General features: G+C 50.5%; 95 protein-coding genes and 3 pseudogenes (1 of these 98 running past the window's edge). 42 read left to right on the top strand and 56 right to left on the bottom strand.

Annotated elements, in window-relative coordinates:
* The 3 genes from IQ256_RS03040 to clpB form a co-directional block, all read right to left on the bottom strand.
* A protein-coding gene (locus IQ256_RS03040) for an FG-GAP repeat protein (protein WP_193854076.1) crosses the window boundary here: on the bottom strand, positions 1-1,190 show its 5' portion. 829 nt of this gene lie to the left of the window's left edge; only the first 1,190 of its 2,019 coding nucleotides appear in the window; the start codon lies at positions 1,188-1,190; the stop codon falls past the left edge of the window.
* An 85-nt stretch (positions 1,191-1,275) separates the two neighbouring features.
* A complete protein-coding gene (locus tag IQ256_RS03035; protein ID WP_193854075.1) occupies positions 1,276-2,394 on the bottom strand; it encodes a TIGR03032 family protein in 1,119 nt (372 codons plus the stop codon).
* Between the two features lie 418 nt (positions 2,395-2,812).
* On the bottom strand, positions 2,813-5,428 hold the full coding sequence (clpB, locus tag IQ256_RS03030) for an ATP-dependent chaperone ClpB (RefSeq protein ID WP_193854074.1): 2,616 nt from the start codon (positions 5,426-5,428) through the stop codon (positions 2,813-2,815).
* 517 nt (positions 5,429-5,945) lie between these two features.
* Between clpB and IQ256_RS03025 the strand changes: the two genes are divergently transcribed.
* A complete protein-coding gene (locus IQ256_RS03025) occupies positions 5,946-6,965 on the top strand; it encodes a YihY/virulence factor BrkB family protein (RefSeq protein ID WP_370623333.1) in 1,020 nt (339 codons plus the stop codon).
* On the opposite strand, the gene IQ256_RS03020 is transcribed toward IQ256_RS03025, so the two are convergent.
* The gene (locus IQ256_RS03020; RefSeq protein ID WP_193854073.1) at positions 6,906-7,091 is read right to left on the bottom strand and encodes a hypothetical protein; all 186 of its coding nucleotides are present in this window, start codon (positions 7,089-7,091) and stop codon (positions 6,906-6,908) included. The genes IQ256_RS03025 and IQ256_RS03020 overlap by 60 nt on opposite strands.
* Positions 7,092-7,510: 419 nt before the next feature.
* Between IQ256_RS03020 and IQ256_RS03015 the strand changes: the two genes are divergently transcribed.
* From IQ256_RS03015 to IQ256_RS02995, 5 genes are all read left to right on the top strand, one after another.
* Positions 7,511-8,068 (top strand): SRPBCC family protein, encoded by a 558-nt coding sequence (locus tag IQ256_RS03015; protein ID WP_193854072.1) that lies wholly within the window; start codon positions 7,511-7,513, stop codon positions 8,066-8,068.
* Between the two features lie 41 nt (positions 8,069-8,109).
* The gene (locus IQ256_RS03010; RefSeq protein ID WP_193854071.1) at positions 8,110-8,781 is read left to right on the top strand and encodes a class I SAM-dependent methyltransferase; all 672 of its coding nucleotides are present in this window, start codon (positions 8,110-8,112) and stop codon (positions 8,779-8,781) included.
* Positions 8,782-8,800: 19 nt separating this feature from the next.
* Positions 8,801-9,073, top strand: a complete 273-nt coding sequence (locus tag IQ256_RS30270; RefSeq protein ID WP_228024518.1) for a DUF4258 domain-containing protein — start codon at positions 8,801-8,803, stop codon at positions 9,071-9,073.
* Positions 9,074-9,094: 21 nt separating this feature from the next.
* Positions 9,095-9,319 carry a type II toxin-antitoxin system MqsA family antitoxin gene (locus tag IQ256_RS03000; RefSeq protein WP_193854070.1) on the top strand — a complete coding sequence of 75 codons (225 nt, stop codon included), beginning with the start codon at positions 9,095-9,097 and terminating at the stop codon, positions 9,317-9,319.
* A gap of 130 nt (positions 9,320-9,449) precedes the next feature.
* Positions 9,450-9,743 carry a prevent-host-death protein gene (locus IQ256_RS02995; RefSeq protein WP_193854069.1) on the top strand — a complete coding sequence of 98 codons (294 nt, stop codon included), beginning with the start codon at positions 9,450-9,452 and terminating at the stop codon, positions 9,741-9,743.
* A 5-nt stretch (positions 9,744-9,748) separates the two neighbouring features.
* Here IQ256_RS02995 and IQ256_RS02990 read toward each other — a convergent pair whose 3' ends face one another.
* Together IQ256_RS02990 and IQ256_RS02985 are read right to left on the bottom strand one after the other, a co-directional pair.
* Complete coding sequence (locus IQ256_RS02990) at positions 9,749-10,666, bottom strand: rhodanese-related sulfurtransferase (protein ID WP_228024517.1); 918 nt, start codon at positions 10,664-10,666, stop codon at positions 9,749-9,751.
* A 56-nt stretch (positions 10,667-10,722) separates the two neighbouring features.
* Positions 10,723-11,637, bottom strand: a complete 915-nt coding sequence (locus IQ256_RS02985) for a histone deacetylase (protein ID WP_370623332.1) — start codon at positions 11,635-11,637, stop codon at positions 10,723-10,725.
* A 151-nt stretch (positions 11,638-11,788) separates the two neighbouring features.
* Between IQ256_RS02985 and IQ256_RS02980 the strand changes: the two genes are divergently transcribed.
* The gene (locus IQ256_RS02980; RefSeq protein WP_193854068.1) at positions 11,789-12,424 is read left to right on the top strand and encodes a restriction endonuclease subunit R; all 636 of its coding nucleotides are present in this window, start codon (positions 11,789-11,791) and stop codon (positions 12,422-12,424) included.
* Here the strand turns inward: IQ256_RS02980 and IQ256_RS02975 are convergent.
* The gene (locus IQ256_RS02975) at positions 12,421-13,491 is read right to left on the bottom strand and encodes a TrkA family potassium uptake protein (protein ID WP_193854067.1); all 1,071 of its coding nucleotides are present in this window, start codon (positions 13,489-13,491) and stop codon (positions 12,421-12,423) included. The two genes, IQ256_RS02980 and IQ256_RS02975, sit on opposite strands and share 4 nt — an antisense overlap.
* Positions 13,492-13,777: 286 nt before the next feature.
* On the opposite strand from IQ256_RS02975, the gene IQ256_RS02970 reads away from it, so the two are divergent.
* From IQ256_RS02970 to IQ256_RS02955, 4 genes are all read left to right on the top strand, one after another.
* Entirely contained in the window at positions 13,778-14,905 is a 1,128-nt protein-coding gene (locus IQ256_RS02970) for a transposase (RefSeq protein WP_228024516.1), read from the top strand.
* 148 nt (positions 14,906-15,053) lie between these two features.
* On the top strand, positions 15,054-16,370 hold the full coding sequence (locus tag IQ256_RS02965; protein WP_193854066.1) for an AAA family ATPase: 1,317 nt from the start codon (positions 15,054-15,056) through the stop codon (positions 16,368-16,370).
* 10 nt (positions 16,371-16,380) lie between these two features.
* Positions 16,381-21,777 carry a WD40 repeat domain-containing protein gene (locus IQ256_RS02960; protein ID WP_193854065.1) on the top strand — a complete coding sequence of 1,799 codons (5,397 nt, stop codon included), beginning with the start codon at positions 16,381-16,383 and terminating at the stop codon, positions 21,775-21,777.
* Positions 21,778-22,032: 255 nt separating this feature from the next.
* The gene (locus IQ256_RS02955) at positions 22,033-22,716 is read left to right on the top strand and encodes a methyltransferase (protein WP_193854064.1); all 684 of its coding nucleotides are present in this window, start codon (positions 22,033-22,035) and stop codon (positions 22,714-22,716) included.
* Between the two features lie 66 nt (positions 22,717-22,782).
* Here the strand turns inward: IQ256_RS02955 and IQ256_RS02950 are convergent, their stop codons facing one another.
* Together IQ256_RS02950 and IQ256_RS02945 are read right to left on the bottom strand one after the other, a co-directional pair.
* Entirely contained in the window at positions 22,783-23,730 is a 948-nt protein-coding gene (locus tag IQ256_RS02950) for a CPBP family intramembrane glutamic endopeptidase (protein WP_193854063.1), read from the bottom strand.
* Positions 23,731-24,063: 333 nt separating this feature from the next.
* Positions 24,064-25,977 (bottom strand): ABC transporter ATP-binding protein, encoded by a 1,914-nt coding sequence (locus IQ256_RS02945; protein WP_193854062.1) that lies wholly within the window; start codon positions 25,975-25,977, stop codon positions 24,064-24,066.
* A 228-nt stretch (positions 25,978-26,205) separates the two neighbouring features.
* Here IQ256_RS02945 and IQ256_RS02940 point away from each other — a divergent pair, with 228 nt between their 5' ends.
* From IQ256_RS02940 to IQ256_RS02930, 3 genes are all read left to right on the top strand, one after another.
* A complete protein-coding gene (locus tag IQ256_RS02940; protein WP_193854061.1) occupies positions 26,206-27,288 on the top strand; it encodes a hemolysin family protein in 1,083 nt (360 codons plus the stop codon).
* 65 nt (positions 27,289-27,353) lie between these two features.
* Positions 27,354-29,063 (top strand): glycosyltransferase family 39 protein, encoded by a 1,710-nt coding sequence (locus IQ256_RS02935; protein WP_193854060.1) that lies wholly within the window; start codon positions 27,354-27,356, stop codon positions 29,061-29,063.
* Positions 29,064-29,106: 43 nt separating this feature from the next.
* Positions 29,107-30,642, top strand: coding sequence for a glycosyltransferase (locus IQ256_RS02930; protein WP_370623331.1), 1,536 nt, complete (start codon positions 29,107-29,109; stop codon positions 30,640-30,642).
* Between the two features lie 35 nt (positions 30,643-30,677).
* Here IQ256_RS02930 and IQ256_RS02925 read toward each other — a convergent pair whose 3' ends face one another.
* The 4 genes from IQ256_RS02925 to IQ256_RS02910 all read right to left on the bottom strand — a co-directional run bounded on the left by IQ256_RS02925 (position 30,678) and on the right by IQ256_RS02910 (position 33,112).
* Positions 30,678-31,613, bottom strand: coding sequence for an Rpn family recombination-promoting nuclease/putative transposase (locus tag IQ256_RS02925; RefSeq protein WP_193854059.1), 936 nt, complete (start codon positions 31,611-31,613; stop codon positions 30,678-30,680).
* 147 nt (positions 31,614-31,760) lie between these two features.
* Positions 31,761-32,285, bottom strand: a complete 525-nt coding sequence (locus IQ256_RS02920; protein ID WP_193854058.1) for a GNAT family N-acetyltransferase — start codon at positions 32,283-32,285, stop codon at positions 31,761-31,763.
* A gap of 51 nt (positions 32,286-32,336) precedes the next feature.
* On the bottom strand, positions 32,337-32,651 hold the full coding sequence (locus tag IQ256_RS02915; RefSeq protein ID WP_193854057.1) for a DUF1778 domain-containing protein: 315 nt from the start codon (positions 32,649-32,651) through the stop codon (positions 32,337-32,339).
* Between the two features lie 146 nt (positions 32,652-32,797).
* Positions 32,798-33,112: a hypothetical protein gene (locus IQ256_RS02910; RefSeq protein ID WP_228024515.1), complete on the bottom strand. Its 315-nt coding sequence runs from the start codon at positions 33,110-33,112 to the stop codon at positions 32,798-32,800.
* A gap of 402 nt (positions 33,113-33,514) precedes the next feature.
* On the opposite strand from IQ256_RS02910, the gene IQ256_RS02905 reads away from it, so the two are divergent.
* Genes IQ256_RS02905 through IQ256_RS02885 form a run of 5 tightly spaced genes read left to right on the top strand, consistent with a single transcriptional unit; the run spans position 33,515 to position 35,020 of the window.
* Positions 33,515-33,769 carry a UPF0175 family protein gene (locus tag IQ256_RS02905; RefSeq protein WP_193854056.1) on the top strand — a complete coding sequence of 85 codons (255 nt, stop codon included), beginning with the start codon at positions 33,515-33,517 and terminating at the stop codon, positions 33,767-33,769.
* Positions 33,759-33,944, top strand: a complete 186-nt coding sequence (locus IQ256_RS02900; RefSeq protein WP_193854055.1) for a hypothetical protein — start codon at positions 33,759-33,761, stop codon at positions 33,942-33,944. The genes IQ256_RS02905 and IQ256_RS02900 overlap by 11 nt, the downstream gene beginning before the upstream one ends.
* A gap of 32 nt (positions 33,945-33,976) precedes the next feature.
* On the top strand, positions 33,977-34,216 hold the full coding sequence (locus IQ256_RS02895; RefSeq protein ID WP_193854092.1) for a hypothetical protein: 240 nt from the start codon (positions 33,977-33,979) through the stop codon (positions 34,214-34,216).
* A 14-nt stretch (positions 34,217-34,230) separates the two neighbouring features.
* The gene (locus tag IQ256_RS02890) at positions 34,231-34,578 is read left to right on the top strand and encodes a type II toxin-antitoxin system PemK/MazF family toxin (RefSeq protein WP_193854054.1); all 348 of its coding nucleotides are present in this window, start codon (positions 34,231-34,233) and stop codon (positions 34,576-34,578) included.
* A 43-nt stretch (positions 34,579-34,621) separates the two neighbouring features.
* A complete protein-coding gene (locus IQ256_RS02885; protein WP_193854053.1) occupies positions 34,622-35,020 on the top strand; it encodes a DUF2281 domain-containing protein in 399 nt (132 codons plus the stop codon).
* Between the two features lie 211 nt (positions 35,021-35,231).
* On the opposite strand, the gene psb29 is transcribed toward IQ256_RS02885, so the two are convergent.
* Positions 35,232-36,011, bottom strand: coding sequence for a photosystem II biogenesis protein Psp29 (gene psb29 / locus IQ256_RS02880; RefSeq protein ID WP_193854052.1), 780 nt, complete (start codon positions 36,009-36,011; stop codon positions 35,232-35,234).
* An 82-nt stretch (positions 36,012-36,093) separates the two neighbouring features.
* Between psb29 and IQ256_RS02875 the strand changes: the two genes are divergently transcribed.
* Positions 36,094-36,714, top strand: a complete 621-nt coding sequence (locus IQ256_RS02875) for a chromophore lyase CpcT/CpeT (protein ID WP_193854051.1) — start codon at positions 36,094-36,096, stop codon at positions 36,712-36,714.
* A 56-nt stretch (positions 36,715-36,770) separates the two neighbouring features.
* Here the strand turns inward: IQ256_RS02875 and IQ256_RS02870 are convergent, their stop codons facing one another.
* Positions 36,771-37,130: an STAS domain-containing protein gene (locus IQ256_RS02870; RefSeq protein ID WP_193854050.1), complete on the bottom strand. Its 360-nt coding sequence runs from the start codon at positions 37,128-37,130 to the stop codon at positions 36,771-36,773.
* 112 nt (positions 37,131-37,242) lie between these two features.
* A complete protein-coding gene (gene hemF, locus IQ256_RS02865; RefSeq protein WP_193854049.1) occupies positions 37,243-38,298 on the bottom strand; it encodes an oxygen-dependent coproporphyrinogen oxidase in 1,056 nt (351 codons plus the stop codon).
* 242 nt (positions 38,299-38,540) lie between these two features.
* On the opposite strand from hemF, the gene IQ256_RS02860 reads away from it, so the two are divergent.
* The 4 genes from IQ256_RS02860 to IQ256_RS02845 all read left to right on the top strand — a co-directional run bounded on the left by IQ256_RS02860 (position 38,541) and on the right by IQ256_RS02845 (position 42,672).
* On the top strand, positions 38,541-39,002 hold the full coding sequence (locus IQ256_RS02860) for an SRPBCC family protein (RefSeq protein WP_193854048.1): 462 nt from the start codon (positions 38,541-38,543) through the stop codon (positions 39,000-39,002).
* Positions 39,003-39,198: 196 nt separating this feature from the next.
* Positions 39,199-40,269 (top strand): Mrp/NBP35 family ATP-binding protein, encoded by a 1,071-nt coding sequence (locus tag IQ256_RS02855; RefSeq protein WP_193854047.1) that lies wholly within the window; start codon positions 39,199-39,201, stop codon positions 40,267-40,269.
* Positions 40,270-40,297: 28 nt separating this feature from the next.
* Entirely contained in the window at positions 40,298-41,590 is a 1,293-nt protein-coding gene (rodA, locus tag IQ256_RS02850) for a rod shape-determining protein RodA (protein WP_193854046.1), read from the top strand.
* Between the two features lie 113 nt (positions 41,591-41,703).
* On the top strand, positions 41,704-42,672 hold the full coding sequence (locus IQ256_RS02845; protein ID WP_193854045.1) for a HEAT repeat domain-containing protein: 969 nt from the start codon (positions 41,704-41,706) through the stop codon (positions 42,670-42,672).
* Between the two features lie 185 nt (positions 42,673-42,857).
* Here the strand turns inward: IQ256_RS02845 and IQ256_RS02840 are convergent, their stop codons facing one another.
* Positions 42,858-43,118 carry a hypothetical protein gene (locus IQ256_RS02840; protein ID WP_193854091.1) on the bottom strand — a complete coding sequence of 87 codons (261 nt, stop codon included), beginning with the start codon at positions 43,116-43,118 and terminating at the stop codon, positions 42,858-42,860.
* A gap of 892 nt (positions 43,119-44,010) precedes the next feature.
* Between IQ256_RS02840 and IQ256_RS02835 the strand changes: the two genes are divergently transcribed.
* On the top strand, positions 44,011-44,955 hold the full coding sequence (locus IQ256_RS02835; RefSeq protein WP_193854044.1) for a hypothetical protein: 945 nt from the start codon (positions 44,011-44,013) through the stop codon (positions 44,953-44,955).
* A 41-nt stretch (positions 44,956-44,996) separates the two neighbouring features.
* On the opposite strand, the gene IQ256_RS02830 is transcribed toward IQ256_RS02835, so the two are convergent.
* The 8 genes from IQ256_RS02830 to IQ256_RS02795 all read right to left on the bottom strand — a co-directional run bounded on the left by IQ256_RS02830 (position 44,997) and on the right by IQ256_RS02795 (position 50,999).
* The gene (locus IQ256_RS02830; protein ID WP_193854043.1) at positions 44,997-45,941 is read right to left on the bottom strand and encodes a hypothetical protein; all 945 of its coding nucleotides are present in this window, start codon (positions 45,939-45,941) and stop codon (positions 44,997-44,999) included.
* A gap of 138 nt (positions 45,942-46,079) precedes the next feature.
* Complete coding sequence (locus tag IQ256_RS02825; protein WP_193854042.1) at positions 46,080-46,298, bottom strand: hypothetical protein; 219 nt, start codon at positions 46,296-46,298, stop codon at positions 46,080-46,082.
* A gap of 36 nt (positions 46,299-46,334) precedes the next feature.
* A complete protein-coding gene (locus IQ256_RS02820; RefSeq protein WP_193854041.1) occupies positions 46,335-46,844 on the bottom strand; it encodes a thioredoxin domain-containing protein in 510 nt (169 codons plus the stop codon).
* Between the two features lie 31 nt (positions 46,845-46,875).
* Positions 46,876-47,538: a hypothetical protein gene (locus tag IQ256_RS02815; protein WP_193854040.1), complete on the bottom strand. Its 663-nt coding sequence runs from the start codon at positions 47,536-47,538 to the stop codon at positions 46,876-46,878.
* A 116-nt stretch (positions 47,539-47,654) separates the two neighbouring features.
* Complete coding sequence (locus IQ256_RS02810; RefSeq protein ID WP_193854039.1) at positions 47,655-48,320, bottom strand: DUF3365 domain-containing protein; 666 nt, start codon at positions 48,318-48,320, stop codon at positions 47,655-47,657.
* A 59-nt stretch (positions 48,321-48,379) separates the two neighbouring features.
* Positions 48,380-49,219 carry a cytochrome c3 family protein gene (locus IQ256_RS02805; RefSeq protein ID WP_193854038.1) on the bottom strand — a complete coding sequence of 280 codons (840 nt, stop codon included), beginning with the start codon at positions 49,217-49,219 and terminating at the stop codon, positions 48,380-48,382.
* Complete coding sequence (locus IQ256_RS02800; RefSeq protein ID WP_193854037.1) at positions 49,216-49,869, bottom strand: cytochrome c3 family protein; 654 nt, start codon at positions 49,867-49,869, stop codon at positions 49,216-49,218. Before IQ256_RS02800 ends, IQ256_RS02805 begins: the two co-directional genes overlap by 4 nt.
* Before the next feature lie 17 nt (positions 49,870-49,886).
* Positions 49,887-50,999, bottom strand: a complete 1,113-nt coding sequence (locus tag IQ256_RS02795) for a globin family protein (protein WP_193854036.1) — start codon at positions 50,997-50,999, stop codon at positions 49,887-49,889.
* A gap of 725 nt (positions 51,000-51,724) precedes the next feature.
* Between IQ256_RS02795 and IQ256_RS02790 the strand changes: the two genes are divergently transcribed.
* The 3 genes from IQ256_RS02790 to IQ256_RS02780 all read left to right on the top strand — a co-directional run bounded on the left by IQ256_RS02790 (position 51,725) and on the right by IQ256_RS02780 (position 56,025).
* Positions 51,725-53,611 (top strand): cytochrome c biogenesis protein ResB, encoded by a 1,887-nt coding sequence (locus IQ256_RS02790; protein ID WP_193854035.1) that lies wholly within the window; start codon positions 51,725-51,727, stop codon positions 53,609-53,611.
* Between the two features lie 8 nt (positions 53,612-53,619).
* On the top strand, positions 53,620-55,404 hold the full coding sequence (locus tag IQ256_RS02785) for a cytochrome c biogenesis protein (protein WP_228024513.1): 1,785 nt from the start codon (positions 53,620-53,622) through the stop codon (positions 55,402-55,404).
* A gap of 129 nt (positions 55,405-55,533) precedes the next feature.
* Positions 55,534-56,025 carry a ubiquinol-cytochrome c reductase iron-sulfur subunit gene (locus tag IQ256_RS02780; protein WP_193854034.1) on the top strand — a complete coding sequence of 164 codons (492 nt, stop codon included), beginning with the start codon at positions 55,534-55,536 and terminating at the stop codon, positions 56,023-56,025.
* Between the two features lie 190 nt (positions 56,026-56,215).
* Here the strand turns inward: IQ256_RS02780 and IQ256_RS02775 are convergent.
* Both IQ256_RS02775 and IQ256_RS02770 read right to left on the bottom strand, forming a co-directional pair.
* Positions 56,216-56,410 (bottom strand): annotated as a pseudogene (locus IQ256_RS02775) (PIN domain-containing protein); the annotation flags it as partial.
* A 68-nt stretch (positions 56,411-56,478) separates the two neighbouring features.
* Complete coding sequence (locus IQ256_RS02770; RefSeq protein ID WP_193854033.1) at positions 56,479-57,741, bottom strand: RNA-guided endonuclease TnpB family protein; 1,263 nt, start codon at positions 57,739-57,741, stop codon at positions 56,479-56,481.
* Positions 57,742-57,800: 59 nt separating this feature from the next.
* Between IQ256_RS02770 and tnpA the strand changes: the two genes are divergently transcribed.
* Positions 57,801-58,223: an IS200/IS605 family transposase gene (gene tnpA, locus IQ256_RS02765; protein WP_193854031.1), complete on the top strand. Its 423-nt coding sequence runs from the start codon at positions 57,801-57,803 to the stop codon at positions 58,221-58,223.
* Between the two features lie 54 nt (positions 58,224-58,277).
* Here tnpA and IQ256_RS02760 read toward each other — a convergent pair whose 3' ends face one another.
* From IQ256_RS02760 to IQ256_RS02715, 11 genes are all read right to left on the bottom strand, one after another.
* Positions 58,278-58,502 carry a hypothetical protein gene (locus tag IQ256_RS02760; RefSeq protein ID WP_193854029.1) on the bottom strand — a complete coding sequence of 75 codons (225 nt, stop codon included), beginning with the start codon at positions 58,500-58,502 and terminating at the stop codon, positions 58,278-58,280.
* Positions 58,489-58,701, bottom strand: a complete 213-nt coding sequence (locus IQ256_RS02755) for a type II toxin-antitoxin system VapB family antitoxin (protein WP_193854027.1) — start codon at positions 58,699-58,701, stop codon at positions 58,489-58,491. Before IQ256_RS02755 ends, IQ256_RS02760 begins: the two co-directional genes overlap by 14 nt.
* Before the next feature lie 73 nt (positions 58,702-58,774).
* Positions 58,775-59,020 (bottom strand): hypothetical protein, encoded by a 246-nt coding sequence (locus IQ256_RS02750; protein WP_193854025.1) that lies wholly within the window; start codon positions 59,018-59,020, stop codon positions 58,775-58,777.
* Positions 59,021-59,428 (bottom strand): GFA family protein, encoded by a 408-nt coding sequence (locus IQ256_RS02745; protein ID WP_193854023.1) that lies wholly within the window; start codon positions 59,426-59,428, stop codon positions 59,021-59,023.
* A 127-nt stretch (positions 59,429-59,555) separates the two neighbouring features.
* Positions 59,556-59,951: a hypothetical protein gene (locus IQ256_RS02740; protein ID WP_193854021.1), complete on the bottom strand. Its 396-nt coding sequence runs from the start codon at positions 59,949-59,951 to the stop codon at positions 59,556-59,558.
* Positions 59,929-61,455: a PIN domain-containing protein gene (locus tag IQ256_RS02735; protein WP_193854019.1), complete on the bottom strand. Its 1,527-nt coding sequence runs from the start codon at positions 61,453-61,455 to the stop codon at positions 59,929-59,931. Before IQ256_RS02735 ends, IQ256_RS02740 begins: the two co-directional genes overlap by 23 nt.
* Positions 61,456-61,468: 13 nt before the next feature.
* Positions 61,469-61,993, bottom strand: coding sequence for an ATP-binding protein (locus IQ256_RS02730; protein ID WP_193854017.1), 525 nt, complete (start codon positions 61,991-61,993; stop codon positions 61,469-61,471).
* 122 nt (positions 61,994-62,115) lie between these two features.
* Positions 62,116-62,268 (bottom strand): hypothetical protein, encoded by a 153-nt coding sequence (locus tag IQ256_RS29385; protein ID WP_228024511.1) that lies wholly within the window; start codon positions 62,266-62,268, stop codon positions 62,116-62,118.
* Positions 62,269-62,396: 128 nt separating this feature from the next.
* Complete coding sequence (locus IQ256_RS02725) at positions 62,397-62,714, bottom strand: DUF952 domain-containing protein (protein WP_193854016.1); 318 nt, start codon at positions 62,712-62,714, stop codon at positions 62,397-62,399.
* A 15-nt stretch (positions 62,715-62,729) separates the two neighbouring features.
* Positions 62,730-64,550, bottom strand: a complete 1,821-nt coding sequence (gene ggt, locus IQ256_RS02720; RefSeq protein ID WP_193854015.1) for a gamma-glutamyltransferase — start codon at positions 64,548-64,550, stop codon at positions 62,730-62,732.
* 148 nt (positions 64,551-64,698) lie between these two features.
* Positions 64,699-65,469 carry a class I SAM-dependent methyltransferase gene (locus IQ256_RS02715; RefSeq protein ID WP_193854014.1) on the bottom strand — a complete coding sequence of 257 codons (771 nt, stop codon included), beginning with the start codon at positions 65,467-65,469 and terminating at the stop codon, positions 64,699-64,701.
* Between the two features lie 106 nt (positions 65,470-65,575).
* On the opposite strand from IQ256_RS02715, the gene cutA reads away from it, so the two are divergent.
* Positions 65,576-65,893, top strand: a complete 318-nt coding sequence (cutA, locus tag IQ256_RS02710) for a divalent-cation tolerance protein CutA (protein ID WP_193854013.1) — start codon at positions 65,576-65,578, stop codon at positions 65,891-65,893.
* A 231-nt stretch (positions 65,894-66,124) separates the two neighbouring features.
* The gene (locus IQ256_RS02705; protein ID WP_193854012.1) at positions 66,125-68,014 is read left to right on the top strand and encodes an ABC transporter ATP-binding protein; all 1,890 of its coding nucleotides are present in this window, start codon (positions 66,125-66,127) and stop codon (positions 68,012-68,014) included.
* A gap of 304 nt (positions 68,015-68,318) precedes the next feature.
* On the opposite strand, the gene IQ256_RS02700 is transcribed toward IQ256_RS02705, so the two are convergent.
* Entirely contained in the window at positions 68,319-68,558 is a 240-nt protein-coding gene (locus IQ256_RS02700) for a hypothetical protein (protein WP_193854011.1), read from the bottom strand.
* 114 nt (positions 68,559-68,672) lie between these two features.
* On the bottom strand, positions 68,673-69,578 hold the full coding sequence (locus IQ256_RS02695; protein ID WP_228024510.1) for an SDR family oxidoreductase: 906 nt from the start codon (positions 69,576-69,578) through the stop codon (positions 68,673-68,675).
* A 231-nt stretch (positions 69,579-69,809) separates the two neighbouring features.
* Between IQ256_RS02695 and IQ256_RS02690 the strand changes: the two genes are divergently transcribed.
* Positions 69,810-71,228, top strand: a complete 1,419-nt coding sequence (locus tag IQ256_RS02690) for a SpoIID/LytB domain-containing protein (protein WP_193854010.1) — start codon at positions 69,810-69,812, stop codon at positions 71,226-71,228.
* Here IQ256_RS02690 and IQ256_RS02685 read toward each other — a convergent pair.
* On the bottom strand, positions 71,225-71,881 hold the full coding sequence (locus IQ256_RS02685) for a cyclase family protein (RefSeq protein WP_193854008.1): 657 nt from the start codon (positions 71,879-71,881) through the stop codon (positions 71,225-71,227). The genes IQ256_RS02690 and IQ256_RS02685 overlap by 4 nt on opposite strands.
* Positions 71,882-72,033: 152 nt before the next feature.
* Between IQ256_RS02685 and IQ256_RS02680 the strand changes: the two genes are divergently transcribed.
* Positions 72,034-72,579 (top strand): GNAT family N-acetyltransferase, encoded by a 546-nt coding sequence (locus IQ256_RS02680; protein WP_193854006.1) that lies wholly within the window; start codon positions 72,034-72,036, stop codon positions 72,577-72,579.
* A gap of 39 nt (positions 72,580-72,618) precedes the next feature.
* Here the strand turns inward: IQ256_RS02680 and IQ256_RS02675 are convergent, their stop codons facing one another.
* Positions 72,619-75,039 carry an S-layer homology domain-containing protein gene (locus IQ256_RS02675; RefSeq protein WP_193854004.1) on the bottom strand — a complete coding sequence of 807 codons (2,421 nt, stop codon included), beginning with the start codon at positions 75,037-75,039 and terminating at the stop codon, positions 72,619-72,621.
* A gap of 118 nt (positions 75,040-75,157) precedes the next feature.
* The gene (locus IQ256_RS02670; RefSeq protein WP_193854002.1) at positions 75,158-75,883 is read right to left on the bottom strand and encodes an exopolysaccharide biosynthesis protein; all 726 of its coding nucleotides are present in this window, start codon (positions 75,881-75,883) and stop codon (positions 75,158-75,160) included.
* A 201-nt stretch (positions 75,884-76,084) separates the two neighbouring features.
* Between IQ256_RS02670 and IQ256_RS02665 the strand changes: the two genes are divergently transcribed.
* The 3 genes from IQ256_RS02665 to IQ256_RS02655 all read left to right on the top strand — a co-directional run bounded on the left by IQ256_RS02665 (position 76,085) and on the right by IQ256_RS02655 (position 77,487).
* Positions 76,085-76,405 carry a hypothetical protein gene (locus IQ256_RS02665; RefSeq protein WP_193854000.1) on the top strand — a complete coding sequence of 107 codons (321 nt, stop codon included), beginning with the start codon at positions 76,085-76,087 and terminating at the stop codon, positions 76,403-76,405.
* On the top strand, positions 76,402-76,842 hold the full coding sequence (locus IQ256_RS02660) for a type II toxin-antitoxin system YhaV family toxin (RefSeq protein ID WP_193853998.1): 441 nt from the start codon (positions 76,402-76,404) through the stop codon (positions 76,840-76,842). Before IQ256_RS02665 ends, IQ256_RS02660 begins: the two co-directional genes overlap by 4 nt.
* A 345-nt stretch (positions 76,843-77,187) precedes the next feature.
* The gene (locus IQ256_RS02655; protein ID WP_193853996.1) at positions 77,188-77,487 is read left to right on the top strand and encodes a hypothetical protein; all 300 of its coding nucleotides are present in this window, start codon (positions 77,188-77,190) and stop codon (positions 77,485-77,487) included.
* A gap of 425 nt (positions 77,488-77,912) precedes the next feature.
* Here IQ256_RS02655 and IQ256_RS02650 read toward each other — a convergent pair whose 3' ends face one another.
* Genes IQ256_RS02650 through IQ256_RS02640 form a run of 3 tightly spaced genes read right to left on the bottom strand, consistent with a single transcriptional unit; the run spans position 77,913 to position 79,909 of the window.
* The gene (locus IQ256_RS02650) at positions 77,913-79,232 is read right to left on the bottom strand and encodes a hypothetical protein (RefSeq protein ID WP_193853994.1); all 1,320 of its coding nucleotides are present in this window, start codon (positions 79,230-79,232) and stop codon (positions 77,913-77,915) included.
* 4 nt (positions 79,233-79,236) lie between these two features.
* Entirely contained in the window at positions 79,237-79,410 is a 174-nt protein-coding gene (locus IQ256_RS02645) for a hypothetical protein (protein WP_193853992.1), read from the bottom strand.
* Between the two features lie 46 nt (positions 79,411-79,456).
* Positions 79,457-79,909 carry a CAAD domain-containing protein gene (locus IQ256_RS02640; protein WP_193853990.1) on the bottom strand — a complete coding sequence of 151 codons (453 nt, stop codon included), beginning with the start codon at positions 79,907-79,909 and terminating at the stop codon, positions 79,457-79,459.
* 420 nt (positions 79,910-80,329) lie between these two features.
* On the opposite strand from IQ256_RS02640, the gene hflX reads away from it, so the two are divergent.
* Positions 80,330-82,096 (top strand): GTPase HflX, encoded by a 1,767-nt coding sequence (gene hflX / locus IQ256_RS02635; RefSeq protein ID WP_370623330.1) that lies wholly within the window; start codon positions 80,330-80,332, stop codon positions 82,094-82,096.
* 32 nt (positions 82,097-82,128) lie between these two features.
* Here hflX and IQ256_RS02630 read toward each other — a convergent pair whose 3' ends face one another.
* Positions 82,129-82,545: a hypothetical protein gene (locus tag IQ256_RS02630; protein WP_193853988.1), complete on the bottom strand. Its 417-nt coding sequence runs from the start codon at positions 82,543-82,545 to the stop codon at positions 82,129-82,131.
* Between the two features lie 214 nt (positions 82,546-82,759).
* Here IQ256_RS02630 and IQ256_RS02625 point away from each other — a divergent pair, with 214 nt between their 5' ends.
* On the top strand, positions 82,760-83,968 hold the full coding sequence (locus IQ256_RS02625; RefSeq protein ID WP_193853986.1) for an HhoA/HhoB/HtrA family serine endopeptidase: 1,209 nt from the start codon (positions 82,760-82,762) through the stop codon (positions 83,966-83,968).
* A 169-nt stretch (positions 83,969-84,137) separates the two neighbouring features.
* On the opposite strand, the gene IQ256_RS02620 is transcribed toward IQ256_RS02625, so the two are convergent.
* The 5 genes and pseudogenes from IQ256_RS02620 to rpsT all read right to left on the bottom strand — a co-directional run bounded on the left by IQ256_RS02620 (position 84,138) and on the right by rpsT (position 95,599).
* A complete protein-coding gene (locus IQ256_RS02620) occupies positions 84,138-88,103 on the bottom strand; it encodes a DNA-directed RNA polymerase subunit beta' (RefSeq protein ID WP_193853984.1) in 3,966 nt (1,321 codons plus the stop codon).
* 176 nt (positions 88,104-88,279) lie between these two features.
* Positions 88,280-90,133: pseudogene (locus IQ256_RS02615) on the bottom strand (DNA-directed RNA polymerase subunit gamma); the annotation flags it as partial.
* A 145-nt stretch (positions 90,134-90,278) separates the two neighbouring features.
* Positions 90,279-93,731 (bottom strand): DNA-directed RNA polymerase subunit beta, encoded by a 3,453-nt coding sequence (rpoB, locus tag IQ256_RS02610; protein ID WP_193853980.1) that lies wholly within the window; start codon positions 93,729-93,731, stop codon positions 90,279-90,281.
* 615 nt (positions 93,732-94,346) lie between these two features.
* Entirely contained in the window at positions 94,347-95,144 is a 798-nt protein-coding gene (locus IQ256_RS02605; RefSeq protein ID WP_193853978.1) for a TatD family hydrolase, read from the bottom strand.
* A gap of 50 nt (positions 95,145-95,194) precedes the next feature.
* The gene (gene rpsT / locus IQ256_RS02600) at positions 95,195-95,599 is read right to left on the bottom strand and encodes a 30S ribosomal protein S20 (protein ID WP_193853976.1); all 405 of its coding nucleotides are present in this window, start codon (positions 95,597-95,599) and stop codon (positions 95,195-95,197) included.
* Positions 95,600-95,894: 295 nt separating this feature from the next.
* On the opposite strand from rpsT, the gene hisD reads away from it, so the two are divergent.
* Positions 95,895-97,193, top strand: coding sequence for a histidinol dehydrogenase (hisD, locus tag IQ256_RS02595; protein ID WP_193853973.1), 1,299 nt, complete (start codon positions 95,895-95,897; stop codon positions 97,191-97,193).
* 129 nt (positions 97,194-97,322) lie between these two features.
* Here hisD and IQ256_RS02590 read toward each other — a convergent pair whose 3' ends face one another.
* The 3 genes from IQ256_RS02590 to IQ256_RS02580 form a co-directional block, all read right to left on the bottom strand.
* Positions 97,323-97,616 (bottom strand): hypothetical protein, encoded by a 294-nt coding sequence (locus IQ256_RS02590; RefSeq protein ID WP_193853972.1) that lies wholly within the window; start codon positions 97,614-97,616, stop codon positions 97,323-97,325.
* Between the two features lie 428 nt (positions 97,617-98,044).
* Positions 98,045-102,526 carry a caspase family protein gene (locus IQ256_RS02585; protein ID WP_193853971.1) on the bottom strand — a complete coding sequence of 1,494 codons (4,482 nt, stop codon included), beginning with the start codon at positions 102,524-102,526 and terminating at the stop codon, positions 98,045-98,047.
* Between the two features lie 76 nt (positions 102,527-102,602).
* Entirely contained in the window at positions 102,603-106,448 is a 3,846-nt protein-coding gene (locus tag IQ256_RS02580; protein WP_193853970.1) for a caspase family protein, read from the bottom strand.
* 789 nt (positions 106,449-107,237) lie between these two features.
* Between IQ256_RS02580 and IQ256_RS02575 the strand changes: the two genes are divergently transcribed.
* The 3 genes from IQ256_RS02575 (at position 107,238) to IQ256_RS02565 (ending at position 115,069) form a co-directional block, all read left to right on the top strand.
* Positions 107,238-110,000, top strand: a complete 2,763-nt coding sequence (locus IQ256_RS02575; RefSeq protein WP_193853969.1) for a caspase family protein — start codon at positions 107,238-107,240, stop codon at positions 109,998-110,000.
* A gap of 148 nt (positions 110,001-110,148) precedes the next feature.
* On the top strand, positions 110,149-112,914 hold the full coding sequence (locus IQ256_RS02570; RefSeq protein ID WP_193853968.1) for an AAA family ATPase: 2,766 nt from the start codon (positions 110,149-110,151) through the stop codon (positions 112,912-112,914).
* Positions 112,915-113,278: 364 nt separating this feature from the next.
* The gene (locus tag IQ256_RS02565; RefSeq protein ID WP_193853967.1) at positions 113,279-115,069 is read left to right on the top strand and encodes a bifunctional diguanylate cyclase/phosphodiesterase; all 1,791 of its coding nucleotides are present in this window, start codon (positions 113,279-113,281) and stop codon (positions 115,067-115,069) included.
* Between the two features lie 90 nt (positions 115,070-115,159).
* Here the strand turns inward: IQ256_RS02565 and IQ256_RS02560 are convergent.
* A pseudogene (locus tag IQ256_RS02560) lies at positions 115,160-115,343 on the bottom strand (hypothetical protein); the annotation flags it as partial.

Raw genomic sequence — 115,343 nt, 5'->3', positions numbered from 1 at the left:
GAGCGGCCTCCAGGTGCGCCAACAATCAGGTCATCGAAACCATCACCGTTCACATCCCCCGCACCACTCACTGAACTGCCAGAGTAGTCATCGCTATCGTCGCCATTAATTACGAAGCCATTGCTGCCATCTAGACTAGAAAGTTCAAAGGTAGCGGGAAAGCCGGCATCAGTACCAAATACGACATAGCTTTCACCTGAACTTCTACCATTAGGGTCAGCTCTGTCTGCACCGATAATTAGATCATCGAAGCCATCGCCGTTCACATCACCAGCTCCGCTGACCGAACCACCGGAGTAGTCGCCACCACCGCTGCCAGTGATTGCAAAGCCGTCGCCGCCATCCAAACTAGAGGGATCGAGCTGAGCATCGAAGCCTGCATCAGTGCCAAATATTACGTAGCTTGCGCCTGCGTAGCCGGTATAGGGGCTAGAACTAACTGCGCCGATAATCACGTCATCAAAGCCGTCACCGTTGATATCGCCCGCACCGCTGACTGAATAGCCAGAGAAGTCAAAGTCACCACCTACGAACGTAAAGCCGTTACTACCATCCAAGCTTGAGAGATCGAGGGTAGCACCAAACCCTGCATCACTCCCAAACACTATGCTTGAATAACCGTTGGATTCATATTGACCAATAATTACGTCATCGAAGCCATCGCCGTTGATATCTCCTGCACTGCTTACCGAATAACCGGAGGCATCATCAAAAGAAAGGCCATTGAGCACAAAGCCATTGCTGCCGTCTAAGCTAGAGAGCTCGAAGGTAGCGTCAAAGCCCTTATCGCTACCAAACACCACGTAGCTTTGGCCAGAATATTCATCAGAACTGGGTGCCCCAATAATTACGTCGTCGAAGCCATCGCCGTTGACATCACCCGCACTGCTTACCGAATTAAAGGAGAAGTCACTTTCCTCAATGCCATTGAGCACAAAGCCATTGCTGCCATCTAAGTTAGAGAGCTCAAGGGCAGTATCAAAGCCTGCATCGCTGCCGAACACTACGTAGCTCTGGCCTGCCTGCGTGGCACCGCTCGCGAGGATGATCAGATCATCAAAGCCATCGCCGTTGACGTCTCCCGCATCGCTTACCGAACGACCAGAACGGTCACCTGCATCAACGCCATTGATTACGAAGCCATTGCTGCCATCAAGATCGGCCAAGTCAAGCTGTGCCGGAAAAGCCATTTTGCTATCATCCTATTTGTTTACAACTACAGCGGCCTGTTGACGCAAGCCGTTTTTCTCTATCTTCCATCACTGTTTTGACGGCTTATTCTGCCGCTACGCTTAGCACCCGTCGAATCTCATCGCTACGAGTTCCGATCGCCTGGGGTCGCCTTACCTGCGGTAGCACCACTACGTCATAGAGTTCTTCCACCACGCCTTCTATACGCAAGCTATGCACCACATCGCCACTACGCAAATCAATCACACTTAATCCGCAGCGCGGTGTTGCCTGCTTTGCCTGTAGCCGATCTTCTAGCGGCAGCTCTGAAAAGGTCTTGTTGCCGCGCGACTGTGATAGGCCAACGATGGCAAAGTCACCTGCAAACGCCAGCCCCCGCAAATAGCCTGGACAAAAAGCCACTGGCTCAAACCGCCCCGTCGCTAAGTCAATCTGACCAAACTCGCCTGTACCCGAGTTCAACAGCCATAGCTTGTCTCGATACCACCGAGGTGAGTGGGGCATTGATAGGCCAGTGGCGATAATCTCGTTGCTGCCTACATCAATCACGCAGCCACTGTGCGATCGCCTATCGCGCCAACCGTCAGCCACATCACTTTGACTAACCGCCGTCACATAGGCGGGCTGTCCGTCTTTGAGCGCCAAACCGTTGAGATGACAGCGGTCTTCCGCCGCTAGCTTGGATAGGAACGGCGGATGCCAAATCGGGCGAAAGCTATGGGTCTCACTAGGGGTGGCCAAGCAGCCAAACAGAGTATTGACAAAGACGATACCTGGCTTGCAAACTCGCTCTCCTAGCAATTTGGTACTCAGCGTGTAGTCTGTGGTGGTCATGGCCACATCGTGGATATCCAAGTCCCCGGTGATGTAGCTCATCTGCGGAACGTATAGCGCATCAAAGTCTCCAGATAGCTGTCCAGGCTCCAAAATATTTTCAAAGCGCCATAGCTGATAGAGCGAACTCAAAAAAAGGCTATTGCCCGTGGCACACAGCCCCATGCAGCGCTCGAAGGTCCGCTCGAACACAGACAATCGCCCGTCTTTTTGCAAACCGATCAAGAAGAACTTACCGGCTTGATAGGTGGTGAATCCAAGGCTGAGGGACTGCTCGGCTAGCCAAGCTGTAAACTGCCGTGAGCCCGTAAGCTCAAGCTTAGGCGGAGGAGCACCCTGGGGCGATCGCCCAGAAGCAGGAGCAGACATAGGAATCGGCCTCTCTAAATATGATTATGTGGTTTATGTAGGCTGTTATCGACGGAGCGGCAGCTCAATAGCAAAGAGCCGCTTCGTCGTTTTGACTAGAAGTCGATCGTTTAATAAGTGATTCGCTAAAAGCTGGGAGAACACGCAATATGCAGCGAATTGGGAAACGGCATTTTAATATAAAAAGTACGAAAAAATAGTCATCTGGCGGCTAACTCAAAGGCTATAGCCTTAAGCGAGAATCGAGGCTATTAGCTCTTTTGATGTAGTCCCTGAGGCTTTTAACATAACCTTTGCCAGGGTCTGCTCATACGCATTGTTCAAAAAGATTTGATGAAACTACGAAAAAAGGAGATGGACAATAGCCATCTCCTTTAGCGATATATGTTCTAAGGAATAGAGATCCAAAGATAGGGCGCTATGCCGTCACAAGTTCAGCAGGCAGCCGCTTGAAGGACAAGCGCTCATTTTCTACGTCGACGAAGATGGTGTCACCAGGAAGAAACTCGCTGCGTAGAATTGCCTTGGCGATCTTAGTTTCGACCTCGCGCTGAATGGCTCGCTTGAGTGGACGCGCTCCATAGGTTGGGTCGTAGCCGACATCGGCTAGGAAGTCTAAAGCAGCATCGGACAGTTTGAGCGATAGTTTGCGCTCTTCTAAACGGCGCTCTAGACGCTTTACCTGAATCTTGACGATGTCGCGAAGCTGAGATTTCATCAGCGCATGGAAGATGATGATCTCATCGATGCGGTTGAGAAATTCGGGGCGGAACTGGCTACGCAAGGCATCGGTAACGCGCGATCGCATCTCGTCATATTTAGTATCGTCGCCTGCAATATCTAGAATGTACTGCGAGCCGATGTTGCTAGTCATGATGATGATGGAGTTGGTAAAGTCCACCGTGCGACCCTGCGAGTCGGTAATGCGACCGTCGTCTAATACCTGCAAGAGGATATTGAAGACATCGGGATGGGCCTTTTCAATCTCGTCAAAGAGAATGACCGCGAAAGGACGGCGACGAACGGCTTCGGTGAGCTGACCACCTTCGTCATAGCCCACGTAGCCAGGAGGCGCACCGACCAGGCGAGAAACGGAATGCTTCTCCATATATTCAGACATATCGATGCGAACCATCGCTTCTTCGGTGTCAAACAGATAGCTAGCTAGGGCTTTGGCCAGCTCAGTTTTACCGACGCCAGTAGGCCCAAGGAAGATAAAGCTAGCCATGGGGCGATCGGGATCGGCGAGGCCAGCGCGCGATCGCTGAATAGAATCAGCCACCGCCGTCACGGCTTCGTCTTGTCCGATCACCCGCTGATGCAGCTCATCTTCTAGGTTTAATAGCTTCTGCATCTCTGATTCGACCAGCTTGCTAAGCGGAATGCCAGTCCACTTAGAAATGATTTCAGCAATGTCCGCTTCGGTCACTTCTTCGCGCAGCAGCGTTTTACCAGAAGTCTGCGTTTCACTGATCTCCGCTTCGGCGTCTGCTAGGCGCTTCTGCAGCTCAGGCAATTTGCCATACTTCAGCTCAGCCGCTTTGTTTAGCTCGGCTGCTCGCTCAGCCTGTTCAATTTCTACATTGAGTCGGTCGATCTCTTCTTTGATCGTTTGCACCTGGCCAATAGTATCTTTTTCAGACTGCCATTGAGCGCTGAGTTCAGCCTGCTCTTCTTTGAGATCAGCTAGCTCTTTTTCTAGCTTCTCTAGCCGCTCAACCGAAGCCGGATCGCTCTCTTTTTGCAGCGACAGCCGCTCCATCTCCATCTGGAGAATTTTGCGGTCAATTTCGTCTAGCTCTTCGGGTTTGGAAGTAATTTCCATTTTGAGCTTGGCCGCCGCTTCGTCTACTAGGTCAATCGCCTTGTCCGGCAAGAATCGATCGCTGATGTACCGGGTGGATAGCGCAGCAGCGGCAACTAAGGCGCTGTCTGCAATCTTGACACCGTGATGGACTTCGTAGCGCTCCTTGAGTCCGCGCAGAATCGAGACGGTATCGGCCACCGATGGCTGATCGACGTATACCTGCTGAAATCTTCTTTCTAGCGCGGCGTCTTTTTCGATGTGCTGACGATATTCATCCAAAGTCGTGGCACCAATACAGCGCAGCTCACCACGAGCCAGCATTGGCTTTAACAAATTGCCTGCGTCCATTGCCCCTTGGGTCGCGCCTGCACCCACGACGGTATGAATCTCGTCAATGAATAGAACAACTTGGCCGCTCGACTCGGTGACTTCCTTCAGAACCGCCTTCAAACGTTCCTCAAATTCGCCTCTGTATTTGGCACCGGCAATCAGTGCGCCCATGTCTAGTGAAATTAATGTGCGATCTTGCAGAGATTGAGGCACATCACCACGAACAATGCGCTGAGCGAGTCCTTCTGCGATCGCAGTTTTACCGACACCAGGCTCACCGATCAGTACCGGATTGTTCTTGGTTCGACGAGACAAAATCTGTATGGTCCGGCGAATTTCGTCATCGCGGCCAATGACCGGATCTAATAGACCTTCACGAGCGTATTCGGTCAAATCTCGGCCATATTTCTGGAGGGATTCGTATTTTCCTTCGGGGTTTTGATCGGTCACTTTGTGGGTTCCTCTTATCTGCGTGATCGCTTGGGTGAGATCTTTTTCGGTGATATTGAAAGCTTTGAGCAGGCCCTGGCCAAAATGCTTGTCGCCTGCATAGCCCAAGACTAAGTGCTCGGTGGAGATGAAATCATCATCGAGCTTTTGACGGTAGCTATCCGCTCTATCTAGCAATGCGTCGGCGTGTCTGCCGATGTAGACTGAGTCACTGCTGCTGACTTTGGGCTGCTGGTCGATGAAAGCCTGGGTGTGCGATCGCAGCCCTTCAGCCGACACGTCTAGCTTCTGAAAGATTCGCGATGCTAGCCCTTCTTGCTCCAACAGCGCCAGCATCAGATGCTCTGGCTCTAGCTGCTGCTGACTTGAGCGTTTGACAATTTCTATGCTGCTATCAAGCGCAGCTCGGACCTTATCAGTAAATTTATTAGGATCGTTAATTTGCATGGCTTCTCTCCTCAAGCGCTTCTTGGGGTTTTCTCTAGATAGAGGTGTCTCCTCTCTAGATAGATCCGCCGTGGACGTGCTGCTTTGCTATGGCACTTTTGACGCTAAATCTAGCGTTACCTTTAGTGCTTGTAAGCCTTTTTTTGTACGCTGTAGGCGGTTTCTGTATTTTCGTGGATGCCTATTATTGTAAATAGGACAGCACGCTACACGATTCGGTGTTCACGGCTTCAAAAGGTAGGTATTGCCGCCCCCTTACGTGCCGTCTTACCTTTGCTTTGGCGCTTTGCGGATAGGCCCTGGCCGTCAATGTTCCAGCGCAGGTTCCGCACCGCCAAAGAATTTGACTTGTGACACTATGTCAGAATATGAGAGTCAAAACACGAAAGAGTCTCCACAGCCACCCGTTCGCCGCTAGTCCGCCGCTATCTGCTCCAGCAGACTGGCTCCCTTGGCCAGTTAGCCCGCGCTTACTCGGCCTCCAGTTCAGTCAACTTTTATATAGAAATAGAAATTTGTGGCCTCACGTCATCGCGCTGTTTCCCAAAAGCTATACGCAACCTACTGCGAACAAAGGCCGCTACAGCGCATTCGGCACGTGCTATCGCCGATTGAATTTGTTCGCTTTTTGAGCTACCTCAATGTGCTGACGGTGCGCCGAGTCGTTCGCAATACGTTTCGCCAGCGACTGCCAAGCCTAGCTTCTGAGATGGCTTACAACTCTATGCTGGGGCTGTTCCCGGCGATTCTGGCTCTATTTACTGCAATTGGTATCTTCAGTCCGCTGCGCTCTACTTTCTTGAAGCTGGCTCAGCAACTGAGTGAAGTCGCCCCGGCTGGCGTGCCGGAGCTGATCTACGGCTTTGAAGCTGTGGTGACAGACCAGCCCAGCAGAGGGTTGTTTTCGGTGAGTTTTGCCTTTGCCCTGTGGGCTTCGTCTGGGGCAATGAGCGCAGCGATGCGAGCGCTAGATCAAATGCAGCAGATTCCCGTCCGCCGCCGTCGCCCCTTTTGGAAAGCGCGACTGGTATCGATCACGCTCACGCTAGGCACCATCGCACTACTCATTTCAGCGTCTTGCTTTGTCTTTATCAGCGAGTGGGCCGTCGGCCAGCTGATCTACCACAGTCGAGGAGACATTGGCTCATGGGTCGCTACTGCCTGGGGGTATTCTCGCTGGCCGCTGGCGCTGAGCATCATGTCGTCGGCCTTTGCTTTTATCTATCGGTTTGGGCCTAGCCGCTGGACACCTGGAAAGCCGATTATGCCGGGGGCCGTTTTAGCGGCGCTGTCTTGGGCGGTGATTTCTAGCTTGTTTCGGCTGTACGTTGCTCACTTCGGCAATTTTGTCTATAGCGCGGTGGCGACAGTCATTGTCCTACTGCTCTGGCTGTGGCTGACTTCTTTGGTCATGCTGATTGGCGATTTGCTGAATTTTACAGTGGGCCGAGCCATGATTGAACGGCAAAAGCGCGAGCTAGCGCATCGCCTGCAAACTATTAAAGACAAACACGCCCAAGCAGGCGAGTATGAGTAGCCACAGCACAATACCGGGTAGAAACGACAGCAGCGTCAGCCCTCGCAATATCCAGATAGCGAGTGTGATACAGATCAGCAACAGCAGTAGCTGAGCGCCGGGGGTGAGACGAAAGCGATTGAACATGGTCAGTTTTTTCCTAGTGCCAATGACAGATACAGGGATCATTAAATAAATCTATACATTTGGTAAGATTGAATACGATTTTATCCTCAAGGTGGCTGTTAATGTTTGCTCGCAGGCAGACGTTTCTGTAACGCTCAACTTTATCTTTTTGTAGAGTGTTGTTTACAGACGGTGGCGACTTCTAGGACGGCTGCTTGGAGTGCATAAGGCAATTAAGGCTTGGGCATTCTTTGATCGCAGCGGAGGTAGGAACAAGTAGATTTACCGAAAGTTCATCTGTCCCTTGTACGGACTTAACCTGCCCGTTGGTAGGAGCACGCAATAATGACACTGTTTCTACTGGCTACAGATGGCTTGGCTACGAAGATTGTTTGGCTATAAGAAGGCCAAGTCCGCTTTTATTCATTCTTCTGGATTTTATGACAGTTTCTTCGACTCTCTGCGCGCCTGATGCTGTAGCACTACAGCAAGAAAAATCTTTATTACAAGGTGATGTGCTGATTTCGACGACACCTGTAAGTGCAGGAGCAGCGGTGACCGCTACGATGTATGTGCCGATGATGCGATCGCAGACCTGGCAGCAACTGACTGACTACAGCAAGTGGGTTCAATACTTCCCTGATATTGTGCAAAGCCAGGTACTAGAAGCCAAGCATCAGACCAAGACCCACCCAGCCACCCGCAGACTATATCAGGTCGCTCGCAAGGCTTTCATGATGTTCTCGGCTCAAGTCGAGATCTACTTGCAGGTGATCGAGACGCTACATCAAAGTATTCAGTTTCGCTTTGAGCGCGGCACCTTTTCAGACTTCGCGGCTGATTTGACCCTAGAAGATTATGGCGCAGGCACGCTGATTACCTATTCTGTCAAAGCGACACCGCTGATCCCCGTTCCTAGCTTTTTGATTGAACAGGCCATTCGCTACGATCTGCCCGGTAATATGAAGACGATGCGTCGCGTCATGTGCGCGGCTTAGTTCTTTAACGGCTTTCTAAAGGTCTTCTGATAGCAGTCTCTATGTCTAGTCAATCAATCGGTTTAGATGCTCGCCTGTACGAGTATCTGCTATCAGCCTCGATCAAAGAGCTGCCTGTCCAAACTGAGCTAAGAAAGCGAACGGCTGAGCATCCGCAGTCAAGGATGCAGATTTCTCCTGAGCAAGGTCAGTTTATGGCGCTGCTCGTGCAGCTAATCGGCGCAAAAAAGACGCTAGAAATTGGTGTCTTCACTGGATACAGTGCTTTATGCGTCGCCCTAGCCCTGCCAGATGATGGTCAGATAGTGGCGTGCGATGTGAATGAGAAAGATTGTGCGATCGCCCGCACCTACTGGCAAAAAGCCAACATCGCCCACAAAATCGATCTTCGCCTTGCCCCTGCTTTAGACACGCTCGATCATCTGATCGACAGCGGCGAATCCAACACCTTCGACTTTGCCTTCATCGACGCCGATAAAAGCAACTACGACAGCTACTACGAAAAATCGCTCCAGCTAGTCAGACCCGGCGGCCTAATCGCTATAGACAACATGCTCTGGTATGGCCGCGTCGCCGATCCAGATATGCAAGACAAAAGAACGCAGCGCATCCGAGCCTTGAATGGGAAAGTGCGAGATGACGAGCGCGTGACGATGAGTCTTCTGCCTGTAGGAGACGGTTTACTGCTTGCGCTCAGAAATCGCGACGAGTAGCGAGCAAGTCACAGATTATATGAACTATCAGAAATTAATCTGGTCAGGCCACGCGATTAAGCAGATGTTTCAAAGACGAATCTCAAAGAAAGCGGTAACAGCAGTAGTCACTAATGGAGAAGTTATTGCAGACTATTCTGATGACCGACCGTACCCTAGCTGTTTGCTATTAGGATATGTAGGTAAACGTGCGCTACACGTCGTAGCTGCAAAAGATGTAAAAAGATGTAGAGACCCAGACCGTCTACGTGGTCACTGCATACGAGCCCTGTCAAGATATATGGAATGCTGACTTCAAGTCACGGAAATCGCTATGAACTGTGTCATTTGCAGGCAAGGAAATACATCTAAAGGATTTGCAACTATCACATTGGAACGAGACCAGGCGATTATCGTCTTTAGGAAAGTTCCTGCTGATATCTGTAAAAACTGTGGAGAGTACTACTTGAGCGATGACGTGGCAGAAGAGCTACTGAATAAAGCAGAATCTGTAGTAGCAAGTGGCGCTGAGGTAGAGATCCGTCGCTATGCAGCCTAGGAGAGGAGAGCGCCTAATTCTCCTCCAACTTCGCTCAGCGCTTCCTCAATCACATTGTCATCCACACCGCGTCGCTTCAAGCTATCGATGAGTGAAGAGACAATATGGACACATCTATATAGACAGATCTATGGAATGGAAAATTGCACAGGCTAAACAGCGGTTTTCTGAACTAGTGCAAGCTGCGCTAGCTGAACCTCAACCTATCTATAAACGAAATCACCTAGTTGCATTTGTCGTTGAAGCTGATTTGTTTCAGGAATTCTTAGAGTGGCAACAGCGTAGAAAAGAAAAATCTGTTGCTGACGTATTCGCAGAAGTTCGACAGGTCGCTGTGGAAGAAGAGTTTGTTTTAGAAATTGCTTCTAGAGAAGATAGATCAAATCCTTTCATTGATGACGACGACGTTTTTGTATGTTTCTAATACTGTTAGCGAGGGCCTGTATTATTTTTCTTCGCATTTAGATGACGCTGACGCTTTCTCTCGCGAAGGCGATCGCGCTTTTCCTCAGTCAACTCTCCAACACAGTGCGGACAAGACACTTCGCTCTCATAGTCAACAGACTGTTGATCTTCTTCGGAAATAGGATGTCCGCAGGCGTAGCACATAGCATAGGTACCTGGTTCTAGGCCGTGCTTGATCGCCACCCGTTCGTCAAAAACAAAACATTCTCCGTTCCATAGACTCTCTTCTTCAGGAACTTCTTCGAGATACTTAAGAATGCCGCCTTGGAGATGATAGACCTCTTCAAATCCCTGAGCGAGCATGTAGGATGATGCTTTCTCGCAGCGGATGCCACCCGTGCAAAACATTGCAACTTTCTTGTTCTTTTTAGGATTTAGATTCTCTTTTACATAGCTGGGAAACTCGTTGAAAACTTCTGTCTGAGGATTTTTGGCCCCTTGGAAAGTGCCCATTCCCACTTCGTAATCGTTGCGGGTGTCGATGACGGTGACTTCTGGATCGGCGATAATCTCGTTCCAGGCCCTCGGAGGCACGTAGGTACCGACTTGCTGTGTAGGACTGACTTCTGGTAAGCCGATAGTGACAATCTCTTTTTTTAGACGGACTTTGAGTTTCTCAAAAGGGGTTTCAGCGGCAGGCGATTCTTTGATATCGAGACTGGCTAGGCGCGGATCGGCTTGAATGTGGGCTAGCACTGTATCGAGGCCTGCTTTGGTGCCAGCGATGGTGCCGTTGATACCTTCTGCTGCCAGCAATATGGTGCCTTTGATGTTTTGGCGCTGACAGATGTCCCTAAGCGGTTGCTGCAGATCTGCGTAGTCAGTAAGCGCCGCGAACTTATAGAAGGTGGCAACGGTTACAGGCATGGTAGCGACAGTCATCGATCGAGATGGGTGAAACAAGACAGTTAGCGCAAGGACTTTGGAAAGTCCGAACTCTATTTTGCCATTAACACTGCTTTGGCGGCGCGATGTAGAAGCGAATGGCGATAGATCAGGGCGCTCATGTCTTCGCCGTAGCCGCCGCCGATGACGCAGGCGACTGGAAAGCCGGCGCTGTAGCAGGTTTGCAAGACGGTGCAATCGCGTTCAAACACCCCTTCATCACTCAGCGCTAACTTGCCGAGCCGATCATCTTTGTGGACATCTACGCCCGCGTCATAGAGAACTAGATCGGGGTTGACCTGAGTCAGGAGCGGCTGGAGGTGCGATCGCAGCACATTTAGATACGCTGCGTCTCCTGTATTCTCGTCAAGTGGTACATCTAGATCGCTCTGCTGCTTGCGGCCTGGGAAGTTGATGCCACAGTGCATTGAGAACGTGAAAACGGTTGGGTCTCCCTTAAAGATAAACGCGCTGCCGTCTCCTTGATGCACGTCTAGATCAACGATCAAGGCTTTGCGAATTAGGTTTTGAGACTGGAGGACTTTGATGGCGATCGCTAAGTCATTGAAGATGCAAAAGCCTGAGCCGTAGTCGGGGAAAGCATGATGAGTGCCGCCTGCTGTGTTGCAGGCAATGCAATGCTGCAAGGCCAATTTTGCGGTCAATATCGTGCCGCCGACCGCAGTGCAGGTTCTTTTGACTAAGCCAGGGCTCCAGGGCAAGCCGATGCGTCTTTGAGCTTTGGCGTCTAGTGTGCCGTTGTAATAGGCTTGCACGTAGCTAGCAGTGTGAACTAGCTCTAGCCATTCAGTCGGTGGCGCACTGGGCTGATAGATCTGGGCTTCGGTGATGATGCGATCGCGTACCAACAAATCTCGTAAAAGCTGAAACTTCGGCATCGGGAAGCGGTGGCCATCCGGCAGGGGCGTGACATAGCTAGGGTGATAGACAACGGGAAAATGGGTCACGATGGATGTGAAAGAAAGCCTGGGTGAAGGAAAGCCAGATAGTTCAATAGTTTACAGCCCTCTTATGATCTGCGGCCTTGGCCATATTTGGCCATATATGGAGAGAGGTGCATAGATTACGATGAGGGCACAGCTACTTTTCTAAGCCACTATGACTCAAACTATTGCCATTGAGAAACTGACGCTAAGTGCAGTAGAGGAACGGTTTTCGATGCAGCCGTCTACTGATGAGCGGTTTTTTGAGGAATGGCAAACGAATCTACCGGAGCTGACAGCCTTTGAAAAGGAGCGGGTAGAGCGAATTGAAGCGATCTACAAAAATATAGAGAGACGCCCAGTTCTAGAAAGCAGCGTCAATATGGCAATTGTTGGACCGCTGCTAGATGCTGCCGGGTTGTTTCTACCGCCCTTTTATTTGGAAACAGAAAAAACGGTAGAGATCGTGGCAGAGGATCAAGGCGCGAAGCTAAGAGGACGCCTAGACACGCTGATTATTAGGGATTTTCTTTGGGTGCTGACGATTGAGTCAAAACAGGCTGGCTTTTCTCTTAGAGTGGGGATTCCTCAGGTGCTGGCATACATGCTAGCTGCGCCAAAAGAGCAAGAAACGCTGTACGGCATGGTTACTAACGGCAGAAGTTTTGTATTTCTCAAACTCAAACGGGGAAAAACAACACGCTATGCCCGCTCGAAAGAATTTTTGATCGATCAAGATGCTGGTTTAGAACAGACTTTGAAAATCATCAAGAAGCTGTCGAGGGCTGAGCATGGGGCAGTAGGTCGCTAACGCACTCTAGCACCTCGATAGCGTAGCCGAGACTTGGTGGCGTGTCTTTGGGCAAAGGTAGGCATGTCCTCTTGGTGGCCCATGATCATGACGATATCGCCTTTATATAGGGCTTCATTAGGTTGAGGGTGAACAATCACTTCTCCATCACTTTTTCTTAGGGCTACGATGATGAAGGTGCCCCGACCACGGAGTTCGACATCGGCGATCGTTCGCCCGACTAATGGCGAATCGGCTCGCACCGATAGCTCGTTCATTTGGATGTCAATTTCGGCTAGCATCTGGTTGAGGTTGGCCCGGCCATCGTCTTTTGAGAGAAAGTTGACAGCGCTAGGATGCGAGATTAGATGCGCTATTCGCAATGCGCCAATATTGGCGGGCAAAACAACCTGATCGGCTCCGGCTAGGCGTAGTTTTTTTTCGGATGAAGGCAGGGTTCCTCTGGCGATGACTATTAGCTGCGGGTTTAGCTCTTTGGCCGTGAGACTGATAAATACGTTGGCCGCATCTTCCGGCAGGACAGTTGCTAATGCCCTGGCCCGATCGATACCGACCGCTTTGAGGTGATCTTCGTCGGTGGCATTGCCTAAATAGACTAGATAGCCTAGCGATCGCGCGGCGTTAATCCGATCGGGATCGCGATCCAAAATAATGAATCGCTGGCCGTCTGCCTTCAGCTTTTGCGTCAGCATCTGACCCATCCGGCCATAGCCGCAGACAACTACGTGGTCAGTTAGATTTTGGATTTCATGAGTCATTTGTCTAAGGTTAAGAGCACGGCGGAGTTCGCCTTCGGTCACCAATTGCACAAAGCCCGCTACGATGTAAGCCACCGACAGCGCGCCAGCAAAGATAACGAAGATAGTAAAGATCCGCAGCGGGGTTGTTTCGAGTGGATTGACTTCTCCATAGCCCACACCAAAGATCGTGATGACTACCATGTAGATAGCATCTAGCACCGTCCAGCCAGCCAAAATGTAGCCGATGACCGCAACTAGGATGGTAATGAAGAAGAATAGCGCACCCGTCCGAATGCGATGAAATGGACTCTTGAGAGGAGGACGCAATCGATTTGTACTCTCTGGTGTGTTGAGCTGGCGTGTTGGGCTGGCGAAATGTGCAGAGCTAGGTAGCGAAAGTGATAGCTATACCCTATCGGGCAAGCGGCTTTAGAAGTGTATTGGTAGTCACCTTCATCTTCAGGTAGGAGAGCTTGGGGGGAATCGGGCAGGAAACCTACGCATTCAGCGATAGGAGGAATGCCCCTTCCCCTCAAGTGAGCAACAGTGAACATTCAGGATTCGCAGGCACTCAGAGTGTCCCTCACACTCTGAGTGTGATAATGTGATTATGATGAAAAAGGCTTTCAAGTACCGATTCTATCCAACTGCTGAGCAAGAAAACTTGCTGCGGCGGACGTTGGGTTGTTCGCGTCTTGTCTATAACCGAGCATTGGCCGCAAGGACTGAGGCTTGGTACGAAAGGCAAGAGCGAGTCGGGTATAAAGAAAGCTCAGCATTGCTCACCGGATGGAAAAAAGAAGCTGAGTTAGCTTTTTTGAATGACGTGAGTTGCGTTCCCTTGCAGCAAGGATTGCGCCATCTTCAGAAAGCTTTTAGTCACTTTTTTGCGGGGCAAGCCAAGTACCCGAACTTCAAAAAGAAGCGCAATGGCGGTAGCGCTGAGTTCACTAAGTCGGCATTCAAGTACAAGGATGGTCAAGTCTACTTGGCTAAGTGTTCTGAACCGCTGCCAATTCGTTGGAGTCGGTTGTTGCCATCTGGCACTGAACCGTCCACTATCACCGTGAAGCTTTCGCCTGCTGGTAGGTGGAGTGTTTCTCTGCTGGTGGATGTTGATATTGAACCATGGCCACCTGTTGATAAAGAGGTTGGCGTTGATTTGGGTATCAGTGCCTTGCTGACACTCAGCGATGGCGAGAAAGTCGCTAACCCAAAAGGGTTTAAGGCTAAGTATCGCAAGCTGAGAAAAGCTCAAAAAGCCCTTAGCCGTAAGGTAAAAGGGTCTAACAATCGGCATAAAGCAAGGCGGCGCGTAGCGCGGGTACATGCAGAGATCGCCGATGCTAGAAAAGATATGCTTCACCAGCTGACGACTCGATTGGTGCGAGAAAACCAAACGATTGCCGTCGAAGACTTGGCTGTGAAGAACATGGCGAAAAACCGCAAACTCTCTCAAGCTATCAGCGATGCTAGCTGGGGTGAGCTGGTGAGGCAGCTTGAATATAAGTGCGAATGGTACGGGCGAACACTGGTCAAGATTGACCGTTGGTTCCCTAGCTCTAAGCGCTGTAGTTCTTGTGGTCACACCGTTAACAAGCTGCCGTTGAATATTCGTGAGTGGGATTGCCCTAGTTGCGGTGTTCGGCATGATAGAGATATCAACGCAGCAATTAATATTTTGGCGGCTGGTCTAGCCGTGTCAGTCTGTGGAGCGAGCGTAAGACCTGACAGAGCCTAGCTCTCGAAGGCAGTTGCTATGAGGCAGAAACCCCTATGCGTAAGCCGGGGAATCCCCCGCTTTCAGCGGTGGGAGTAGTCAATTGGCTTATCATGCAGAAACCGCAATCCATCCACTGCTGCATTGGTGTCTGCCCTAGGTTCTTAGAATGGCTCTTGATCTACCCCGCTTCTATCGCGCTGCTAATCCTAGTCGGCCTTTGAAGGTGGCTCAGCTTGAAGACAGGCGCTATTACGTTGATTTTTCTTCTGTACGGGGTGGCGATATCGTCAGCGAAATTGGTCGAACGATTGTACAGCTCTCCCCGCTCGATCCGACGACTCAGCTATTTACTGGGCACATCGGCTGCGGCAAGTCTACAGAACTGTTTCGGCTAAAAGGTGGCCTGGAGCAACAGAATTTTCACGTCGTGTATTTTGAGTCTGATCGAGACTTGGAGATGGCGGATGTGGACATTAGCGATATTTTGCTGATGGTCGCGCATCAGGTGACAGAAAGTTTAGAGTCGGAGGGGATTCAGCTGCGACCTTCTAAGCTGGAAGCGCTGTTTCGTAATTTGTTAGAGACGTTGCGATCGCCAATGGATATCAGCGACGTTAGTTTTTCTGTGGGCGTCGCGGCCATTACGGCGCGGGCCAAAGAAAGCCCTGAGATGAGAAGCCAGCTCCGGCAGTATCTAGAGCCTAGAACCAAGAGCATCATCGATTCGATTAACCAAGAGATTCTAGCGGTCGCCACTCAGCAGCTACGCGCTAACGGTAAGAAAGGGCTGGTGGTGATTGCTGACAATCTAGATCGAATTGATCCCATCAGCCGGGCCAATGGCCGCAGTCAGTCGGAGTATCTATTTGTCGATCGCGGTGAGCAGCTTAAGCGGCTGAACTGCCATGTGGTGTATACGATTCCGCTGGCGCTAATTTTTTCGGACGAGCTGCCTAGACTGTCGAATCGGTTTGGCATCTCGCCGAAGCTGTTGTCGATGGTGCCCGTGACGACCCGGACGGGTGAGCCATTTGTCAGAGGCAGGCAGCTACTGCAACAGATGGTTCTAGCGAGGGCCTTCCCGACTGTTTTGGCGCGCGATCGCTGGGAGAAAATCGACATCGTCTTTGATTCACCCGACACGCTCAATCGCCTAGTCGCCATCAGCGGTGGCCACATGAGAAACCTGATGCGGCTGCTGTACGGCTGTCTGCAAAAAGGCGATCCGCCGATTACCAAAGCAGTCCTAGAATTGGTGATTCGAGATGAGCGAGATGCTCTAGTGGGGCTGATCGACGCGGAAGAATGGCAACTGTTGTTTTCTGCAATTGGTAATAATGACGATCAGGGTAACGAAGCGTATAATCCGCTGCTAAGAAGTTTGTTCTTGTATGAGTATAGAGATAGTGAGGGCCGATGGTTTGGGCTAAATCCGATCTTAGCTGAAACCAAAAAGTATAGGCAGTGGCAGGCGAACCGCTAGGATATCTCTTATGGCCTCACCACCCAATCAATCGTCTGGAAATTCAGATGAGCAGCAAGCTGATCAACCGCTAGACGATCAGCAATTGAATAATCAACAGCAAGATAATCAACAGCTTGATAGCGCTGAATTCAATGGTGTCGACTCGGCTATTTTAGAACACAACCAAACGGCACTCAACAATCTGCGTAGGGCTGTAGTGCTTGGGCAAGGGCAGTTCTCTTTAATTTTGGCACGGGCAAATTATCGACGCCTAAGACAGGTGCTGTTGAACCGGCTGGAAGACGATCTCTTTCTTAATGTTGTTCTGCTACCACCGGATGCCACTAACCTGCGAGAGTCAGTGGCCAAAGAGATCGGTGCGATCGCTGCCGAACAGTCTCGATGGCAGGCGACTACGCAAGCCAAAGCGCTGGTAATTATTGGCATAGAAGAGATAGCGGCTTCTACATCTACCGAGCGTCTATCCGATCAAAATTCTGACCTAACCAAGCTGCTGAAGGCGGCTAATTTAGGCCGCGATGAGCTGCCCAAGCATTTTCCCTATCCGGTTGTGCTGTGGGCGAATGACACGGTGCTGGCCCAGCTAAATCGCTACGCGCCCGATCTCAAAAGTTTTGCTGCTACGCCCATTCGGTTTGACTATCCGCTTAGTTCGCTAGTACAGATTTTGTCAGCACAGGCAGACGATACGTTTGAGCAAATTCTAGAAAGTGAGACAGTTTCGCTGTGGCCCGGTCGCCTGCCGCTGAGCGCCCAGGTATCTGAGCCAACTGCCGCTAGAGAGCTGACGTTTGCGATCGCCCAGCTCACTCAAATTCCACCAGAACGCGATCAGTTGATCAGCCTCGATCTTTTAGCCGATCTGTTGTTTTTGCAGGGGCGTAGTTTGCATCGCCGAGGCGATCTGACAAAAGCAAGAAACCATTATGAAAAAGCGTTGCTGCACTGGCAAGTAGAGGCCGCTGCGGGTAGATACGAGGCTGCTGATAGTGACGAGCCAATAGATCAGAGTAAACAGCCAGATAGAGATAAGCAAGCAGAGCAGAAAGCTACTGCAAAAGAGCAAGCTATTGCAAAAGAGAAAGCTATTGCAAGAGATAGAGAAGCCGTGCTGCTATTTCACTTAGGGGTGTGGTGGCGTGGCCAGCGGATGCTAGAGGCCGATAATCGTATCCAAGTTGCTCAAAGCATTGTCGATCGTAAGAGCGTGGATCAAAAGGCCAACTATCAACAGGCTAGGCGATACTTTGAAGGCGCTGTAGAAATCTTTGAACAGCAGCGGCGTTTGGACAGGGTAAGCCGATTTATCTTACCCCTAGCAGAAGTTGTACAAAAGCTAGAAGACTGGGATGGACTGATGGCGATCGCCCAAAAAGCGGTTTCTCTGCATCAGGACCAGCCGATCAAGCTAGCCCAAGACTACGGCTACTGGGCTAAAGCACTGCTCGCTCAAAACAACAATCATCCTACTCCAGAAGATATCAAAGTCGCTCAAACTGTTGTTTTGAGAGCGTTGGGAATCTCTCAGACCCCTGACCAAACATCTGACCAAACATCTGGCCAGACCCCTAACCAGACATCTGGCCAGACACTGCTAACCACCAAGGATAAAACGCTCTTACGCTACCAACGTGGTGGCTACTTTTATCTTCTTGCTAGAACCTATCAGCTAGAAGGACAGATCGCGGCGGCGATCGAAAACCTGGAGCAGGCGCTGCAAAATACGAACCCCTATTATGATTTCGCGCTTTACCGACAGATTTTAGATCGGCTGTGGATGCTCTATTTTAGACATAAACAATATGCCCAAGCCTTCCGCATCAAGCTAGAGCAGCGCCGGATTGAGAGTCTTCTAGGGCTAAGGGCGTTCATTGGCGCTGGTCAGATTCAGCCTGTTTCTGCGATCGCTCATTCTCTTTCGACCGGCGTGACCGATACTGCTCTATCTGCTGCTATTCAAGCCTCTGGTAGAGATCAAGATATCAAAGCACTGGTCGAGAAATTAGCTCAGCCTCGCTATCCCATCGTGGTGATTCACGGACAGTCGGGTGTCGGTAAAAGTTCTATTTTGCGAGCAGGACTAATCCCGGAACTTCATAGCTTGATCAGGGAAGGTCGAACAACTTTTCCCATACTTATCAGCGAATACAGTGACTGGGAGAATCGGATAAGAAAAGCCCTATCCAAGCGTTTGAGCCCAGGCATCAGCAAAGAATTAGATAAGGAGCGTTCAGATACAAAGCGTACAGAGCGTTCAGGTACAGCTTCCTCAAGTCCAGAGCGTTCAAATGTAAAGCACCCCGCAGAAAGTCCAACTGGTCAAAGTATTGTTGTAGGAAAACTAACGGATGCCTTGACGCTATTCACTCAGGCTAGGTACCAACAGATTGTTCTTATCTTCGACCAGTTCGAGGATTTTTTCTACGAGTATTCAACTGTTGCGGAGCGTAGAGAACTCTACACGCTCTTACGCGACTGTTTGAACTTACCTTATGTAAAAGTTGTACTCTCACTGCGAGAAGATTTTTTGCACTATCTACTCGAATGGGATCGCAACACAGATTTAGAAGCCATTAACAACGACATACTCAGCAAAGAGATTCGTTATTATCTTGGCAACTTCACGCCAGCGGCGGCTGAGACTTTGATCCATCGGCTGAGCGAACCTTCGGCTTTTTCTCCTGAGCCTGCTTTGGTTTCGGCGCTAGTAGATGATTTGGCGGCGCTGACGGGCGAGGTGCGCCCGATTGAGCTGCAGGTGGTCGGCGCACAGCTACAGCGGCAAAAGATAGAAACTCTCTCTGCGTACAAATCGCTGGGTCAATCGCCCAAAAAACAGCTACTCAAGAGTTTTTTGAACAATGTTATCTATGACTGCGGCCCAGAAAATCGGACAGTGGCTAATTCTGTGCTGTATCTGCTCAGTGAAGGGGAGAAGCGCCCGCTTAAAAGTCTCTCTGAGCTACGCGAGCCGCTGACGCTGGCTGGCATCAAAAATACGCCGCAGCAGCTAAGTCTGGTGCTAGATATCTTTATTGGCTCTGGTTTGGTGTTTGAAGTGCCCGAAGTTTCAAGCGTTCGCTATCAGCTTGTGCATGAATATCTAGCTAGCCTGGTATCAGATCAGCAGCCAGCGGGCCTGATGGAAGTCTTGCAAGTGGAGCGCGATCGCAGAGCCCTGACCGAAGATCAGCTCCGCAGAGCCCTAGCCGCCCAGTCGGAAACGTTAGCCGAAGCCACGCTGGCTCGTCAGCAGGCCAGGCTAGCCGAGATCGAAGCGCTGATTTCTACATCGCGATCGCTGCGCCTTTCTGGAAACGGCATAGAAGCTCTGGTCAAAGCGCTGAAGGCCGCTAGCCAAGCCGCCAACCAAATGCCCTCTCAAGCAACCTCCCTTTTGAGGATGCAGGCGGCACTGTGTCTGTCATCAGCTATCTACGGCATTCGTGAGAAAAATATTTTACTAGGCCATCGCGACTGGGTCTTGGCCGTAGACTGCAGCGCCGTAGCACCTTACACCATCGTTTCTGCTAGCGAAGATGGCACCCTGAAGCTATGGACCCAGCGAGGCGAGCTAGTGCGGACGCTGGTCGGCCACGAAGCTGGCGTCATCGATGTGTGCTTTAGCCCCGATGGTCGCTATCTGGTCAGCGCTGGCATGGACCGTACTATCCGGTTGTGGCGGCCACAGTTGGACCAGACAGATGACGGGCAGACAGATGACGGACAGGCAGATAGCGAGCTGATTCAAACCATAGACTCTACACCGCTCAGTGTGACTAGCGTCAGCTTCAATCCTGCGGCTTCAATCATTGCCGCTACGTACAGCGATACCACCACGCGGCTGTGGAACTTGAATGGTGAGCTGATTACTACATTAGTGGGGCACGAAGACTGGGCTAGAGCCGTCGCGTTTAGCCCAGATGGTCAGCTACTGGCAACTGGAAGCGAGGATAAGACGGTGCGACTGTGGAGCCTATCGGGTGAGCTACTCCGTACGCTACGCGGACATCGCGGCTGGGTGCGAAGTGTGTCGTTTAGCCCAGACGGTACGAAGCTAGCGGCGGCTGGAGATTCGAACAATATTCGGCTGTGGGCCGTAGACGGACGTAGGCTAAAGACCTTCTATGGCCATGAGGACTGTGTGCGGGCGATCGCATTTAGCCCCGATGGTCAGCGTCTGGCATCGGCTAGTGATGACCAGACAATCCGGGTGTGGACCCTAGACGGCCAGGTGCTAGAGATATTTAAGCATCGTAGCAGTGTGCATAGTGTGGCCTGGAGCGGAGACGGGCGATCGCTCGTTTCGGGAGGCGATGACGACCAAGTGCGGATCTGGCAGTTGACCGGGCCGACGATGCCGATGCTAGAAAGCCACAATGGCATTGTTTGGAGCGCACGCTGGCAGCCTAATGCGGATCAACCGAGGCAAATACTCTCTGTTGCTGGAGATGGCAACCTCAGGCTGTGGGCTAAAGATAGCGATTTGGTGAAAACGATCTCGCTACATCAGCAGGGGGCTCATAGCGTTGACTGGCATCCAGCGGGGACTCAGTTTGCGATCGCCTGTGCAGATTATTCCATTCAAATCCGGCAGCCAGATGGCACCGTGCTTCAATCCCTGCACGGTCACGGCGACATGGTTTGGCAGGTTCGCTACAGCCCAGATGGTAAGTATTTGGCCTCTGTAAGCAGCGACCAGACGCTCCGCCTATGGAACCAGCAAGGTCAGCCTTTAAAGATACTAACCGAGCATACCAACACCGTTTGGTCAGTCAGCTTTAGCCCAGACGGACGCTACTTGCTGTCTGCTGGCGAAGATAGCACCTTGCATCTGTGGCACGTCGAGACGGGTCTGATTCAGAAGATCAAAGGGCACACGGGCGGCGTGTGGTGCGTGGCCTTTAGCCCTGATGGCAAGTTTGTTGCCACGGGGGGAGCGGACGGTGCGATTTTGCTCTGGCCCGTGCGCCAGCTATCGCTCGATAGAATTTGGCTGACGCCTAGACCGATTCGCTTGCAGGGCCATCGAGACTGGGTACGAAGTTTGCGGTTTAGCCCAGACGGCACGTTTCTAGCGTCTGGTAGTGATGATAGCGATGTCCGGCTGTGGCCGCTGCTACCCAAGGCTTTGCAAACGCCGAGCGTGATTGGGGAGCTATTGCCGCCGCTGACTGGACATGAGGGCGTCGTGTGGGATGTGGACTTTGATCCTAGTGGAAAGAGGCTGCTGTCGGCGGGGGCTGATGGCACGGTGAGAATTTGGAATCTGAGCTTGGCAGATTTGCAGCGTCAGGGTTACGACTGGCTATCGGACTGGCTGCTCGCTCGGCCCGAGATTCGACAACAGCTAGACGAGGATATGGCAGTTGAAGAGACTGGCGTAGGCGATAATGCTATGTAAGAGATCAGCTAGTTTCCTTCTAAGCTGACTAATTCGACTAAGGATCGAAAATTTAATAAGATGCACATTTTCTGCCGCCCTCACCCCAACCCTCTCCCGAAGGAGAGGGAGCTTGAAGTCCTTCTCCCCCAGGGAGAAGGATTTAGGATGAGGGCCTGCGGTAAGACTTGAAATCAGACAGTTTATTAAATTCTCGTTCCTAAGCTCTAACTCTACTAAGCTAACCAACAAAGCGAATCCATCTAATTATTCTCTATGTCTGCTGCCTCCGCCTTTCTACACACTACGCCACTAGAGGCAGTCAGCCAGCGATTGCACAAATCGATTGCTGTGGGCTCGAAGACATTTCAAATTACCTATCCCGGCAATGCCGACGAGCTATTAGACCATCCCAGCACTCAAAGTGCCTTTCATGCCGATCAGTACATGCCTTATTGGGCAGAGCTTTGGCCTTCTTCCCAGATGCTAGGCGAAGTGTTGATGCAGCAAACTTGGCCCGCTGATCACCCGGCCTTAGAAATTGGCTGCGGTGTGGGCCTAGCTGGAATTGTGGCGCTCTCTTTAGGAATGCACGTGACCTTTAGCGACTACGATGCGACGGCTGTAGAGTTTGCGGCGGGTAATGCGATCGCCAATGGCTTCACCCACTTCAAAAAGCTGCCGCTCGACTGGCGATTTCCTCCCGATTTCCAGGTGCCTCTGTTGCTCGCCGCCGACGTCATCTACGAAGAGCGCAACATCGCCCCGCTGATCGCCTTCATCCAGACCGTACTAGAGCCAGAAGGGATCTGCCTGCTCAGCGATTCCGATCGATCCACCAAGGGCGGATTTCGATATGCACTCAAGCAGGCCAACCTAAAGTTTGAACGCCAGCCAATGAGCACTACAGGCCACGAGGGCCGCGAGGTCAAAGGCAGCGTTTACAGAATCTATCGGTAGTTTTTGTTGTTCTCGATAGTCTCTGTGTTGTTCTCGGTAGTCTCTCTTGTTCTCGATAGCCCATAGTTACCTCATACCGCGCCCGTTCCTCTGAGGATGCCTTAGCAATCTAAACACCACGAAAGAGAATATCCACAGCGACATCGCCGTCAAAATAACGATGCCAAAATCAGCTTCAAACTTGCTGACGCTGAAGATCGCAGGTGAGGGAATGACGCTGTTGTTGCTAGTGACTAGGAGAAAAGTCGCGATGTTGTTAGCGGCGTGGACGCCTAGCGCTAGCTCTAGACCGTTGTCTTTGATGGTCAGCCAGGCCAGGAAAGCGCCGATCATAAAATAGTAAATGACCAGACTCGCAACAGCCTCCCAGCTATCTTGAGTGGTGACTTCTGGGTTGGATAGATGCAACAACATGAAGAGTATGGACGGCAAGAGAATCGCTAGCCATTTGCCAAAACGAGAGCCAATGCCCTGCAGCAGATACCCTCTGAAGAACAATTCTTCTGTTGATGTTTGCAGCGAAGTTAAGACTACAACAATCGGAATGAAGCTAATAAAAGCCCAGGGCTGAAAGTTGAGCGTGAACGCCTCAGGAGAAAGGGCATAGCTGATGCTAACTTCTACGACGATGAGCAGAAAATAAACGATGAATCCTTGGCTGATTCTTTGCCAGCTAATGCGACGAGTCGGGGTGATTAAAGTCCGAAAAGATCGCCGATGAAGAAAGCGAATTGATAGATAGATGCCTAACAGAAAGAACGGAAATGCCAGATTGTAAACAATGTAGAGCACGAGCGGAGAAACGCCAACAATAAAAGGCTGACCAGCGGCGACTGCTTCTGGCGAGAGCACTCTGGTATTGGGATTATTGTCGTTAGCGATGTAGGCAACAAATAGACCTAGGGTGAGGGTGCCTCCAGTAATAGAGAGAATGAGCGTGACGATAGAGCCTAATAGATAGCGCCACCAATGGTTTCTACCCTGGCGAGCAAGCTGAATATAAGCGTCGGACATAGGAACTGTAATTCTAGATGAGCTGAAACCTCGAAATAGCAGTACGTTCCTGATGGCTTCAGTATGCTAGCTGTAAAAGGCGCAGTTCTGACAATATGTCCGTAAATACACTCATGATAGAACGCGATACTTGGGTTCATCAGTGTCCGACAAGCCCCTTCCAGACAGGCTTATGCCCAATGTCCTACACTTAGAAAGTGGCCTGCGGTTATCAATATACTGTATAAATTTATACGCTGCTTTAGTCTGCTGCGTAGGTTTTTCTAACTAGGGCTTTTTCGCACGTTTTGGCATGTATATTTCAGGTGTCTGCTCTGGGGTAGATACAGTGACCTAAAGCAGCGCTCTTTGTTTTTCTCTTTCTGACTGTAAGTCTTGAATTCTCTCTAGAGTTCCTTCGGGGATGGCCGAAATTAGCTGGCGGGTATAGTCCCGACGAGGGCGCTGATAGATCTCTTCGGCAGGGCCAATCTCTTCGATGCGGCCTTCGTTCATCACCATAATGCGATCGCTCATAAACTTGACCACGCCTAAATCGTGCGAAATAAAGATATAGGTGAGCTTGAACTCCTCCTGAAGCTCTTTCAATAGATTCAATACCTGAGCTTGCACCGAGACATCTAGCGCCGAAACCGACTCATCACAGACAATAAATTTTGGACTGAGCGCCAGCGCCCGAGCGATACAGACCCGCTGCCGTTGCCCGCCCGAAAACTCGTGCGGAAAGCGATTGAGACAGTGCGGATCTAGGCCAACGCGCTCTAGCAGATACTCTACCCGCTCTCTGAGATTTTTCTGACGACGAATGACGCCGTGAATCTTTAGCGGCTCGGCGATCGCACTGCCAATGCTCATCCTTGGGTTCAATGAGCTATACGGATCTTGAAAGATTACCTGCATTTCCCGGCGACGCTTACGCATTTGTCCGCCCCGCAGGTGTGTTAGCTCTCGTCCTTCAAACCAGACCTTGCCAGCCATTGGCTTTACTAGCTGCAAGAGCGCCCGGCCCAGCGTCGTCTTGCCACAGCCCGATTCGCCGACCAGGCCAAAGGTTTCACCCTGATAGACCCTGAAAGAAACGTCATTAACCGCCATTACATAGCGCTCTACTCGGCCAAAGACGCCCTGCACTGGATAGCCCACTTTTAGATTTTCAACGGTGATCAGCGGCCCTTTTTCTTCTAGTTCGTTCAGCCGGATTTGCATCTCGCGCGGGCTGATTTCTCGCACGGGGGGAAGCCCGGTGCCGTGCTCGTCTTGAGGCTTGGCCTGGATGACGCGATCGCCCGCTGGCCCCACGACTTCTTCCATATAGTCTGAGACCGTGGGTAGCTGACGCAGCCGCTGATTCGGCTGCGGGCGACAGGCCAACAGTCCTTGGGTGTAGGGGTGCTGAGGCGCTTTGAAAATATCAAGCACCGCTCCCGTCTCTACAATCTTGCCTTGATACATGACCGCCACTTGATCGGCGATCTCGGCGATGATGCCTAGGTCATGGGTGATGAAAATCATCGACATGCCCCGGCGATCGCGCAGCTCGCGCATCAGATCTAGAATCGTCGATTGCACTGTCACATCGAGTGCGGTCGTCGGTTCATCAGCAATCAGCAAAGAGGGATTAGACGATAGCGCCATCGCAATCATCAGCCGCTGAATTTGGCCACCCGAGAGCTGGTGGGGAAAGCGGTCTAGCATTGCCCTTTGACGGCGCTTGACCTCTCGGCTGACCACAGCGCTGTTGTCGCTATTTAGCTCTAGCCTGACCTGCTCGAACATCTCCATCTCTGGCGGCAGCAGCCGGACTTCTATGAGCTGGGCGATCGCCTGGGCGCGGGCCGCTCGTTTAGACATTCGCTGGTGCTGGCGGATTGCTTCTATCAGCTGAAAACCGCAGCTGTAGACCGGGTTGAGCGAACTCATCGGCTCTTGAAAAATCATGGCGATTTGGCCGCCCCGATAGCGCCGCATCTGCCGCTTGGAAACCTGCTGAAGATCGACGACAGGCCCGTTGCTAGGCTGAAAAATGACCCGCCCGTTCGTCACCTTTCCCGGCGGGCTAGGGACTAGGCCCATCACCGCTAGCGAGGTTACAGACTTGCCAGAGCCCGATTCACCAACGATGCCAATGGTTTGACCGCGCTCTAGCCGAAACGAGACGTTATCTACTGCTCGAACGCTGCCATCGTCCTGTTCTGCCATTGCAAATTCAACAGTTAGACCTTGAACATCTAAGATGGTGTCACTCATAAGGGGAATGCAGTTCTAGTAACGGATCGGCCATATTGGCATCAATTATGATCGGCTCAATCACAATTTCCAAGCATCATATCTTGGAAATGAGGAATGATTGGTAAGAGTAGTGATAAATTTCCCTGACGAGTACTCGTACTCATTGCTTTACTCGCTGCTTTACTCATTGCTTCTTTTCGTCCGGTTTTTCGTGAGTGGGTGAATGCTCATTCGATATTTTGTTTCATGTTTCAACTTGCGGCTGCTGTTTTTATCGTCATTTTAGGCTCTGCTATTTGCTCTGGGACTGAAACGGCTCTGCTCTCGATTCCACTGCTACGAGCCAGGCAGCTTGCCCAAAACAAGCCCGGCCCAGGGGCGATCGCATTGCTCAACATTCGGCAGCACGTCACCCGGCCCATTGCGACTATCGTCATTCTCAACAATATTTTCAACATCGTTGGCAGCATCGTCGTGGGTCGGATTGCCGCAACGCTGTTTAGCAATACCGGCATTGGCATCTTTTCGGCGGTACTGACTTTTGCAATTATTTTGTTTGCCGAGATTTTGCCCAAGACAATCGGCGAGCGCTACGCCGAAAACATCGGCTTAACTATCGCCATTCCTGTGCATGGTGCAACCGTCCTCTGTACACCTTTGATCTGGCTACTAGAAAGAATTACCGCCCCGCTCACTAGAGGTAGCAAACGCCCCATCACCAACGAGTCAGAAATCAGGCTGCTGACTATCTTGGGCTATCAAGAAGGTCTGATCGAAGATGATGAAGCCGAAATGATCGATCGCGTTTTTCGGCTAAATGACCTGATGGCCGCAGACATTATGACCCCTAGAGTCGCGATTACCTTTATTCCTGGCTCTGCTATTTTGCGAGAAGTTCAAGACGAAATTATCAGCTCTCAGCACACCCGCATTCTGGTAATCGAAGAAGATCTCGATCATGTGATCGGTGTTGCCCTCAAAGCCGAGCTGCTAGCTGCCCTAGTACAAGGGCACGGAGACGCCGCTGTCAGAAGTGTGATGCGCGCCGTCAACTACGTGCCTGAGACTGAACGCACCGATCGCCTGATCAAAACCTTTCAGTCTTTGCGCGAGCACCTGATGGTGGTCGTTGACGAATACGGCGGCGTCTCCGGTGTCGTCACCCTAGAAGACACCCTAGAAGTCCTGACGGGCGAAATCGTAGATGAAACCGATCGCAACGTAGATTTACAAGCGCTGGCCAGGCAGAGACAAAAGCGCATCCTGCGACGCAGCGGCTTTCGCAATCCCGCTCGCACCCCACCGCCGCCTCATCTTCCTACTTCTTAGTTCACTTAATTCACATGCTTTTTGCTCGACGAGATCTTCTTATCCTTTTGGGTTGGACCGCTCTCATGCTCGCTAGCAGCCAGGTGCATCCGAGCTTCATGGCTCACGATGAGGGCAACTATGCCTTAGAGAGCCGCTTCATGCTCGAATCTGGCGAGTGGCTAGGACGGCAAACCTGGGGCAATGTGCTCTACACGCACGGCATTTTGCTGAACTGGCTGATTATGCTGAGCTACCGACTCTTCGATTTGCCTAGCCTCAGCGCCGAGTGGGCAGTGCGGGTGACCCGGCTGCCAACATTCATCGCCTGTTTGCTCGCTGTAGCGCTGACCTATGACGTGGGTAGGCAAATTTTTGCTCGGCAGCGGTGGCCTTATGCTCAGGCTGCGGCTCGGCTGGGGCTGCTCTCTGGGCTGCTGATCATGCTGTTTTCGGTATGGACGCAGTTTAGCCACCTGGCGACGCAGGACATCATGCTGGTGAGCGCGGAACTACTAGCCATCTGGGCGCTGTTGAGAGCAGAAATTCAGCGGGCAGCGGGGAAGCGTTTGGCGTTTGGTTTTCTCGCAGGTGCTATGCTCGGGTTCGGTTTTTTGATCAAAACGTTTATGGTGGCGCTGCCGGCGATCGCTCTGCTGCCCTATCTAATCTTCGAGCATCGTCGCCATCGCCATCTGACCAACTGGGGCATCTATCTTGGGCTCGCTGCTGGCTTTATCCCGACCGTTTTGTGGATGGGATTTAGCGTGGCGGAATATGGCCCGTGGGTACTCGATGCGATGTTTGGCAAAGTCGGTGAGCTAAGCGAGCAGCCCTATCATTCCGACGGTGGGCCACTGTATTACTTCTGGAACATTCCGGTGAATATGTTTCCGTGGGCGCTATTTTCGCTCGTGGGCGCGGGTATGGTGCTGCGATCGCCCAGCTTTTGGACCGGGCTATTCTCATTCAAATCAAAAACGGCCTATCCGCACCGATGGCTGCTGCTATATCCGTTCATTTTGACCGGGATGCTGACCTCGTTCACCACCAAAACGCCCTATTACGCGCTGCAGCTGCATCCTTTTTTAGCCTGGTTTGCGGCGATCGCCCTCTACCAAATCGCCACCCAGCCTCGCCGCTGGCCCCGCCGCCTGCTGAGCTACAGTTTTTCGGCGTTGGGACTCGTCGTTACCGGGATTGCGATCGCCAGCCTGCTGATTCCCGCTGGCCTGCTAACAGACATTCGCCCCTATGCGCCGATCGGTCTAATTCTCGGCATCGGCTGGGCTTTGCTGCCCATGTTTATGCATCGGCCACAGCGATGGCTGGCCACCTGGCTAATTCCGGTTTGGCTAACCCTGGCAATGGCTGGCGTCGCTGGCTTTTTGGGCAACTACAGCGCCCAGATGCAGGCAGCGGCCACCACTGAACCAGCGGCGTCACTCGTCAGAGAAACCCCGGTGGATTTTGTGATCAATCCCCAGCAGCCCCCGGCGCTGTACAAAGATCTAATCATTTTGGCCCTTCATACCCCTCACATCGGCCAGCTCAATCGTCCGGTCGAAACCATACCCACAGGCACCTATGTCTGGGTTAGTAAAGAGAAAAAGGTCTACAGAGGTGAGCAGCTCAGGCCGTCTGAGGAACCAGTCCGTGATGTTCAATCAGAGATTTTAGCCGCTGAGCGTGAATCCAATAGCGAGTCTGAGAGCGAATCCAATAATGAATCTGAAGATGGACTCAAGTATGAAACAGTCATAGAGCTAGACAACTGGCGTCTCATTCGCCTGTAAAATTTTAGATTAGCTCTGTTTTTCCTTTACTTCTCACTACCCTGTGCTCAAGACTCTCGCACCGCCGATTCATCCCTACAGCGCTCACAAGCAGCTGATCTTGGATCATTTCAATCAAGTTGCGCCAGAGCTAGATCGCTGGCACGCTATCAACCGCTATTACTATCAAGATTTGGTCCGACTACACCAGTTCTTGATCCCAGCCGGGGCTCGGGTATTGGCCGTAGGCTGCGGGACAGGCGATCTGCTAGCGGCGATCGCACCTAGCGTTGGCGTCGGGGTTGATATCTCGCCGATGACGATCGGCATAGCGCAGCAAAATTATCCCAGCCTGCGATTCTACTGCGCGGATGCAGAAACGCTAACCCCTGAGGAAATTGGCTACGCGACAGAGAATCTCACTGCTAATTTCACTGAAGGCTTGAACGACGAGCCCCAGACGTTTGACTATATTATCTGCGCTAATTCAGCGAGCTATTTCAGTGATGTCCAGACGGTATTTAGTCGGCTAAAGCCCTTTTGCAATGCTCAAACTCGGCTGATTGTCACTTTTCACAACTATTTATGGGAGCCAGCTTTAAAGCTGGGTGAAGCGATTGGTCAGCGCTGTCCGCAGCCACCGCAAAACTGGCTGTCGATGGACGATGTGGCTAATCTGTTGGCGATTACAGGCTACATTCCGCTGAAGCGCGGACGGCGGTTTTTGATGCCTAGAAATGTACCGGGCCTCTCTTATCTGCTCAATCGCTACATCGCGCCGCTGCCAGTGGTCAAGCACCTTTGCCTGACTAATTTTGTGGTAGCTCGGCCCGATTTTCGCGGCATTCCGGCGGCAGAACCGCGTAGTGAAAATAAAACGCCAACCTGTTCTGTGGTGATTCCAGCGAGAAACGAGGCAGGCAATATCGAAAGTGCGATCGCCCGCCTGCCTCAGCTGGGCGCTCATACCGAAATCATCTTTGTAGAAGGCCATTCTACCGACGCCACCTGGGAAGCCATCAAAGAAGTTACCCGCGCTTATCAGGGGCCGTTTACGCTCAAAGCGTTTCAGCAAACCGGGAAGGGTAAAGCGGATGCGGTGAGGCTGGGCTTTGCCAAATCAACTGGGGATGTGCTGATGATTTTGGACGCTGATTTGACCGTGCCACCCGAGGATTTGCCGCACTTTTTTGATGCAATTGCCTCCGGTCAAGGCGAATTTATCAACGGCTCGCGCCTACTCTATCCCCGCAGCAAACAGGCCATGCCCTGGCTCAACACCCTAGCCAACAAAACCTTCGCCCTGATGTTTTCTTTCTTATTAGAACAATCACTAAAAGACACCCTCTGTGGCACCAAGGTTCTCTGGCGCAAAGACTACGAACGCCTTGCCGCCGGACGCAGCTACTTCGGCGATTTCGATCCGTTTGGCGACTTCGACTTGCTTTTCGGCGCAGCCAAGCTAAACCTACACCTCGTCGAAGTGCCGATCCGCTACCAGCCCCGTACCTACGGCAGCTCCAACATCGCCCACGTCAAAGAAGGCTTAGTGTTGCTACGCATGTGCGCCTACGCCTCCCGCAAGCTCAAGTTCATTTAAGTACGTTCTATCGACCGCTTGGCGCATAGCGTTATTCAGCAATAGCGATCTAGCCAATTTTCTAGATCCTCTAGGCTTATGAAGTCGAGGAGTGCTTCGCTAAGTGCTTCTGCTGCTTCTATAGTGAACGCTTTGATAGCCCTGAGGTTGTCTTCAGGTAGGTTGCCGAATCGCTTGGTCAACAGCCGAATCACTAGGCTAGTAGTTGCCAGCTCGCGACCTTCTTCTAGACCTTCTTGCCTCGAAGTGTCAACGACATTATTGAGATCTCGATAGTATTTCAGGCTGTCTTCGTAAGCGTCTTGTTCTGCGATTGAGAAGTTGGCAATCTCGGCGACTTCAAAGAGACGCATAAAGGGATCTTCTTGAAATGCTTCAGGCGGATCGTCTAGATCGGGTAAGTGTTTTAGCAGGAACAGCCATTTGTCAAAATGACTCTTTAGCTGATCGACTGTCTTATGAAACTTGGGCAGCTCTAAGTAGATGAACTTTAGCTTGTCGTAAAAGACCTGACATTTTTCATCTTTCAGCTCCACGGTATGCAGAATGGTGTCGTCTTCTTTGTGGTCATCGAAAATGAAGTCTAGAACGCCGATTGCGTAGACGGGTGAGAGCTGGAAATTCCACAGTCCCGGCTGTGATTGTTCTTGGATGGGAAAGGTCGAGTAGTAGACGCTTCTATCTTTGAAAAAGTTTTGTTTGGCTTTCTGGATTTCGACAATAAAGCGTTCGCCGCTTTTGCTTTGGCAGTAGATGTCGAAAATGGCTTTGCGATCAAGGGCGGTGTTACCTACGTTTTCGCTGTTGCGAAAGCTGAGATCGCTGATGCTGTGGCGCTTTGGCAAGACCACGTTCAAAAAGTCAATCAGCAGCGCTTTGTTGGGCTCTGTGCCAAACAGTCGCTTGAAGCCGAAGTCTGTGAGCGGGCTGATGTATCTATCTTGGACGATGCGACCGCGACCGAATGCCATAGCAGATAGTCCTCACTTGGCTGATGGCGCTAGCGTAGCAAAAAAAACACTTCAGTAAGTGCCGCTACTAGCCGCTGCTAATAGTAGGAAATGCTACCGCTGATACGAGGCGACTGCATCCTCTGAAGCGACCTGGATAAATTAGTCCTAAAACAGCGTTTGGATTGTCTTCATTGGCAAGAAAAGTGAGTTGCTACGCTTACGAAATGGCACGAACTCGTTATGTAGCCAAAACGCTCTAGCTTCATCATCGTAGACGTTGACAACGACACTGTTTACGCCCAACTGCATAGATGAGGTGTAGCACTTGTACAGTGCATCTAGCAACAGCTTTCTTCCGAGACCTTGGCCAGAGTAGCGCCGATCGACCGCAAACTGACCAATTTTGATAGCAGGAATATCAAGCTGTTTGGGCAGTCCTTTTTGGTTCTCTGTAGACAAAGAATTGATATCTATTGTGCTGGCATTGAGTGTGTAGAATCCGGCGATTTTCTTTTTATCGGGTGGGCAAACGGCTACTGTCGTTTTAGCGATGTTGGATTTCTGATGTTGATTCGCCGTAGTTCTTAGGTAATTGTTGAAAGCCGATTTTCCACAGTCGAAGTCATGCCTATCAAATTTGCGGCTAAGCGGCAGGAATGACCAGGCGGTCGGGGAATTTTGAGTTGGCACAATCAGGGGTCTACTTAAGTACGCACAAATGGGATTGAATCAGTCTGAGCGTTAAGCTGGATTGTCCGAGGGCGTAGGCTCTGCAACGTAATTTTTTATATACTCAGCAGCAGCAGCTTTGAGCTTGTCTGATGGTTCTGGCGGGTTTTCGAGTGTTTCTAAGAAAAATTTTGCATCTTCCTGGGACAGAACTATTCTCTCGTGCTGTTTAATGACCTCCATCGCCCGCTCGACGGTAGCCGCCGTAATGAAGCTGGTTAAGTCTTGCCCAGACAAAGCAGCCGCTTTCTTTAGGATCGCTTTGTTCTGCGGCGTTACTCGGCAGTGAACTCTTTCAGCTTTTTCGGGTGTGGTAGGGGTAACCATGTTTGTAGTTTGGCTCTTGTGGCTTGCCGAATGTAGGGTGTGTGCATCGTGTGCGTACATGTCTAAAGTATAGCGCTACACGAAATCCACGGCTGCACTCAGCTAGCGGCAACGTCATCACCGCAAAGCCAAGCGCAGCTCAATGCCTACACCATCTTTCGCAACAGACTCATCGCCTCTCCTTGCTCAGGCGTGATCACCAGCGGCTCTTCCACGCGCAGCACCGGGCTCCACAGCACTGTTTCGGAATAGCGCAGCGAATGCAGCAAATGAATCGTTTGCCGGATCGCACCGGGCGAGCCTAGTAGAATATGCTTTACCGTCTCACCGGGCACCGAGCTGTCTGGATTGGGACCAGTCGGCAACGCAGAAGTTGGGTTCAGAGTCAGCACTCTGGTGCCAGCGCGTTCTGTCTCAGCGCCTGTTAGAGGCTGAGCGGTCATAAACATTGTCGTTTTCATGGTTTTTCCTTTGTTGGACAGGGTAGGAAAACCCAGAAAAACTTAGCCCCCCTAACTTGCCAAAAGTCAGGGGGGCTGTGATCATTGACCACAACCTCTCTCACTGGTTCCGTCAGTGTTAGGGGCGAGCTATCGGTATTGGTGCCAGCCAATGCCGGTAGCGGCTAAATTTTTCGAGGCGTTTGGGCCGCAGCCGCGATTGAGCACCGCTACAGCCATAGAAATCACCCTATCAGTATGCTTTTGCAGGCGTCAACTAATTGATACGGGAGACTGCGTAGGATGTGATCGGGCGTGGCTAAGCTCACCCACCAATCCGACCAGCTAGCACCAGCTAGCATGAGAGATATAAAAGCCGCAAGCTGAACCGCCAACCACTGCCGCCCTGCATAGAATCAACCTATGACCAGCATCACCCTCAGCTTCCCCGACACTACCTTCTCCGCGCTTCGCAAGACGCCAGAAGAATTCGCCCAAGAAATGCGCGTTGCTGCCGCCGTCAAATGGTACGAGCTAGAACAACTCTCTCAGGGCAAAGCCGCCGAAATCGCCGGATTAAGCCGCGCCGACTTCATCCAAGCCCTCTCGCGCTACAAGGTTTCACCCTTCCAATACACCGAAGCCGACTTGGTTAGGGAATTAAACAATGCCAATTGAGCGAGTTGTCATCAACGCTTCGCCACTAATTACGCTGTTTAACAGTCAGTTGGCCTGCCACCTTTTGGACGATGCGGCTGCGCGGCGCTGTGCTATCAGCCTCAACATCTCGACCTTGGGCACAGGCGGCGTAATCGTTGTAAATCCAGACTACACGGCAGCTCTAACCCGTTAGGATTGGACATATAGTCCACTAGAGATGTTTCCATGCAATCTGCTCTGCACATCACAACTAAAGTTCCGCCGGGGAATCGGCTCGAAGTTCAGCTACCGCCCGGTTCAGAGGGTCAAGAGGTAAACGTATTCGTAGTGCTATCGCCCAAACGCCCAAACGCCCAAACTCGATACTCTGATCTAGCTGAAATGGCTGTCGATCCAGACATTCAACGAGAAATAGCGGCTATCAGCGATGAGTTTTTGGTGACTGAAATGGATGGACTCGAATAGAAATTCAATGTCCTATGAGTATTCAGCGTGGCCAAATCTATTTCGTCGATCTCAACCCAGTCAAAGGACGAGAGCAGAGCGGACGTCGCCCTGTTTTGGTAATGTCTACCAACGAGATTAATGACTTGCCTTTAGTTGTCACTGTAGTTGTGGGAACCAAAGGGGCTAATATGCGCCGCGACTATCCGACTAACGTTAGAGTCTCTGTCGAAGAAAGTGATCTCCCCTTGGAAACCGTTTTCCTCTGTTTTCAGGTACGCTCTCTGGATGCCAGTCGATTTCCAGACAAACCAGTTGGTTCATTAACTGCCGAAAAAATGACGGAAGTTGAAGAGGCTATCCGGTATTGTCTTGGCTTATAAGTGAGCAGACATGACCCCGCACGAAGCTACACAAGGAGCGACTATGAGCCAATTCCAGCTATTTGATTCGGTCAAGCTAAGAGAAAAAATCCCGTTAGAAGAGGGGGGCACTGCTCCAGAAGGCTGCGCGGGTTCCATCGTTGAAGTCTTTAACAGCGGTGAAGCCTACATGGTTGAGCTATTCGGTGGTTGGGTTAGTGACACTGCCGACGGTGACTTTGCCGAAAGCACCCGCGAAGCGCCAGGCTCCTTCATGGAAACCATCGGCGTAGAAACCCTCGCCCCTTCTCAACTTCGTCTGGTGACCCCAGCTAGAGAAGCCGTAGGCGTTCGCGCTCAACTACTCGCTCTCGTAGATGAATTACCTGAAAATACGCTCGAAGAAGTTAGAGACTTCGCTGAATTTCTTAAGCAAAAGCATAGTAAAGCAAAAGCTTCTTGAACTAAGAATATCGGTGGCTTCGATTCGTAAAGATGATAGCTATGCCATAGATAGGCAACGACTACATCTGCGCTTAGCTAACAAACCAGCTTGTCATCGATACCATCATCGTCACCAAGCAATTTATCGACGATCCACGTCAGCTTGGAGAATAGGTTTTGGATATGTTGCTAGCTTGATAATTGAAGATTGGGTCTACGTAGCCTCAAACTTATTCAGCCTCATTTGTTGAAGGCGCTTCGGTCGTTTCAGTCGTTTCAGTCGTTTCAGTCGCCTTTGCTTTCTCAGCAGCGGCTTTGGCTTCAGCTCGCTTCTTCTTTTCTTCTTCGCGCTTGGCTTTCTTTTTCTTATCGGCCTCGATCATGTCTTTCATGACTTCTTGTGCCTGAGCCATTTTCTCTAGGTTGCCGCGATAGAGATCGATGTCTTTTTTCAGAAGATCTTCGTTGAGTTCGATGGTGGTCGCGACTTCTGTCATCAGCGCGTCGCGTTTGTCTTTGTCGTTTAGCAGCTCGGCATCGATCGCTTCGATCACGTTATACAAACCAATGGCGAATAAGCGGCTGTATTTGAACTTTGGATTGCTAATAGCTTTGTGGAGGTTGGCCTGGAGCGTGTCGCTGCCGCTTGCTGTCTTTGCCTGATCTAGCACCGATTTGAAGCTGTCTATCGACGGTAGGGATTTGGCGACGCCTATCAATTCTTCGGCGTCGCGTCGATACTGATCTGGATCGGCTTCGTTTGCCTGCAGAATCGCTCTGTAGATGTTGTCGCGATCGCCTGCCGGTTCATACCCTTGCATAAAGCGGTCATAAGTGCTGACAACGCCCAATGCATAGATAGAATCGTAATTAAAATCGGCATTGACCAGCAGCAAATGGGCCTCTACCATCAGCTCTTCGACCACACGGCGATAGATCGCGTTGATAGGACGGGTGTGCTGGCTATAGAAAGCTCGCTTTGTGTCTGAAACCGTGCGGACGTTGTTCACAAGTAAACTACTCAAATACTCTTTGTAAACTCAATTGTTACGCTTTGCAGCCCCTTTGCCAAGCAGTTCGACCCTTTTTTCTATGCCTTCTTCTCCTTTGACTACCCTTGCTAGCTATCTAGCTGGCGAATTTGAAAACCAGCGACAGGCGGCGGCTGAGCCCGCTTGGTATGTTCATTTGCGCCTGTGGCAAAGACCGGTTCCGGCCCTATCTTCTAGACAAAGATTTACGTTTCTATTAGAGCAGCAGAACGTGATTTCGGGGCAGCCACCCTATAGGCAGCGAATTTTACAGATTACGGATGCAGCAGAAGCAGATCAGCTCAAGGGGCAGTACTTTGCTCTAAAAGATCCGCTGAAATTCAAAGGCGCGGGGCGAGACGCCGAGGTCTTGAAGGGGATTTCGCAGCAAGATTTGGTGACGCTGCCCAACAGCGGCGTGGTGATTCGCTACCAAGTAGTCAGCAGTGGAAACCAAGACGGCTATCAGTTTCAGTCAGCCTTGAAGGACGGTGAACTGTGCTCGTTTGACTATGGCGGTCAGACCCGGTATGTCTACCTAGGCTTTGACGTTATTCCCCAAGGAGACACTATTCTGCTCAAAACCTACGACAAAGGAATAGACCCCGACACTGGCCGAGGTCTATGGGGGGCTTTGATGGGCCCATTTGAAATGGTTAAGCAGGCCAGCTTCGAGGTGTAGCTATCTTTGAGAGGTAGCTGCTCGAAGTGTTGCTAGAAAAGCTATCAGCTAACTGGTCAGCTCACTGGCATCTTAAAGGGGACAGCTAGCGCCTCTACCTCGGTGTCGTAGATCTCAAAAACGGTGTCCATCATGGTCACTTCAAAGACCAGTCTTGCTTCGGTATGAACGTTACAAAGGCGGAAGCTACCGCCGACTTTGTCGGCATCTCGCATGCCTGCGACTAGAGAGGTTAGCCCTGAGCTATCGATGAATGCGATCTTAGCGAGATCCACCAAGACATTGGGCGTGTCTTTGGTGATGGCATCTTGTAGCTTGAGACGAAACTGCCAGGCTGTGGTGATGTCTAATCTACCTTCGGGAGAAAAGACAATGACGGATTCCCCGGCTGGGGTCGTGAGATCTTTGTGCTCCATGGTTTGTCACTCCTCTTTGAAGTCCGAGCTTTGAAGTCTGAGCGTCGCTTTTTCTTAGCTTTTTTAAGGCCCTTGTTTGACCCTGTAGAACTAAGATACCCAGGCAATAAAACTAGGCGTCCATTTCGGCCCAGTCGTGAGGTTTTAAGAATATATCGTATAGCTCGGCTTCTGGGGTACCTGGTTCGGGTGCGTAGGAATATTCCCAGCGAACCATCGGGGGTAAGGACATCAGGATAGATTCGGTGCGGCCATTGGTCTGTAGGCCAAAGAGGGTGCCTCTGTCATAGACGAGGTTGAATTCGACGTAGCGGCCTCGGCGATAGAGCTGGAAGTTGCGTTCGCGATCGCCATACTCAATCCCGGCTCTTTTCTCGACAATTGGCACGTAAGCTGGCAAAAATGCATCGCCGCAGTCCACTGCAAACTGAAAGAGTTCTTCCCAAGATCGCTTCGGTGCGGTGCCTGCTTGCTGGCTGTAAAGTGCGGCGGGGCCGTCTTGGTTGTGGCCGCGATAGAGTTCGCCGCGCTGCCCGTTTTGATAGTCGAAGAAGATGCCGCCGACGCCTCTGGGTTCATCACGGTGCTTTAGGTAAAAGTACTCATCGCACCAGCGTTTGAAGTTGGGGTAGTACTGGGGATTGTGGCGATCGCACGCGGCTTTTAGCGTCTGATGAAAATGCACGACGTCTGCTTTATTGGCGTAGTAGGGCGTCAGATCAATACCGCCGCCAAACCACCAAACCGGGCCCGCCTCAAAGTAGCGATAGTTGAGGTGAACCGTCGGCACATAAGGGTTGCGAGGATGCAGCACCATCGAGGTGCCCGTCGCATAGAACTGATGCCCTTCGGCCTCAGGGCGCTTGATCAAGATCGCTGGCGGCAGCTTGTCTCCCCATACTTCTGAAAAGCCGACGCCGCCTTGCTCAAAGACGTTGCCTGCTTTCATGACGCGCGATCGCCCACCGCCCCCTTCAGTCCGCTGCCAGGCGTCTTCTTGAAACTTGCCGCCACCATCGATTTCTTCTAGCTTTTGGCAGATGCGATCTTGCAGCCCTTTGAACGCTGTACTGACGCGATCGCGAGAGCCTTCTGGTGGCAAAATAGGCGCTGACGGCTCTGATGCAGGGGAAGACGGGCGAACAGCTTTAGCAGGGGAAAGAGTCATGGTGCCTAATATTGCTTAGATGAAGAGAGCCTAAGATAGCTGAAGGGAGATAGCTGAAAGGACAACTGCAGTGACAAAATATCTATCTTTTAGTCAAACACGATCTTAGGGACTTTATTGCACCTTTGAAACAGAGCGTGACAATCTGTGACAAATTGTCTGTAAATCACGGCCCTTTACTGAAACAGTTCAGAAAGCTCTACTAGACTGAAGTTTACGGCTTTTGATGACTTGTATCCTCTATGGAACGCGACTACATAGCGACTAGCACAGCGCCAGCCGAAATCCTTTGGCAGATCGTCAATAACCTGGCCGATATGGATCTGTGGCATCCGCTAATTACCCGCACGAACGCGCCTAGAGGGCAGCGGGCAACGCCGGGCCTGATCTACCGAGCCTTCAACCGCTATCTACTGCTATCTACCAAAGTGTTTGTAGAGCGCGTGCTGCCTGGTGAGCTGATCAGCGTTCGCGTGTTTTCGCTACCGGGTTTGCAAGAGCGGGCCACCTACCGGATTGTTTCTACCCTGTGCGGCACCTGCGTTCTGTATTCAGTCACGCTCAGCGGCTGGCTCTCACCCCTAGTCTGGCCATTTTTGCGACCTCATCTGAACCGAGTCGCCTCAGCGCTGGTACAGGCCGCAGAACATGCCGTCCGCTATCCCGACCAAGCGCAAACCCGAGTGGATATCTTTTGCGAGTAGATATCTTTTGAAAGCCTATCTTTTGAAAGCCTATCTTCAGTATTGAAATCTATCATCGCTAAAAGCTACCTGGCGTAATCCCCAGAGCGATAGTATTTACATAGGCAGCTTTGCACAGGCAACTTTGCACGGGCAGCCGCTGCCGCAAACCCAAAAAGCATACAGAACTCTCCTTAGCGAGAGCCCTTTACACTTCATGATCACTACGCTCGATACAGACTCGATTTTGACGGTACTCAAACCCGTCCAAGACCCCGAATTGCAAAAGAGCCTGGTCGAGCTCAACATGATCCGCAATGTGAGCGTAGACGGCGGCAAGGTGAGCTTTACCCTGGTTCTGACGACGCCGGCCTGTCCACTGCGTGAGTTTATCGTCGAGGACTGCGAGAAAGCAGTGCGGACTCTACCCGGTGTAGACAGCGTCGAGGTAGACGTCACCGCTGAGACCCCACAGCAAAAGAGCCTGCCCGATCGCACAGGGATCGATGGTGTCAAGAATATCTTCGCAGTCACTAGCGGTAAAGGCGGCGTTGGTAAGAGCACCGTTGCGATTAACTTAGCAGTGGCATTGGCAAAAACAGGGGCGGCGGTGGGCCTACTCGATGCAGACATCTACGGCCCGAATGCGCCGATTATGATGGGCCTGAGTGACAGTAATGTCACGGTGCGTGATGACAATGGTCAGGAGGTTTTAGAGCCCGCCTTTAACCACGGTGTGAAAATGGTATCGATGGGTTTTTTGATCGATCGCGATCAGCCGGTCGTGTGGCGTGGCCCGATGCTCAATGGCGTGATTCGTCAGTTTCTATATCAGGTGCAGTGGGGCAATTTGGACTACTTGGTCGTAGATATGCCGCCGGGTACGGGCGACGCGCAGCTAACCCTAGCGCAGGCGGTGCCGATGGCCGGAGTGGTGATTGTGACCACGCCTCAAGATGTGGCGCTCTCAGATGCTAGACGCGGGCTAAAGATGTTTGATCAGCTAAAGGTGCCGATCTTGGGTCTGGTGGAGAATATGAGCTATTTCGTCCCGCCCGATATGCCAGAAAAACGCTACGCCATCTTTGGTGAAGGCGGTGGCGAGCAGGCAGCAGAAGAGCTAGCGGTAGATTTATTGGGTAAGGTACCGTTGGAGATGCCAGTGAGAGAAGGTGGCGATCGCGGCCTGCCTATCGTTCTGGCTGACCCTGAGTCTGCATCTGCACAGGCGCTGATGGATATTGCCAAGCAGACGGCTGCCAAGATTTCTGTGGCTGCGCTAACTTAGGACTGACTTTGTCTTCGGATTTGAGACCATGAGTTCCTATTCCTTTTACTCTGCAGCTCGGCAGCGGCGCTGGAAGAAGTTTTTCCAGGGATGGCAAGGAATGGACTGGCTCTTATTGCTGCTGCCAGTGGGCATCACCATCTTCGCGAGCATTTTAATTAGCAGCACTCAAAAGTACACAGGCGAAACTGGATACGCCATCAACCACCTGAGACTGGGTGCGGTTGGGATGGTACTGGCGCTGTGGATTGCGCGGGGGCGGTATGAGTCGCTGCTGCAGTGGCGATGGCTGATCTATGCGGCGACAGTCGCCTCGCTACTAGCGGTGATGGCGATCGGCACCGAAGGACTGGGCGCACAGCGTTGGATCTCGGTCTTTGGCTTTAACGTACAGCCGTCTGAGTTTGCCAAGCTAGGCGCAATTATCACGCTCGCGGCGACGCTCAAAGATCGAGACGCGCCGACACCGTTTGGCATCATCAGAGCGCTGAGTATTACAGCGGTTCCCTGGGCGCTGGTCTTCTTGCAGCCAGATCTAGGGACATCGCTGGTATTCGGTGCGATCACCGCTGGCATGCTGTATTGGAGTGGGACAAATCCGGGCTGGCTGATTCTAATGGTCTCACCGCTGGTGTCAGCGATTGTGTTTCACGTATCTTTTCCCGTTTGGGTTGGCTGGGCGCTGCTGACGGGGGTGGTGGCCTATCGATCCTTGCCCTGGTCGCTGCTTAGTGCGGTGGCGGCGATCGCGCTCAATGTGATGTCAGGCAAGCTAGGCGAGGTGATGTGGGGCTTTTTGAAAGACTATCAAAAAGATCGCCTGATTTTGTTTCTAGATCCCGCTAAAGACCCGCTAGGCGGTGGCTATCACCTAATTCAGTCGCGCATTGCGATCGGAGCTGGAGAAGTATGGGGCCGGGGCCTATTTCAAGGAACGCAAACGCAGCTCAGCTTTATTCCAGAGCAGCATACTGACTTTATTTTCTCGGCAGTAGGAGAAGAGCTAGGGTTTGTCGGCGGGATGATTTTGCTCCTTGCCTTCTGGCTGATTTGTTTGCGCCTAGTGATGATCGCCCAAAATGCCAAAGACAATTTCGGCTCTTTGCTAGCGATTGGCGTCCTATCGATGATTGTCTTTCAGGCAATGATCAATATTAGTATGACGATTGGACTAGCCCCGATCACAGGCATTCCGCTGCCGTGGATGAGCTATGGCCGATCGGCGCTGCTGACGAATTTTGTGGCGATTGGACTAGTCGAGTCAGTGGCAAACTCTCGCTCTAAGCTAAAGTTTGGCGCGGCCAAAAGTTTAAGAGATTGAGCGATGTGAATCGGCTGGCTTTAAATGTCGCTAAAGTGTCGCTAAACTGAACGCTAGTGACCGCTGTTTTCTTTGATACCTATTTTCTTTGATACATCTGTGTGATGGATGTGATGGATTTAACGTCGTACGAGCCCCCGGTTTCAGCTTTGCTCACCTATGGCAATTGCCTAGAGGTCGATAAAAAGGTGAGCGATCCAGAGCGCGATCGCATCGTCGAACAGATACTGGCGGATGGCGCTGAGAATATAGATAGATCGTTGTTCTCTAAGCTCAGACCCATTCACAAGTTCGAGAGCTGGCCAGACTACATAGAAGATCTGGGGATCACCTCTGAGTACATCCCAGCGCTGATTCGGATGGCAACCGATGACGATCTCAATGAAGCAGACGGTGAGTCTTTAGAGGTGTGGGGTCCGGTGCATGCCTGGCGGTGTCTGGGCCTCTTGAAGGCAGAGGAAGCCGTTGAACCGCTGCTAGAGGGTCTATTCGTCGGCGAAGAGTATGGCGACTGGGTTAGAGAAGAGATTCCTTGGGTAATCGGGATGATCGGTGAGAGCGCCATCAAACCAGTGTCTCTGTTTCTGGCCAACCGCAAGCACGATATGTGGGATCGCATCGCGGCGGTTGTCGCCTTTGAACACATGGCGCTCTTACATCCAGAGCTAAAAGAAACCTGTATAAAAAGGCTGGCCTCGCAGCTAGCAGATTTTAGATACAACTCCGAAGAACTCAATGCGTTTCTAGTCAGTACGCTAGTCGAACTAGAAGCCGTTTCTAAGGCAGATCTGATCGAAAGAGTGTATGCCAGCGAGGCAATTGATGAGACTGTCTGTGGCACTTGGCCAAGTGTACAAGTCGATTTGGGGCTAGCCAAAGAAGAAGATTTTGACCCGTCTGAGCTGAAGCCAGAATTTGAATGGGTTCCCCGTCAGCAAGTGTCTAGAAGCATAGAATCTAGGAGCAAAGGCACTGCCGCTGAGTTAGCGCTACCGACCAAAAGTCTTAAGAAGAAGACTTCACAGGCTTCAGGGTTTGGCAAAGGCGCGACTAAGTCGCCTAAGAAAAAGAAGAAGCGATAGTCAAATTCGCAGACCTTTCGCTTTTCTACATTCCTTTCGCTCTTTTATATTGTGGGTAAATATTGCGGGTAGATTGTAGGTGACTGGGTACTGACGCTCCTGGTATTGACGATCCTAGTCGGAGCCAAGACCTCTAAAGTCAGGACGCTCAGCTAGGATCGTCATCCCAAAAATAAGGGAAAGTGCTAGTAGCTATCGCCGTCTGTGACGGTCTTGTTTGCCAAAGCGTGGTTGGCCTCGTGGAGGCGTTCAGCGATCGCATCTCTCCAGTTCAAACTGATACCAGGGTTTGCTAACACTTGCTGTGCTTGCTCTCTACACCGAGCGCCAGCAGCTAGATCCATCTGGGCGATGTGGGCCAAATCTTCGTAGAGCTTTTGGAGTGGAACTTTCTTCTGAGGTTGTCTAGTCGTATCGGGCGATACGTTTGCAGACATTTTAGACATGTTTTAATCCTCTTGATGAGTAAGCATCTGCACAAAAGGCAGGTGTCCAATTTAGATTGTCGCCTTCTTCTCTGGTAAGAGGGGAAAGCTTGCAAGAAGATTTACACAAGTAGAAGATAGGATTTGATTTCTTCGCGTTTCTTAAGGAAACTGCTGATAACTACGTGTAGCCGTTGAGATGACGGTAGTTTACAAAGTAGCGAACGGATTATCGCCTGATGAAATGTGATTTTGTACACCGTTGATAGATACGCAGATGGAAACAGGCTAGGCTTTAGTAAATCTTATAGCGCCTTTAGCTGGCTACTTAGCGTGGCTTGTCTGGATTGCTGCAAAACTTGAGGTAGGCTATGATCAATTTCAGTATATACAACAAACTATGCGATGCGTTCTCTAGCAGATTCGCCTTTTCTACAGTCTTTATGTTGGCAGGGTCAGTCGGCTTCTGTAACTAGCCTTTGTGACGAAGAAATTCTTCAACTATATGAGCGTAACTGGCACTATCGCGGAGTCATGACAGAGTTAGGAGAGGTAGAAATAGTTTTACTTCAAAAGCTTGCAAAAAAGTATCGTTCTTGGTTGGTCAACGAAGTGTAGCCCAACAGAGTTTAGTCTTAGTGCTGTGCAGTTTCGATTTCTCTTATATTCAAGAATGTAACAAGGAGATATGCTCCGATACATACAGTTAATCGAATATTTAACTGCTACGCTCCTTTTCTCGCTGCTAGAATATATGCAAAAGGTCGGCTGTATATATGTTTTTATGAAGATGGAAACCCTAGAGATCCAAATTTGTAAGATTGATTAAAACGAGGCGTACGGATAGCAGGTTTTGCATAAGCTGATTGCATAGTGAGTTCCTTCAGTGCATTTTCTGCTGTTTTGATTCAAAATGGTCTACATCATTACGCTTGTGATTGGTCTTTCAATAGGCGGCGGTCTTGCTTGGGTTTGTTCAAGACGTTACTGGACGAATCGATTACGAAAGATAGAGCAGGTTCTTTTTACTCAATACAGTAATGACGTTCAGCGAGAAACGCAAAAAACGCTAGAGGCAGTAGAAAAGCAGCGTGAATTGAGAGATAGAGAATATTCTCTACTGAGCCAGAATGATGGTTTAGTTGCGCGTGAGGCAGTTCTTTTAGGGGATTTGGAGTTAGCAAAGCAAAGGCTGAAAATCCTCAAGAAGACTTACGAGGCTCGCTTGAGCACGGAGCAACAAGAGGCAAAGCAAGCCTATCATGAACTACAAGAGCGCTATGAAGGAGAGCTGATAGAGAAGCAGTGTGAATGTACGAACCTTAGAATTGAACGCGACGATTGTAAGCGAAGAAGGGAAGCGAATACTAGTATTTTCTTCAAAGAACATGAGGCGCTTGAGCAAAGAAATCAAAGTTTGATCGCGGATCAGCAACAGCTAACTGCCGAGCTAGCCAGCCTGCGAAAGGTATTGTCAGAGAAGCAGATAGCGTATGAGCGAGATAGAGAGCTCGCTGCTCAGAAACTAGACATAGATTTTGGTAAGATTGTTGCTGATTTATTTCCTGACGTTGAGCTTCTACGAGATTCAAAGGATCAGATCAACAGAAATAAAAGTGACTTTAGCGCTCTCCTGTTTCAAATTCAGGCTCTCAACAACGGTGATGTCTCTCATTCTAAAAAAATACGAGCTACGCATGGTGTTTGGTCGGAGTGCAGGACGAATAGCATGGGTATGATGAGAATCTATTATCGCAAGGCAAAAGATTCTGGTAGATACGAAGTTTTAGTGTCTCGAAAGCACAGCGATAAGTCACAGAAGCACGATATAAAATGGTTGAAAGCTCAGCCTAATTGAAGCTAATGCTATTGGTTATCCTATCAATCATGGGCTATCAATCAATTGGTGAGGAAACGCTCGGGGCCAGTGTGATAAAAGTCGTAGGTGTCTCTGTAGCGGCGATCGCCAAAGTTGTTGAAATCGGGGGCGCTACCTGACTGCAGATAAACTACCGTGATCGCATTTCCATCCTGCTGCAAAACTCCCCATGAGCTTGGAATTCTGGTGTTAATCACCTGTCCTCCTAGCGGACCTGTAATTTCAGTAAGCTGTTCTTCAAAAAGCTGTTCGATAATCTCAGTCTCTTGCTCTGTTGGAAACGTTGCATAAAGCTGTGGTGTGAGGGTTAGCCTACCTTGACTATTGGCGCTAATTCGGCTGCTATCGATGCGAGCATACTGGAACGGAGCTTGGTCGGCGCGGGTGACGATGACCATCGTCGGCGCATTAGGAAAAGAAGTTTGTACCGATTCGAGTAGCTTGGCCAAATTACTAATCTGTCCGCTTTCGGTCAGGGTGTTGTTCGCAAGCCCATTTAGAATTGGCTCGGTGAAAAGAGGAAGCACCTGCTCGACAGAGCGATCCATTTCAGTTTGGGTCTGAACGAACTGAACCTGCGCCGCTTGGGTAGCGGCTCTAGCCCGTAGCTGATTGGTAATTTGTAGGCCGCCGATGATGAGTGCGATCGCTACTAAAACCACCACAATACTCTGCCGTACCCGCCGCTTCAGCCGAGCCGAAACCGCATAGTCAGGTAGCTGCGCTCTGCTGGCACTAGCCTCAGCGAGTAGTGCCAAAGACAGTAGTAGATTCATCACCACCATGACAAAAGCGATAATTCCGCCGGCCACTAAGCCTGCTCGCACTAGCAGGCTCCAGATAGGTGGCAGAATATCCCACTGCAAAAACTCGTCAATGACCCATAGCACCGTGCCAAAGCAAGCAAGGGTCAGCAGAAAAACGGCTAGATTCGTAACGAGCCGCAGGAGAAAACGGTGATTCATGGAAAGCAATACGAGGATTAATTAGCAACTACAAATAAGCTAGCTGCTATTTCTGATAGTAGAGCCTCATATGCTAGTAGAGCTTCATATGCATAACGACTAGGACGTAGGGTCGGTACTACTTATTGGAATTCATTATCAGAATTCGGGGCGCTCTAGCAGGCAAAACAGCGTCAGCGCTATCGTACAAGATAGTGTAGTGGCCGAGAAGCTATCACAGCCCAGCGCCTGAATCGGAAAATACAGCAGAAGGGCGGCACTGGCCGAAAGTCCGGTCGGCTGGCCCAAGAATTCAAAGAAATCCTGGGTGCTTTCTAGCCACTCTAACAATTTTAAGAAACGTCTAAGAAGTGTCATAAGATGTTGAACCACTAAGACAGCAATTGACAGAATCTAGCTCAACAGTTGGTCAAATACAGTACTAAAAACGAGCTTTGGAACTTTTCCTACCCAGTTTTCAATAGGCTGCTGGTGCGAGTCTAGCAAAGTAAACTGAGGCACACCCGTCGCGCCAAAGGTCTCGACCTGGCTAGCCCACTGAGGCTCGTCGATATCTAGCATAACGAAATTGATGCGATCGCCATACCGTTCGTGCAGCGTCTCGACCGTACTAGACATCCCTTGGCAAGTCGTACACCAATCGGCATAGAACTCAATCAGCGTCGGCTTTTGGCTCGTCAAGGCCAGATCGTAAGGAACCGCTTTGGTCGCCATTGATTTCAAAGTCATCAGTCCAGACAGCGGCGTCATACTTGTGATATTGGCGGTAGGCCGAGTGCAGGCGATGGCCGTCACCATCGCTAACGGCAAAGCTATCAGCGCTATCCACAGACGCCAGCCTGGTGCAGTCGAGCTTTTACTGGCCGAGCTTTTATTGGCATTGTTATTTGATGTAGAAGTCATAGGCTTTCTTCTTTCAACCTCTTTCAAGAAACTAGCGATAGTAATAGACCAAGAAAATATGAACGGCTAACAGCAGTGCGAATATGCCCACTAAAAAGATGTGACTTTGCAGCCAGACAGAACGCATCGCTCGAATTAGCTCGCCTTTGCTCATTCCTATTCGACCTGTAGCACCCTTTTTTTCAGCGCTTTCCCAAGTACTCTTTTTGTCAGAATCGCCTTTGACAGAACCCCTTTTATTGGTGAGGCTAAAGACTTTGCGCGGCGACTCTAGCACGCCGGTTTCGGCGACTACGCCGACTAGGGCACTCAGCGTTACCCCAAAGAAGGACCATAGGAAGATGGCATTGTAGTTGATGCCGCTGACACCCAGGGTGTGGACCAATACCGCTGCTAGCAAAGCCACGCCTGTAAAGATATGCAGACTGCGCCACATGAGTACGCTGCCAGGCATCTTTACCCTTATTGGCCAGCTACGACTGCGTTTTCTAGCAGTCAGTAGCATCTCGGCTAGCACTAGCGCTAAGGCGATGTAGCCGGTTATTTGCTTGTATAGCTCGCCGCGCAAGAACTGATGAAGATCGAAGGCGCGATCGCGAAGCGCCTCTATATACCAAGGACTCAGCGCAAAGGGTAGCAGTAAAACTGCAGAAACTAAAGTGAGAATGATTAGCGTCGAAAATCTAGGCTTCATCAGCTTAAAAAGGCTCTATTTCAATCAAAAGATTTCTATTCCCCTCACTCTTACTTGGTCTAGCCCGGTAAGACTAGATAAGTCAGAGAAAAGGAAATAGAAAGAAACCCTAGCGTCTACGCATCCGCAGGCATACTGTCAACCGGAATGTTGATCACAACGCCGCCCATGACATCGCCCATCTCAAACACTTTGTCAGGATAGCGTTCTAAATGAATTGGGTGAGTATTGTGACAGGTTACACAGGCTTCAGCTACCGCTAAATCAGGATATATCGCCGAATAATAGGCCTGTCCGCCTACTTCCTGATAGCCTTTTACTGACTCGCCCGTTTCTTCCATCTCTACCACCGCAGCGGTCTCAAACTCGCCTTTAGGAGCTTGGTTATCGTTGATATTCCAAGAAGACACTAGGCTGTAGGTAAAATCGCCCGATTCACTCGCAATTTCAGAACCCAGACGAAACATTTGGGCCGGTAAAGGAATTCCGTCTGTCTGCTGCCAACCTTCAGTGGATTCTATACCCAAGACGCCCTCTTCATTGGGTTTACCTTCCAAAGTCTTTGTACGATTTACCACGTGTCTAGTGTAGGCCGTTCTATCCGCCGCTAGCGTGGTGTGGATATAGTCTGCGACCAGTTCAGGGGCAATCATTGGGCCAGTTGCCGTAGCCGTACCGCCCCCACCCCCGCTGCAAGCCACTGCTGTAAAACAGATGGCAATAGCTAGAGTCAATAGTGCCAGTGTCTTAGCGCGAAAGCGCCGTATCCATGATTTAAACATTGTTATTGATGTCCTTCGAGATGTAAATCAAACAAAATATCTATTTCAAAAGCCGAAGGTTATCCCGCACCTTCTGAAACAGAGGCATTGCCCACCCGCCGCTCTTCGGCTGCTCGCATCAAATCAAATGTTTGATGGTTCAGCGTCGGCGGGCGGTCAAAGTTGGCTTCGACAAGTTCATCGTCGAAAATGCTGTTGTAGCTGTATTCCACCCCGTGGCAGTTCATACAGACTTCTCCTACCATGCGATCGCGAGGCTTGAGTGTGTAGGTGTTGTTGTGATTCACCTTTGCCGTTGGAATGCCATCGGCACTTTTGTGCGCGACTCGGGGCAGATGGCAAGTCGCGCAGGTCACCGAAGCGGAGCCCGGTCTCGGCAAGGGCTGACTAGCAAACACCGCTTGTGCATGTTTGGAGTTTTCGTAGTTGAGAGAATGGGTGTCGTTGTGGCAGGTTAGACACGAATCTACGGCTGCCTGCATCGTGTTTACCGAATGAACATTGTGGCAGGCATTGCAGTTCATCTGCTGATCAAAAGCATCGCGCTTCATTGGGATCTGGGCAATCTTGGGCGTTAGTGGCGATTCCCCTTCTAATAGGCGGATGCCGTGCTTTCCTAACAAAAAGGTTTCTACTGGCTGCTCGTGGCAGGATAAACAGCTTTCGTGATCAGGATTAGCGACAAACTCATTACTCTCGTTGTTTTGGTGGCAGCTTGCACAGTTCACATCATTTAGCGCATGTACACTCGGCTGCCAAAGTGAAACAATCTCTTCAATCTCTTGCTCTGTGGCTGCCGAAGCGGGCAATGCCCCTCCTATAAGCAGCGAGCTAGCCCAAAATATCACTAGGACAATCACCAAAACAGCTTTCTTCGGAGATCCCATGAAGGCAATCATGATTTTCCTCCTAAGAATTCCTTTTGCAGATTTGGCTCGGGCGCAGCCTCCAGCTCTGTTTCGACTACTCTTTCGGGCAACTGTTGCACAGGCAGCATGGCTGGCTGGCCCATGTTTTGTCGAAGAAACCCGGTCGAGATAGTGTCATGCTCGTGGTAGTTGTGACAACCCGCTGTCCAGCAGCCATCTGGCGCAAAGCCTTCATGACTTTTGAGCTGTGTCAGCGTCAGCTCTTCGTGACACGCCATACAAAGATCGGGCTGCAAGTGTACGCCTCTGCCAAACATATGCACATGTTCGTTATGGCATGCCGTACAGGTCAACACGTCTACTTTCTCTCTAAATTCAGCCCAGCGCGGATCGCGAAACTTCTTAGCGCCGTGCAAATCATTCTCTAACTCTGCTTCGTGACAGCGGTTGCAAGTTTCGTTAGACACCTGCTTAAATCCTTCGTGGCAAGAGGCGCAAGAAGCTTCAAACAAGTGATGGCCTTCAGAGGTCTCACCCGGCAAGAAGATTTGCTTTTGCTCCAGGGCAAATGCTGTTGATATAGAAAGCAGCAGCATAATTAAGGCTAAAACAATAACAGACTTTAGCTTCGGCTTTAGCTTTTGAGGCCAAAACAAATTTCGACTGGAGCGACGCTTCATCAAAGTAACGAAAGAAACTATAGAAGAATTAAAAGTAGAACTACTAGCGCAGTGGCCGAGCTGCCAATGATGCCAGCGGCCTTGCCGTTGCTGATACCTGCAGGTAACTCGACATTGGCAGTAGGATCGGCAGTAGATTTAGCGACTGCAGTAGCCGCCGCTGTAGTCGCTACCGCAGTCGTTACAGTAGGATCGCTCAGATGTACCTCGGCCTGAGAATAGTCTGCACCGTCCAACATGATTTTGGTGATAGCACCATAGGCTCCTACCCAAGCCGCTTCGACTTCTGGCGTCCAAGCGGAACCTGTGTATTGTTCTAACGTTTTTAGCAAACTGCCGCCCACGAGCGGGTAGTGCTCAGGCAAGGCACCGTATTTCACATGGCGGGCCCCTAGTCCGCGCAGCGCTTCGGTGAGCACCTCTGGCTTTCTAAGATTGTCGACAACCATGACTAGTGCCCCTTTTAGCATCTGCTGTTGCTTTGGCATACTAGTGTGCTCAAAAAGAGGCTTGGCTTCTGGATAGTCAGTCAGCAAGTTCTCGTAAAAGCTAGCCGTGAACTCATCAGCTCTGGGTTTAACCAGCTCAAAGCTTTGTTCAAGAATGCCAACTTTGAGCCCTTCTTCACTTGGTGGCGCTTTTTCTTCGGACACGGTTGAACCCAGTGAGTCTGCGATCGCTGCGTTCTCTGAAGGCATGCCATCCAAGGCTACGGCTGATTGTTCATAACTAGCACCTTCTAGCATCAGTTCAGTGATGGCACCATAAGCGTTCGCCCAGGCGTTTTCTAGTTCGAGACTCCAAGCAGAACCTGCATATTGTCCTAAGGTCTTCAGCAGACTGCTGCCCACTAGAGGATAGTGTTCGGGCAAAGCACCATATTTGATATGTCTAGCGCCTAATCCCTTGAGAGACTTGCTCAAGACTTCTGGTTGCCTGAGATTATCGACGACCATGACTAATGCTCCTTTCAGCATCTGCCGCTGAGCAGCCATATTCGTGTGTTCAAATAAAGGCTTGGCATCTGGGTAGTCGGTAAAGAGATTGTTGTAAAAGCTGACAACAAAATCATCTGCTTTGGGCTTGACTAGCTCAAAGCTTTTCTCTAGTAGCTCTACATCTAATGCCATAGCTAAGTCTGCGCTCCGAGTAAATAAGAGAGAGTGGTTATTGAAAAGATTGCTTAGTCTATACAGGTGCCTCTACCAATAAAGAGTCAGGCACACGCCATAAGGTGTACGTCAGAGTAAGGCGTATAGATTTAAGACGTATAGGCCACGAATAGTCCCTGTTGCCACGAATAGCCTTGTTTGTCATCTGCCTGTGGCACCACCCAAAACTACGGGGATATAAGTTGTTGTTTTGTATCTGTGATTACTAAATTCTTAATCAACATTAGAAAGTTGCATGACTTCTACGCAAGTATTGCATCGAGCAGGTAAAACAAAATGGGACAGTGTATTCTCCATCTTGCGAATACGCATATTTGTCAAATAACTAGTAGAGCCTTGTTTGTCAGGAAGGCTCTGATGCCGCGTTATAAACGCTGCGGCGGACGGCGGATGTTTGTTTTTGTTGTAAGGAGGTGCTTGCTATAGAAACATACGTAGCCTAGATCTCTACTTGCAAAGCGATTTCATTACTGATGCGCTAAATGCGATAAAGCTATGCAAAAAATGAATTTGCCAGTTAGATTATGCAGCTTTTGATACAAAAGAAGTAAGGAACTGTGTTGATTATTGTATTTAGTTCGGACGTATCTCTTTTGGAAGATACTCAGTCATGAATCAGCTATTGGTTCGACTAGCCCAATGCTGACGTTTGTTATTCTTTTTATCTAAAATCTTTTTGGCACATGACAGTCAATCTGGCTAAAGTCAATCTGGCTAAATCTTTGGGGTCTATTAAGTTAGCTGTGCCTTTGTTGGTTGCGATCGCAACCATATTAATCGGCGCAACATTCTACGAAGCTGAAGTCGGCTCGGCTGTGGTTCAGCAAGAAATCTACAAGAGTCCCTGGTTTGGTGGACTGATGTTTTTGCTGGCGGTCAACCTAGGGACTTCTACGCTCTTACGCTATCCCTGGAAGGGTGCGCGTAAAATTGGATTTGCCATTACCCACTGGGGGTTGGTGGTGATTATCGCGGGTTCGGCAGCGGTGATTCATCTCAGCGTGGAAGGGATGATGCTTGCTCGCACTGACGCAGGCCCGGTGAGTACGCTAAGAGTCGATGGCGATCTAGTCGAAGTGGCCGCTCCTGGTCAACCTTCTGAACAAGCCTCTCTCTTTATTAAAGCGGATGGCACGGTTGTTCCTAGTCAGGTCGGTGGGCTTTCGCTGCTGGGCTATAGCGACAATGCGATTAGTACCGTGCGGTTTGCGACAGGTGGAAAGATCGAAAACCCGGCTGTTCGACTGGTGCTAAAGAGCGATCGCATGGGTCAGTCTTTAGAGCGATGGCTAGCGGCTGCGCCAGCGGCCTACGATACAATCGACATCGGCCCAGCCGAGCTTCAGCTAGTCAAGGCACAAACCGCTGACGAACTGGTCGCTGCGCTGACTCCACCCGCAGAAAGCCCTGTGGCTAAGCAGCATGGGGAAGTCACTATCTCATGGCTAGGTCAGTCGCGCACGATTGACATTGATCAAGATCTGGGCAAATCTCTCGAGCTAAACGCGCAGGGACAGACCTTGAGCGTTCAGACTGTTGGCTTTTGGCCAGATTTTCGATTAGACGGCAACCGTCAGCCAGTGAGTGCCACCGACTCGCTCCGCAACCCTGCCGTTCAGCTCATGGTCACCAACGGTAAATCGAGCGAAAGTTGGTTTGTCTTTGGCAATCCTGGATTTGAGTCCATTCGAAATTCAACAGAAGGAGACCCTATTGCCCCCCTTTTCGATGTTGACTATGAAATTATCACTAACCCTGCGCCAACTGCCTTTTTTCGTTTGATAGTCGACCAAAAAGGTGCCCTTCACTACGCCGCGAAATCTTCTAAAGGATTCAAGTCAGGCGCGATCGCTATCGGCGATTCTGTTGTTCCTGGCTGGGCGGATTTTGAAGTGACGCTGGCCGACTATATTCCTTTTGCCACCGTAGAAAGAGAGATTGTGCCCCTGCCGCAGCGATCTCTAGCGGGTTCGCCAACAGCAGGTGAGCCAGCATTGCTTGTCTCTGTAGGAGAGGCGGGCAAACCCGTCTGGATTCCTTGGGGACGGCCCACGGCGATTGATAGCGAAGCAGGTGACTGGTTTGTTGCCTTTAGTCCAAAGCTCTTGCAGCTACCGTTTAGCCTGAAGCTCAATGACTTTATCGTCGAGCGCAATGAGGGCAGTGAGTCGGTCGCGATGTGGACCAGTGAGGTTTCTTTGATCGGGCCAAACGAATCAGACAGCGATTTGGATAGCTATACAGTCAGCGATCGCAGCGTTTGGATGAATCATCCTACCTGGTTTAGAGGTTGGAAAATTGCTCAAGCCTCTTGGAATCCAGGCGATCTGAGTCAGTCTACTTTGCAGATTAAGAGAGAACCCTGGTGGGTGACTGGGCTGACATGGCTAGGGTCAGCAATGGTCACTGCTGGCGTGGCGACCATGTTCTACGGGCGCGCCGTTGCTAAGAAGCTAACTAAACAGTTTAAAGGGGTTACCGATTTACTCGAAACGCCTGAAGCAGAAGATGCCGCTGCTGCTTCAATGCCGCACTCGATTCCACTATTCAATGCCTTATTAGGGAGATAAAACTACTCATGACTGCTTCTTCCCAGCAAAAGGTGAAAAGCCAAGATCCGCTTGCCCATCAGCTCGACGACAGTCAAAACGAGACTATCTCAATGATAAAGCTGATAAAATTTGCCATTGGTTTGACCCTGGGGCTGCTGCTGATCGCCTTACCGTTTAGCCAATTTCAGCCATCGCCCTTGAATCCATTAGAAACCATAGTGGTGCAGCAAGGCGGGCGCAAGAAACCGCTAGATACAGTGGCGCAAGAAACGGTGGCTAAGATTCATGGCGCTACTGTTTATCGGCACGATGGCATTGTCGAAGATTCGATGACAGCGTTTATGTCTCTATGGTTGAACAATCGCGACTGGAACCAAGCGCCTTTTGTTCTTTTTAGCTATAGGCCATTGAAGGAGAAAGTAGGTCTTGACCCGGATCAAAAGTATTTCTCTTTTCAGACGCTGATGACGAATCAGGCGCTAGGCGATGTTGTTCGTGAGGCGCATAAAAAAGATCTCGAAGGCGCAGATCTCAGTCGAAATGAGCGAGAAGCGATAACGATAGAAGATCGGCTGACGCTGATGCTGGGTTCTGTCGATGACAATGCGATCGCAATTGTCCCTCATCCAACCGACGTGAAGGGCAAGTGGATGGGCATTTCAGAAGAATCGCTGTATTCAGCAGAGGCGATCGCACCGCTACTGTCCAACTTCACTGCGATGAAACAGCGATTCCTCGCACAGCCGGATTCTCTCTCTGGGCTCAGCACCCTAGCCGCTCAGCTAACGTCCGATCTTCGTACCCTCAGTCCAGTGGTGTATCCGGTAGTCGGCGTGATGGACAAAGAAGTCTTTTTCAATCACTTTCATCCCTTTGCTAGCGCTTGGAAGCTGTATGGAATTGCGTTTATCGTCATGTTAGCAACCGTATGGATAAAGCCGGTGGAGCTGTACTGGAGCGCGATTGGACTGTTTGTCGGTGGTGTGATTGTGCAAAGCTACGGGTTTTTGCTGCGGATGCAGATTGCCGATCGTCCGCCAGTGACCAATATGTATGAATCGGTGATCTGGGTCGGGTTTGGCATTGCCGCGATCGCGCTCATTTTCGAGCTAATCTACCGGGCCAAATACTATCTGCTAGCTGCGGCCCCGCTCGCCGTGATCTGCCTGATTCTGGCCGATAGTCTGCCTGCTGTTCTAGATCCGAGCATTTCTCCGCTGGTTCCCGTTTTACGAGACAATTTTTGGCTAAGTATTCACGTGCCTACCATTGCCCTGAGCTATGCTAGCTTTGCTCTGGCACTCGGCATTGGCCACGTTGCGCTCGGTAGCTATCTGTTTACGCCCAGCGCCAAGGCTAGAATTCATCTACTCTCGCAGCTCAACTACCGGGTGCTGCAGGTCGGCGTACTGCTACTGACCGCAGGCATTATCTTGGGCGGTATCTGGGCGCATTTTTCTTGGGGACGTTTCTGGGGATGGGACCCCAAAGAGACTTGGGCGCTGATCGCTTTGCTGTGTTATCTGGTGCCGCTACACGGTCGTTTAGTCGGCTGGATTGGCAACTTTGGCATCAGCGTTGCCAGTGTGGCGGCTTTCAACGCAGTGCTGATGGCTTGGTACGGTGTGAACTTTGTATTGGGAACGGGTCTACACAGCTACGGCTTTGGGACGGGCGGCTCTGAGTGGATGATAGCGAGCGTTATCGGCCTGGATATGTTGTTCGTATTAGCTGCAACTGCGAGATACAAAGGCTGGCTGAATAAGTTGTCAATCAGTGCTGGTGAGACCACTGCCAGCGCTAACTCCTAAAGACAACTAAAAACCCGCCTGAGAATGAATCCCAGTAAGCTTTTGAGCCATTTGCTATTGGTTATTTCAAATTGGCATCTGTTGATATATTGATTAAACGTTGAACCAGACATTAGAAGAGATTAGACTATGAAGCGTAGAGCATTTATGAATTGGGTAGGCGTTGGCTTTATGGCTTCGTCTTTGCCCGTTGCGATCGCAGCCTGCACCCCCGCTGTCGAAGAACCAGAAGCTATAGACGAAGCTGCAGCCGATCCCTGTGCAGCTGATCCCTGTGCTGCTACTGAAGCAGCCGATAGCAGTGTTCGAGAAGACGGTTTTGCCCCGCTTGGTAGTGTCGCAGATCTAGATAGCGCTGGATTTTTATCTGATAAATCCTTCGCGGGTGGCCCAGTGATTGCTATTCGCGATCCAGCCAATGCAGATAGCGTCGTTGCGTTTAATTCAACCTGCACTCACCAAGGTTGCAGCGTTGCTTGGGAAAGTTCAGAATTTGCTTGCCCCTGTCACGGTTCCAAGTTCAGCGCTAGCGGCGAAGCCACCGAAGGGCCAGCTACCGAAGCTTTAGCCACATACGAAGCAAGGATTGAAGACGCTCAGGTGCTAGTGAGAACGGCATAGTTCACGAGTCTCTATCTTCGCTGTGTGCGTGAGTCTAATGACCGTGAACGCTGGATGCACGGTCTGCTAACAGTGAAGTTGTGTGGCGGCAGATCATCCTAGAGCCTAACCAACAACCTCTGTTCCGTCCGCACCGATGTAGTGTTAGCTAGATTACTTCACTGTTAGCCTTCAAGTAAGATTAGAAGATTCAAGGCTGAAAACGGAAGTTTTGGAGAGATCGCACTTGAGCAATGGTTTCAAAGTCGCGATCGTTGTGAATTAAAAGTAAATTATGTTCTAGGGCTACTTGGGCAATACAGCAATCGATTGGGCTGCGAACGGTAAGTCCTTGGCGGCGCAAATCGTAGTAGATGCGTGCAGCCTCTTGCCACGAAGAAGGCGTGAGTTCAACGTAATCCTGTGTTTCAAGGTGACTCTCCCCGCCCTAGAAGGACGAGGCTTCATTAAGCCCTAAACGAATACTGTTGGATATAGGTTTAGTCTTAACGGGCGCGTCACAGCGCCCCTGGTTATCTCACTCAGGTCGAGACCTAAGATTGAGGCCACTTTTCGTAGAATGTTGGCTGCGCCATTGCAATCAGCACTGATTATCCAACCTTGTGCAGTTCGATAGAGCTTGGTGATTGTGCGCTTTCCTGATGGCTGCCAGTCGTCGGGTTTCTCACCGTAAACAGGTAGACTATCGCCATCTAGAAATGAGGCTTTAGAGGTATAGGACTCTTCAGTCTCAACAAAGCGCACTCCAATTTCTTCGAGTACCGCCTTCAATCGATTCTTCAGTTTAGCAGTCGGTAGCTGCACAAAGTTTTGATTGTTGCGCTTGCCAATATTGACGCTGGTTTTTGCCCCCTGATTCCAGCCAAAGACAACCGTGCCAATATCGTTGGCAACGCAGTAGTTAGCAATCCGCCGCGCTGCCTTGTTGATGTAGTCGCGCAGGCGTCGATTGCGCTTCTCCGTCATCAGCGCTAGTTTCTTAGACCAATAGCCTTTGTTGTGCTTCGCTAACTCACGGTTCAGGGTATGGTTCCAACAGTTAGGTTGCTTGCCGTCGATGATGAAGCTATCGCCGCGATTGCTCACGCAGGTTAGCCAGTTCCTTACCCCTGGGTCAATGCCGAGAGCGTTCTTAGGATTCAGCTCATAGCGCTTGACTTCGCGCCGATAGATCCACTCGACGTAGAAGCACCGATTGCGAGGGAAGATACGCACTTCTCTGATTCGCTCGGGATGAATGTTTGTAGGTGCTGGGATGTAGATCTCGCTGATGCCTTCTAAGCGCTTAATCGTCGCGCCTAACGGTAGGCGAATCAGTCCGGTTTCTATCGTCTCGTTTAGGCCCAAATGCTGAGCTGGATACGAGAAGCCTGCCAGCCCGCCTGACTTCCGATAGTGCGGTGGCTTGGGCTGATCGGACAGCTCACCTCTATACCACTTCTGCAACAGTTCGCTATACGACTTGAACGACTCACAGACACCCATCAACGTTTGCTGAGCAGTCTGAGAGAACAACGCTTTGTAGTGTCGATTCTCTTTTAGATGCTTGTCTAGTTCGTAGTAGTTGCTATCGACTCGATTTGCCTGACGGGTAGCTCGCTTAAGCGCATAGATAGCACAGTTGCCTAAACTGTTTGCCTGACGACAAAGGTACTCGATGACCGACTGTTCGAAAGTAGGCAGATACAGTCTATCTTGTTGGCAACCGTAGTTCATGCTTGTCTTTCATTTGGTATACCTTATTGTATCGTATACACAGCTAGAGATTGTAAGCAATGAGACAAGATGGTATACAACCCAGGTCAACGCGCCACTGTCGCTATCAGTCTCGGCATCATTTCTGTTGGATTCCGTTCAAGCGCAGACGGATATTTAGGGATGAAGCCATCATTGCCGCAACCAAACAGTATGTGACCGAAGCGATTGAGAACAACGATATGCAGCTACTTGCTATCGAAGTAGACCGCACGTTAATGGACCATGTTCATGTGTTCGTCAGCCTGCCGCCACGGTTATCGGCTTCGCAGGCTGTGAATGTCATGAAAGGCTATAGCTCACGCAGGCTCAGACAGGAGTTCCCCTGGCTCAAAACACCGCATGAGAAATCCCATCTGTGGGCACGTTCGTACTACTGGGGGACGACTGGCAACGTTTCAGCCCAGGTAGTAAAGCGATACATTGAAGAGTGCCAAGGGTAATAGATTGTTCGCGCTTTGCTCACTTGAGAGAGGTGAACCGCTACATCCCCGCCCTCAAAGAGCGAGGTTTTGCGCCTTCTCTCTCAAACTCTCTACCATTCTATAAGTAGAAAGGAGACCCCATTCTTGCTCGTTTAGGCTACCTTGCAGTAATTCAAGCTGAGTGAAGCGGGTGAGTAGAACTTCTCGGTCAGCAATCAGAGTTTCAATCTGTTGGCGAACTTGACCACTGCGATCGCGAAAGATGCTGATCCAAACAGACGTATCAATCAGCAGCATGACGAGTTTCGCGCAGGGCTTTGTAGTCAAAATCTGGCGCAAACTGAATTTGTCCTGCTAGATCCAAAAGATTTTTCTTTCGACGCGATCTTACCAGCTCTCTTAGCGCTAGATTCAATAACTCCTCCTGGGTAGCAAGCTTTGTAAGCTGAAGCGCTTCACTAAGAAGGGCTTCGTCAAGGTTAAGGATGATTTGCATAGGGTTTACCTGTAAGTGGAAAATCTTTGAGTTCACACTCTCAAATTTTAACCTGTGCCTAAACTTCTCTAGCTTATCCACCATCAGCAAGTTGTAGGTACTTGGTTTTGAACCCTTCTGCAACTTTTTCAGATGGAGGCGGCTCATCATTGTTTTGGACAAAGGACATATCCAATGCAGCGATATATGCTTCACCAAAAGCAGTTGTAAGCCCTGCTGCTGTAGTTGCTGCAATTGTGCCAACAAGCTGAACAACCGATTCTTGAGCGTGAGTGAAAAAGCCAGTCCGGTTGAAGCGGTTGCTATGTGTTTCTTCCATCTAGCCTGGTGGGCCATCTATTGTCGCTATATTTTCTAGATTTTGGTCCCAATTCGCTTTGCTTGCAAAAAATATATGAGCGTTAGGCGTAATGCCGATTTGTTCGTCCAGGCTGCCAGCAGGTACCACCAGCAGCTTTCCGTCATTTTGTATGTTGGGTAGGGCAGAGCCACAATTTGAGCAAAAACTTTTCACATGTTTTGTTGAAGGCAAGTTATATATTGCTATCTTGCTTTGACCTGATATCCATTTCAGCTCTGCTGTAGTCGAGAACAAGTTGGATGCATGAGCGGAGCCAGTGTCTTTTCGGCAGTATTCACAATGGCATAAGAAGAAGCTTTCAAAATTGCCTACTATTTCATATCGCACTGTCCCACAAAGACATGAACCTTTTTTCTGGGTGCTCATTACGAAGCCTTCAAAACCTCATGTGTTGTTCGGTAGTTGTGTAAACACATAACTATTGCCAGTTACTGGACGCATGCAATCTTGATATCCCACAATATCTCGACTTCGTTCCGGTGCGGCGGGATTGTTACCAATCCTCCGATAAATTCAGATCTACATACATAAAAGATTGCGGTGGTCGATTCACATTAAATAATTTCATTAACGTTGTTGGTTCGGAGTACTCTCGCACAGCACTCACCTTGATCGCATGGGCAATACTTTTGCCCTTGAAGTACTCATCAAAATATTTCCTGCTAATTCCCGAAGCACTTTTTGTAATGCTCCAAAGTGAGTTGGGATCTTCAGTAATTACTTCTTCTATGTCGAACTCGCCAAGCACTAAACCAATAGGTCTGGAGGCATAAACGTACACTTTCTTAACAGTTTTGTCCTTGAAAATAACACGTCTAAACTCAAATTGTTTCTCTCCTGAAAATATCGCGTTAGCAAACTTGGGTTTAATCGATAATAATACGTCCATTTGCTTCTGAGCCCTCTAAAATCCTGTTAAATTGTTCATCACTAATCTGTTCAAAACCACGAGGAGCAGATTTAGTCGATTGAATTACCCCCGAATCTATAAGGGCTTTTAAGTTCATTCGCTTTGGGAACGAATATACATAAAGGAAGTTTACTACAAAAGGACGATTATTAGTACTCCAGTTCCAGTGCTGAAGCAATTCGTCATCAGAAAATACACTTCTCCTACGACACAGCTCCACAAATTGCCTGTCAGAGCTGATGTTGGTAACAATACTTTGCACCACCCCGACAGTTGTTGTCACTGAAGTGTAGTATGCAGAACCACCAGAAGCTGTTCGATAAAAAACTATAATATCTCCAGCCTTCAAGTCTCTTTCAAACGAGCGAGAAATATAGACCTTGCTGATCGCATTCCTATTTGGTTTATTCTCGATGAAGTCATTTGGAGACTCAGTTCTCAGAATGGAGTCTGGAAACAACTCTGTGTGATACTTAGGATATATGGGCACAAGGAATTTACGAGAATCCGAACTCAAATATGGATAACTTTCACATGGATTAGATTTACTAACCTTGGGTCTAAAGTCGCGAACTAACACAACTTCTTCACCATTACCTGTTTGCTTTACTCCGTGCTTTTTAAAGCCCCAGTCGTGTAGCAGTCCTATCAATCTACGTTGTTCCAACGTTCTATTAAATAAAGTCACATAAATTTCATCGACTGAAAAAAGAAGCGCATTGTCGAACGCTATTTTAAGAAATCTTTCTCCCAACTTATAACCATTAGAAATCACTTTGAAGGTTCCAACCTTCAATCTCTTTGCAGGAGAGAAAGGCGGAAGAATATCTGAGTAACATTCTTCTCTTTTTTCTGTTTTTACATATAGAAATGCTACTACTTCGCTACTTTCTGACATGCAGACATAAGCGATTTCATCAGATTTCTTGTTGAACCAAGCATCGAACTTTTCATAATCTTCTCTAAATGAATCAAAAAAAGTATCTCTCAAGTTCAAATTCCCAAAAAGCTCTTTTTTGACAGAAAGAACTTTATAGTCAGCTAGCTCGGGATTTTCTGCTGTAACTTTCTCAAGAAAACCGTCAATGGTAAAAATCCGTTCTATTATCCCTAGCTCTAAAGCTTTCCTATGGATTTTTCTATCTTCAGTGATAAGTAAATCTACACGGTCACAGAAAATCTCATTCAAAATATCTGTATCGGTAGAGTCGTTATTGTTTCGATCATATTTGACTCGAATAGCACTAATACTGTTATTCTCTGGCGCAAGGGTTTTCAATTGATGGTAATTGGTTATTTTCGCATCAAACGCCGAAACAACAGACTTGTCTCTATGTCTATGTATTTCTTCAATTGTTTTTGGATGTATACACTTCTGATAACTTAGTTGATCAAGCCACCTAAACAAGATACCTATTTCTTGACGAGGTGGCTTGTTGGCTTCACGATAAATAATTATGTTTGTATCTAATAAAACTCGCATATGTCATTCCGATCTATAGGTATGAATCTATCTTTTTGATTAGTTTTTCTATATCTTCCGCAGCGTTAATTATACTGATTGGAATTTTTAGGGATTGACTTACAAGTTCTGCCCTCGTGATTTCCCTCGATTGCAATTCTGAAATTAATTCAATGCTGTGCGTACGACTATCTCTACTCGATAGTCTCTCAGCAATTGCTTCAGGGTTATCTATTAGTAGAACGATTGCACATAGAGATATTGCTTTAAATGTTTCTAGTGGAACATCCTGGATGTTTGATGTAGAATTCAGGAGGCAAAAATGACCGTCTAATAATATTGTTCGGCAGCTTGTTTGGTAGCGTGCTAGCTCCTCAGCAAGTATTAACTGATTTTTTTCTACATTCGATACAGTTTTATCAATTTGATGTTTGACGTGTCGTCCTATGAGCTCACTAGCGGTTACATGCGCCGCATCAAAACGGCAAATTATATTTTTACAGAAGTAAGTTTTTCCAACGCCATGCACTCCTCCTACAAAAACCGTCCTAGTTACCATTGTGTACCTCTCTGAATTGATTTGAAACAGCCAAGTGTCATGAATTCACTTCTAAGGAATTGTACTTCTCCTTCGGCAGATGTACGTATGTTTGCCTTCCACACCCTGTCTAACCTAGATTGCTAACGGTAGAGTGCAGCGGCAGCAGACAAACTTGAAACCGTACCAGTGGCTTTCGCTTGCCCGCTGCCACGCGGGGCTAGCTGTGGCTCGTCAGTAGACACCTGCCAGCTCCAGTGGCATACAATAGTGAGCACAGCAAGGAGTCTAGCCATCCAGAATCAATGGGTCGAATAGGTAGATCGCAAATAGAGGGGTATTGCGATCACAGCAAGTCTCGTACTAGCGATTCATCAATCTCAATTTCTGCTACAGGCCGACCCATTATTCACTCGCTTGTTCATTATTGATTCAAGCTATCGAAGAAATGATTCATCTGCCAAACTCTGACAACAGCTTCTAGATTTAGCGGGCCGTACAGATGCGGAAATACCCCGTGATCTATCACCTGATCGTATTGAAGCGACGCCTTCAACAGATTAGGATCGATTTCTAAAATCACCAGATCAAAGCGTCCTTGATAAAATCGCTCTACCGTACCCAGAACCTGTTGCTTTTCTGAAAGATGGATAAAGCCCTCCGTCTCCAATGAGCCAGGGGCATAAGTCCCTTTTTCTTTGGCAGTAGCCCAGTTTGTTGACTCAACAATATGGAAAAGCATGGGTTTCTATAGGTTTTACTCAGATGCCTGTACCAGTACCTGAGCGCTGCCGCCGCCTCTGCGCGTAGGTTCAGCCGCTGCCAATATCGTACCGTCCGGCAGCAGCACAATTCCGGTAGCGGCTCCAATTTCTTCGGTAGATGTGAGCTGATAGCCATTGCTTAACAGCGCTTGGCCTGCTTCTGTCTCTGCAAAGTTTTGGTCGACTAGGGTAATGCCCTGATTGCGTTGAGACAGTCTAGGCGCTGCGATCGCATCTGCCAAACTCATCCGAAAATCAACCAGGTTTACCGTAATCCCCACGACTGTTGTGATGATAGTAGATCCTCCTGGCGAACCAAATGCAATGATTTCTCCTTCTGACGAAAAGAGAATCGTCGGAGCCATACTGCTGCGTGGTCGCTTTCCAGGTTCTGACACATTTGGATGTGGATTCTCTATGTCGAAATCAGTCAGCTCATTGTTCAAAATAAAGCCATAGCCGGGTACAACAATTCCAGATCCGCCCGTCGACTCGATCGTCAGCGTGTATGAAACTACCATGCCATCTTTATCTACAGCGGTAAGATGCGTGGTAGAAATGCCTTCTGTATCCTTTGTTTCTACCGATATGGGTGGCGTATCTAGGCTTGGACTTGGGTCTTGTTGATAGCTCAAAGGATTGCCTGCGGTTGCTCGGTAGCTGGCTTCGTCTTCCGGTACGGTCAGTGGTAATGCTTGACGTCTTGCTTCTGCATAATCAATAGACAACAATCCATCGACAGGGACGTCTACATATTCTGGATCGCCAATATAGGCATTGCGATCGGCAAAGGCAAGGCGTTCTGATTCGATCAATCGGCCTAGCGCTTCGGCCCGGTCCATCGTCAACAGGTCGTAGTCAGACAGCAAGTTCAGCGTCTGCGCGACGGTAATGCCACCGCTGCTAGGTGGCCCCATGCCATAGAGCGTGTAGTCTCGATACTCTGTTTGTACCGCTGGCCGCACCCGAACTTCGTAGCGGTCTAGATCGTTGACAGTCAGACGACCCGGCCAGACTGGGAAAGGCGGATCTGCTACGACTGGCGGGTTTTGTACGGTCTGCGCGATCGCCTCGCCAATTTCACCTCGATAAAAAGCATTGACTCCCTGCTCTGCCAACAACTTGTATGTCTTGGCCAGATCGGAGTTCACAAAACGGCTACCTACTGCGGGCGGCTGACCGTTTGGCAAATAGAGCGATCGCGTTGTCTCAAAGGCGGAAAAGCGCGCTTGATTGGCCGCAATTTGGTCAGCGAAGGTTTCATCGACTACAAAGCCCGATTCTGCCAGGGCGATCGCCGGTTGCAACAGATCGGCCAAAGCCATCGTGCCATACCGCTGTGCCGCCGTTGCCCAGTTCAGCGGTGTTCCAGGTACGCCCACAGAGAGGCCGTTGCTGATTCGGTTGGGAAAGAAAGGCAAGGATTCTCCAGTGGCGCTATCTGGATCGCGAAATAGATCGGGCGTCGCTGAGGCAGGGGCTTCTTCTCGGCCATCCAAACTCACCACACTCTGAGCCTCTGGCCGATAGATCAGCATAAAGCCGCCGCCGCCGACCCCAGCCGAAAAAGGCTCTGTCACTCCCAGCGCCGCCGCCGTTGCGATCGCTGCGTCCACCGCATTCCCGCCTGAGCGCAGCACGTCAATGCCTACCTGTGTCGCCGCTGCATCCACGCTGGCCACCGCGCCGCCAGACCCGCTTGCTACTGGCGCAGCCTTAGATCCGCTCTGAGACTGCGCCAAGCTAAACCAGCTCAGACTCAAAGATACGCAAACGCACAGTCCTAACCCGAATAGTAGTAATCGACGAAGCATATAAGCTCTCCACTTAGGATATTGACGCTAAAGACGACCCGCTAAGCTCTTATATTAGTTCTCCGTAGGCGATGATGCAGATTATGCAAAAGGGTAATAATGGATGGCTGAGGATATCGAATAGGACAGTATTGGATAGAAGCTGTTGCTAGACCTGCTTAGATATCTGTCCGTAAAACATACGAGTGACGTATTTGAACTGGACGCGATCGCCCACACTATACTCTCGAAATATCTCCTTTAGCTGAGCGACTATCTCTTCATGACCCCGCTGGCCGACTTCAGGGACATAAGAAGACGACAGCATTCTGCCTTTCAATCCTTCATAGTCAAAAGTTTGGCTGTAGCTCACGCTTTTTTCATAAATTTGAGATGGACTGAAAAAGTCCGACAAAACAGCCTTGTCAATTCGTTTGTGATTGACCTGTTTATAGTCAGGCGAATACTGGTTGAGTAGCTGCTCATAGGCCGCGAGAAAGGGCGTAGAGTCAGTCTCGCGATCGTTCCAGATCAGCATCATCCAGCCTGAGGGCTTAAGGATTCGAGCGAACTCGCGCCTGGCCTGCGAGCGATCAAACCAGTGAAATGCCTGCCCTGCCACTACAAAATCAACACTTCTGTTCGGCAGTGTCGTAGCTTCCGCCCTCCCGTCAACACTCACAAATCCCGATTGGCCACCGAGAGACTTCTCTGCCGCCGTCCGCATCTCCAAGTTGGGCTCAATCGCAAATACCGGATTGCCATTGGCCAAAAACAACTCACTCAAAAACCCGGTGCCAGAACCCACATCAGCGATGACCGATGCCGCCGTTAAACCACAGTCTTGTTGCAAGGTACTCAGCACCTGCGTTGGATACCGAGGTCGGTAGCTAATGTAGTTTTCTACGCGACTAGAAAAGCGTTGGGTCGAATCGAGCATTGGTCGTTGATCCTTTGTATGAACTAAGAGACGCCGCTGCCAGCCCCTTCTAATAAATGTTCTTGCCTATTCTTGTAGACTTTTGTTCTGTTAGGAAGAAATCGTAATGTCTAATCAGTATTCAGTGGTGATCACCACAGTCAGTAGCGACGACGATGCAACAAACCTTGCTGAAGTGCTTTTAAGCAAGCAGCTTGCCGCCTGCGTTCAAGTAGTTCCGATCAAAAGCCACTATACCTGGAAAGGAAGTCTAAACGTTGATAGTGAGCAGCTTTTGATGATCAAGGCCAAACACAGTGACTTTTCGGCTATTCAACAGTGCATTGTCGAAAACCATAGCTATGAAGTGCCAGAGATTATTGAAGTTCCTATCACTGCTGGCTTCCCAGCATATTTGAGCTGGATAGATGAAGTGACGAAATGATGTTGAACGACCTCACCTCCCAACGGCTGCTTTAAACCGGTTCATTCCATAGGATGTCATTCAGAACGTTGTAGCTGTTTGACAAAGCTGCAGTGCCCTTTTGGAGAACTTCAGCGTAGTTGTCAATTTCTCTCTTATTGCCCTCAAGCGGTTGGTGTGTGGCTATTCGCGTCCAAGCGTTTACACGTGGCTTTTCGGGTCTGTAACAGAAGAATTTGATAAGATGAAGGGATGACTTTTCACAGTGTCCTTCGCTATTTGAAAGCTAATTCAAGACTGGCTAACTCAATACTGGGTGCGATCGCCCAAAAGCTCTCCAGTTCGATCGCCATTTTCAAAAACATGCCCCGACTGTTCCGGCTGGTATGGTCTGCAACGCCTCTCGCTCTTTTGATCAGTGTGGCGCTGACCTTAACCAGTTCGCTACTGCCTGCCGCGCAGATAGCCATCAGTGCGCGCATCGTAGATCAAGTCGTGATCTTAGTTAGAGCAGGTGCAGCAACAGAAGTGATGGTGCAAGCGCTCTTGCCGCTAGTCGGCGCTGGATTTGGCCTATTGGTATTGCAGGCCATTTTGCAGCAGCTCGATGGCTATACGACTCAGGTGATGAGCGATCGCTTTTTGCTCTATGCCAACACCAAGATGCTAGAGCAGGCTACCCGCCTCGATCTTGCCCATTACGAATCCTCCGAATTCCACGATATTCTCAACCGCGCCCAGCAGAGCGGCAGCAGCTACCCAATGCGGGTTCTGCGCCTATCGCTAACGCTGTTGGGTCAGGTGACTAGACTGGTCGGATTGCTGGCATTGCTTTTGCGGTTCAATCCCTTAGTTTTTGTGCTCTTACTGCTCAGCGCCCTGCCGACTTTTTGGGTCAGCGTTCGCTTCTCCGAGCGCCGATTCTGGATGACCCGGCGGCAAACGCCTAGCCGTAGACTAGCCGACTACTTCGGCGCGGTGTTGACCGAACCCAAATTTGTCAAAGAGGTCAGACTGTTCAACTTGGGCGATCACCTAGTCGAGCAGTATCACAGCATTCGCGATCAGTTTAATCGTGAGTCGCAGACCATCGCCCGGCGGCAGTCTTTTGCCCAAGTCAGTATCGAAATGGTGGCCGCGATCGCCTTCTACAGCGCCTACGCCCTAGTCCTTTGGGAAGCCATTCGCGGCCTAGTCACCATCGGCGATCTCACGCTTTATGCAGGCACCTTTCAGCAGGCCCAAGCCGCTACCCAAGGCATCCTCACTACCACTGCCACCCTCTACGAATTCAACCTTTATGTGTCGCAGTATTTTGAATTCATCGATTTGGCACCCCAAATCATCAGCCCTCGCAGACCCAAAGATTTCCCTACGCCAATCAGAGAAGGTCTTGTCCTACAAAACGTTTACTTCACCTATCCTGGCAGTAAACAGCCTACCCTAAAGAACATTACGCTGACCGTCGCCCCGACCGAATGTATTGCCCTAGTGGGTCTCAACGGATCGGGGAAGACAACTTTGCTCAAGCTTTTGACTCGACTGTATGACATCGATCGAGGGCTGATCACTTTGGACGATATTCCCCTGAGTGCCTTCAAACTCAGCGACTTGCGTCGTAATATTGGCGTTCTTTTTCAAGACTTTGCTCGCTATGCATTGTCCGCCCAAGACAATATCGGCTTTGGCGATCTGCCCAATAAAGAAGATTCACACAGGGTCTTTCAGGCGGCGACTGAGGCCGGTGCCGACCCGGTGATCACTGAATTGAACCAGGGCTACGATACCGTGCTGGGCAAAATGTTTGATGGCGGTGTGGATCTTTCGGGCGGTCAGTGGCAAAAGATTGGCCTAGCGCGGGCGTTTATGTCCCAAGCGCAGGTGCTGATCCTAGATGAGCCGACAGCGGCTGTCGATGCGATCGCCGAACACGATCTTTTTGAGCGCTTTCGCCAGCTCACCAAAGGCAAAATGACCTTTTTAGTCAGCCATCGCTTTTCTACCGTTCGCATGGCCGATCGCATTATCGTATTAGAGAAAGGCGAGATTATTGAAGTGGGTACCCACGAACAGCTCATGCAAAAGCGAGGGCGCTATGAAGAGATGTTTCGCTTGCAGGCTGAAAGCTATACCGCTGCTTAAGTGCGATCGCTCTTTATTTCGGCAAACCCTACCCAAAAAGGAACGGTTTCTCGATAGGATGACAAAAGCAACCTTACTTTATGAGAGCGCATGGATATCCGATTTAAGCTTTGGCTAGGCGTATTTGGTTCACTAGTGACGCTTTGGCTAGCCGTCAATTTCCTAGTGTGAGTTTCGCTTGCTATCTCTCTAATCACGCCAACTAGAACATCGGGCGTTTACAAGCAACCACCCATTTTCCCAAGGACGCAGACCCTGCGTCCTTTCTTGTTTAAATTGGGACGATAGCGTAACTTCGACAGGCTCATTCGGCATCGATACCTGTCCACATCTCTGATAAAGGCAATGTTTTTCCAGATAGTGCTTCTTTCATACCTTGTTGAATGCCCGTAAGAACTATCTCATCTGGCGTATCATCCTCATCATCAGCCTCAGACATCAAGATAATGACCCTGACTCTCTGAGGCTGAGCTATCTCTAACGCACTATCTAGCGTCAATTGGCCTTGCTGGTTGATAGTTGCTGTCGTCTCTATAGCCTTCATCGAATAGCCCGCTGACTCAAGTCGGTAACTTTATTCTAATGTGCTCAGCGCTAGTAACCTGTAGCTGCTACGTTTCATGCTCTTCCTATAGTCAGTGCATATTCAGTGCATTATTTACGCGGTGGCAAATAGCTCAGCCCAGTCGATCTGCGCCGGGCGATCGCCTTTACTAATGATCTCAACGGCCTTATTCTTCGCCGCCTCTACTTCCAAGCAGGCCACGCAAGCCGCCGCCACATCGATCCGGCTAGTCTGACCGTTTAGCGTGTCGCCCGTCTCCATGACAACGCCTAGCTTGCTATCCGTACTGGCCTGCACCAGCGAATTGAAATCTCTAGATGTGTAGGGACCGTCCGTTAGCTGGCCGGGGCGAATAATCGTGTAGGGCAAGCCCGAGCGCAAGATCGCCGTTTCGCCTTTGCCTTTAGCATCGAGCACGCCATAAGCGTTCAAAACGCTGTACGGAAACTGGTCTTTTCTAGCTACACCGCAAGAAGAGACAAAAACGAACCGCTGCAGGTCTTGAGGGGCCGCCTGCACTAGATTGCTCACGCCGATCGCGTCCACCGCTTCAGGCGTATTGCGAGCCTGAGCATTGCGAAAGTCTTCGTCTAGATAAACCCTGGCCCAGTTAGTGATTTGCTCTAATGGGTTACTGCCAAAATCCGTCTGAAAATCCCACCGAGCAGAGGGCAGAGCCGTCGTCCCAGTCGCACAGATCAAATGGGTAATTCCGGCGGTTGCAGCGGGTAGGGTGGCGGGCTGTCGAATATCGCCAATTGCAATCTCAACCTTTCCAGCAAACATATTCTCGGCTTTGGCGGCGGTGCGAGTGAGTACCCGCACTCGATAGCCTGCTGCAATTAGCCTGGCGACGCTGAGCTGGCCTACTCCGCCTGTCGCACCCGCCACCAGCACTAGGTCGCCGTTACTAGAGCCGCTTTGTGAATCACTCTGCAAGTCGCTCTGTGAATCACTGTTTGAACTGTTGAGTTGAACCGATGAAGTATTTTCGTTCATCAAAAGATACTTGTTCCTTCTGTGCCAGATGTTTAGACTGTCTACCAGCAGGCTGCTAGATTATTCGGGTAGATATTAGAATTTCACGGATAGTGTGAACCCAGGCCAGTATCTGGTAATTATCTGGCAATGTCTAGCCTCTGCTGACACATTTTAGAGAGCGACTTGTCATAATGAACTGCGGATTGCGAATCCTTCTGGCAGCAGGCCACTTAAAGATATTGAAATACTATGCTAAAGCAGCCATTAATATTATTGCGATTACTGAAGCCTCAGCGTGCTAATCAGTCAGTGGTTAAGCCTGCTCAATCGACCGCAGCAGTGACGCCTATTACAGAGTCTGAAAAGGTAGGCTCGACGGTTGCTAGCGCCGCGACTAGTTCGGATGTTGCTAGTTCAGATGTTGCTAGTTCAGAGTCTGACGAAGCGGACTCTGACCAGTCAAAAGCCGCAAGACCGAAGATAGCCAGCTCGCAATTCATGCAGCGGCTTACCTTCAGAAGAATATCTATCGGCTTTGGTATTCTCTCCGCGCTGACTGGCTTTGCCTTTACTCAAGACTGGCCCACCACGATACAAACTAAGCTGCAGCCAGATCCAGCCCAGATTCCGTTAAAGAAGGCAGGCGATCCGACGGCAGAACCAACTGAGCGCATAGCCGATCTATTTCTGACTCATCAGATTTTCTATCGCAAGCTGGAAGCAATCAGTGGAGTCGCGATCACATCCAACCCCACCACAGAACCCAATACCACAGCCCCTGACGCGCCCGAGGCAGCCAAAGCCCAGCCTGATACCACAGCTACTAACGCCGCAGCCACTGACTCAAAGCCATCATTAGCACCAAAAGTAGAAAAAGTCACCGCCACTGCTCCACCCGCCCCAGCCGCTGCGCCTGTGGTCTTTTCGGGCACAACCATCGACAGCGTTCTAGAAATGCGCGTTGCTCTAGCTAGAGACGTCAGTGAGATTGGCTTTGCCACCTCTCATGGCGGTGCCCTCACCGACCTCGATGGCAACCCCCTCAAAACCCTCACTCCCGAAACTGCCGCCTTTGCTAAAATCAATGGCGGTATCGTCGTGGATGGCGAAACGATGCCCAGTGCTTTTTGGGTCTATCCAGATGAGGGCGGCTATGTCGCTGTGGGTAGTCGCTGGTATAGAGGCCGCGTATTGATTGCCCAGCGCGAACGGGGCCTGATTGCGGTCAACTATGTTTTACTTGGCGACTATCTATATAGCGTCGTCGGTAGCGAGATGTCTTCGTCTTGGGCAATCGAATCGCTCAAGGCGCAAGCCATTGCCGCTCGTTCCTACGCCCTTACTCACAATATTCATCCCGCCAGCGAAGACTATTTCGATCTAGACAATACTCAGCGGTTCCAAGCCTATAAAGGCATCGAACGAGAAGATAGCATTACTCGGGCCGCCGTTTTAGCCACGGCTGGCGAATTCATCAGCCATGAAGGCGGCATTGTTGAATCTTTGTATGCTGCCTCCCAAGAGATTGTCGACGATGCCCACAAGGGTAGCGGCATGAGTCAGCTAGGTGCAAAAGACCTAGCTGAACAAGGGTACGCCTATCAAGAGATCTTGGCGCACTACTATCCTGGAACAGCACTAGGACGGATTGAGACCGATCAGGATTAGGAAACAACGGCGTAGGCTCGTACCGGGAAAGTTCCGAACTTTTTTACTTTCACGGGTACTGCGTTGAACTTAAACCCATTGTTAGGAATCTGTTCTAACCCGCACATGTGTTCCACAATTGGAATATCAGCCCTTAGTAGAACAGAATGGGCCGGACGCGCGCCGGTTGACGTACTATCAATGTTGTATGAGTCGATTCCTACTAATGTAGCGCCAGCATCGCGTAGCCAAACTGCCGCTGCCTCACTCAGGTGTGGGTGATCTTCAAAGTATTGATCTGTTCTCCAGTGTTGCGCCCAGCCAGTATGAATCAGCACAGCTTTGCCATTGACATCGGTATCGCTAAAATCTTCTAGGCTGTGAATAGTTTGCTGTGGATCTACTCGAAATACGATGCCTTCTAAGTCTGCGATCGCACTCAAAGAAAGTTCTGACAAATCTTTCCCATCTGCATAGCGATGGAAAGGAGAATCTATGTAGGTGCCAGTATTAGCGACCAGTTCGATCTTGCCAATATGGAAGGTCGTGCCTTCTGCGTAATAGCTTTTGGAGGCTTCGCGGGTGAGATAGTCACAGATAATTGGGGCGGGAATCCCTTTGTAGGTGACCATGCCATCTTCTACTGTGTGGCTAAGATCGATCAGTTTTTTCATAGAGTAGCTACGCAGCTTTGTTGCATAGGTTAAGAGGGCGACAATCCGAAACAGCTTCTATAATACTAGGACTGATAACACTAGGACTGATTCGACGATCGGCTTGAATACACGCTTTATCGCTGAGGGCTTGGTATTGAAGGCTCTACACTATGACAAGGATCTACGAGCTAGAGACTGATCGCCTTCGTCTTCGGCAGTGGAAAGAGGCCGACAAGCTGCCCTTTGCTCAGCTCAATGCTGATGAGCGAGTGATGGAGTTTTTCCCGCAGCCGCTGTCGCGATCGCAAAGCGATGCACTAGCTGACAAGATTATCAGCACGTTTGCCCAGAAAGGATGGGGCTGGTGGGCGGTAGAGCTAAAAGAAAAGCATGACTTCATCGGCTTTGTCGGGCTCAACGTTCCTTCGGCAGACTTGCCGTTTCAACCCTGTGTAGAAGTGGGTTGGCGACTTGACTATTCCTATTGGGGATATGGCTATGCGACTGAAGCGGCGAGGGTTGCTTTGGCTTTTGGCTTTGAAACGCTGGCGCTAGAGAAAATTGTTTCTTTCACCGCATTGGTGAACAAACGCTCTGAAGCCGTTATGAGAAAGTTAGGGATGTGCAAAGCTGCCCAAACATTCATGCATCCTGATGTACCAGTTGGCAGCGAACTGAGAGAACACTGTCTGTACGAACTTTCAAGAGAAAACTGACAGCGGCGCACGGCAGGCACTTAACTAGCTAGCTAGTCTTCAATCAAACCCAGTCCTCACGGGTATCTCCTGCTCTGGAATCGCCCAGAGCTGCGGACGATCGCTGCTGTCGCTGTAGCCTGTTACCAATAGCTGCTCGTCTAAAGCCGTAATGCTAGGGGAATAGAAGCCATATTCTCCTCTCAGTCGTCGGATGAACTGAGTGCCTAGCGCGGTGCCATCTGTGCGGTATAGGTCGCGATCGCCCGCAATAAAATACAAGAAATTGCCTCGAACCGTGAGCGATCGCGGCGAAGAGCTATTCGCCACTTTGTAAAACTTGCAAGCCTGGGCGGGACCTGATTGTTGCTTTCTGCGCCAGTCTGGAGGCGGATCCTGACTGGGACAATTTGGCGAATAGGGGCTTGATCCAGGCGATAGATCTATCACCTGATGGGTGCCTTCTACAGTGCCATCGGTTACCCACAGCTCCTGACCGTTAGGCCCATTTCCATTGAAAAACAGGCGACCATTAAAAGACGTAAAGTTGGTGAAGAAGCTTTTGATGGGACTGCCTAGCTGGACTGTTCCAGCTTCTGTGCCATCGCTCACCCACAGGCTATAGGTCGGTTCATAGATTTGCCTTTCTAAGCTAGAGGCTGGCAATGAGGGAGGGAGGGCTGTAGGCACCGCAAAAAAGAGCTTCCCGTCATGCTGTACAAAAATGCTATCGCCTGAATGTAAAGGGGCTGAGGCCAACTGCTTGACTAAGCGCGTACTCTCTGGGGTTCCGCCAGTTTCCCATAGCCCAGTGCCTGCTGAAGAGTTCGCCAAGACCAGCACAGTCTCGCCGACGGTAGCGAGTACCCTCGCATCAGAGTCTAATGACCCTGGGAAAAAGTTCTTTATTGCAGTGGTTCCAGCTTCTGTTCCATCACTTATCCATAGCGCTTCATTTGGCTCTTCATCTGGCCCAACCGTCTGCCGCCTAAAATAAATTTGGTTTCCTTCTCTTTTAAAAGAGTCCACTAACCCAACAATTGTTTTGATCTGTTCTGTTCCTTCTATCGTGCCGTCAGTCCGCCACAGCATTGTTCCTTCTTCTGAATCAGTTACAAAAAGTAGATGGCGACCGATCATACTGAAGTTACTAGGTCCACCAAAACTAGAACTTTGCTGATCTCTATAGACATCGGGCAAGACATCAGGTAGCTCTAGCAGGCGCTGAGTTCCTGCCTCTGTCTTGCCGTCTGTTCGCCAAAGCTGCGTGCTGTTTGGCAGCCTGATCGTAAAGACGCTTTCTCCAGAGACTGGAATACTAGCCTCTATCATCCAGTATTCGGCATCTCGAAGCGATCGCGACAGCTCTTCACTGAGCGAAGCTAGTGCGACGGTACCTTGCTCTGTACCGTCGCTGTGCCAAATTCCAGCCTGTATACTGCTCTCTGATTGACCAGACTGACGAAAGGCTTGCCTGGTGACAATCCAGAGTTCAGCGGCAGAGTCTGCTTCAGAATCTGTTGCTTCAGTAGGAATTGTTCCATAAATCGACGCATCAGTTGTTTGAACCGTTTCGCCATTGGGCTGCGTCATCTGCAACGCTCGAACCCTCTGCGTGCCGTCTACCGTACCGTCGGTTTTCCACAGCTCTGCAGTACCGTTGTTTCCAGCGAAGAATATTTGACCATTGATCACGAACCTCTGAGAAAGTAAATCAGAAAACTCCGTTGGAAACTCTCTCAAAAAAGTCAGCGCTGGCGGGTCGATGAAGCTGGTTACGTATTTGGCCGGAACGTAGTAGCGAGCATCGGTGCCTTCCACATTTGTTCGACACAGCAGCGCTGTTGCTTCGCCTCGGGTAATGCTGGCGCTAGGTCGTAGCTGGTTTGCGTCAGGATAATTGACGACAATGCCGGTTTGGATAGCAGCGGCGATCGCATCACTCCCCCATTCCGGCACCTGCCGCCAGTCGCGCAAAAAGCTTCTCAGCACCTGCTGGCTATCAGTTGGGCCGTTTTCTGCTAGCGTTAGCCGCTGAGCGTTTGAGATCACTACCACAGCCTGAGCCCGAGTAATTGGCTGGGCGGGCTTAAACGTACTGTCTGGATAGCCCGCTAGAAAGCCACGCTCGTAGGCATCTCTAATCGCCTGGCTACCCCAGAAATCTTCTGCCACATCTACAAAGCTAGGTGCTTCTCTCACCGTTTGGGCATTGGGAAATGCCTTGATCATCACCGCTGCAAATTCAGCCCGCGTCATGGTGCCATCCGGTAAGAATCGCCCGTCTAGGTAGCCTTTCATCAAGCCTGCTTCGCCAACACCTTCAATACAGGCGGTAGCCCAGTGATCGCTCGCATCAGAGAACCGAGGATAGGGATTATCGAAGCTTTGAGCCAGCCCTGGTAATGCCAGCAGCGCCTCGGTGCTCAGTGCGATCGCACTCAACAGCAAAGCTTTAGTAGACAGCTTGAAAGAACGCATATAGCCGACCAAACGGGTAGGTGCCTATATTGCGCCAGAATCGAGAGAACCCAACATATCCTTCATGCAACTATAGTTTTCGTCCGCTCTTTACCGTATTTAGCAGCTTCTTGCCTGGCTATGGCTTTACCCATTCCTTTGCAGCGTCCACGACCCGTTCCATGCCGGCCATCCCCAACCGAAAGACTAGAAATAGAATAGTGGTAGTCGTGACGGCGCTAATCGCACAGATTGTCAGCCCGCCTAGGCTAATCGCACCATCGTCATCTAGCAGCCCAAAGCCTGTGACAAAGACGCCGATAGCCGGCAGCGTGTTGGTCAATGGGATCGGAATCATCATTGAAATAGACATCAGGGCGATCGCAATCCCGATCACTGCCTGCCCGGTGCGGCTCGTACACACAGGCGTCAGTCTGGGCTTGGCCACTAGCTCAATTTTTTTTAGCCAGGGAACGCCTTTTTTGATTACGCTTTGGACTTGCGATCGCTCAAACCCCTGCTTGCGAAACTTTTCAGGAAACCAGGGCTGCTCTCGTCCAATGATTAGCTGTACCGCCAGCAAAAACATTACAATTCCAAACGGCGTCGAATACCCTGGCGCTGGAATCGGCAGCGCCGACGGCAGCGACAGCAGCACAAACAAAAAGCCAAACGTCCGCTCGCCCGCAATCTCCAAAATCTCATTGAGCGTCACTGTTTGAGATTCCACGCTCCGAGCTTTTGCGCTCGGCCCCGACTGACTGCTAAAGCTATCGGCCAAGTCACTTGCTAGATCATCCGCACGATGCACGTCCACAGCATCGCTCAGGAAATATTTTTGTAGCTCAACCGATAGCTTGGCCATAGAAGTACAAAGTGCTCTTGATGTTTAGTCATAATAGCTGTCCGATAGGGGTTGCTGAGACCCGAGATGTCACGTCTTTGTATCATCTTTGCGTCGGGGTTTAGGACAAACTAAGCCCAATGTAATAACATATAGTTATAACTCGCCTGCTGCATAGCTTGTCTGCTGCAATAGAGCATTACTTTACTCTAGGAAAGGACTATGTCTGGGAAAAGCTATAAAGTATCTTGGGCTAGAATCGGCAACTCATCGGGATATCGGCTTCCTAGCGCTTTTTTTAAAGAGAATCCAGAGTTTACAGGTGCAGATGGTGTCGTACAAGTGATTGCGCCGGACACAGCGCTTTTTTCTATTGATAAGACCGAGGCGGAAGAGCAGGCAGAAGATGAGCTGATGCTCAGACTTTACTTAGATTTTTTGACGAAGCAAGCGCTCACGAATCCTGATGAGCTAGAAGAATACACGCTTGAGATGGCCCAGGCAGACGATGATCTCATTGCGGGTGTTGAACTAGACGAATGATCAACGGCTGGCGCGTTTACTTTCTAAAAAGGTTGTTTGGTAAGCAGCGGCGTGATTTGCGCGAAGAAGTGCGACGACTGAAAGGGAAGCTATCGCATGAGGAATATATTCGCCATCCTACGGTGAAACTGTATGCAGCGGTCATGCGTGCGATCAAAGAGGGAATTCCTACCGATCCGCTGGCCTCTCGATTTGCCCTAACCGGCCCGCTAAAGCAATACAGCAGAGTCAAAAAGATGGGCATGCCCAATCGATACCGCCTATTTTTCAAAGTCTTTCAAGCGGCTGAGCAAAAGTCCATATTTATTTTGTGGCTAGGCTATCCACGCAAGGAAGGTGATAAAAAAGACTGCTACAAAGCTTTTCGGAAGATAGTCGAGCGCGGCGATTTTCCAGAGACGCTAGATGAACTGTTGCTAGAGAGCGAACAGGACTAAGGCTCTTCTCCTAGTCTTCAGAGTAGGTCTCCGTAGACGTCAAGGTTTCCTGTAAAAAAAGAGTTGACACGCTAAAAAATACTGATACGCTGTTTTTACGGCTGTTGCCAGGTTTGAATGCCTAATATTTGAACCTGTGGCAGTAGCTCAACCGCTCGAAAATTTAGCAGAACGCCCGCGCTGACTGGTGACACAGCCAGCCCAGGCTCGCCCTTTAACTGACAAGACCAGTCAAAAGGTTATGGCCATGATGCCATAGCCGTCCTGACTTATTGCAAGTTAGGGCGGCTAAGTTTTCGCGCTTTCTTCAAACCCCTCGAAATACTCAACGGAGAAATCGTGAAAATGACAATCTATACTGCCACAGACCTGCGCGTAGCTGCGATCGGGTCACAGACTGGTCTGCTCAATTACCCACTCAATTGCCGACCTGATCGCCCCTCCACCAGTCCAGAACGCAGCAGCCACAAAGATCGGCTGCGCCATATCCTGCTCGGCTCACCCGAAGAGATTCGGCAGGCCATTCATCAGCTTCATGTATTGAACTATGTGGAGCCGCTGCTGTGGAGCCCAATCGTGGCAGTGGGTAAAAGACTAGTGATCACGCCAGAGCAAGGAGAAGCAATGAGTTTACTACGACGTTAGGATAACCGAGATAACCTCCCCAGAGCCTCTAGCAATACACTTTGGGGATTGGTCGTTTGGTAATATTTGTCAGAACAAAGCCGTTTTCTACAGGGAAACTTCTACGGTCTCTTCAGTATGTTCAATAATAGAAAGCTCTTCGCTGACAGTCGCTAGAATCTCATTGGCTTCAGAAGATAAGTAATCGAAAAATCGCTAAACCAAGAAACTTACCTGCGCTGAGATGGCTAATACCAGTGCCTCTAGCTTTGTGTGAAAAAACGCCTGTAAGGTAATACATCTTGAAGTACCCAAAAGAGATAATTACTGAAGATTACGGACGGCTGTACTCAAACTAACGGTGCTTTAAAAACAGCGCTATTCCATAGTTTTTGATGTCTAGTGTTGAGATGTCTGTGCGATTAGATATATTCTTCAGCTCACAATCAGATCTCATTAAGCCGACGTAGGAAGTCAGCTTCATCAGGGTCACCACCCTGCTCTGCTAAGTCTGTCTCTGTGCTATAAACAACATCACTCTCGTTCAGCACTTTTTGAGCAGCAAACTGATGAGCAAAGGCTAGCTTCTGCTGAAAAGCGGGCCCTAGGCGATTCAGGACTGAAGCTCTTAGCGCTCTCTCCTCGTTTCTCTTTTCAATTTTGGCGTTTTGCCCAAGCATCCAGTAATAACGAATTAGAGGAATACCTAGGAATGCTATGCCATATCCTGCTAGCAACCAATAGATAGACTGGATGAAAGCGATAAATTCGATATCAACGGTACTAGTTTGTAGCAAGTTCCATAGCACTAGTGCGCCTACTAGGTTCAGGGCACCTAAACCAATAGAAATCATCACCTGATCGGAAGTAGCACTGGTGAACTTATGCTTGAGTTCTTTTAGGTAGGCGCTAACAGCAGCTTTGCCTCTTTGCATTGCCGACACTTGCAGCTCTGGAAAATAGTAGACCATCTCACCAGTTGGGCTCACCTCTGGCTGACCGTTGAAGCGGGTAAGCACAGGCAGCATGTAGTCTTCGTATTCTTGGTCTGAGCCTTCGTCTAGATTGTCTAGGTAAGGCGTGACTTGCTCGGCAGCGATCGCACCACCATTATTGGCAATCACACTACCAATCGCCTGCCACCGCCGCTCTTCTAGATTTTCATTCGGATCGCCATCTCCAAACAAAAAGGAAAAGATCGCTTCTAGAAAAGGCAGCTTTTCACCAGAGCGTGACGAGCGAGCGCCGCTACCACTGTATCCGCCACCATATCGATTGACACCGCGACTGGGATAGCGCCGTCTGCCGCGTCCATAGTTAAAGTCAAATAGGTAAAAGAAATTCGTCGGGAAGAATATAAACCCGCCGCCTCTGCGATCGTCGCGATTGTTATCGCCGCCCTGACTACTCGCGGCAATCACCAGCACAATAATCGCAATTGAGATCAGCGCAATCGAAACCATTAGCATGATGCCAAACGAGATCCGAATCACATAGAACAGCGCCCCCCAGACTTTAGAGAGCGTTTCTTGAGCGCGCAATTGCCAGTACTTATTTCGCAGCACGCCGCGAAAGTTTCGAGGAAACTCATAGGCAATCTCCCCACTTTCTGAAACCTGCATGTGTCCTTGCGTTTCTGAGGCCAGCGCTAATAGTCCTTGCTGCGCCACCTCTACGTTGAGTCCGGCTTTTGTAGCCACATCCCCTACCGTCACCCGATAATCGAGGGATTCCACCGCCTGCATGACTTCTTTGTTTAATTCCACGGCCTTACTGCCTCGTATGCTTGCTTCTACGGTTTACTTTCAACTGAGCAAGCGCTGTTTTTGTGCGTCTTTTCTCTAGTATAGAAGTCGCCTGCTGAGTCAACAGGTAGGGAAAGGTTCGGATCTCTACTAAAATACCGCCGATCGCATCTAAGAAATCGGCGGTAGAAAATCCCAAGTATAGGGCGGATCAAAGCAAAGCTGTCATCTGCTTCAGCCAGCTTCTACAGCCGAGAAGTGCGGCCTAGAACCTGGTCTTTTAGCGCGTTCATTTCACTAGCAAGCTCGCTGCGGTTGGAGGCTTTGAGCAGATAGCGGTACACAAACCAGCCGCTGTATAGCAGGCCAATTAGCTCGAACAAAGGCGCGAGAACAGGTACATCGTTGATGGCTTCTAAGACAGCCAGCGTCAGCTTGATAGAAAGAAATAGACCAAAGAACAGCCCTAGGGCAATCAAAGGACGCTTGTATTCTTGAAAGAATTCGCCGAAGTACTTGTCTAAATCGCCAAGCTTATCAACGACTTGGGCGGTAGCTCGCTTAATTTGCTCCATCGTTTCGGCTGTTTCGGCTGTTTCGGCTGTTTCGGCAGAACCGAAATCAGTGGAGGCACTGTCGCCGATTGAATCGCTGCTTTCTGTAAAAACAGTCCCTTCTGTTTGTGTGTCTGTCGCCATAACTAAGTCTTCCGAGTAAACAACATGTGGGCTAGATACTCTGCTCCAAAGCCGATGCTCTAGAGCTTTTAGCCTAGATAAGTAGCCTAAAAATTAAGTGAAGCTGGCCGCCGGATAAAGTAACAGCAAACCCCAGAAGTTCTATAAACTACGGAGCAGAGAGAATAAATCAAGGCATATAATAGCGCCTCGTTCATTAAGTACCAAAGTAGGTCAAGATATCTTGATTAGTAACAGGGATGCTTTAGTACTGTCATCAATCTATGTATATATCCCGAGACGTACATATCATAAAACGCTACTTCTAGATATGAATACTTCCAGATTTGGATGCCTGTAGGCACTGACAATTGTACTATTTTTTGTACTATTTCAGCGTGCTTGACTCAATAGGCGCTCAATAGGCAAATGTGACGCTTGGTGTGCGATCGCCCATCACCCTTCGGTTCATTCTCTAAAATAGAAAGCATCTATACAGTTTCATCGATCAAGGAACATCCCATAGAAAAAATTTACGGCGAGCTCAAGGGTCTAAAATCTAGCCAGCTAAAAGATCTCCAAAGGATCTATCACCAGCGGCTACCCATAGATCGGGTAACCACGCCGGAATTCGCCCAGCGACTAGCTGCTGTTAGCACTGATATTAACCAGGCGGTTTGTGCGTATGTCGATCGGCGCGGCCATGTCATCAGGGTCGGCGTGGGCAGTCCTCGTAAAACCCAGATTCCGGTCTTAGAGCTGCCGCGCTATGGCGCAGAACGTCTGTGTGGCATTCGCTGTATCGCAACGCAGCTAAAGCTAGAGCCGCCCAGTCATAGCGTGCTGACGGCAATGGCTATCCAAAGGCTAGATGCGATGGCGCTGCTGACTTTGACAGGTACGGGCTTCAAGCGCAAAGGCGGCGGGGCCACAGGCTATATTCGCGATGCCTATCTCGCCCATCTAGTGCCCAACCCTGAAGCACAGTGGGCCGTTTCAGATCCGCTGAGCCTAGACGAATTGGATCAGCAGGATTTTTTGGATCTAGCCGAGAGTTTAGAAGAGGAATTTCGGCGAGAATTTGTGGCCCAGCAGGTCGATAGCGACCATGACCGAGTGCTGGTGGTGGGTCTGCTGACTGAGAAGATGGCGGAAGCGTCTTTTAAGAACGGATTAGCAGAGATTGAGCGACTAGTCGAGACAGCCGGTGGTGATGTTTTACAAGTCACCCAGCAGAAGCGATCGCGCCCCCATCCTCAGACCGTAATCGGCGCAGGAAAAGTCGACGAAATTGCTCTTTCTGTCCAGACGCTAGGCGCTAACCTAATTGTCTTCAACCGCGATCTTTCTCCCGGACAAATCCGCAATCTAGAAAAACACGTTGGCGTTCGAGTGGTCGATCGCACCGAGCTGATCCTAGATATCTTTGCCCAGCGCGCCAAATCGGGCGAAGGTAAGCTGCAAGTCGAACTCGCTCAGCTAGAGTATCAGCTACCAAGGCTTACCGGGCGAGGGCAGGCCATGTCTAGGCTCGGTGGCGGTATCGGTACCAGAGGCCCTGGTGAAACCAAGCTAGAAACCGAACGTCGCGCCATTCAAAAACGCATCACTCGCCTGCAGTCAGAAGTCACTCAGCTACAGGCTCACAGAACCCGCCTGCGTCAGCGCCGTCAGCACAACTCAGTGCCTTCGATTGCCATCATCGGCTATACCAACGCTGGCAAATCTACCTTGCTCAATCGCCTAACTGACTCAGATGTCTACGCCGCTGACCAGCTTTTTGCCACCCTAGATCCCACCACTCGCCGCATTGTGATTACGGATGAAGCCACTCATGAGCCCCACTCACTAGTGCTGACTGACACGGTTGGTTTTATTCAAGATCTGCCGTCGGCGCTGATGGATGCTTTTCGCGCCACGCTAGAAGAAGTCACCGAAGCTGACGCGCTGATTCATATGGTCGATGCCTCTCACCACGCCTGGCAAGATCATATTCGCTCTGTAATGAATCTACTGGGCCAAATGCCGATTGCACCCGGTCCAATTTTGCTGGTATTCAACAAGCTAGACCAGGCTGATACCGACGCTCTAGAAGTCGCAAAGGACGAATATCCGCAGGCCGTTTTTGTCTCAGTGGCCAAAAATCTAGGCATGGATACCCTCAGACAGAAAATCCTTCAGCTAGCTGACTATGCGATCGCGCCTTGAGTTTTTACTGGTGAGGTTTTGCTAGTGATGTCTTATTGACCGACAGGGCGCGTAGACTTTTTGTCACTTACTGCCCCTTCAAACCCCGACAGCGCCGCTAGCTTCTTTAGAGGCTGGGCTCCTAGATAATACTCGCCTTCGATCACCCAAGTCGGATAGGCTTCTATTCCCGCTGTCCGACACAGTTCTACCTCAGCGTTAATACCGTTTGCATCACATTCTACGTAGGGCAGTTGGTCAGCGGCTCCACCAAAATATTTTTTTTGCGTAGCACAGTGCGGACACCAATAAGCGCCGTACATTTTGGCTCCTGTGCTCTCTAGATGTTCGGCTAGCTCTGCTTCGTATGAGTTGGGCAAGCTGCTACAGCCCGCTAACAGCAGAGTAGTGGCTATTGGTGCGATCACAGCTAAGGCGAAAATGGGGCTTCTAGGCGAGCGAAAAGCCATGTGGTCTGAGTTAAACAGAATCAAGAGCTACAGACGCTCTGTTGAAGTCTTGGTCATAATAGCGCCAATCTGTATCGTAGCGATCGCGTAATCCGTACCTCTAGACTCAGTACATCCACACTGCCGATCTTTGAAGAAGCTGCCAAAATAAGCTAAGGATTTTTCCCCTTCGCTGTTTGTCCGTTATTTGTCCGTCGTGCGTAAGAGAGCGTCTATGAAGTTTATTCCTAGCCTGTCGTCAGTTGGCCTTTTCTTTAAGCAGATGGCGACTGTCGCGGTCACTTTGCTGTTGACCAATAGTTTGTGGGCGTTGCCTGTTTGGGCGCAAGCGGCCTCTTCTGCGGCGACAGCATCAGCGGCGACGGCGCTTTCCCCTGAAAGTCTCTCTTCAGAAAGCTTTGTAGCGAACGCAGTTCGCTCTGTAGGTGATGCGGTTGTTCGGATCGATACAGAAAGAACGGTGACCCGCAACGTCCCAGATATGTTCTATGACGATCCGTTTTTTAGAGGACGAATGGGCGGCGGTGGGTTCCAAAGTATCCCCCAAGAAGAGCATTTAAGAGGACAGGGCTCGGGGTTCATTATCAATGACCAAGGCGATATCTTGACCAATGCCCACGTGGTTAATAACGCCGACCAGGTGACGGTGAAGCTCAAAGACGGTCGTCAGTTTGAGGGCTATGTAGAAGGCGTCGATGAGATTACGGACCTAGCCGTCATTAGGATTGATACAGTAGATGAGCCGTTACCTGTCTCTACGCTAGGAGATTCAGATTCGGTGGAAGTCGGGGATTGGGCGATCGCAGTCGGCAATCCACTTGGCCTAGACAATACGGTGACGCTCGGTATCGTCAGCACCCTTAAGCGCTCTAGTGCCGCCGTTGGCATTCCCGATAAGCGCATCGACTTTATTCAAACAGACGCGGCGATCAATCCTGGTAACTCTGGTGGGCCATTGCTAAATGCACAGGGCGAGGTGATTGGCATTAACACTGCAATCCGCGCCGACGCGATGGGCATCGGCTTCGCCATTCCGATCAATAAGGCCAAAGCTATTCAGGCCAGTTTGTCTCGGGGCGAGCGGATTGCCCATCCTTACCTAGGCGTACAGATCGCTACGCTGACGCCAGACATGGCCAAGGTGAACAACGAAGATCCTAACAGTGCGATCGAGCTGCCAGAGACCGATGGCGTGCTAGTCGTACGAGTACTACCCAATACGCCTGCAGCTGAAGCCGGACTGCGGCGCGGTGATGTGATTACCAATGTGGCAGGCTTTCGGGTGAAGCAGGCCGATCAGCTTCAGAGCCGGGTCGATCAGGTAAAAGTAGGCGATTCATTGCAGATGACTTTGCGACGAGGCGATCGCACTCAGCAGCTATCGGTCAAGACAGCCGACCTCTCAGAACAAGAAAGCGCGTAGTGCATAGTCGCTAGCCGCAAAGTTCTTGGGCATATACAACCTAAAAACAGGCCAAAGACAAGCTAGAGAAACAGTAAAGCCCCGAGCAATAAACTTCTCGGGGCTTTATTGATGGACTCTAGTTTTTGAAACCGTGTTTAAACAAGCGAAGGGAGACAGCTAGAAAATCCTACACCGTACCTGTCTTATCATCGATCAAACCGTCACCACCAATCAGAGTAGAAGGCACCTTGTCCGTCTCCTCGGCTGGCTTTTCAGTACCACCGACCATGCCGTCACCAGCAATCAGGTCCAATCCACCTTCCCGGTCGTAGGCTCTAGCAGTGCGATCATCTAGCACCATGTCTGATAGGGCCATGTCATTGTTCAAGAAGGTGCCATCAAACGAGGTATCCACTTCAGGTGAAGTCGGCTCTTCGTAAGCATTGAAGCCCGTACCCGCCGGAATCAAGCGACCAATAATCACGTTTTCCTTCAGGCCGCGCAGCCAGTCGGACTTGCCTTGAATAGCCGCTTCTGTCAGCACGCGAGTAGTTTCTTGGAAGCTCGCCGCTGAGATAAAGCTATCTGTATTCAAAGAAGCCTTGGTGATACCCAATAGCACTGGCGTATAGTCTGCCGGAGCCATGCCGGTAATCGACATCGCCTCATTCACCTGCTCTAGCTGACGAATCTCTACTAGTTCGCCTGGCAGCATGGTGGTGTCTCCACCGTCTTCTAGACGCGCTTTCGAGGTCATCTGACGCACGATCACTTCAATGTGTTTGTCTGAGATATCAATGCCTTGAGACTGATATACCGACTGCACTTCGTTGACCAAGAAAGACTGCACTCGCTCTAGGCTCAGCATAGCGGACTCATGCGTGCCCTTGTTCTCACGATAGTACTTGTAGAAGACCTCTAGAATCTGGTGAGGGTTTGAAGGACCGTCCGTCAAGGGCTCGCCCGTTCCGACCTTTTGACCATCACCAATCACTAAGTTCTGACCTGGCGTTACTGGGTAGTCAGTCACCGCGCCATCACTTTCGATCACTTTGATTTCGACGGTCTCATCTTCTGCGTAGACGACCTGCGCCGTACCGGGTCGCTCTGCGAGAATGCAGGCTTCCTTAGGCTTACGGGCTTCTAGCAGTTCTTCGATACGCGGTAGACCCTGGATAATATCACCTGTCTTTGCTCGCTCAAAGACCAGCAGCACCAGACCGTCACCTCGCTGTACTAGGTCGCTGTCTTCAATGTGCAAGACCGCACCGGTAGACACTCGATAAGGTCTAGCTAGCCTCATCACAATCTCGTTGTCACCTACGGAGATCACTTGGCCTGATTCAACGGTTTTGACCCCAGGTGCGATCGCAGTATTATCAACGAGCAAATCACCTTCAGAGACCGTAGGCGAGTTGCCTTCAGTCGATACCGTAATGCGATCGGCATCACGCACTACCAGAATCCGCCGAACCGATTCTAAATCCTCACGAATACCGCGAATCTCACCCGCTTCCTTGGACTGAATCTCGGTTCGAGCGATGACTGCACCGGGATGAATCTCATCGCCGTCTTTGACTAGCAGCCGGGTGCGGGTGCTGCCTTGAGTCTGATCTGCCTCAATGTCGCGGCGAACGACCAGCGTTTCTAGCACCACTAGCTGTAGCCGCTGCTTGGCATCTTCCTCATCACCGTCCGCCTTCAGCTCGATGTCAGCCGTTAGCTGACTGCCGCCCTCGTCGATTTCTAAGACTAGCTGCGTCCGTATAATTTCTAGTCCTTCAACCGACTTCACCCTCTCTCCGTCTTTGTAGAGTAAGCGCTGGATAGCCTTCAGGCTAATACCCTTGTCATCGCTATCACTTACAGAAGTTTGGCTAGGAATTGACGCTTCATCGGGCACTTCAAACTCTTGCACAGGGCGCAGCAGCAAAGCAGCACCTTCTGGCGTTTCGACGTATTCAACATAGCGAAGCGAGTCCGCTACCACGCCCGGCATGACTTCTTCACCCGCGTTGACGATATCGCCACTTTTTTTGCCAGCATCGTCTGGGCTATCCACCATGTGAATATCTCCAGGCCGGATCACGATCTCGCGCAAGATATCGTTTTTCTGAGTGACTTCGACGACGCCGTTGGTCTGACAGAAAATATCTTTGACAACTTCTGTTCCTGCTTCGACGTACTGACCATCTTCTACCATCAATAGGGAGATGTCTTTGTTGATGTCATGGGCTTCTTCAGGAATCCAAAGCAGGGTGCCGCCCTTGGTGACCTCATAGCCAGTTTTCGCTTTGCCGCGCTTCGCAATCTCGACCCCGGCAAACTTGATAATGCCGCCTGTTTGAGTACGGAAGGTATCGTCTACTAGCTCGGCAACAACCTGACCGTTGGTGACCTTAGTTCCAGGGGTGGCGTTAATCGAAAATTTCTGTCCAGTAGAGGTGTTCAAAAAGTAGTGCTCACGGCCCTGACCGCTTTCAATCTCGACTTCCGCCCGGTCTAGAGCAACAGAGGCGGTGATAATCTCGACTTCGCGACCGCCTTTGCCATCGCTAGAAGTGTTGGTCAGACGAACAATTCCGCCCCGCTCTGTGATCAGCTTGGTTTCGGCTAAGACGCCAGCGGCTTCGATGCGATCGCCATTCTTCACAACCGGCTCTGCGCCCGGCGGCAGGTTATACACCTCACCCGAGAGCACCCACATCAATCCCCCCCGTTGAGCTAGGCGGGTCATATTCCCCTGACGGTCAGTCTTCTCTTCTTGAACTAGACCGGCAAACTTCACCTCACCCGAAAGATCGGAGGTAACGTCCTTACTCGCTTTCTCAGTGACTTTACGCACTCGGCTGGTGCTAGGCATCTCGGCAATCATCTCGCCTTTTTTGATCTCGTCACCGTCTTGAGCAAACAAAATTGCGTTCTTCGCTAGTGAGACCGAGTATTCCTTGCCGTTAGCTTCAATTGCAATCTGACAGTTTTCGTCCATCACTAGCGCGTCCTCGCCGTGACGAGTGCGGAAGGCGCGAGTTCTAAGACCCTCTGGGATGCGAATGATACCGCTACGTTTGGCGTTGACCTGAGGGGCCAGTTCACCCGTAAAGGTTCCACCCGTGTGGAAAGTACGCATCGTCAGCTGCGTACCCGGTTCACCGATGGACTGGGCAGCAATAATGCCGACTGCCTCGCCTAAATCAACCATATGAGAGTGAGCCAAACTCCAGCCGTAGCAGTGCTGGCAAACAGAACGAGCCGCTTCACAGGTCAGGGCTGAACGTAACTTGATTTCTTTGATCTTGGCATCTCCGATCGCACTGGCAATGTCGTCTGTAATCGCCTGATTGCGATCGACAATCATCTCGCCCGTCTTGGGATGCATCACGGCTTCAGCTGGAACCCGGCCAAGCAAGCGATCTTTTAGCGGAATTAGTACCCGCTCACCGTCTGTCATCGGTCTAACAGGAATGTAGCGCTCGGTGCCGCAGTCGATTTCTCTGACGATCACATCTTGAGAGACGTCCACTAGGCGGCGAGTGAGATAGCCAGAGTCCGCTGTTCGCAATGCCGTATCAACTAGTCCTTTGCGAGCCCCGTAGGAAGAGATCACATACTCAGTGACGGTGAGACCTTCGCGGAAGTTGGTCTTAATCGGCAGGTCGATGATTTCGCCTTGTGGATTAGCCATCAAACCGCGCATGCCCACGAGCTGGCGAACCTGGGAAATATTTCCCCTCGCACCTGAGTTGGACATCATGTACACAGAGTTGAGCGGATTGTTGTCGCGGAAATTTTCCACAACTTTGTCTTTTAGATACTCGCTGGTGCTGTTCCAGGTATCGATTACTTTTTGAAAGCGCTCTACCTCTGTGATTTCGCCGCGTGTGTAACGCTCTTCGGTGTCGCGAATTTCCTGCTCGGCAGATTCTAGCATCGCCTTTTTGCTAGGCGGGACTTCTAGGTCATCTACGCTAATAGAAACCCCGGCTTGTGTAGCGTATTTGAAACCCAGGCTTTTGATCTCATCGGCCATCTGAGAGGTTCGAGCAGTGCCGTAGTGCTCAAACGACCAAGAAACCAGATTCTTTAGCTGCTTTTTGTCGATGATTCTGTTTCTAAATACTTTTGGTTTTGCTGCGCTTTGCTGCTCTGTCATGCTCTGCTTTTTCCCTTTGAGATCTGCTTTGCTGCTGTTTATCGATGCTGTTTTTGGTCGTTGAGTGGGCTAGCTCTAGGGAAACTAGCCCACTTCTATCTACCGATGTCTACCGATTTACTGCCTATCGGTCTGTTTCAAGAAGGATTGGGAATCTATTCGGCTAATGCACCTAGTACGGCGTGGTTGTAGATAATTCGCCCAGGTGTCGTTTCTACATACTGAGAAATAACGTTGCCTGATTCATCTTCCCTGACGCGGCGGAACTTGTATGTTTTAGTCGAGCCGCCGTTGCCGTCTTCCTCGACTTTAATTGGCTCGCTATCGTCTTCGGCGGTTTCTACTTCACCGGCAAAACGGAGCCAAACTCTAGCGTGGAGATCGACGTTTCCTTGTTCGTAGGCTGCGATCGCATCTTCCATATTGGCAAAGTAGCGGCCCGCGCCCTTCTGCTTGCCAGGATTATCTGCAGTTAGGTAGTAGCAGCCCAACACCATATCCTGGCTAGGAGTGATAATCGGTCGACCAGTAGCCGGTGAAAGTACATTGTTAGAAGCCAGCATTAGCAGCCGCGCTTCTGACTGCGCCTCTAGAGATAGCGGCACGTGAACCGCCATCTGGTCACCATCAAAGTCGGCGTTAAAAGCTGGACAGACGAGCGGGTGTAGCTGAATGGCTCTACCCTCTACCATAATCGGCTCAAACGCCTGAATGCCTAGTCTATGCAGCGTCGGCGCTCGGTTCAGCATCACCGGATGATTTTCGATCACGTCTTCTAGCACTTCCCAAACGCTAGGATCGTTACGCTGAATCAGTTTCTTCGCTGCCTTGATGTTATTGACTAGGCCCTGACGAATCAGCCGGTGAATCACAAAGGGCTGAAACAGCTCGATCGCCATTTCACGCGGCAGACCACACTGATGAATCTTTAGATTAGGACCCACTACAATAACCGAGCGACCAGAGTAGTCAACCCGCTTACCCAAAAGGTTCTGGCGGAATCGACCCTGCTTCCCTTCGATAATGTCGGAAAGAGACTTCAGCGGTCGATTGTTCGCGCCGACGACTGTACGACCGCGACGACCGTTGTCGATCAGGGCATCGACGGCCTCTTGCAGCATCCGTTTTTCATTACGAACGATGATTTCTGGCGCTAAGATCTCTTGCAGGCGGGCCAGTCGATTGTTGCGGTTGATTACCCGGCGATACAGGTCGTTTAGGTCAGAAGTCGCAAAGCGACCACCGTCTAGCTGCACCATCGGACGCAGATCGGGTGGGATAACTGGAATGACATCTAGAACCATCCAGTCTGGCTTGGAGCCGGTGGCGATGAAGTTATCAATTACCCGCAGGCGCTTGATCAGCTTGGCTCGCTTTTGACCTTTTGAGGTGGCGATTGTCTCGCGCAGCATCTCAGCGGTTTCTTCTAGCTGCAGATCTTCTAGCAGCCGCTTGAGTGCTTCAGCGCCGATCCCAACTTCAATGCCAGAGAGCTGAGACTCTTCGGCATAGAGCTGGTCTTCAATTTCCATCCACTGATCTTCACTCAGTAGCTGCTTATAGGAGAGATTGTCTGCGTTACCCGCGTCCAACACCACATAGGCGTTGAAATACACGATTTGCTCAACATCTCGCAGCGGCATGTCTAGCAAGATAGCAATGTAGCTAGGAATGCCCTTGAGATACCAGACGTGGGCAACAGGTGCTGCTAGCTTGATGTATCCCATCCGATGACGGCGGACTCTTGACTCTGTAACTTCCACCCCACAGCGCTCACAGACGATACCTCTGTGACGCACTCGCTTGTATTTGCCACAGTGACATTCCCAATCTTTTGCGGGGCCAAAGATCCGCTCACAAAACAGCCCGTCCATCTCAGGTTTGAGCGTTCTGTAGTTGATGGTCTCCGGCTTGGTGACTTCTCCGACGACGGTGCCATTAGGCAAGGTACGCTCGCCCCACTCCCGAATTCTCTCAGGCGAAGCAATCCCAATCTTGACGTAGTCAAACCGCTGTTCTACTTTCGGCATTCTTTATTTCCTTTCTATTCCCTTACAAATTGCCCTGACAAATTACCCTGGCGAGTTGATGGTCGGCGCTAGCCAATGAGCCTGACCTTCTTTCACACATAAATCAAGCTCATCGGCTGTGTCTTCTGCGCCTTTACACACGCTTTTACAGTGGCTGCGACGGTTGACCTTCTAGCGGCGTAATTGGAGAGCTGCTTTCGGTGCTAGAGCCCAAAGGTGCGATCGCAGCGCCAGCTACACCAGCCGTTCCCATCGGTTCTTCTCTAGAGATCGACTCATAAGTTGGACGAGACGGTGTCCGGCGGTTGCCCACATCGGCCATCAGATCCACTTCGCTATCGCGGCTAGTCCCGTCTTCTTGGGTCTCTAGCTTATGAACCGCAATATCTAGACACAGAGACTGCAGCTCTCGCATCAGTACCTTGAAAGATTCAGGCGTGCCCGGTCTAGGGATCGCCTTACCCTTGACGATTGCATTAAGCGCTTCATTTCGGCCCTGCATATCGTCGGACTTCACTGTCAGCAGCTCTTGCAAGGTATAGGCCGCGCCAAATGCCTCTAGCGCCCAGACCTCCATCTCGCCAAATCGCTGACCGCCTTGCTGAGCTTTACCACCCAACGGCTGTTGAGTTACCAGCGAGTATGGACCTGTAGAGCGCGCATGGATCTTGTCATCGACTAGGTGAACTAGCTTCAGCATGTAGGATTGACCCACCGTGACCTCCTGGTCAAAAGGCTCACCCGTACGACCGTCATAAAGCTGAATTTTGCCGGGGTTATCAGGATTGAACACCCAGTCTTTGCCACTGCGATCGCGAGCGTCCTGTAGCTTGCCATGGGTAGTCTCTAGCGAAGCTTCTTCGCCATACATCTCATCAAACGGCGTCACCTTGAACCGAGCATCTAGGTTCTGTCCAGCCCAGCCCAGCAGCGCTTCAAACACCTGCCCTACGTTCATCCTCGAAGGCACGCCTAGCGGGTTCAGCACGATATCAATCGGGGTGCCATCCGGCAGATAGGGCATATCTTCTACCGGCAAAATTCGGGAGATGATCCCTTTATTGCCGTGGCGACCAGCCATCTTGTCGCCCACTTGAATCTTGCGCTTTTGAGCCACATAGACCCTGACTACCATGTTCGCACCCGGCGGCAGTTCATCACCCTGTTCGCGAGTGAAGACCCGAACATCAACCACACGGCCTTTCTCACCGTTCGGCACCCGCAAAGAGTTGTCACGAACGTCTCTAGCTTTTTCACCAAAGATAGCTCGCAGCAGCTTTTCTTCCGGGGGCTGATCCGATTCGCCTTTGGGGGTGACTTTACCGACCAAAATATCGCCAGAGCTAACCCACGCCCCCACGCGGATAATGCCAGTCTCATCTAGCTGACGCAGTGCATCTTCACCGACATTAGGAATTTCGCGAGTGATCTCTTCAGGGCCCAGCTTGGTTTGACGTGCCTCGATCTCAAATTTTTCAATATGGATAGAGGTGTAAACGTCTTCATAGACTAGGCGCTCGCTTAGCAGAATAGCGTCCTCGTAGTTGTAGCCCTCCCACGGCATGTAGGTGATCAGTACGTTCTGACCTAGGGCAATTTCGCCGCCCTCAGTGGCAGATCCATCGGCCATCACCTGACCCGACACGACCTTGGTTCCTTCAAAAACGAAGGGGCGCTGATTCAAACAAGTGTCTTGGTTTGAGCGCTGATATTTTTGCAGTTCGTAAGAATGGACTTTCCCTTCTGAGTCGGTCACCTTGATCCAGTTGGCATCGACATAGCTGACCACACCGTCTGTGCGGCTGATGATCACCATGCCTGAGTCGCGAGCGGCCTGCGCTTCTAGGCCCGTGCCCACCAGCGCTCTTTCGGGACGTAGTAAGGGCACCGCCTGACGCTGCATGTTCGATCCCATCAGCGCTCGGTTGGCATCGTCGTGCTCTAGGAAAGGAATTAGCGACGTTGCCACCGAGATGATTTGCACCGGAGAAACTGCTACATAGTCGACCTCTTTTGGTGAGGTCACAGTGAAGTCCTGTCGGTAGCGTACCGGCACCGATTCACCCAGGATGTTGTTGTCTGAGTCAATTGGCACATCGCCAGGAGCCACGCGCAAATCGTCTTCTTCGTCAGCAGTCATATAGACGGCTGGCTTATCTTTGACGATTTGACCGTTCACTACTGGGAAGAATGGCGTCTCAATAAAGCCAAAATCATTTACACGGGCATGAGTCGCTAGTGAACCAATCAAGCCCGCGTTTGGACCTTCAGGCGTTTCGATCGGGCAGATACGACCGTGATGAGAAGGGTGAATGTCTCGAACGGCAAAACCTGCTCGCTCACGAGTCAGACCGCCTGGACCAAGCGCACTAATTCTACGCTTGTGAGTCAGCTCAGCTAGGGGGTTAGTCTGATCCATGAACTGAGATAGCTGACTAGAGCCGAAGAATTCTTTGATGGCGGCAACCAGCGGTTTGGGGTTGACCAGAGAAGCTGGCGTCAAAGAGTCAGCATCCGAAACAGTCATGCGCTCACGGATGATCCGCTCTAGTCTGTTGAGGCCAACGCGAACCTGATTTTGTAATAGTTCGCCAACCGAACGAACGCGGCGGTTACCGAGGTGGTCAATATCGTCGGGGTTACCAATATCAAACTCTAGGTTGATCAGGTAGTCGATTGCAGAAACGATATCTTGAGGCGTTAGCACCCGAGTGGATTCAGGAATGTTCAAACGCAGCTTGCGGTTGAGCTTGTGACGGCCAACCTTACCCAAGTCGTAGCGCTTGGGATCAAAGAAACGAGACTCTAATAACTGCTGACCGCCATTGACAGTAGGCGGCTCACCCGGACGTAGCTTGCGATAGAGCTCAAGCAAAGCCTCCTCTTCGCTGAACTGTCCTTCTTTTTCGATGGTCTTTTGAAAATACTCAGGATGACGCAAGGAGTCAAAAATCTCGCCATCGCTAAGACCCAAAGCCTTCAGCAAGACCTGCGCCGAAAGCTTACGGGTTTTGTCAATACGCACCCAAACCAAGTCGTTTTTATCGGTCTCAAACTTTAGCCACGCCCCTCGGTTAGGAATCAGGTTGGCTGTGTAGGTACGGCGACCGTGCTTGTCGGTTTCAGCTTTGTAATAGACACCGGGGCTACGGACGATTTGGTTGACGATGACCCGCTCTGCGCCGTTGATGATGAACGTACCGCGATCGGTCATCAGTGGCAGATCGCCAATAAACACTTCTTGCTCTTTAATATCACCCGTTTCCTTGTTAATTAGGCGGGTAGGGACGTACATTTGTACTGAGTAAGTGCTATCTCGGCGTTTAGCCTCGTCCACCATGTACTTTGGTGCCTTCAGTCGATAGTCTTTGCCTAAGAAGTGAAGCTCTAGCTTGCCAGTGTAGTCAGTAATTGGGGAGAAGCTTTCAAGTTCTTCAACAAGTCCCTCTCCTAGAAACCAGCGAAAGCTAGCCCTTTGAATCTCGACTAGATCGGGGAGTAGATGGACTGGCGTCGTATTAGTAGCAGAAGGAGTAACGGCAACAGAGTCAACGGTAGTCAGCGTAGAATCAACAGTGGTCAAAGTAGGGTCAGTCATGCGTTCCTCAAAAAAATCGCGCCGGGCAAAGGCAAGCGTTTACAAAGGTAAAAAGAGACAAGGATAATTTGGTCTGTGGAAAATGAAGCTCTCTGTAGAAAAATAAGTCTGTAGAGAACAAGCTAGAAGAGGGGGCAAATGCATGGGAAAGGGCGATCGCCCATGAAGCCGTCGCAGAGCAAAGCTCACAAAACCAAAACTCACAAAGCCAAAAACCACAAAAAAGGCAAGGCTCACAGAAAAAGGCAAGCGCCGACTTGGATTATTAATAATTGTGAAGCTCACCTGCATTTAGTAAAGAAGTCAGGGGAATTCGTGGATGGGGGTAGCAAATAATGGATAAGAAGGGGCAGTTCTTTGCAAATGATGGGCGTTCGCTTCAGCTAACATACAAGGCTTGTATCCTATATAAATGGGGATATTGAGGTCTTTCTATTAGGGGAAGGGTTATGAGAGAGCCTACAGACGTATCAAAAAATATTTTTTTGCTTATCTATCATAAGCTAAACACGCAGCTCAAAACTATCAGAATGTCAAGATGTTTGATTGATAAGGTCGGCTGATTCGGGTAGGTAAGCGTATTTTGTATGTGGAGGGTATCTATGGCGTCATCATCTATAGCGTCGATAGCTCGGCAGGAAGTGAAAATAGCTGCTGAGCGTTGTTAGTCGTTTGCTGGGCGAGAGTAGCTAAAGGGATGTCTCTTAGCTCGGCCACATGTTCGGCGACGTGTCTGACGAATGCTGGCTGATTACGTTTTTCTTTGCGCTTGGGCACAGGTGAAAGAAACGGACAGTCGGTTTCTACTAGAATGCGATCGCTCGGCACCATTTTTGCAGAAGCCTTGACCTGCGTGGCACTTTTGAAGGTGACAATCCCGCTGAAGCTAATGAAAAAGCCTAAGTCTAAAAAGCGCTGAGTCTCTTTAGGGCTTCCTGTCCAGCAGTGCATCACGCCTCTGACGCTACCTTTTTGAGCAAAGAACGCCTCTAGCAGTTCAGCCATCTCTTCAGCCGCCTCTCTACAGTGAATAATCACTGGCAGATTCAAAGCCTGAGCAACTTCTAGCTGAGCAGTAAAGGCTGTTTTCTGAAGCGCCTTATTGTCGGCCTTGAAAAAATCTAGGCCCATTTCACCGATCGCCACCACCTTTGCATCGGACTGAGCCAGACGTGTGATCTCTGCTGCGGTCGTGTCGCTCCATTTATCCATATCAAGCGGATGAAGCCCAACGGCAAAAGAGATCTCTGGGTAGCGCTGTGCGATCGCCTGAATCTTTTCAAACTCACTTGGATCAACGCAGGAATGCACCAGATGAGCGACCCCTGCTTCTCTCCATGCCGCAGCAACATCATCTCTATCGACATCGAAAGAATCAAAGTTGATATGAACGTGGGTGTCAACAAGACGCATACGGTAGCAAAAAATCTAAGACCAAATAGATATACGTCAAACTCAGCCCCTTAAGCTGTTTCGAGTTCAGCCGTTTCGGTGTTCGTCGATGCATCACTAACAGACGCAGCATTCTCACCAGCAGCACTTCCACCAGTAGAAGCGGTATCGGCAGCAGGATTGGTACCAGTGCCCTCCGTTGCTTTCAACGCTTTGGCCAAGCGTGATTTGCGCCGCGCGCCTGCGTTCTTGTGCAGCACGCCGCGCTTAACCGCTTTATCGATTTTGCTGACGACTGCTGACATGCTTGCTTGTACCAGCTGAGTGTTTTCGTCAGAGGGGTTAGAGGCGTTGGCTTCTATTGCCTCGTGGTATCGCTTGGTCAAGGTTTTTACGGCTGATTTGTATGCCTTGTTACGCAACCGATTCCGCTCTGCAACTCGAATGCGTTTAATCGCAGATTTTGTATTTGCCATTTTACTTGCGCTAACCGCCCTTATATCAATTCAGTAAAACTATCAGAATGAATGATTATAGCACCGAAGATTCAAAACTTGACAGCTCAAAATTTCTCATCAAGGACTTGATAGCTCAATAAACAGTGCTTTAGAAAGGCGGTTGTGAAGTGGGTCTATGGGATTTGAGCTGTCGAGCGTGATTTGAACTGTCGGCTGGTTAGCCCCAGTAGTTCCGCGCTAAGCTATTGAAAAGTGGTGAGTGGTTGCTATCCGTTTGCCTTGCTTGACTTGTTGCTCTTTTCTCTTGTCTTACATGCTGCGAATTATTAACCAGCTAGGTGATGCTAAAGCGGAACTTCAACGTATTTGCGATCGCACTCATGATGCAAAGGTCGCGGATGCAGAAGCGACGGTCAAAGAAATCGTGGACGCCGTAGAGCGAACTGGGGATGAAGCGCTGCTGCACTATACCGAAAAGTTTGATGGGCAGCAGCTAACGACGGCAACGTTGAAGGTAGACGGGGCTCGGTTAGACGCGGCCTATCAGCAAATTTCGCAAGATCTGCTGCAGGCAATTCGTAAAGCCTGCACCAATATAGAGAAGTTTCATCAGCAGCGCCTACCTAAAAGCTGGGTGAGCTTTGAAGATAACGGCGTCGTGCTGGGTAAACGCTATGCCCCCGTCGAGAAAGCCGGGATCTACGTGCCGGGTGGCCGGGCTAGCTATCCAAGTACGGTGATGATGAATGCGATTCCGGCGCGAGTAGCTGGGGTGAAGCGGGTGGTGATGGTGACACCGATCGGCAAAGCAGGGGTGATTAGCCCATCGGTGCTGGTAGCAGCCCAGGAAGCTGGCGTAGAAGAAATTTATCAGGTTGGAGGGGCGCAGGCGATCGCAGCGTTAGCCTATGGCACCCACACTATTCCATCTGTAGATGTGATCACCGGGCCCGGCAATATCTACGTGACTCTGGCGAAAAAGCACGTGTACGGCAAGGTCGGGATTGATTCACTAGCCGGACCTTCCGAGGTGTTGGTGATTGCAGATAGCAGCGCCAACCCGGTACATGTGGCGGCTGATTTATTAGCCCAAGCAGAGCACGACCCGATGGCGGCGGCGGTATTAATTACGACTGATAGCGCGATCGCCCAGGGCGTGGCAGATGAAGTGGAGCGGCAGCTAGCTCAGCACCCGAGACAGACATTAACAGAAAAGGCGATCGCACACTACGGCGCTGCAATTGTCGTCGATACGCTAGAAACCGCTGCTAAGCTCTCCGATCTTTTTGCCCCAGAACATTTGGAGCTAGAAGTAGAAGATCCGTGGGATTTGCTCCCTCTAATCAATCAGGCGGGCGCGATCTTCTTGGGTCACGATACGCCAGAGGCAGTCGGTGACTATTTAGCAGGGCCTAACCATACTTTGCCGACATCAGGCGCGGCTCGCTATGCATCGCCTCTAAGCACCGAAACTTTCATGAAGCACACTAGCCTGATCCAGTACAGTCGTAGCGCACTCAAGGAAGTCGCCGCAGATATCGATATATTAACTCGGGCTGAGGGCTTACCTTCTCATGGGGACTCGGTGCGACTGCGCGTAGAAGAGCCCTAAACTGTTATCAGCTAAGCCTCAATTTTCTAACTGCCTGGTTTTGCCTATTTGGCTGGTAGCTTTTTCTAGGAAACTATTGAGCGTTGAGGCTATGAGATTAAGGCTATCAGAGGTTCAAATGTCAGGTACCTACTGAGGCTGCGAAGCTTGAGGATAGTCTCCTAGCGTCTCTTTATTTTCTGCAATCCAGCGCAATACTAATTTCGATAAAGATGCTTTTTGGCGAATGGCGCGCAGGTTTTTCGGCAGATCGAGCGCTTGCTCTGTGACCGGATGTGATAAATCGAACATGCCAGTTGAGGCGAGGTCGACTAGGCCAAACTCAGATTCTAAATAGGTGAAGGTGTCTAAAAAATGCAGTGCGCTCTCCCAGTTAGGTGGATTGATTTCGAGCTCATCGTTGACCAGCCGCATTGTACTCATTGGTTCGTAGTCTGTATTCTCTATTTTCTGTGTGCCCTACCTCCAACAGGTTCAGGTCAAAGAGAATGGGAGCTTAGCACTGGCGTCATAGGAGTTTAATTTTGCAATGAAGTAGGTAGTTGTCCGTAGTTCAAGCAGTGTCAAAATAACGGACATAGCATCAGTAGATACACTGAGCTCTAGAGAGCCACTGCTTATGCTAAGAATCGAAGACAGCGGCAGGATTACCACAATCAATGGAAGGAGGGACGATCGCGTGGTAGGACAACGCGGATACGTACTCTTCGAGAAGGCAGAGCCCACGCACTTTACCTCGGTAGGCATTCGATCTCTTGGTAGGCATTCTCTAACGCCGTACGACAACTCTCTCTTCGCGCCGCTGCTATGGCGCTTTGCAGCCGAACGATCAAGCGCTTCTACGGCGGACGCTAAAGGGGAGAACGTTGGCAGAGATTATTGACACTTTGTTCGATGCTCTGGAGGCTGTCTTGGGTTCTATCTTCTGTTCTACTTTCTTGGGCAGTGAGGAAGTTGCGAATGCGATCGCACCCTCTCTCCATTAACTCTTCAAAAGAGTCTAGCGCCCAAACGTCAATAGCACCCTCGGCTCCAGCGGTAATCAGTTTCTGGCCATCAGGGCTAAATCTAATATCTTGTACTTCTTTTGGATGAGCCTGCCAGGCAGCGATCTGGTCTTGTTCTGCCGCGTTCCAAAGCTGGATAGCACCTGTGCGATCGCCGCTCGCGATCGTTTCTCCATTCGGGCTAAATCTCACTGCCACTACAGATTGACCATACACTTGCAGCGGCGATCCGATAGATCTGTTTGTCTTCGTATTCCACAGCCGCACCGTTCCGTCCGTGCCGGCGCTAGCGAGCCAACTGGTCTCTGCTGGGCTAAACGCAATGCTATTGACATCGCCAACATGTTCTTGCAATCGTCCGCTGATTTGCCAGGTGCGCGTGTCCCACAGTTCGATCAGTCCATTAGCACTGGCGATCGCTAGCCGATTTCCATCGGGACTAAAGGCCAGTTGGCGAATGGATTCTCTACTACTCAGTGTTTGCGATTGTCCGTTCGTTCTATCGATAACTAAGATGTCTTTCCCTTGAACGCTGAGTGCGAGCTGGTTACTATCAGGGCTGAGGGCAATACTATCTGTTGTCGCGATATCGGGCAGTCGAAAAATCGTCGCCTTTTCGGGCTCAGCTAAGTCTCGAATCGCGCCACTTCCATCAGCGCTCAAGGTAACTATTATGTTTCCAGTTGCATCGATATCGATATCTTGGATAGCTGGTCTGGTCTCAAGTTCAGGGAGTTCTATCTCTGTTGGTCTTATAGGTTGATCATCAAGAGAGCTACGAGAGCCACTACCGAGCGGCCAAAACAACAGCTTGCCGTCGCCGCTGCCGCTCACTAGCCGAGTGCCACCGATCGCTAGCCGAAATCTTTTACTGGCATTGGTGGGTCTAGCAATGCTTAAAAGCGCTTGATTTTGGGTGGTCCAAATGCGGGTAGTGCTGTCGTCTCCAGCGCTCGCTATCTGTTTGGCATCCGGTGAAAAGCTGACGCTGCGAGCCGGCCCCGTATGATTGCGAAGCTGAGTAATTAGCTCTCCTGAAAACGTCCATAGTTTGACAATGCCGTCTTCTCCAGCAGTGGCAATCTGGCGACCATCAGGGCTAAGCGTCAGATTCCAGAGGCGCTGGCGATCGGCGGGCCAAAGTCGAGCGCGATCGCCTGTTTCCACATTCCAAACGCCGACTTGGCCATCGTCTCCTGCCGCTACGATCTGGCGACCATCGGGGGTAAACACCGCCGACCATGCATGCTGTTCAAAGGCTCGAATCAGCTCTCCTCGATAGCTCCACAGCTTAATGCTTTCTAGATCGGTGGTGATCAGCCACGGACGCTGAGGATGAAAATAGACGCTCTTTGCCCGATCAGACTCTACCTGCCAGCTGGCCCATGGCTCTGAACGAGATAGCTCTAAAGGATCTTGGCCTTGTCGTAAATCCCACAAGAACAGTTCTCCATTTCTGCCTATGCTCGCTAGCCACTGACCGTCAAGGCTAAAAGCAACATAGCTGACAATACCTTCATGCCCACCAAACTCTGCTAGTTTCTCTCCGGCTAGGGTCCAAAGCGCGACTGTTCCACCTGTCCCCGCTGTTGCAATCCACTGCCCATTTGGACTAAACCTGGCTAGCCGTATTCCCTGGCTGTCGGCTTGCCACTGAATGCTTTCTTGTTTGACAGCGTCCCAAACCTGAATCAACCCGTCTTCGCCTGCCGTGACAATCTTAGTTCCATCCGGGCTCCACTGGCTACGCACCGGGCCAGAACTTCCAGTCAGGCGATTCTGTTCTTTAACGTTGAATATTGCCCACTGAAGCGTTCCTTGTACTTGGTTTTGGAGTGCTTGCTCTGGCTGGACCCATCTCAACAATGGGTGTTGAAGAGAGTCTCCAGCCAAAAGGCTGTAGGTCAGCCCTTCAAGCGAATGATTTTGGCCGAGGTTTAGTCGAGCGGATTCTTTGGAAAACCGTGCTTCTTCAACGATAGAGCGACGCTGGCCAATTAATGCGGCCAGTAGCCCAGCGCTGAGTAGGGAGATGATGACTAAGGTTCCACCGACTCTTAGCCGACCGTTTAGCTTTTTTCTGGCAACGCTGCGCTGGACGAATTCTGTTTCTAGCTGGTTGAGCCAGTGTCTGGGTGCGTTGGCGATCTGTCGGACTAACTCTAAGCGGGGATCCGCGTTCCATAAGAAGCGAGGCTTTTGTTCTTTTTGCCAGTCTAGGGCTGCGGGTGTCAGGCGGCGCTGGAGGGCGAGGTTCTCTTCTTCTCGTTGCCAGGTGAGCAGCCTTTGCCAACCGCTTACTAAAGCATCGTGTGCGGGCTCTACATAGGGTTGCCCAGTCAGATCTTGCCCTTCTACCAGCAGACGGGCGGTTGAATAGGCTCGGATCACTTGCTGAGCGCGTTCGTTTTCAGCCCCTGAATACGCTAGTTCAAAAAGCGGAACCCGGCGGCGAGTCGCTTCTCCACTGCTAATAGCGACCATTCTCAACATCACGTTGCGGATGGTATGAGCGTAGGCCGCGTCCTGTTGGACGAGCTCGTCGTACTCTTGGTCTGCTCTCTGGGTGAGGCTGCGGACAACACCTCCGATCGCTTTGTAATCGACTTCGAGAATAGCGCGGTCAATAGTGGTGCCGTGCTGCTGGGCGATATGCTGTCGTTCAAGAAACTTGATATACAGCTCGCTGAGCGTGAATGAGAGCAGCGGTAAGGCACCCGGCATATCGGCAGTCTCGTTGATAATTTGTTCAACTAGGGGATGGCGGGCGTCGTCAGACTGAAAGTACATGACTTTAGCGCTAGCCGGCTGCTCGATCGCCTCTCTGAGATCGGCGCGAGACATCGGCGGCAGGATGAACCGGGCGGCAGACCAATAAGAGGCAAGTGGAGTAGAAGATTGGAAGTGAGGCTCGAAGTCAGCGCGGAGGGTGAAGACGAGGCGTAGGACTGTAGGGAAGTGCGGGAGAGCGTTGGCTAAAACTCGAAAAAAGTGCGATCGCGCTGTTTCACTGCTGCCTAAAGTGAGTAGTTCTTCAAGCTGATCGATAATGATCAACAGTTTTTGCTGGGGATGAGTCTTCTGCCAAGATTTGATAGCAACAGACAGGCCATTCTCAGGCAGGCCGCTCGGACTGTTCGATTCTTTACCACCTGATATTTCACTGTTTAATATTTCACTGTTTGATATCTCTCGGACAATCTCAGACAGTACTTCTAGCGGTTCGGCGCTGGGACGAAAAGGGCCAACGACTTGCCAAGTCGAATCGGATCGAAGCTGAGGTAAGAGGCCCGCTTTGACAAGGCTAGATTTGCCGCTACCAGACGGGCCGATGACGACAGTAAGCGGATGGCCGATAACCTGTTGCTTTAATTCGGTGATGCGATCGCTTCTACCAAAAAACAGATCTGCATGCTCTTCATCAAAAGACTCTAATCCTCGATAGGGATTTTGAGTTCGATCTAGAGGAGGCGCTGGAGGAAGATTCAGCGGGTGGTTAGGCGTGAAGAAAATATATTCGCCTTTGTCGTGTTTGCCCAAGGGGAAGAGGCTGGGCGTTTGACGGCGATCGGCTTGGTGGGTGGCTGGTTCGATGCGATCGCGCAAATACAGATACAGCTCTGTCGCCGTAATAATGCCATCGCCTTTTGGCTGACGGCTGGTCGCAGGCGGTAAAGCGTCGGCTTCGCCCGCTAGTGCTTCTAGCAGCGCCAAGGCAAAAGGAGAGTGCTTCCCTTGCTGGCCGCGAGCGTCTTGAAATGTGAAAGCGTCAAGTGCGGTTTGGTCATAGGCAGTAGACGTAATCACCTGCCAGGCCGGATCGATCAAAAACCGTTCGTAACGCTCTTGATGAATGACTTCGGGCACAACGCTGATATCACGAGTACTAGACCAGCGAAAAGCGCCGGAAAAGCAACAGTCGAAAAAAGCGAGAAAGTGACGACAGGGCAGATCGCTGAGCGCCTGCTGTAGCTTCACCATAGAAAGGTAGGTCTGGATGTCGCCTAGCCTAGCGTCTTGTGGAATCAAGAATCCTTCCGGGCCGTCTTCGCCATTGAGCGCAATGCCGTGCCCTGCAAAGTAAAAAAGCAGGCGATCGTTGGGCTTTATCGCTTGAGGCAGCGTCTGGTAGAAGAGCGTGGTGAGATTGTGATTGGTGGCGTCTTGGTCGGTGATTAGCGTTGTGCTGTAGCCGTGATCGGCGCTGAGGAGATTGGCGATCGCAGTCGCATCCAAGACGGCGGTTTGCAGCGGCGCAATGCCCTGGCTATAGCGGTCAATACCAATAACAACTGCAAGACTTCGCTCAAAATCCAATTCGCTCATCTGAATATGACCTCATTGTCTTGATGATCTGTTTGCTTCCGAGCCCAGCTACTTATGCACAGTTGGTCTAGCTCAACTAATCCAGCTCTGGCGCAGTAAACTCAGGAACTGTTGGGGTAGCTGCGGGTCTTGGAGCCAGTACGAATATCGCGCCCGCCGCTAGCAGCAAAGCTGCAATTCCTACAATCCACAGCTTAGAAAAAGCGCGAGTGGACTTCGTGTTTTCTGTTGTTGTCTGTTCTTCTGTTGTTAATTGATCGGCTCTTGCCTGCTTAGCATCTGTCTGCTCGGTATCTGCCTGCTCAGGGAAAAAAGGGGAAGCATCCGGCTCGCGTTCGTCTAATTCAGATGGGTTCGATTCAGGTAGGTTTGTCTTAGAAACTGTTTGGTTAGGACAAATACCTGTGCTGATGACGGCAGTTTTCAGTGAGGCCAGACCCGCCGGGTGAACAAAGTACTCTAGATGATTGCAGGCAGTCGGTATCTGCATAGGGGCAGGCGATCGCCCTTCGGGTATGGCCACGATGCTACTCACTGACACCGCAATATCGTTCGGCTGCTTGAAGAAGGGCAGTTCCACTATTTTCCCTAGCCGCTGCATAATCTTTTCCCTTAGAGTCTGAGCTTCTGATTTCACTAGCGATGTATTACCGACGATCAGGGTGTAGGGGATACCTGGATCAGGAGACTTAGCAATCTCTGCTAGAAAGTCGGACCCTGGCTGCATTTGATCGAGCGAGACGTCTACTGCTTCAATTCGCTTCAGCAGACTTTCAAGGATCTTCAATGGCGTTGCCACCAGCGATAATCCGTTAAGGGCAAACGACACGGCTGCTGTGACCCCAGCCTGTACCTGCGGCCAAGGCGATCCGCTATTGGGGGTGCCCAACATAATCAGATGGTTCACCATGTCTTTACCGCCTGCTTGCTCAATAAACCAGCGAGAGACTAATCCACCCATAGAGTGGGCGATGAGATGAACCGTTTTCCCATGACCTGCCTGAAGGCCGACGGCTTCTAATCGTTCTTTTAGCAGCCGCGCGTTTTGATCGATGGTGGTGTTTAGATTCTCGTAGTCAAACGCCAAGACCAGATCGTAGAGTTCGCCGATAGACGTGCGGTCATCTTCTAGGGCAGCGACAGCCGTCTCTAGGCTGGGCAGCATGCTCTCGGTATCGCCAAAGATGCCATGAATGTAGACAGCAATTGTTTTAGCGGTGGCGACCTGGGCTTTGACGTCTTCCACCTCGCGCAGGTAGGTGACTTTGGTCGCTGCTGCTCTAGCTGACGCAGGCTCGGCGGCTTTTTCTAACTGTGCGATCGCCAGCAAGGGATACTCAAAATCTAGCCCTAGCTTCTTAGCAACAATTTTTTGAAAGAAGATTCGCACCGAGCCAGTAACGCTGCGATTGCCCTCGCTAATCGGCTCTGTTAGCCGCTCAATCACAATTTTGGTCTGGCCATTTTCAGACTTGCCATAGCCTAGCGGTAGATAAAACTCGCCATCGTGCGCGATCGGCAGTACGTATTCATCCTCGGCTAGCGGCACCTGCGCCTCTATCACTAATGGATTCGTAGGCGTCACCGCCGCCGCATCGCCCAAATCGCTCAGCTCAATCGCGCTCAATCCTGGATCGCTAGCTCGGCTCTGCGTAAACTGGAGAGCTTCGGCGTTTTGCAAGATTGGCGGCAAAATGAAGCTGCCCAAATCGCGAGTAGACTGTGGCACGGTGGTGAGCCGGACATTGGCGCTGAGCGCTGAATGAGGCTGAATCGTGACACCTGCCCCCGCCGCCGTGGGCTGAGTGCGACTAACTGGGGTCGAAGGCTGGGGCCGCACAAAGGTGAATCCAATCTGGTTTGTCACCCAGTCATCGTAGATTTCTTCTTCACCATCAAAGCTGATATCGCGGGTGTTTACTCGCTGCATCAGCCGATTTAGACTACTGCTCTGTTTGCTGCCAAGCGATCGCGTCCCTCCACTCACTGGCTGCAGACCTAGCTCACCTAACCTCATCAGCGTCGGATCAAATTCAGCCGTACAGGCAATCAGCTTCAAAATATCGTGACATTCCGTAATCCCCTGCTGCCAAAGGCTATCAGCCACACTGCCAGTCAGCGCCGCGCCATTAGCAAACCAAATTTCTTGATCGGGCGACAGGCGCACCAGACTAGCCACACCGTCTGGCTTAATCGGAGCGACCTTGAACCGTTCGTTGAGATAAAAGAATGAGCAATAGAGCGTCTGGTTACTAGTGTTGTGTAGCTTGACCCTAAACTTGGGCGCTATCCATTTTTGCTTGACCGCATCGTAGCGATAGTCTAGGCGAATCTGCGAGCTTTTTATTTCTTTGGCCGCTTCGGGTGTGGGTTCTGTGCCTGTATAAATCTTGAGCGTTACTGCGCCTTGAATTCGGCTGCTAGCGGGGCTAGAAAGCTCAGCAATCGTCTTCCAACGGGCAATGTGCTCCAGATTTTGAGCGACTTTGGTCGCACTTGAACTGTCATAGCCGCGCACGGGTGTCACTAGCGCTCGCCCATCGGTTGGAGAAGCAATGGTATAGATGTCATCCTGCGCCAGCACCCGAAACGCTGCGCCGTCAATTTGGTCAATGGGCTGAACGTATAGAGAGGTCGATCCACTGGGGCCAAGCGATGCGATCGCCTGCTTCAGGGCTTCGATCCCTGTCGCATCGCCTTCTATATATACCTGTAGTGGCGGCATCGGTGAGCTGATGATCACTGCCTTGAAAGTATTGCAGCGATCTGCGAAAGCAGACTCGCTGCTGTTGTCGCTATTACTAACTGTGCCGAGCTGAGCTAGAACCTGAGTGAGCTTGACCTGAGCGATCGCCTGCGACACAGCTTTCATCTGGTCGGCGTCAGCATCGAATGGATAGATGGCTAATACGGTGGTCTCGCCGCCTGTAGGCGAAGGCAGGCCATGAATCGCGCCGCCGTCAATACTCCAGCCATAGTCCTGACGGTAGCTAAGCGTGAAGTAAGGAGGCGTTGGCGCGATCGCCCCGCCCAAAAACGGCTGATCCAAATCTTCAGAATGCGTTGCCTCCATCTGGGGAGACTGAGCCGGAACGCCGCTACGGATCAGAGCATTGGTTCGCTTGAACAAATCTCGATAGCTCAAGCCGCCGTTTGCCCGATTCAGCGATTCTTGCAAGAAGTGAGAAAATGCACCACGAGGGCTGCCGCTGCCGTGATATTCTTTGGCCTCTTCAATATTGCTACAGGCCGAGAGCACCACATGCCGCCCGGTCGGCAACTGGATTTGCATGGGCGACGCCGTCAGACTGCGCGTACTAGCGCCAGCGGTTAACGCTGTCGCCTCAGCCGGACTGAGCAAAAAGCTGTCTAGGGGGCGATCGCGATAATCGATATCAGCTCTGCGAGTGGCTACTTTGCCACCTGCTGGCAGCGCCTCTAGGCCAGCGTCCCTAGTGCCCGAACCCGAATGACAGCAGTCTAGCACCACCGCAATATGCGGCTTACCCTGATCGACCTCGGCAATTAGCTGCGCCAGTTCTTTATCTGCTAGATCCCAGTGCTCTTGATCAATTCGGCTGTCGTAGCAGACCAGCGTTTCCATCATCCGATCAGGCGATATCGGCCAAAAAGGTTCCGGCGCTTTTGCCTGGGCCCCATGCCCGGCGTAGTAAAACAAGACCACATCGTCGCGCTTGGCCTGCGACAGGTGCCGCCGAAATCCGTCGATGATACCCTGGCGAGTTGCCTGCGAATCCGTTAGAACCTGTAAGTGAAGGTCGAAATCATCCGCTGCGACCCGTCCTTCCAGATAAGACTGAATGCCCTGAATATCATTGACACAGCCACGTAGGTGAGGAACACGCGATCGCGCATCATACTGGTTGATTCCCACCAAAAGCGCATACAGATTTCGGGCCATGGGTCTTATCTCATTAACAGCAGTAGTTCAGTCGGTGGTTGCTATCAGCCCCCAAAGTTCTCCCTAACTACCATACGGCTGCCTTGTTTTGGGTATGCATCTTTCACAGGCGCTAGTGGGAAAACGCACTTCGTATCCCTCTCGAGACCTTACCTAGACAGCCATTGTTCGAAGCACGGCTTAGAAGAGCAGCTCGAAGGGGAGTGTAGAGAGCGGGTTAGGGAGAAACAGTCCGATGGGCATTAACCAACTTTAATTGATGATTTGTAGGTATGAGTAGATGCGTAATCTATTTTTGTAACCCAATTGCTTATCTTTTATACGGAACTTTCATTTAGTTTCCAAAGTCAGCCGTTTGGCTTACGTAATAACAAGAATAATTGATTTGTTGCCGACTAGGTCTCTCCTAACTTTGTACATACACGCAATCAGTTAGCGACAAACGAGCCTAGACCTCCGCGTTTACCTCTAAAAGGGACAAATATACATCAACAATACTTGTTTTTAAAATATCAATTTCAGTGATTTTCATTAAGGTTATTCAGGACTAACTCACCAATTTTTTCTGTTCTATAGCGGCTGAGGGGAAACACTCCTCTAGCTACTATCTTGTGAGTTTGTGTATCTTTTTGGAAGGCAAACTTCTTTAATGTATTTTCTCTAATTAACTGAAGTTGATTGACTATTTGATTAACAAGTTGATTATTAGAGCGATGCTGACAATGTTTGTGCGAGCGATCGGAGTTTTCTACTACTGCGCTCTCCATCTGTCACTATGGTGTTCTACACATGTCACGAGACGCATTAGTCGTAGGTATTAATCAATATCAGGCCCTGCCTGCACTCAGTGCTTCGGCGGCAGACGCAGAGGCAGTTGCCGCTCGGTTACAGGCACAGGGCGAGTTTCGCGTACAGCGCCTGCCAGAGGTAATTAAGCAAAAACGCCCTGTCGTTGGGCAGCGAAGTGGATTGACTACCCAAATGCTAGAAAGTGCCCTGATAAAACTATTCAAGCCTAAGGGTAAGAGCATTCCAGCGACGGCACTCTTTTACTTTTCAGGGCATGGCCTGCAGCGCGAAGCAGGTATCCAAGAAGGCTATTTAGCTACGAGCGATACCAACCCCGGACAGGGTAACTTTGGTATCTCTCTAGACTGGCTGAGAAGACTGTTGCAAAATAGCCCCGTGCGACAGATTGTAGTCATCTTAGACTGTTGTCATAGCGGCGAACTACTCACTTTTAGAGATGCTGATCCAGGTGCTAGACCGGGAACCGATCGTCTCTTCATGGCGGCCTCTAGAGAATATGAGTCAGCCTACGAGGCGCTAGAAGGACAGCACAGTGTCTTTACTAAGGCGCTGCTCTCAGGGCTCAATCCCTATGAACAGCAGGGCGGCAAAATCAGTAACTATAGTCTTACTGAGCATGTTAGCCAGAAGCTGCGAGGCGAACTACAGCAACCCCTGTTTGAAAGTTCGGGCAGCGAGATTGTGCTCACTCGCGTCAGCGGACTCAAAGCCGCTTTCTCAAAAACGCCAATCAGTACGCTAGCTAGACTCAAGCAGATGTCGTTCGGCTTTTGCCCTTATCGTGGGCTGTCTGCTTTTGATGAGGCCCACGCTGACTACTTCTTTGGACGCGATGCGCTGACGCAGGCGCTTTTAGACAAGATAGAATCGGGCAATTTTTGTGCTTTGGTCGGCGCTTCTAGCAGTGGTAAAACTTCGCTACTAAGAGCGGGTTTGATGCATCATCTACGCAAAGGCGATCGCATCCCTGGTAGTGATAGCTGGACGCTCAAGCTAATTACCCCCACCCAGCAACCACTAAAAGCCCTTGCCGCCGCCTTCACTTCAACCAATGTAGACAGCATTCAGCGGGCTGAACAGATGCATCAGGCCGAACGACTACTGCGTGACCAAGCAGGTGAGGGATTAGGCCAGATCATTCGCGCCGCACTGATGAAGCCAGGTCAGACCTCTATTCCCTCTCTATCCAAGCTATGGCTCATTATCGACCAGTTTGAAGAGCTATTCGCGCCCGAGATCAGCAGTGAAGCTATCGTAGAAAAACAGCTCTTTATTCGCTGCTTGTTAAAGGCATTAGAAGATCCTAGTATTCCGCTGGGCGTCGTCATTGGCATGAGAGCAGACGCAAGCGATGCACTACTCGACTACCCGGAGCTAAAGACGTTAGTCGACAAAAATACCGTGCTAGTCACTTCCATGAGCTACGAGCAAACTAAGGAAGTCGTGCAAAAGCCTGCCGAGAAAATGGGCTTAAAAATAGACGAGAACTTGCTCTATACCCTGCTGCTCGATACCAGTGGTGCCCCTGGTGAACTAGCTTTGCTACAGCAAACTTTGCTAGAGCTGTGGCGCACTCGAAACGATAATTTCGCAGGCAGTAGCGCTACAGGTACACCCACGCTGACTATGGAAAGCTATATGAACCTGGGTGGCGTTAAACGAGTAATGACACTACGGGCCACCGAGGTTTACAAAGGGCTAAGCGAAGAGATGCAGCGAGCGGCCAGGCGCATTTTTCTGGCAGTTTGTGAGCTAGGAGAGGGCCGCGCCGATCATCGCCGGCGCGCATTTCGCACTGAGCTAATCAACGAATACTTTCCGGCTGAGCTGATCGACTGCACCTTGGATAAGCTGTCAGCAGAAAGGCTGATTGTGATTTCACAGGCAATGCTATCCACTAGCTGCTGCGCTGAGCCAGGGCTACAGATACCAGCCGCCGCCTGGCAGGTTCAGCAAGATGACACTTCCCCACTAAAGACTTGGTTCTTAAACAATCTATCTTCGAGCTCTACGCCTTTACTGAGCTCACCGAGGACAGTAGAGATTGTGCATGATTCGTTAGTAAATGATTGGGATCTGCTACGAACTTGGCTTTCAGAGTCTCGCAGCGTGCTTCGTCAGCAGAGGCGGCTAGAGCGCAGCGCCTGGGAATGGGCAGCGCGTCAAAGACCGAAAGGGGCCGAATATCTGCTGGGTGGCACTCAGCTTCAAGAGGCGATCGCTTTTGCCCAGCTACACAGAAGCGAGCTCTCCGATCTTTCCCAAGACTTCATCGCCACTAGTCGCAGAATCCAAGGCCGCCTAAAGCTTCGCACCAGCATGCTCATTCCGATTGCACTGCTAGCGGGTATAGCTGCCTCCATAGTCAGTCGATGGGCGCTTCCCCCTCAGCCACGAGTTCCCACACCTGTAGAGATGCAGTCGCCTACTCCCAAAGTTCCATCACCTGCTGACTCCCTAGGTCCGTGGCAGCGGAAAAGATCACCCGAAAGTACACAGCCCCCTTCATCTCAGACCCTTTCACCTAAAGCGCTTACACCTAATGTTGCTGGCCCTGAGATTGCTGGCCCTGAGATTGCCGACAGTAATTATGTGGTGGTGTCCGCTGGTAGAATGCCTTCCCTATCCAATCCAGCAGAGGAAGTAGAGGTTTGGTATATTTCACCTAGCCAAGCACTAGACTCACTATCACCTATAAACTTTCAACAAATGACTATTTTGGATGAGTCAGCGCCTAATTAGCTTAATCACATTAGCTCAATCATTTAGATGAACAAGCTCTTCAGTATCGGCACTTAAGTGCTAGAGCTTAGCGAATTAGTCGCGAATGAATCGGCAATAGGTAAATCGTCTATGCTAGGCGTAAGCTCGATCCTACGCTAATAGCAGAATGCAGATCCTTTCAGTTGCGCTCACAAATTTCAAAACGCACAAAGAACAGCAGTTTCATTTTCAGCCAGGGACAAACGCCATCTGCGGCGAAAACGGTGCCGGAAAGACCAGCATTCTAGAAGCGATCGCATGGACATTATTCAACTACCAAGGCAGCTACAAGAAAGAAGATCTCATTCGTAATGGCGCTAGCAGCGCCCAGGTCAGAGTCGTATTCATTTCTAGCCGCGACAGCCGTACCTACGAAGTTCAGCGCTCTACTACTCATGGCTATACTCTTTTCGATCCTCAGCTCGCCGAAAAACTTCCCTACACCCGCACCAAAGACGAAGTTTTGCCCTGGCTCAGACAAAACTTGGGCGTTGCCCCTGGAACTGATTTAGGACAGCTATTCGCTAATACCATCGGCGTTCCTCAAGGTACATTTACTGCCGATTTTTTGCTATCAACTGAGAAGCGAAAGCCAATTTTTGACACTATCTTGAAGGTAGAAGAATACAGAGAAACCTATCGCCAGAGCAGCAGTCTAAGAAAATATGCGGAGGCGCAGGTACAAAGGCTAAAAGATCTGGTCGAACAATATGAAGAATCGCTGCAAAGTTGGGATGAATTACAAAACCGACACCAGCAGCTTCAATCCGAGATTGCTCAAGGAGAAAGCCATTTAGCTAGGCTAGAGACCCAGCGAACCGCTCTCTTCGAGCAGCGTCAGCAGTTAATTGCTCAAACCGAACAGATTCAGCAATTGCGCCAGCAGCAACAGCAGTTAAATAGCCAAATTGAAGGACAAGAGCAGACGCACAAGCGCATAATCACCTCGCTAACCCAAGCCCAGCAGGCTGCTGATATCTGCCAGACGCATCGGTCTAGTTACGAAGCGTTTCTAGCTATAGAACAACAGATCAAACAACTGACTGAAGCAGGCAAAGCTAGAGGGCAGCTCAGTCAGCAGCAGCAAACTATCCAACAGTCACTCTCTCAAAGTCAGCAGGAGCTTTCGCGGTTAGACGCTAAACTAGAACAGTTTGCTGCGGCAAAGGAAGAGTTAAAGTCTTTGGCGACTGCGCTAGAATCGCAATCGCAGTTAGAAACTCAGCGCGGTAGTCTACAGCAACAGATACAGACCTTTGCAAGCATTCGCATACAGCGCAAGGCGCTAAAACAACAGCAGGAGCGCAGCATCCAGGAAGCGAAGCAGGTCGACAGCGAGATAGTTCGTCTGAACGGATTGAAAGAGAATCAGAAAGATATTGGGCTGTGGGAGAATCAGCTAGCCCGACTTCAAGAGCAGCTCAGCCGGGTTGCCGCCGCACAGCAGTTTAAACAAGAGATTCAGGCAATGCTAGATAAGGGAAGATCTAGCCAAGACGAGTACCGGCATCAGGTAGTGGATGCGCTGAAGACTTTGGATAGCTGGGCGCGGCAGATTGACGAATTGAGTGGGGAAGCGATCGCACCGATCAAAGACGCTCTATTCCAGGGCGGTCTCTTATCCAAAGAGATGCTCGCTCATATCGATAGTATCTTGGCAGATTTGACTCAGCAGACAGATAAAAGCCATCTGAAAAAACAAAGTAAAACGCTACAGTCTCAGATCACGCAAGCCTATAAGCAAGGCGCTCAGCTAGCTAGCCTGCCAGCCCAAGAAGCCAAACAAACTCAGCTGATCCAACAACAACAACAGATCGCTCAGCAGCTCGGTGAATTGACTCAGCAGCTAGCTACAGAAGACCCCGTTACGCATTCTCTAGCACAAGTAGAAGAACAGCTTCGACGATTAGACAACCCCAAGGGCAAGCAGCAGCTAATTGAGCGAGACCTAACGCAGCAAGGCGCAGTAGAGCAGCAGTATAAAACGCTGAACGCGACTCGAACGGCAGGGACGCAGCAGCTAGAGGCGATCGCCTCTGAACTGAAAGCTTTTGCTCACCTAGACGAGCAGCTTCAGGCCCAACAGCAGCTGCGACAGACCCATCAGGCCGGCTACCTGCTGCACTTGCAAAATCAACAGGCGGCTCAGCAGGTAGGCTCTTTGCAGGTCGAGAATGAGGCTATAGCCCTGATCCGTCAGCAAAGTCAATCGCAAAAGGACAGTGTAGACAAGCAACTTGCCGTTCTCACCCAAGACTTTGACCCAAATACTTTCACAATCCTTGATAAACAATACGCAGATGTGAATTCCCAGGCCGATCGACTGAAAGGCAGTTTGCCTCAGCTTAAGCAGCGGTTCACAGAGCTCACCGCTCAGATCGAACAGATGAAGGCCACCGCAGAGAAACGCGATCAGGCCCAAGTGGAGATCAAAGAGCGCGATCGCCTTAAACGGTTTATCAACTACGCCCGTAAAGTTTACAAAGAAGCTGGGCCGAGAATTACCGAGCGCTATGTGCAGAATATCTCTAGAGAAGCTGACCGCCTGTTTCGTGAGCTGTTAGGCCGGGCAAATGTAGCCTTGGTTTGGAGCGCTGACTACGAAATCACCGTGCAAGAAGGGGCACATACTCGGCGGTTTATCAATCTATCTGGCGGTGAGCAAATGTGTGCGGCGCTGGCGGTTCGACTAGCATTACTAAAAGTGCTGGCCGATATTGATGTGGCTTTCTTTGATGAGCCGACGACCAACATGGATCGCCCCAGGCGCGCGGGCTTAGCAGAGGCGATCGCCCGAATCAAATCATTTAAACAGCTATTTGTGATCAGCCATGACGATACCTTTGAGCAGGTCACTGAGACAGTGATCACAGTTGAAAGAGAAGCCGATTGATAGCTCGACTTAGTCCTCAGGCACTGTGGAATAGCAAAACAGAGCCAGAGACATGCTGCGATCGCCTAATCGAGCCAGTTTACCCTTGCTTAGCTCATACATCAGGATTCTTTAATCGAAGAAGAGAATGCATCAGCAACTCAGGGCACCATTGTAAGAGTCTGAGCAGTCAGCGTCTAATCACCTCTTTGCAGCTTTGTTTGCGGCAGACCTGTCAATAGCATCTATCACATTGCTGAGGTCACTCTTATTAGCTGACACTGCTAAGATACCGCAGGCAATATGACTCGCAGTCGTCCTACTGAATCAGGACGGTTGCTATACCTGTAATCCGTTTACCTGTGGCCGCTTATTTGTCTCGTCTATGAAAAACAACCCGAGCGCGGCACTTACACAGTCACTATCAGCCTCTCTAAATAGTCCTGCTTCAGCCAGCTCACTGAATACGAAGGCACTCAAGCAGATATTTAAGCTGTCACCAATCGGTATGACGGTTTTAGACTTAAACGGACGATTCCTCAGCGCTAATAGAAGCTTTTGTGAGGCAGTAGGCTATGCCGAAGAGGAGCTAGTTTCGAGATCGTTTACCCGCTTGACTCATCCAGACGATGTGTCTGTATTGAAGGCGTTAAGCGAGCAGCTACTCTCAGGGGAGCGGCAATACTTTCAGATTGAGACTCGCCACTGGACCAAACAAGAAAAGCCGCTGACCGTATGTTCGACTGTGACTTTGATACACGATAGCCAGCAGCGGTCTATCTGTTTCTTGTTACAGGTAGTCGATCTAACAGAGCAAAAGTGGATGGAGGCGCAGCTTCGTCATCGCGCCTTTTACGATGGGCTAACAGGCTTGGCGAACCGAGCTTTGTTTGTAGACAAAGTAGAACAGGCGGTGGCTTGGCTAGAGCATAGCGGCAGCGTGCAGTGTGCGGTCTTGTTGCTCGATATCGACCGATTCAAGGTGATCAATGATAGTTTGGGTCACTCAATTGGCGACCAGTTGCTGACAGCATTGAGCGGACGATTAAAAGCTTGTATTCGTCAGTATGATACTTTGGCACGCCTAGGGGGAGACGAGTTTGCCATTCTGCTAGAAGAGATCGATGGATTGGATGAGACCATCAAGGTGTGCGATCGCATTCACGATACGCTCAAATGCCCTTTCCAGATCGGTAGCTACGAAGTATTTGCCAACATCAGCATCGGCGTTGCCTGTAGCGATGCGGGGTATGAGCAGTCTAGCGATCTGCTCCGCAACGCTGATACAGCGCTCTATCACGCCAAAGGACAGGGCGGTGGCTGCTATGCCACTTTCGATCGAACCATGCACGAGCGAGCCGTGGCGCTGTGGAAAATGGCTACCCAGGCCCAGTTCGCGGTAGAACGAAGAGAACTCAGCTTGCACTATCAGCCCGTAATCAACATTAAAACAGGCCAGGTTGTTGCGGTAGAAGCATTAATTCGATGGACCCATCCCCAATATGGCCCGATCTCGCCGGGCGAATTCATTCCAGTTATGGAAGAAACAGGCGTAATCACGCTCATTGGCGATTGGGTTCTTCAGACAGCTTGTCAGCAGGTCTTTCAATGGCAGCAGCAGCTCCACAACAGCTATCCAATCAAAGTCCATGTCAACCTATCAGCTCGTCAGCTAGCCCAGCGTAATCTAGCACAGCAGGTAGAATCAGCTCTAGCCAACACTGGGCTGCCGAAAGACCTGCTATGGCTAGAGATTACCGAGACAGCCATTATGAAAAATTCTCAAGAAGCTGTTCAGGTGCTCGAACAGCTCAAGGCGCTAGCGATAGGGCTATGTATTGATGATTTTGGCATCGGATACTCTTCTTTGAGCCGACTGCAGCAATTGCCGATTGATTTGATTAAGATCGACCGCTCTTTTGTTCAGCACATCGGCTCTAGAGGTGAGAACACGGAAATTGTTCGGACGATTATCGATTTAGCAAATAACTTAGGTCTAGATATTGTGGCTGAAGGTGTGGAAACTGAAGCGCAGCTAGCAGGGTTGCGATCGCTTGGCTGCTACAACATTCAAGGCTTTTACTTTGCTAGACCGATGACACCAGCAGCGGCCCTCGAATTCATCCAAAAACGAAATCAGACAGATGTGAACTGGATACAGTCAGCATCTGCCTGATTGAGATCTACTTGGTTAATCTGATTGAAGTCGATTCGGTTGGCCCATGTCTAACGAGTCCAGCCGAATCAAAACCTATGGTGTCAAAACCTACGCCGCAGAAGCTGAATTGCCGTAAGGGTTAGCAGTCGTAGGTTGAGTAGCTTGAACGGAAGGCTGAGCAGGCTCTAGAGGAGTTTCAAATCCAGCTTGAGCACCTACTGCAAATGCAACCAGCCAGCCGATGATTAGTAGTGCTAGAACAATAGCCATGTGTCGAGAATCCTTATTGGGT

The organism is cf. Phormidesmis sp. LEGE 11477, assembly GCF_015207105.1.
Taxonomy (GTDB): domain Bacteria; phylum Cyanobacteriota; class Cyanobacteriia; order Phormidesmidales; family Phormidesmidaceae; genus Phormidesmis.
Note: the sequence above shows the minus strand (reverse complement) of the source record. Positions and strands in the feature narration are given on the sequence as shown.

Excerpts from the sequence above, each read along its gene's own strand:
- IQ256_RS02875 (WP_193854051.1), top strand. The coding sequence starts at position 36,094 with ATGCCTTCTTCTCCTTTGACTACCCTTGCTAGCTATCTAGCTGGCGAA.
- IQ256_RS02940 (WP_193854061.1), top strand. The coding sequence starts at position 26,206 with ATGTTTCAACTTGCGGCTGCTGTTTTTATCGTCATTTTAGGCTCTGCT.
- IQ256_RS02625 (WP_193853986.1), top strand. The coding sequence starts at position 82,760 with ATGAAGTTTATTCCTAGCCTGTCGTCAGTTGGCCTTTTCTTTAAGCAG.
- hemF (WP_193854049.1), bottom strand. The coding sequence starts at position 38,298 with ATGACTCTTTCCCCTGCTAAAGCTGTTCGCCCGTCTTCCCCTGCATCA.
- IQ256_RS02915 (WP_193854057.1), bottom strand. The coding sequence starts at position 32,651 with ATGGTTACCCCTACCACACCCGAAAAAGCTGAAAGAGTTCACTGCCGA.
- IQ256_RS02790 (WP_193854035.1), top strand. The coding sequence starts at position 51,725 with ATGACAGTCAATCTGGCTAAAGTCAATCTGGCTAAATCTTTGGGGTCT.
- IQ256_RS02580 (WP_193853970.1), bottom strand. The coding sequence starts at position 106,448 with ATGGCCCGAAATCTGTATGCGCTTTTGGTGGGAATCAACCAGTATGAT.
- IQ256_RS02900 (WP_193854055.1), top strand. The coding sequence starts at position 33,759 with ATGCCAATTGAGCGAGTTGTCATCAACGCTTCGCCACTAATTACGCTG.
- IQ256_RS02810 (WP_193854039.1), bottom strand. The coding sequence starts at position 48,320 with ATGTTTAAATCATGGATACGGCGCTTTCGCGCTAAGACACTGGCACTA.
- IQ256_RS02845 (WP_193854045.1), top strand. The coding sequence starts at position 41,704 with ATGGATTTAACGTCGTACGAGCCCCCGGTTTCAGCTTTGCTCACCTAT.
- IQ256_RS02805 (WP_193854038.1), bottom strand. The coding sequence starts at position 49,219 with ATGATTGCCTTCATGGGATCTCCGAAGAAAGCTGTTTTGGTGATTGTC.
- clpB (WP_193854074.1), bottom strand. The coding sequence starts at position 5,428 with ATGCAAATTAACGATCCTAATAAATTTACTGATAAGGTCCGAGCTGCG.
- rpoB (WP_193853980.1), bottom strand. The coding sequence starts at position 93,731 with ATGACTGACCCTACTTTGACCACTGTTGATTCTACGCTGACTACCGTT.
- IQ256_RS02990 (WP_228024517.1), bottom strand. The coding sequence starts at position 10,666 with ATGACTGTCGCTACCATGCCTGTAACCGTTGCCACCTTCTATAAGTTC.
- IQ256_RS02570 (WP_193853968.1), top strand. The coding sequence starts at position 110,149 with ATGCAGATCCTTTCAGTTGCGCTCACAAATTTCAAAACGCACAAAGAA.
- IQ256_RS03000 (WP_193854070.1), top strand. The coding sequence starts at position 9,095 with ATGAACTGTGTCATTTGCAGGCAAGGAAATACATCTAAAGGATTTGCA.
- IQ256_RS02655 (WP_193853996.1), top strand. The coding sequence starts at position 77,188 with ATGACAATCTATACTGCCACAGACCTGCGCGTAGCTGCGATCGGGTCA.
- IQ256_RS02725 (WP_193854016.1), bottom strand. The coding sequence starts at position 62,714 with ATGCTTTTCCATATTGTTGAGTCAACAAACTGGGCTACTGCCAAAGAA.
- IQ256_RS03010 (WP_193854071.1), top strand. The coding sequence starts at position 8,110 with ATGTCTAGTCAATCAATCGGTTTAGATGCTCGCCTGTACGAGTATCTG.
- IQ256_RS02895 (WP_193854092.1), top strand. The coding sequence starts at position 33,977 with ATGCAATCTGCTCTGCACATCACAACTAAAGTTCCGCCGGGGAATCGG.
- IQ256_RS02575 (WP_193853969.1), top strand. The coding sequence starts at position 107,238 with ATGTCACGAGACGCATTAGTCGTAGGTATTAATCAATATCAGGCCCTG.
- IQ256_RS02680 (WP_193854006.1), top strand. The coding sequence starts at position 72,034 with ATGACAAGGATCTACGAGCTAGAGACTGATCGCCTTCGTCTTCGGCAG.
- IQ256_RS03015 (WP_193854072.1), top strand. The coding sequence starts at position 7,511 with ATGACAGTTTCTTCGACTCTCTGCGCGCCTGATGCTGTAGCACTACAG.
- IQ256_RS02770 (WP_193854033.1), bottom strand. The coding sequence starts at position 57,741 with ATGAACTACGGTTGCCAACAAGATAGACTGTATCTGCCTACTTTCGAA.
- IQ256_RS02730 (WP_193854017.1), bottom strand. The coding sequence starts at position 61,993 with ATGGTAACTAGGACGGTTTTTGTAGGAGGAGTGCATGGCGTTGGAAAA.
- IQ256_RS02955 (WP_193854064.1), top strand. The coding sequence starts at position 22,033 with ATGTCTGCTGCCTCCGCCTTTCTACACACTACGCCACTAGAGGCAGTC.
- IQ256_RS02715 (WP_193854014.1), bottom strand. The coding sequence starts at position 65,469 with ATGCTCGATTCGACCCAACGCTTTTCTAGTCGCGTAGAAAACTACATT.
- IQ256_RS02970 (WP_228024516.1), top strand. The coding sequence starts at position 13,778 with ATGAAAAAGGCTTTCAAGTACCGATTCTATCCAACTGCTGAGCAAGAA.
- IQ256_RS02905 (WP_193854056.1), top strand. The coding sequence starts at position 33,515 with ATGACCAGCATCACCCTCAGCTTCCCCGACACTACCTTCTCCGCGCTT.
- IQ256_RS02860 (WP_193854048.1), top strand. The coding sequence starts at position 38,541 with ATGGAACGCGACTACATAGCGACTAGCACAGCGCCAGCCGAAATCCTT.
- IQ256_RS02620 (WP_193853984.1), bottom strand. The coding sequence starts at position 88,103 with ATGACAGAGCAGCAAAGCGCAGCAAAACCAAAAGTATTTAGAAACAGA.
- IQ256_RS02815 (WP_193854040.1), bottom strand. The coding sequence starts at position 47,538 with ATGAAGCCTAGATTTTCGACGCTAATCATTCTCACTTTAGTTTCTGCA.
- IQ256_RS02825 (WP_193854042.1), bottom strand. The coding sequence starts at position 46,298 with ATGACACTTCTTAGACGTTTCTTAAAATTGTTAGAGTGGCTAGAAAGC.
- IQ256_RS02670 (WP_193854002.1), bottom strand. The coding sequence starts at position 75,883 with ATGGCCAAGCTATCGGTTGAGCTACAAAAATATTTCCTGAGCGATGCT.
- IQ256_RS02800 (WP_193854037.1), bottom strand. The coding sequence starts at position 49,869 with ATGAAGCGTCGCTCCAGTCGAAATTTGTTTTGGCCTCAAAAGCTAAAG.
- IQ256_RS02855 (WP_193854047.1), top strand. The coding sequence starts at position 39,199 with ATGATCACTACGCTCGATACAGACTCGATTTTGACGGTACTCAAACCC.
- cutA (WP_193854013.1), top strand. The coding sequence starts at position 65,576 with ATGTCTAATCAGTATTCAGTGGTGATCACCACAGTCAGTAGCGACGAC.
- IQ256_RS02760 (WP_193854029.1), bottom strand. The coding sequence starts at position 58,502 with ATGCTGCTGATTGATACGTCTGTTTGGATCAGCATCTTTCGCGATCGC.
- IQ256_RS02980 (WP_193854068.1), top strand. The coding sequence starts at position 11,789 with ATGACTCAAACTATTGCCATTGAGAAACTGACGCTAAGTGCAGTAGAG.
- IQ256_RS02630 (WP_193853988.1), bottom strand. The coding sequence starts at position 82,545 with ATGGCTTTTCGCTCGCCTAGAAGCCCCATTTTCGCCTTAGCTGTGATC.
- IQ256_RS02835 (WP_193854044.1), top strand. The coding sequence starts at position 44,011 with ATGGTCTACATCATTACGCTTGTGATTGGTCTTTCAATAGGCGGCGGT.
- IQ256_RS02840 (WP_193854091.1), bottom strand. The coding sequence starts at position 43,118 with ATGTCTAAAATGTCTGCAAACGTATCGCCCGATACGACTAGACAACCT.
- IQ256_RS02700 (WP_193854011.1), bottom strand. The coding sequence starts at position 68,558 with ATGAAGGCTATAGAGACGACAGCAACTATCAACCAGCAAGGCCAATTG.
- IQ256_RS03020 (WP_193854073.1), bottom strand. The coding sequence starts at position 7,091 with ATGTTCAATCGCTTTCGTCTCACCCCCGGCGCTCAGCTACTGCTGTTG.
- IQ256_RS02785 (WP_228024513.1), top strand. The coding sequence starts at position 53,620 with ATGACTGCTTCTTCCCAGCAAAAGGTGAAAAGCCAAGATCCGCTTGCC.
- IQ256_RS02960 (WP_193854065.1), top strand. The coding sequence starts at position 16,381 with ATGGCCTCACCACCCAATCAATCGTCTGGAAATTCAGATGAGCAGCAA.
- IQ256_RS02705 (WP_193854012.1), top strand. The coding sequence starts at position 66,125 with ATGACTTTTCACAGTGTCCTTCGCTATTTGAAAGCTAATTCAAGACTG.
- IQ256_RS02950 (WP_193854063.1), bottom strand. The coding sequence starts at position 23,730 with ATGTCCGACGCTTATATTCAGCTTGCTCGCCAGGGTAGAAACCATTGG.
- IQ256_RS02590 (WP_193853972.1), bottom strand. The coding sequence starts at position 97,616 with ATGAGTACAATGCGGCTGGTCAACGATGAGCTCGAAATCAATCCACCT.
- IQ256_RS02965 (WP_193854066.1), top strand. The coding sequence starts at position 15,054 with ATGGCTCTTGATCTACCCCGCTTCTATCGCGCTGCTAATCCTAGTCGG.
- rpsT (WP_193853976.1), bottom strand. The coding sequence starts at position 95,599 with ATGGCAAATACAAAATCTGCGATTAAACGCATTCGAGTTGCAGAGCGG.
- IQ256_RS02820 (WP_193854041.1), bottom strand. The coding sequence starts at position 46,844 with ATGACTTCTACATCAAATAACAATGCCAATAAAAGCTCGGCCAGTAAA.
- IQ256_RS02660 (WP_193853998.1), top strand. The coding sequence starts at position 76,402 with ATGATCAACGGCTGGCGCGTTTACTTTCTAAAAAGGTTGTTTGGTAAG.
- tnpA (WP_193854031.1), top strand. The coding sequence starts at position 57,801 with ATGAGACAAGATGGTATACAACCCAGGTCAACGCGCCACTGTCGCTAT.
- IQ256_RS02755 (WP_193854027.1), bottom strand. The coding sequence starts at position 58,701 with ATGCAAATCATCCTTAACCTTGACGAAGCCCTTCTTAGTGAAGCGCTT.
- IQ256_RS02750 (WP_193854025.1), bottom strand. The coding sequence starts at position 59,020 with ATGGAAGAAACACATAGCAACCGCTTCAACCGGACTGGCTTTTTCACT.
- IQ256_RS30270 (WP_228024518.1), top strand. The coding sequence starts at position 8,801 with ATGAACTATCAGAAATTAATCTGGTCAGGCCACGCGATTAAGCAGATG.
- IQ256_RS02735 (WP_193854019.1), bottom strand. The coding sequence starts at position 61,455 with ATGCGAGTTTTATTAGATACAAACATAATTATTTATCGTGAAGCCAAC.
- IQ256_RS02885 (WP_193854053.1), top strand. The coding sequence starts at position 34,622 with ATGAGCCAATTCCAGCTATTTGATTCGGTCAAGCTAAGAGAAAAAATC.
- IQ256_RS29385 (WP_228024511.1), bottom strand. The coding sequence starts at position 62,268 with ATGGCTAGACTCCTTGCTGTGCTCACTATTGTATGCCACTGGAGCTGG.
- IQ256_RS02685 (WP_193854008.1), bottom strand. The coding sequence starts at position 71,881 with ATGAAAAAACTGATCGATCTTAGCCACACAGTAGAAGATGGCATGGTC.
- IQ256_RS02925 (WP_193854059.1), bottom strand. The coding sequence starts at position 31,613 with ATGGCATTCGGTCGCGGTCGCATCGTCCAAGATAGATACATCAGCCCG.
- IQ256_RS02830 (WP_193854043.1), bottom strand. The coding sequence starts at position 45,941 with ATGAATCACCGTTTTCTCCTGCGGCTCGTTACGAATCTAGCCGTTTTT.
- rodA (WP_193854046.1), top strand. The coding sequence starts at position 40,298 with ATGAGTTCCTATTCCTTTTACTCTGCAGCTCGGCAGCGGCGCTGGAAG.
- IQ256_RS02585 (WP_193853971.1), bottom strand. The coding sequence starts at position 102,526 with ATGAGCGAATTGGATTTTGAGCGAAGTCTTGCAGTTGTTATTGGTATT.
- IQ256_RS03035 (WP_193854075.1), bottom strand. The coding sequence starts at position 2,394 with ATGTCTGCTCCTGCTTCTGGGCGATCGCCCCAGGGTGCTCCTCCGCCT.
- IQ256_RS02910 (WP_228024515.1), bottom strand. The coding sequence starts at position 33,112 with ATGAAAACGACAATGTTTATGACCGCTCAGCCTCTAACAGGCGCTGAG.
- IQ256_RS02745 (WP_193854023.1), bottom strand. The coding sequence starts at position 59,428 with ATGAGCACCCAGAAAAAAGGTTCATGTCTTTGTGGGACAGTGCGATAT.
- IQ256_RS02945 (WP_193854062.1), bottom strand. The coding sequence starts at position 25,977 with ATGAGTGACACCATCTTAGATGTTCAAGGTCTAACTGTTGAATTTGCA.
- IQ256_RS02780 (WP_193854034.1), top strand. The coding sequence starts at position 55,534 with ATGAAGCGTAGAGCATTTATGAATTGGGTAGGCGTTGGCTTTATGGCT.
- IQ256_RS02890 (WP_193854054.1), top strand. The coding sequence starts at position 34,231 with ATGAGTATTCAGCGTGGCCAAATCTATTTCGTCGATCTCAACCCAGTC.
- IQ256_RS02640 (WP_193853990.1), bottom strand. The coding sequence starts at position 79,909 with ATGGCGACAGACACACAAACAGAAGGGACTGTTTTTACAGAAAGCAGC.
- IQ256_RS02675 (WP_193854004.1), bottom strand. The coding sequence starts at position 75,039 with ATGCGTTCTTTCAAGCTGTCTACTAAAGCTTTGCTGTTGAGTGCGATC.
- IQ256_RS02795 (WP_193854036.1), bottom strand. The coding sequence starts at position 50,999 with ATGGCATTAGATGTAGAGCTACTAGAGAAAAGCTTTGAGCTAGTCAAG.
- IQ256_RS02565 (WP_193853967.1), top strand. The coding sequence starts at position 113,279 with ATGAAAAACAACCCGAGCGCGGCACTTACACAGTCACTATCAGCCTCT.
- IQ256_RS02605 (WP_193853978.1), bottom strand. The coding sequence starts at position 95,144 with ATGCGTCTTGTTGACACCCACGTTCATATCAACTTTGATTCTTTCGAT.
- IQ256_RS02740 (WP_193854021.1), bottom strand. The coding sequence starts at position 59,951 with ATGGACGTATTATTATCGATTAAACCCAAGTTTGCTAACGCGATATTT.
- IQ256_RS02995 (WP_193854069.1), top strand. The coding sequence starts at position 9,450 with ATGGAATGGAAAATTGCACAGGCTAAACAGCGGTTTTCTGAACTAGTG.
- IQ256_RS02870 (WP_193854050.1), bottom strand. The coding sequence starts at position 37,130 with ATGGAGCACAAAGATCTCACGACCCCAGCCGGGGAATCCGTCATTGTC.
- IQ256_RS02690 (WP_193854010.1), top strand. The coding sequence starts at position 69,810 with ATGCTAAAGCAGCCATTAATATTATTGCGATTACTGAAGCCTCAGCGT.
- IQ256_RS02665 (WP_193854000.1), top strand. The coding sequence starts at position 76,085 with ATGTCTGGGAAAAGCTATAAAGTATCTTGGGCTAGAATCGGCAACTCA.
- hisD (WP_193853973.1), top strand. The coding sequence starts at position 95,895 with ATGCTGCGAATTATTAACCAGCTAGGTGATGCTAAAGCGGAACTTCAA.
- IQ256_RS02935 (WP_193854060.1), top strand. The coding sequence starts at position 27,354 with ATGCTCGCTAGCAGCCAGGTGCATCCGAGCTTCATGGCTCACGATGAG.
- IQ256_RS02695 (WP_228024510.1), bottom strand. The coding sequence starts at position 69,578 with ATGAACGAAAATACTTCATCGGTTCAACTCAACAGTTCAAACAGTGAT.
- ggt (WP_193854015.1), bottom strand. The coding sequence starts at position 64,550 with ATGCTTCGTCGATTACTACTATTCGGGTTAGGACTGTGCGTTTGCGTA.